We start from the raw sequence: 111243 nt of genomic DNA on the forward strand, positions 1-111243 counted from the left end.
CAGCACTGCTGCTACGGCGCAGCTCGTGCGCGAGGACAGCCCCCGACTGTCCGAGGAGGGGGATGTCGTCTTCGTGGAGTTCCTGGACTTCGAGTGTGAGGCCTGCCTGGCGCTGTACCCCACGATCGAGGAGATCCGCGCCGAGTACGGCGACCGGGTGACGTTCGTGGTGCGGTACCTGCCGCTGCACGCCAACTCCGTCGAGGCCGCGCAGGCAGCGGAAGCGGCCCGCGACCAGGGCCAGTTCGAGGCCATGTACAAGGCGCTGTTCGACAACGCGACGCAGTGGGGCCACCAGGAAACCTCCCAGCGCGAAGCGTTCTTCTCCTACGCCGAGGAGCTCGGCCTGGACATGGAACGGTTCGAGCAGGTCTACGACGACCCCGCCACCCTCGAGCGCATCCAGCAGAGCGCCGCCGACGCCGAGGCACTCGGCGTGACCTCGACGCCCACCTTCTTCGTCGACGGCCAGCGGCTCGAGCCCACTCGCATCGAGGACCTCACCGACCCCCTCGATAACGCTCTTAATGGCTGAGAGCCCCACCGCAAAGACCTCCCGACGCACCGATCCTCCGCGCGGGCTCGGGGTGCTGTTCACCGCGACCGGAGCGATCGGCCTGGTGATGGCCGTGGTGCTGCTGGTCGAGAAGATCGCGCTGATCGAGGACCCCACCTACGTGCCCACCTGCAGCCTCAACCCGGTGCTCTCCTGCGGATCGGTGATGGACACCCCCCAGGCGGCGGCCTTCGGGATCCCCAACCCGATCCTCGGGATCGCCGGCTTCACGGCCGTCCTCACCCTGGGTCTCGCCTTCCTCGCCGGGGCCCGCCTGGCGCGGTGGATGAGCGTGCTCATCCAGGTGGGCGTGACCTTCGCCGTGCTGTTCGTGCACTGGCTGATCGGGCAAAGCCTGTACGAGATCGGGGCCCTGTGCCCGTACTGCATGGTCGTCTGGGCCGTCACGATTCCCCTGTTCTGGCTGACCACCCTCCACCACCTCCGCCCACTGACCGCCAGCCCCACCCCCGCCGTCCGGCGCACCATCGGCCTCCTGGTGGAGTTCCGCATCACCATCCTCGTGGCCTGGTACCTCGTGATCCTCGCGCTGATCACCATCCGGTTCTGGGACTACTGGTCCACCCTGCTCTAAGCCGCGACGGCGCTGCCATCCACCCCGACTGCACCCCGCTCGAAGGAGTCACCCATGCGAGGCCCCACCCGGCGCCACGTCCTGTACGCCACCGGCCTGCTCGCCGCGACCGGTCTGTCCACTGCCTGCGGAAGCACCGACACCACCGACCGCTACGACGCCGACAGCGCCGGCTACGTCTCAGGCAACGGCGTGACCACGGAGATCGCGCCCGCTGACCGGGCTGACCCTGTCGAGTTCTCGGGCACCACCTACGACGGCGACGCCTTCACCGCCAGCGACCACCGTGGCTCCGTGCTCGTGGTCAACGTCTGGTACGCCTCCTGCCCGCCCTGCCGCGTCGAGGCGCCGGACCTCCAAGCCATCCACGAGGAGTACACCGACCAGGGAGTCTCCTTCATCGGCATCAACCTGCGCGATGAGAAGGGACCCGCCCAAGCCTTCGAGGCGAACTACGGGATCACCTACCCCTCCCTGCCCGACCTGCAGTCCGAGATCATGTACCAGCTGCGCGGGCACGTCGCCCCCAACGCGGTCCCCACCACACTCGTCCTGGACCATGACGGGCGCGTCGCAGGACGGGTCTCCGGGGCCATCAACCCCTCCATCCTGCGCTCGATGCTCGACGGCGTCCTCGACGAAGGAGCCGCGTGAACAGCGGCGGGCTCGCCGAGGCATTCCAGTCCATCGCCCTGTCCGGCTCCCTTCTGCTGGCCATCTCGGTGGCCGCAATCGCGGGGCTGATCGCATTCCTCTCGCCCTGCGTCCTACCCATCGTGCCCGGGTACCTCGGCTACGTCTCCGGACTGGCCGGACAAGGCCCCACCACCCTGCCACTGGGCAACAACCCCGGGACCATTAGGAAACCGTCGCACCCGGGTCACCGGAATCGGGCGGGAACGGGACGAATGCTGAGCGGCAGCATGTTATTTGTTGCCGGATTCACGATCGTGTTCATGGCGCTTGGCGGATTCGCGGGCGCGATGGGCTACCTGCTCCAAGCTCATGCCGTCTGGATTAACCGCGTCGCCGGCCTCGTTGTCATCTTTATGGGACTCATCTTCATGGGAGCCCTGCCGCGATTTACAGGAAATATCCAGGTATCGAGAAGGCGTCCGGACGCAGGCCTCCTCGGGGCCCCGCTGATGGGGTTCGTCTTCGGCCTCAGCTGGACCCCGTGCATCGGTCCTACCTACGCCGCGATCATCGCCCTCTCCCTGGATGCCGGCGCGGACAGTGGCTCTGCCACCCGGGGGGCCCTCCTTGCGCTGGCCTACTCGCTAGGGCTGGGCATCCCCTTCGTGCTCAGCGCCCTCCTGCTGAACAGGGCCATCGGAGTCAGCAAGGTCCTGGCACGACATCGCCGTCTCCTCGGGCTCCTCTCCGGGGCGCTGCTCATCGCGATCGGGCTGCTGCTCCTGACCGGGCTGTGGGCCTCGTGGATGATGCAGCTACAAGGCTCCATCGCCACGTTCCAGCCCGTGGTGTGACTCCTTCACCAGCACACCCGCGCCCTCGGCGGCGCGTCCCCGCGGTCCGATCCGGCCCAGCCCCGGCCGTGACCTCCACCCCACCGCGATGCCTGGACAAGGTAAAGAGCGAGTACGGGTCGGTTGGGTGCACCTGCCCATGGTTCAAGAGCGGGTGAAATCTCCGCGCGCAGTCACTCATGACCGCATTTCTGGGAGGTGGGGATCGGTACGGTGGAGGCACGGGCGGCGCGAAGGAAAAGCTTTCAGCTTTGCTCCTGCTACCTGCGCAGCCGTGACGTACTGATCATATTCCCTCGAATTGTCTCGGGGGTGTTCCCGGAGAGAATTTATGGCTACGAGCAATTCCCATCGCGCGGCCGGCCGCGCTGTCACCCCCTTCCGCCACAGCGGCCGCGCCCTGCGCGGTACCGGGGGCGCCGCCATCCTCGGCACCGTCCTGCTCGGCTCCGCGTTCGCAGGCGGCGCCGCGCAGGCGGCGCCCACCGCCCCGGCTACTGCGCCGACCCTGACCGCGCAGGCAGCCGCGCCGGCAACCCCCGCGCCCATCCACACGCTGTCGTCTGCTGAGAAGCTTCGCTGGGGTTCCCAGGGGTCCTCCGTGAAGCAGCTCCAAGCCGCGCTGAATGAGGAAGGCGCCTCGCTGGCCGTCGATGGGAAGTTCGGCCCCCGCACCCACAGCGCGGTGAAGGACTACCAGCGGACCAACGGCCTGCAGGTTGACGGTGTGGTGGGCCCCGAGACGCGCGGCGCCCTCAATGGCGGGGGTCTCTCCATCGGGGGCACGGGCACGTCGGTCCCGACGCCCTCCACCTCCTCCTCGGGCAGCGTCGGGCAGAGCATTGTCGACGCCGCTCGCACCCAGATCGGCACCTCCTACTCCTGGAGCTCGAGCAGCCCGGGGGTGGGCTTCGACTGCTCGGGGCTGACCCAGTACGCCTACAAGCAGGCCGGCATCGATCTGCCGCGCACCTCCGGCCAGCAGGTCAACGCCGGTACCTCGATCTCGAAGTCCGCGGCCCAGCCCGGCGATCTGGTGGTTTGGCCCGGTCACATCGGCGTCTACGCCGGCGGCGACAAGGTTGTCGATGCGGGCCGCTCCGCGGGCGCCGTCACCGAGCGCACGATCTGGGGATCGCCCACCTTCATCACCTTCCGCTGAGCACCAGCGACACCGACGGGGCGCGGACCACCGGGAGGCGGTCCGCGCCCCGTCTCGTCTGTGTCGGGCTGCCGCCCCCGGGGGGGCAGGGGGTGCGCAGCTCGGTGGGGGTTAGGTGTGGAGGCTGCCTGCGGCTTCGCGTTCATGCACGGACGGGCTCTCCAACTGGATGGTGGCGTGCTCGATCGCCACCGGGAAGTGTGTTTTGACGCAAAGGTGGACGTCTTCGAGGATCCGCAACGCGTGGGCGGATTCGAAGCACTCCTCGCTGACCACGACGTGGGCCGAGATGATGGGCAGGTTACTGCCGATCGCGGAGGCATGCAGGTCGTGAACGTCCTGGACGTGATCGAGGGCGAGGATGTGCTCGCGAACTTGATCGAGATCGACCCCCTGGGGGGTGTACTCCATGAGGATATGCACAGTCGCGCGCAGGATCCGGAACGCTCGGGGCACGATCAGCGCCGCGATGAACAGCCCTGCCAGAGCGTCGGCCTGCTGGAACCCGGTGAACTGGATGACCAGCGCGGCCGTGATGACGCCGAGTGATCCCAGGGCATCGTTGAGGACCTCGAGGAACGCGGCGCGCATGTTCAGGCTAGAGTTCTTCCCCCCGGCCAGGACGAGGATCGCAGCGATGTTCGCGATCAGCCCGATCACCCCGAAGGCGAGCAGCTCCCCGGAAGGGACCTCGGGGGGCTCGGTCAGCCGCGAGATGCCCTCGATGGCTGTATAGGCTCCCACCACGATCAAGAGGGTGGCCTGGGCCAGGGCGGCCAACACTTCGATGCGGGCGAATCCCCAGGTGCGTTGGCTGCTGGCCGGGCGCAGCATCATGGTCGCCGCGATCAGGGCCACCAGCAGCCCCGAGGCATCGACCAGCGCGTGTGCCGTGTCAGTGAGCAGAGCAAGGCTTCCGGTGACGACACTGCCGAGGGCTTGCGCGAGCACGATGACAGACGTAATACCAAACGCGATCGCCAGGCGAACCCGGGCCGTTCCCGGTGAAGCATGGTGGTGGGAGTGCTCTTCCTCGCTCGCCATCACAGCTCCCCGTCCTCGAGCTCAGCGTGGTCACGGTGGGCTTTGAGGGAGAGCGACGCTCCGGAAGCGGCCAGCAGCGTCTCCGCGGTCTCCAGCAGGTCCGTGAGCCGGACCGGATCAGCCAGGGCGAACCAGGAGGCCCGTCCCTCAGTGCGCACGGTGACCAGACCACAGTCACGCAGGCACGTCAGGTGCTTGCTCACGGTGGACTGCGCCAGGTGCATGTGATCTACGAGGTCACGGACCCGGTGCTCACCGCTCGAGAGGTGCTGAAGGAGGGCCAATCGAGTGGGCTCGGACAGGGCATGGAACAGCGCAGCATGGCCGTCCGCGACCTCAAACGGAGCGTTCTCCACCATCGGAATCATCGTCATGTGCCGATAGTATCGTCATCGAGAGATGTTGCAAGGGGTGGTGTCCTCAGCGGCAGCGCGAGCAGGGGCGCGCCCCGGTGCGGAGCCAAGGGCCAGCCCAGGGCCAGCCCAGGGCGACTCGCAACTAGACTCAATGCGCCCCGCGGGCAAGACCATCGTGGTCTTGCGAGGGCACGAGGGAAGGGGAGTTGCGACAGTGGACGCAACGATGAGTAGACGTGCGGTGCTGACGCAGCGAACGGTGCTTGCCAGTGTGATCGGGTTCCTTGCAGCGGTGCTCGTTCCGCTTGCCGTGCCGATGCTGCTGCCGGTGGCCTCCGCGCACGACACCCTGATCTCCTCGAGCCCGGCCACGGGAGAGAGCCTTGAACAGGCCCCGAAAACCCTCGAGCTCACCTATAGCGACGAGGTGCTCAACCTCTCTCCCGTCGTGCGGCTGTCCAACTCCGCGGGGGAGGAAATCTTCACGCAGACCCCCGCGGTCTCCGGTAACACCGCCTCGATCGACCTTCCTGCGCTCCCTGCCGACAGCTATCGAGTGCAGTGGCGTGTGGTCTCTTCGGACGGCCACCCCATCGAGGGCACCGTCGATTTCACCGTCACGGTCGGTGCCGAGACCACCGACGACGCAGACACCGCCACCGACCCTGCGTCGCCGACCGCCGCAGCAGACTCCCCGCAGCCCGAACCGACGCCGGCGGATCAGGCGGAGTCCTCGCCAGCCGAGCAGGAGGACAGTGGACTCCCGTCGGGCATGGTCCTCGCTGGAGCCACCTTGCTGCTGCTGGTGGTGGTCGTCCTGCTGGTCCTGCGCACGACGCGCCAACGCGCGGGGCGGGGTCGCGACCACTGACATCCTCTAGGGGCCAGCTCCTAGAGGATGTGTAGGCCCTCAGGACCTATCGACGCCCGGCCCCGCGACCATGGGCCCCTCCGCGTGCTTCCGGTCTCCGGGGGGGCGGGCGGACTGTCCGCACTCGGCACGTCACCCGGCGTTCGCGCCCGCATCGCTTGGTCTGGGCGCCGCTTCGTGAGGGTCGGAGGGGTCCTCGGTGCCGCGGCGACGCTGGCGCAAGATGGCGAGGCTATGCACACCTGCCAGCACGAGCAGTACCGCACACAGAACCAAGCCCCCAAGACGCTGATCTCCGAGTGCATCCGCGCCCCAGTCCCGTCCCATGGCGCCGAACCAGTCGTCCTGCACGACCTCGCGAGACAGTGCGAGGGTGAGCGCCAGCCCGGCCAGCACGAGGGTTCCGGCCATCGCGGCGATCGACCGCTCTACCCAGGACAGAGTGCCTCCGCCGAGCGCCCTGCCTTGCACCGGTAGCGCCAGTGCAACGCCGCCGACCACCGCAGTGCAAAGCACCACCAGCCGCCCAGGTGCGGTCTCCAGTCCCATCCGCAGTGCCGGCGTCAGGTAGATCGCCGCGAAGCTGACCGCACCAAACAGCGCCAGCACCACCGGATGAGTAAGCCTGAATCGTCCGGGGTTTGATAGAGGGTGAGCCAGACATCCTGGAAGGACCCCCTGATCACCATGGCCAACTACAAGTACCCCGTCGAGCTGCGGGAGCGAGCGACCCGCCTGGCCGTCGAGGCCCGCCGCGACCCGGCGACACGCATCGGCGCGATCGCGCGGATCGCGAAGCAGACGAACGTGCACAAGGAAGCGCTGCGGAACTGGGTCAGCAAGGCAGAAGCCACAGACATCCCGACCGAGGCGGTGGACGCCGAAACGCGGATTCGTCAGTTGGAGGCGGAGAACCGTGAGCTGCGCCGCTCGAACGAGATCCTGAAGTCCGCGACGGCTTTTTTCGCGGCGGAGTTCGACCGCCCACAGAAGTGATCGTCGCCTACATCGACGAACAAAAAGACACGTGGGGGATCGAACCGATCTGCCGAGTTCTCACCAAAGAGCTCGATGTGAAGATCGCCCCGCAGACCTACTATGCGGCCCGCAGCCGACCTCCCTCGGCTCGCAGTGTTCGTGATGCCGAATTATCGAAGGAGATTATGCGCATTCATTCTCATCCACGAATGCGGGTCTACGGGATCCGGAAGATTCATGCGCAGCTCGTCCGCGAGGGCATCGCGGTCGGCAAGGGCAGAGTCGAGCGACTGTGCCGTTCCCTCGGCATCCGCGGCACCGTACGGGGCAAGTACCCGCGCACCACGAAGCCGGCCCCGGAGACCGGCCGCCCCTTGGACCTCGTCCAGCGGGAATTCACCGCGACCGCCCCGAATCAGCTATGTGAGTATTCGTAGTCGTGGGAGCCACCGAATCTTGCTCTTGGGGACCGCCGATCGTGCCGACGGGGGCCAGTAGCCGCCGCGGTGGGGACCACTGGCTCCCGCCGGCATCGGGTCACTGGGGCAGTGCGGTGTGTTCTCGCATGTTCCTGTCGCCGGTGTCGATCCAGATTGTGTTGTGCACGATGCGGTCCATGATCGCATCGGCGTGGACTGCTCCACCGAGCCGGGCGTGCCAGTCCTTCTTCGGGTACTGGGTGCAGAACACGGTCGAGCCGGTGTCATAGCGGCGCTCGAGCAGTTCCAGCAGCATCGAACGCATTCCCTCGTCAGGATGGTCCAGCAGCCACTCGTCGATCACCAGCAGCGAGAACGTGGAGTACTTCCGCAGGAACTTCGTCTGGCCCTGCGGCTTGTCCTTTGCCAGGGCCCAGGCCTCTTCGAGGTCGGGCATTCGGATGTAGTGGGCTCGGAGCCGGTGCTGGCAGGCCTGCTTCGCCAGCGCGCAGCCGAGGTAGGACTTCCCTGAGCCGGTGAAGCCCTGGAAGACCACGTTCTGTTGCCGCTGGATGAAGGAGCAGGTTGCCAGTTGCGCGATCACGTTCCGGTTCAGTCCCCGTTCCTCGACCAGATCCAGCCGCCGCAGGTCCGCTCCGGGATAACGCAGCCCCGCCCGGCGGATCAGACCCTCGACCTTTCCATGATTGAAGATGGAATGCGCCTCGTCCACGATCAGCTGGAGCCGTTCCTGGAACGACATCCCCAGCACGTGAGCCTCATCCTGGGCATCGATCGCGTCCAGCAGCGCGGTCGCGCCCATCTCGCGCAGCTTCCGCTTCGTGTCGTTATCGATCACGCTCACCGGACACCTCCGGCGTAGTAGTCGGCGCCACGGACGTATCCGCCGTCTTCCGCGGGTTCCTCGCGGGGTGGACGCAGGGCGGCGACCTTGTCCTGCCCGGTGGCCAAGATCGGGTGCAGATGCGCATAGCGCGGTGAACGGACCCGTCCCGTCAGCGCGAGTGCGCAGGCCGCCTCGACCCGATCTACGGAGAAGCGGCGAGAGAGCCGTAGCACCGCCAACGCGGGATCCAGGCCCTGTTCCACGATCGGCACGGACTCGAAGATCCGCTGGATCACGATCACCGTGGCCGGCCCGACCCGATCTGCCCACGCCCGCACCCTCTGCGCGTCCCAGGCCTGGAAACGCTCGCCCGCAGGTAGGTCCGCGTCGTTGGTGCGGTACTCATTGCTCGCGGTCTCCGGGAGCAGCAGGTGACTGGTCAGTCGCTGGCTGCCCTGATAGATCTCCAGCGTCCGGGCCGTGATGCGCAGATCGACCTTCGCGCCGATGTGCGCGAACGGCGCGGAGTAGAAGTTCCGCGCGAACGTGACGTGCCCGTTCCTGCCCACTCGTCGTCCGTAGTGCCATGTCGAGATCTCGTAGGGCACCGCCGGCAGCGGCGTCAGCAGCGGCCGCTCCTCCGCGTCGAACACGCTGGCGCGGGATCCGGGCCGCTTCTGGAACGGCTCCGCGTTATAGGCCTCCATCCGCTGCCCGATGGCGGCTGCAAGTTCGGGCAGGGACGTGAATCGCTGATCCCGCAGCCCGGCGATGACCCAGGTCGCGACGTGCGCGACGGTGTTCTCCACGCTCGCCTTGTCTTTCGGTTTCCGCACCCTCCCCGGGAGCACCGCCGCCGAGTAATGCGCTGCCATCTCGCGATACGCATCGTTCAGGACGATCTCGCCCTCGCGGGGGTGCTTCACCACACCGGTCTTGAGGTTGTCCGGAACGATCCTCGGGACCGTCCCGCCCAGCGCCTCGAACATCGCTACGTGCGCTCGCAGCCAGGACTCCTGGCGCATATCCAGCGCCGGGAAGCAGAACGCGTAACGAGAAAAAGGCAGGCAGGCAACGAACAAGAACACCTTCGAGACCTCGCCGGTGACCGGATCGGCCAGCTCCATCGTGGGGCCGGACCAGTCGACCTCCACGCTCTGGCCGGCCTTGTGACCGACTCTCGAAGCGGCACCGGTGACCATGACGTGGTGCTGGTAGGTGCGGCAAAACCGGTCATACCCCATCGCCGGATCCCCAGCCGCCGTGGTCGCGTCGAAGTACTCGCCGTGCAACAGCTTCAGCGTCACGCCGACCCTGGCCATCTCTCGATGGACCTGTTCCCAGTCCGGCTGTGCGAACACGCTCTCGTGCTCGCCCCGGCCCGGGAACAACCGGGCATACACCTGCTCATCGGCGACGTCCGCGATATCGCCCCACCCGATCCCTGCAGCGTCAGCGGCCTCGAACACCGCCCTCACGGACTTGCGGGACATGCCCTGCGAGGACGAAATCGCTCGCCCCGACAGACCTTCTGCGCGCAGCTGGAGCACCAGCTTCGCCCTGATCTTCCGTACCATTCCAGATTGCTCCTTCCGCCGCGTGCCCTATACACACGGCGGAAGGAGCGTAGACAGAGCGGCCCCAACGACACCACTGGTGGTCCCGAACGACGCCACCGCTACGGCAGCGACGTGGCACCCGAACCCTCGATCAGCGGACCCCAGCGAGGCGAATATTCACTATGGGTAGCGGACATCACCTATGTGCCCACCAGGTCGGGATGGGTATACGTCGCCTTCGTGCTCGACGTGTTCTCACGAATGATCGTCGGCTGGCAAACCTCGACGCGGCTCTATACCGATCTGGCCCTCGACGCGCTTAACATGGGATTCTGGAACCGTCGGAAAGCTGGCCAAGACGTGAGTGGATTGATACATCATAGCGACCGCGGAGTTCAATACCGCGCCATCAAATACTCGCAGGCGCTGGAGGAAGCCGAAGTTGTCGCTTCTGTCGGCTCGAAGGGAGATTCGTACGATAACGCGATGGCCGAGGCACTGAACTCACTCTACAAGCACGAACTGATCTTTCTCGATGGGCCCTGGAACGGCATCGAGGACGTCGAGCCGGCCACCGCCGACTGGGTCCACTGGTTCAATACCGACCGCCTCCACGGCAAGCTCGACCACCGCACCCCCACCGAGATCGAGACGGACCACCGGGTCCGTCAGCACGCCCCTCAGACCGCCACCGCGGCCTGAGCAACCATCACCCGCACACCCTCAACGAAACCCGGGACTTGACAGCCACTGCCCAAGGCTCGAGCCTGGCTTCCAGTCGACCAGTTCTCGCAGACCCGCCGATCCGTCGGTGCGGGACGCTATCCGGCTACGGACCAGCTCACCGAACCGGCCAGCGACCAACAGTGGCGCAGCCACCAGTGCAAGCAACGCATGCTGGCCCAGGTGGACGGAGAACTGCACCGGCGCGTAGACGCCCGGCGCTCCTGAGGTGGACCAGACAAGCACCGCGCACCCCCCAAACCACGCCACGCTCCGGCGCGCCGGCCACGACCGCCCCTCACTGCCCGCAAGGGGCCGACGGGACCGCACCCACACGTAGGCAACCGCCAGGCCGAGAGCGAGAGCCGCCCCCGCCACATCCGCCCGCCAGGCGGTGAACAGGGTCGCCAGATCGGGGGCACCGGGCAGTGGGAAGTCCGTTAGGGCCTCAGCAGGTGAGGAGACCGGGTCGGGTTCATCGGGCACAGGCGGCGCCGTGTTCGACAACGCGGCAGCGAGGCCGGTCGCTGCGGCGACCAGGAAAACTTCCCCCGCAACGAGCCACAGGAAGCTCCTGCGCTGATCTGAGCGGCGAAGCCGGAGCAGAGTGCGGCGGCGCTGCCACCACCCAGCAGCGCCCAGCAGCACCAACAAGATGGTCTTGAGCAGAATCATCCACCCATAGGCAGTGGTCACGACGTCCATCGGGGCGGAGAGCCGCACCACCGCAGAGACGATGCCACTCACGGTTAAGGCGCCGTAGCAGGCCAGCGCCAGCACGCTGAACCGTTCGGCAGCGTCCGCCAGAGCGGGCCCAAGCCGACTCGCGAGCACCAGCAACAACGCCAGACCCCCAAGCCAGATCCCCGCGGCCACCAGGTGCACAATCATGGAGCTCGTGGCCGCTTCATGCGTCGTCTGTCCGGCAGCGTGCCCGGTCATCGACTTCGTCACCAGCGCCGCGAACACCAAACCCAACCCGGCGAGCAGCCCCGCCCGGGACCGCACCGCGATCAGCAGGGTCGACGCGATGGCTACGAGTACCGCACCAGCCAGCTGATACTGGCCCAGCTCGAGGCTGGTCACGTACATCATCAGGTCAGATCCGAAGCGCGGCTTGAAGGGCGCCTGGCCCGCCGCCAAGGCATACCCCAGAACCATTCGGAGGACGAGCAGAACCGCCCAGAGCGACCCGACCACCGTGCCAATATCAAGTGCCCGCTCGTACGCAGGATGGAGTCGGGAACCCGAACCGTCTTCGGGACTGACGCCTCCGGGTCCCGCCTCCGCTCGGCGGGGCAACACGAGCAGCGCCATCACGATGCACGCCACGGTGATGGCCGCGCACAGGTCGCCGAGCACGTCGACCACGGGTAGGCCCCACCGCACCACCGGGCCCGCATCGACTAATTCCAACGACCCCGGGGCTCCAGCGAGAGCGGCCGCGATCACTGTCCACAACACCGCCCACGGTGCCGCGACGGCCACCAGCAATCTCACCTGAGATGACCTCAAAGGTCACCCTCGCAGCGCGCCGAGCCACGCTCTGCACGTCCCGTCGGAACGGCCGACCCCGCCGATGCGCGAGACTCCTCAGCCATGCTCCACCGCGCACTGCGCGCGCGCCACCTAGCCATCATCGTGCTGTCTCCTGTCCGACGCTGCCGTACCTACCTCCGGCCAGGCTAGCCAGGAACCAGCCCTCCGAAGATCTCAGCAACCTCGTCGAGTCCGAACCGGGCCAACCCGCTGCACCCCCACGGCACATCCTCAGGGCTGTTTGGCTCGCTGTCGCTACGTCAGAGTCCGAAGGCTCCGCCGCTGACGAGGATCACGATGCCGAGGCCGATGAGAACGATGGGGAAGAGGATGTGCTCCCAGCGTTCGAGCACTTCGGCGATCGGGGGGCGAGTGGCGACGAACTTTGCCAGGACGACCAGGACCGCGACGAGCGCGAGGAAGACGATGCAGTAGGCGACTACTGCGAGAGGTTCCACGCTGAGGAAGACAGGGGTGTAGACCCCGATGTTGTCGCCGCCGTTGGCAAGGGTGACGCCTGCGACTGTCCACACGCCGACCTTCTTACCGGCAACCTTGGCCTCGTCGTCATCGTCATCATCGTCTCCGCGCCAGGCCTGCCACGCGGCCCACAGACCCAGGCCCAGAGGGATGAGACCGAAGTACGGGATGGCTGCCGAGGGCAGGAACGCTCCGGCGCCGATGGTCACCAGGACCGCGGCACCGAGGATGCCGGCGAACCCGAGGTACTGCCCGGCCAGAATGCGGGCGGTAGTGCCGCGCTGACCTGCCCCTCGAGCGAAGAAGAGGGAAAGCACGATGATGTCGTCGATGTTGGTCGCTGCGAACAGGCCCATCGCCTGCAAGACCGAGGTGAGGATCATGCGCCCTCCCCAGCTGCGTCGCATCCGGGAACCGAGCAGGCGGGATCGATGCACGGGGCGTCTTCGTCCACTGCCAGGGTGGCATCGACCAGCGCCGTCAGCGCCTGCGCCAGGTGCGAATCAGCGATCTCATACCGTGTCCGACGACCCTCGGGCTCGGCGACCACGATCCCGCAATCGCGCAGGCATGCCAGGTGGTTGGACACGTTCGGGCGTGTCAGGTCCAGATCTCGGGCCAGTTCCGCCGGGTAAGCGGGATGGTCGAGCAGGGTCAAGATGATCCGGGATCGAGTGGGGTCGGCCAGTGCACGACCCAGGCGGTTCATCACGTCGAGACGCGAAGCAATAGTCAACATACACTGAACTATACAGCACTGACTGAACCAATCGCCGCCGTCGGTTAGGTGTTCCCGATCTCACGCCCCGTTAGGGGAACGCCCCCTGGGACAGGACGAACTGCTGTTCGTTCTCGAGCGACACTGGCGCTCGCTTGGCAAGACCCTCGACCCCGAGGACTTCACCGATGCCCAATCCCGCCGCCATCGCACGGATCACCCGCGGCAACTTTCGGCTGCTCGAACGCCTCTTCCCCCAGATCCAACGCGTGCTGAGGATCGACGAGCTCGACACCACCACCAACGACGTCATCGAAGCCGCCCAGAGCACCCTGGTCATCGGCGTCAGCTGACCCCGCCAAGCAGTGCCTGAAGAACCCCGCCACCTAGCGGACGAAGTCACAAGAGTGACCAGGCTGGATACCACCTCGACACGGGCGGTGATGTTCTCGGTCGCCACCCGCAACTCCCTGGTGGTCCTCCCACTCGCACTGGCTCTCCCCGACGCCCTGGCGATCACGCCACTCGCAGTCGTCACCCAGACCCTCGTCGAACTCATCGCCATGGTCATCCTCGTCCGCATCGTGCCCGCCGTCGTCCCGAGCAAGATGGCTGTGCTGTGGATGTGATCGCTACATGGCGGTCTGCGTCTGCGAGGAAGCCCGTCATGGACCGGTATGCGTGCGGGCCCTCTTCACAGATAGCTGCAGATCTGCTGGGCATCGCATCGGGAGGGCTCGCCGTGAGCGGCGGTCTCGTAGTGCTCGGCCACGGTGGCGCGCAGGGCGGTGAGCTCGGCGATCTGCCGGTCCAGGGCCGTCAGCTGTCGGGCCAACCGGTCGGCCACGTGGGCGCACGGGGGCTGACCAGCGTCGCGGGTCCGCAGGATGTCCCGGATCTCGGCCAGGGTGAGTCCGGCGGCCCGGCCGCGGCGGATGAAGCGCAGGCGCGCAAGCGTCGCGGGCGGGTAGTCGCGGTACCCGTTGGCCGAGCGTGCGGCCGGGGGCAGCAGTCCCTGCTGCTCGTAGAACCGCAGGGCCTTGGGGGTCATGCCGGCCGCTGCGGCGGCTTCACCAATACGCACGGCACACCTCGCTCCAGGGCCGCCTCCGGCCCGGTCTCCTCGGGACAAGGCTACTGCCCGGCGGGGGGACGACCGGGGCGGGGGTGCCGGGGTTCAGGCGGCGCAGCAGGAGAGCTTGGAGACGTCGGTGCGGAAGGACTGGGCGGCGATCTTCAGCCCCTCGGTCATCGTCAGGTACGGGCACCACAGAGTGGCGACCTGGTCGACCGTCATGCCCGCGGCCAAGAGGTAGACCCCGGCCGCGGCGAGCTCCCCGGCCTCCTTCGCCACCGCCGTGATGCCGACGATGCGCCCGGTGTTGGCGTCGGCGACGATCTTGACGAACCCGCGGGTGTCGCGGTTGACCCGGGCCCGCGGCACGTGCTCCAGGGGCAGGACCCGGCACTCGCAGCGGATGCCGGCCGCGCGGGCCTGCTGGTCGGTCATCCCGACCGCGCCCACGGCCGGGGTGGTGAAGGTGACCCGGGGCAGGTGGGTGTAGTCCAGCTCCTGGCCGGCGTCGTTGAAGGCGTTCTCCACCGCGGTGACCCCGTGGGCGGAGGCGACGTAGACGAACTGCGGGTGGCCGGTGACGTCCCCGGCAGCCCACACTCGGCGGTGGGAGGTGCGCGTGCGGGCATCGATGAGGATCTCCCCGTCCGCACCGGTGGCCACCCCGACCGACTCGAGCTGTAGCCCGGCGGTCACCGGGCGCCGCCCGACCGCGACCAGCAGGTGGGAGGCCCGGACCGTCTCCCGCCCGCCGGGTCCTGTGACGGTGGCGAGCACCTCCCCGGTGGCCGGGTCGGTTTCCACCGCGGTGACGGTGGTGCGGCGGAGGACCCGGATCCCCTCGTCGGCGAACACGCCCCGCAGGGTCCGGGAGACCTCGGGCTCCTCGTGGGAGGCCAGCCGGGAGCGGACGACCAGGGTCACCCGCGCGCCCAGGCGGGCGAAGAGCTGCGCCTGCTCCAGGGCCACGTAGCCGCCGCCGAGGATCAGCAGTGACTCCGGCACCTCGGCCAGCTCCATGGCAGTGGTCGAGGTCAGGTAGGCGACCTCGCCCAGGCCCGGGATCTCCGGGACGACCGGGGCAGATCCGGTGGCCACCAGGTAGTGGGCCGCCCGCACCCATGACCGGGCGCCGTCGGGTCCGGTGACCACAAGCACCGGGTCCTCGACGGTGCCCGCGAACACCGCCTCGCCCCGGATCAGGTCCCAGCCGTACTCGCGGATCAGGTCGAGGTACTTCTCGGCCCGCATGGTCTCGACCAGCTCGGCCGTGCCCGTGGCCAGAGCCGGCATGTCCACCGGCCCCACGGTCGCGGTGATCCCGGGAAAACGGGTGGCGTCGAGCGCGGTGTGCCGGGCCGCGGCCGCGGCCAGCAGCGCCTTGGACGGCACGCACCCCGTGTTCACACAGGTGCCCCCGACCGTGGCCCGCTCGATCATCACCACCCGCTTGCCCAGCGTGGTGGCACGGATCGCGGCGGCGAACGCACCGCCCCCGGATCCGATGATCGCCAGGTCGACTTCTGAGGTGACAGCGTCCGACATGGGTCCTCCCAGAACCTTTGGGGAGGCCCCCATGGCGCCTCCCGTGTGCAGTGCTGCCTTCAGCCTGCACCTTACCCTGGAGGGGAAGGTCAAGCCGCCGAGGTGACCGCATCTCACAAGCACTGGTTTCGGGAGCCCCCCGTGCGAGTGTCGTGAACGACCCCGTGTGAAGTCTCAAGACATCGTGGACGACCCCGCTACGGGGAACGTGTCCGCGGGCTGACTTATGGGCCGGCTCCGCTGTGAACCAGCGTGTCGCGTTGGGGTATACCCAGTGCGACAGATGTGTCGCGAAAGTGCACTTCCGGGCCCTATCGGGAACGGTAAACGACCGGCGAGTAACTGTCCTGCTGGGGTGCCCTACTTCGGTACGTGCCTCGCGGCGTCACGAAGAGTCGGCCGCTCCAGCCACCGCTTGCCACCGCCACCCCTTGGATGCTTAGAGGTGAGAACCTCTCGCTCAGCGCGCGACGAACAGTCCGTTGTGGCACCGAATGTTCGTCTCAGTTGGGATACCAGGGCCGGCAGACTTAGATAACCCCGAGTTTGCCGGCCGCGAGCACGAGTATCATGAAAGTTGCCATACCCAGCGGAACTCCAACTATGGTCAGCGCGCGCCTGGTGGCGGAGTCCCCTCCCGTATCTCGGGCCTCCTCCGCAGGATAAAGGAGTGACTCGTCAGCACGAGGCATCTGTTCGCGCTTCGGGAGAGGGTCGTCGTAGTCGCCCGTTACGATGATCATATGGACGAGCGCGCCGACGGCCGATCCGATCACCCATAACCAATCGGCGCGGACGAAATCGTCACGCACGGTAGTCAGCATCGCGCGCGAAAAAGATCCCAGCGAGAAGCCGAATCCCTCCACAATGCCAGATAGGACAGTGAGGGCGAGTCCGGTCATCAGCAAACCAAAACGTAATGAAGCCCAGCGGCCCTCGTAGGAACGCACCCAGACCAAGCGGGACAAGCCCCGTGTTCCCTTGGGGGTTGCCATTAAACCCAGTGCGATGGAGCCAGCAATGCAGACTCCCCCTGCGGCTAGCAGCAACCAAAACACCACATCGACCACGGTCTCGCTCCCTACGCCCCTGTGCTGCGCCATGTGCGGCGGTGACACCCAGTATGCGTGGCCCAGCAGGCTGCTTTGATCTTTTCCGGGCTTGACACGGGTACTCAGCGGCCTCTTTGACGCTCCCTCGCCTCTCCGCCGAGTTCGTCCCGATGAGGGCTCCACTTGGACCGAAACGCGAGCTCACAACCCGAAGGGTCGAGGGCGGGCCCCGCCATTGCCAGCTGTCGCGCTGGGGTATACCCAAATAGGACGGTACGAGCCGACGTCTGACGGTCTACCGGAGCCGCTGACGGAGCTCGGAGATATGGCGCTGTTCGGTCGGGTGCCCGTCGAAGTACAGCTCCAGTGAGTCAGCGATGACGCGACGAGCGAGCGCCGTCATCTCACTGCGGGATAGCGTCGCGAGCCGCTGACGGGAGAGTGCTGACGCAATCCCAGGGGACAGCTCGACCTGGGTGAAGTTAGGCATGAGCTGCCATCGGGGCGGCGCGTCCGACTCGCCCACGGTGACAAGCACGGAGAGGGAAAGGTCAGGGAGTTTACGGAAGTCAATGTGCGCGCGCAGCGCTTCCTGGGCCTCGTGCGCAGCGATGTCGAAGTCGTCGTACCAGAGCCTATGCGAGGGATAGTCGAAGACCTCGCCGTCGGGGTGCTCGTAAATACGTTCCGGCATCTCGCCCGTGTCCTGGACGTCGACCCGAAGCCAACTGAAGGTACCAACTGGGAAGCCCTTCTCGAGCGGCTTCGACAATACGACTGGATACTTCTCGCTGCTCACGCTCGCCTGCCACCTCAGTGGACCCTGGGGGTAGTCCTCATCCTCGCCGTATCGCTCTTCGAGTACGTCCTCAGCGACGTACAGGAGCTCCTCGCGCTCTTCCCAGATCCCGGCCGATATCACCGATGGATCACGAAGGACCGATTTGTAGACCTCCTCCCCAAGGGCGACGATGCCGGCGCACACGTACTCGAACCCGTCATCGCTCCACCCCTCCCCGTCGAACAGCTCTGGGTTGGCCATCAACGCCTTCCGCACGGCTCGGCTGCTGAGCTTCTTGACCTTCCCCCGCAACTTCTTGTCGAAGCCCTCTAGCCTCGAGATTTCACGGGGGTGTGGTCTCGACCGGCGGAATGAATGGCGAAAGGTGCTCCTGGCCTGGGATGATACGAGGTGTTGAGACCCGTACCCATCCGCTGGAAGGAGCACCTTTCAGGTGTCCCACCCTACCTTGTTCTTCTACCCCCGTCCGCGCGTGGACGTCGCCGAGGTTCCGGCCCTCGCGCATGCGGGCGCTGTGCTGCTGACCGACACGATTCACGCCACTGGCCTCGCTGCTTCGCTGCGTGAGGCGCTGGATTCGTGGACGAAACCGCTGGCAGAGCATCACGGCTCGAAGGTCCTGCTGGATCTCGCACTCACTCTCGCGATCGGCGGCGAGCACGCTTCGGATGCTGATCTGCTGCGGTGCGAACCGGACCTGTTCGGTGACGTCGCCTCGGCCCCCACGATCTCCCGCATGCTCACCACGCTGGCTGAGGACGCGCCCGCCGTGATCGAGGCGATCTCGAATGCCCGTCGCGCCGCGCGGGAACGGGCCTGGGCCTTGGCCGGGGAGCACTCCCCCGCCGCGGGGGCCAGTGCGAAGAGCCCGCTGGTCATCGACCTCGACGCCACCCTGATCAACGTCCACAGCGAGAAGGAGCAGGCCGCACCGACGTTCAAACGCGGCTTCGGCTATCACCCGCTGTGCGCGTTCCTCGACCACGGCAGCGAAGGGACTGGGGAACCACTGGCGATCCATCTCCGCCCCGGCAACGCCGGCTCGAACACCGCGGCTGATCACATCACCGTCACCAAGGCCGCGCTCGCGCAGCTCCCACCAGCCCTGCTGGCCCGGAGCAGGCGGGGGTCGAAGAAGATTCTGATCCGCACCGACGGAGCCGGCGGCACCAAGGAATTTCTCCAGTGGATGACCAGGCGGCGGCTGGCCTACTCCGTCGGGTTCACTCTCCCCGCGCACACTCCTGACCTGCTGGAACATATCGATGAGGCGCAGGCGTGGACTCCGGCCTATGACACCGATACCGACGGGATCCGCGAGGGGGCGTGGGTGGCGGAGCTGACCGGACTGCTGGACCTGTCCGGGTGGCCTGCCGGGATGCGGGTGATCGTGCGGAAGGAACGCCCCCACCCCGGAGCGCAACTACGGATCACCGATCACGAAGGAATGCGCATCACCGCGTTCGCCACCAACACCCCGCGCGGCCAGCTACCCGTCCTCGAGCTGCGTCACCGCCGCCGCGCACGATGCGAAGACCGGATCCGCAACGCCAAGGACCTGGGCTTGATGAAGTTCCCGCTGCAGGGCTTCGCGCAGAACCAGATCTGGTGCCAGATCATCCAGCTCGCCTCCGAGCTCGTCGCCTGGATGCAGACCATAGCTCTGACCGGCCATGACGCGAGGAAGTGGGAACCCAAACGGCTCCGCGCACGCTTGTTCGAGATCCCCGCGACTCTCGTGCGCCGCTGCCGGCACAAGGTCCTCCATCTCGCCGAACACGCCCCCGAAGCCCGAACCGTCCTAACCGGCATGAACCGGCTCCGCACCGCCGTCGCACAGACCTGACCAGGCGGCTCCACCCGCCCCACCGACCAGCAGAATCCTCCTCTCGGGAGTGGAACCCGACCGCCCGCAACGGACACTGCGACGATCTGTCACACCCACATGCCAGAATCAGCAGCTGAACACCGGCAACGACGCCGAACGCCCCCGCCCACCAGCCCGATGAAACATCGAGGCTAGGTCAGAGTCCGACAAGCCCCGCAAGGCAGTTCGCAGAACCTCCAAGTCGACCTCGCGCCCGGTCCTCGCTTCGTCCACCAGGTTCCAGAACGTGGCTTCTTTCATGCACTCGCCCTCACATCCGCCAGGAAAGCTGCCCGGCGACCTCAATGACTCACGTCCACCGCAAACACAGTGAACCATCACAGGGATGCACCCGTGATGTTCCGTCCGGAACGCACCTCCAAGATCCGAACGGAGCATGCCTCGCAGCTGACCGCTGGAGGTCGCCGACGAGCGTGTCCGGAAGGTGGGTACCCCAACGGTTCAGTTTCCGCCTAGTACTTTACGGTTGCCAATAGGGTCCGGATTAGCACTTCTGCGACACATCTGTCGCCCTGGGTATACCCCAGAGTGACAGGCTGCTATGCGGGCGCTGCTGTAACTTCTGCGTTTACGTGGCGAGGTTCTGCTGATGCTCGGTGGCGGTCACCGCTCTCGCGGGCGCTGGCTTCGATGGTCGACGTTCCGTAAGCCGATCGACAACCGGCTCGGGGTCATTCGCCGGTTGTGTCGTCAAGTAGTTTGCGCACGGCATCGGCGGGGTCGGCCGGTGGTTCGACGGGCGCCCCAGCGGGATCATCGACCGCGCGTCGACCAGCGGCACGGTACTTACCTAGCCTACAGCTCGTAGAATGTTGGAGATCCGCTAATGCCGTGGGCGGCGCCGCCCGCGTCAGCATCAATATTGACTAGCAGGGTGGGTAGATCCAGGATCGCGCGACGGATAGCGCGATAGTCATCCTCCGGAACTACGACGTCACCGATAACCGTCGAAAAATCCTCTTCGTCATCCCCGCCGAGCAAGCTCTGGGGGGCTGCATTGGTGCCGAGTAGGTGCACGTAGCACCCATAGTCGATCTGGAGGACGTCGTACCGCTCGCCTGGGTTGTCCTTGCCGGACCACCCGCGCTTGATGATGTGCAGGATGCGGTCGTCCACAAGCTGTTGGATGAGCGGGTGGGGGGTCTGTTCCTGTTTGATGAGGAACGCGCGCGCCTTGCGTCCCGAGATGACGTCGCCCACGATGCGATCGAGCAAGGCCCGGGCGACGGGAACGCCGTTGAGTTGGGTGGCCTTGGTCGTGATGTAGAGCTGCGATGCGGCCTCGCGGACGTGGGCGACGGCGACCTTCGAGCCACCGGCACGGAGCCCGGCGCGGCCGACAATGCTAAGTGCATCACGGGGCACACCCTCGGCTGCACGAATGACCTCCTGAAACGAGGTGACTTGGGTGAACAGCGACCCGATGAGGTCGTCCTCTGACTCGGGGGGTTCCTCGCCCATACCGACTAGTGCGGTCGAGATGTGCCGGAACAGCAGTGCACGGAAGAACGATAGGGAGCGTCTGGCCTGTTCCTCGCGGTTGCGCGCGGGGAACACCACGAACTCGTCGAGGTCGAGCAGGGGGAACAATTCCGCGCCCACTTCTACCCCGATGTAGTCGCCACGGTCTCCGGCAATGCGCCACTCAGACCGGTGCGGGATGGCCGCAATGCGTACAGAAACCTTCGGAATTCCGAAAAATAACCGCCTGAGCATTTCGGCGAGATATGGCTGGAGTTCTATTGGGATGCTGCTCCACTCATCGATGAGCAGCCAGAACCGACGGGCCTCGTCAGCCTCGATCGCCTGGCGCATCGACTGCGTTACGCCCCCGAAGTGGATACGGTGGCGGACTACGCCGGTCTGCCGGGTCCTTACGCCCGCCTCGCGCGCCGCCTCACTCGTCGAGCCAGTGCCCACCCGCATCGACGGCATGCGGCCAGGCGTCCAGTCCACGCCGAGATCGGTGTTCGATCCCTCGGAGGACCGGTCTGTACGCGTGTCCTCCTGCTCGGTTTCCCGGGCAACCAACACCTCTTGAAAGTGGTCGAGCATCCGGTCGAGCACCCCGATCTGAATGTCGACGCTGCCCTCAAACGCAGCGTCAAGCATCTGGGAGTGGACGATGCCGAGCACGTCAACCACGAGGCGCGTCGCACGCTCACTGAGGCTTAATGCCGGATCCGCATAACGGCCCTCGGTGGAGCCGACGTCCTGCTCCATGTCGATGTAGACAACGCGGTTACCTTTAGCACGTTCTATCTGGGCGACGTACTTCAGTGCGTGCGTTTTACCGGTGCCGCGGCGGCCGAACACGATTCCGTTGTCACGCGCTGCGAGGGCGTTGGTGAGGGACTCGACGTTGACGTACGTGTCTAGCACGTCGTCTTCGCTGACACGCTCCGCGCGCTTCTCGACCTCTTGCAGAGCGGCGTGCAGGATTCTGGTGTCCACGTGGCGTTCCCTTCAATAGAGACCTTCTGCAAGGGAGGCTAGCTGAGAGGGGCCCACGCTGCCGGGAAGGCGCAACGGTTCCAACCTTTGCTCGTGCTGGGTAAGACCGTCGTAGGCGCTCATGGAGCACACGCGGGGCCGCTGCACCGATCATTGACCCTAGCTGCGCAGATCTGGCAGGCTGAGTACCACCCTGCCTGACAGTTGCGGGGCCGTAGGCTCCCCCGTCGCACAGGGCCCAGAACGGTACTTTCGGGACACATCTGCTGCGTGGGGTATACCCAAACGGAACTGCTGTCGCGATCGCCACCGCAAAAGGCGATCCGTCCCACTGCTACCGATCCGCTGCTGTCAGCAAGGCGTGGGCTCCGCCAGAACTGCAACCGCGCTCACCCTCTGCTGCAGGCGCCCCGCTTCCAGGGCGCGCGGGAAGCCTCAGGATCACTACCTTTCATGCATCGCTTCGCAGAGAACGCAGCTTGATGGTCACAACGTCCTCCCTCAAGCGCAGCTTGTACCGCAATGGGCCCGCGGTAGACGGAAAGTGATCCGCGCCGCATGGCGCGCCGCCCAACCCTAACCGCCATAGCTATAGCTATAGCCAGGTCTGGCAGGGGGCGGGCATGGTGCATATCCTTCCAGGCCGCCCAGCGGACAAGCCAGATCAGATGTCACCTATCGATGAGGCAGCCCCTTAACCTCGATCTTTCACGGTGCTGCTGAGCGGCAGTGTCGGGCGTCGAGGCCGATGTCCGTAGCCGATTCTGGCATCAGGGTGTGACGGTCCGCCGCGTGTCGGTCGCGGTGGTCGGGCGTCCAGAGCCAGGGTCCTTGGGGAGTGCGGTCAACGACGAGTTTGTGAGGCTATCCGGCGGGGGCGGGGAGTTGGGTGAGGCGGGCGTGGCCTGCCAGGACGATCCGGGCCCAGAGTGACTGGTCCGAGAGGTGTAGGACCTGCTGACGAGCATGCCGTGCGATGGTCGCGGGGATCTGGAACAGGCGGTGGCGCACGCGTTTGGGTTCCCACCGCCGAGCGGGCTGGTCGGCGTAGCCGAGCAGCCCCATCCAGGCAGTGATCTCACTGGCCAGAGCCACGATCTGGCACCAGATCCGGTTCTGCGCGAACGAGGTCAGGGGCAGGTTCCGCAGGCCCATGTCTTTCGCGGCCCGGATCCGGTCCTCGCAACGAGCACGCCGACGGTGACGCACCTCGAGATCGGCGAGCTGGCCCGTGGAGGTGTTGGTCGCGAACGCAGTGAGCCGGTAGCCATCGACGTCATCGAACCGCAGCTGCGCCCCGGGATGAGGGCGCTCACGCCGGACGATGACTCGCATCCCGGTCGGCCAGTCCTCGTCGAGGTCGAGCAGCCCGGTCAGTTCGGCGACGTCCGCGCCGTCCCGGACGTCGCCGCCTGGGTTGTAGGCCGGCTCCCACACGTCCTTCGGGATCAAGCGAAACAGTTCCGGCGTGTTCGCAGGCAGGGTGAATCCGACCGAGTACGAGACCCGCCGCTTCACGAGCTCCTGCAGCGTCTTCTTCGTGCCACCGGCCCCGTCAATCCGGACCAGCACTTTCTTCCCGGGCCGGGACCCCATCCCCACCTGAGCCAGCGCATCGGCGATCACGCTCTTGTGATCGGCGGCGGTGTTCGAACCGGCGTTACCGGGGCGCAGGAGACAGGTCAGCATCTCTCCGCTTCCTCCGGTGCCGTGGTCGACGAACGCCAGCAACGGATGGAATCCGAAACCCTTCTTGAACGTCGGCCTGGCGAACTCCTTCTCGCTATGGGACGTCACCAGTGATGCATCCAGGTCGATGACCAGCGGATTCTTCACCGTTGCGTTCGCATTGGGGGCGTGATGCCCGGCCTGAGCCCAGGCGTTCTTGCGAGCATTCCGGCGGGCCGTGCTGATCGCGTTCTCGGCCTTGTCGACGTCAGCCGCCAGGGCGGTCAGCAGGCGGGAGATCGTCGGATCCGAGGCCACAGGCCCATACACCTCCGGTTCCGCCCGCAGCGTCGCGACGTCGGCCAGGCAGTCCCCACCGACCGCGAGCATCAGCGCAAGATCGGTGAGGATCTTCCCCGGATCATGCCGCGAGAACTGCTTCCTCCACGGGGCCAGCGCTCTAGACAGCTCGTTGGCCAGGCCCGTCGCCCGCAGCGTCTGGGTCAGCAGGATCCCGCCTGCTTGACCGACGGCGGGCACCGATGCGACATCAACCTGAGGACGTGGATACAACCCGGTAGTATTCACCCTGAAGGTGCTCCTTGGACTGCGAAGAACTGGACTCTTGACAAGCCCTATTCTTCCAGTTCAGGAGCACCTTCACCCATCACGACCCGCCCCTCGGACACCTCAACGATGAAAGCCCGAGGTTAAGACACACGGGAAGGCGCGAGCCGATGACGCGTTACGGGTACGCCAGGGTCTCGACCGACGAGCAGAACCTCGGACGACAGATAGACGCACTGACCGCCCACGGTGTGCTCCCCGAGCACCTGCACCAGGAGACGGCATCGGGTGCAGCGCCCAACCGTCCCGTCCTAGACCGGCTCATGTCGGGCGTACTGGCCGAGGGCGACACCCTGGTGGTGACCGACCTCGATCGCCTCTCCCGGCGCACGAGCCGGCTCATTCTCACCTTGGACGAGCTGACGACCCGCGGGATCACGGTGGAGTCGCTGCACGAGCGCGTGGACACCTCCACAGCAGACGGCATGTTCTCGGTGACGCTGCTCGGAGCCCTCGCGCAGCGCGAGCGAGACCGCATCAGGGAGCGCACCATGGCAGGGCTCGAAGCCGCTCGGAACCGCGGCCACCGCCCCGGCTGACCGATCGCCGTCAAGCCCGAACAGTACGAGACCGTCTTGCTCCTGCGCGGCCAGGGCCGGCCGTACCGAGCCATTGCCTCCGCGACCGGACTATCCGCCAGCACCGTTGCTCGCATTTGCCGAGGAGACACCCCCGGCCACGAGACGTACCGCCAGCAACAGGAGATCCAGCCCGTTCTCCGCTGACCAACGTACCGGACCAGGGCATTGCAGTAGTGCAGTAGGTCCGTATTGCAGTAGGTCAGTAGTTCCGTATCGCGAGCGGATCACGGGGCGGGACCTCACGGGCGGCATCCACGCAGCCGACGACCGTGCGCTGCCCGCACTCTTGGCAGTGCCAGGTCCGATGCCCGAGCGTCATCGGTCCCCCGCCGCACAGGCACGCAGCCCATCCGACGACGTACCGAGTCGAGCCGCAGCCGCAGCGTGGCGGCGTGGGCTCGCAAAGGGGGAAGTGCCTTGGAAGGCCAACGAGATCGAGGCTGTTGACGACTACTTCGACGTGTCGGTGGGAGAGCTCTTCGATGGCCTCGGACTGTTCCGGGACACGAAGAAGCCCCACCGGGCAACCGGTGGGGCTTCTTCGAGTGGTGCGCCATCAGGGACTCGAACCCCGGACCCGCTGATTAAGAGTCAGCTGCTCTAACCAACTGAGCTAATGGCGCGAACAGATGGAGACTCTATACCCGTCCCAGACCATGCTCCAACCCGCTGGGCCACTCTGTGAGCGAGCCGACAACGAGAACCGTGGCCCGCCCAGCGTGATCATCCACCCCGGCCATGTGACGCACCCCCACGGTCGGTCCTGTCCGGGCAACGGCCGCACCGCCTGTGGACATGGCACAGCAGCTCCTCGAGCATCCCCTAGAATCGGGGCTCCCAGGACCGTCGCCGCAGGCGGGCCCCGATCCGTCGGCGAAGGAGGACAGCGTGAGGATCGCCGTCACCGGCGCCACCGGAGTGCTCGGCCAGGAGGCCGTCGAAGCCCTGGTCGCTGCAGGACATGAGGTCACCGGCGTCACACGCCGAGACCGCGGGGTCCCCGTGATCGAGGGGCGAGGCGGCACCGCCGTCATCGCCGACGTGTTCGACTCCAACGACCTGGCCCGCACCTTCCGTGGCCACGACGTCGTCATCAACACTCTTGCCAAGGTCCCCGTGGGCATGGCTGCCATGCGCCCCTTGGCCTGGCGGGAGGACGACCGCCTGCACGCCGAGGCGTCCGTCGCCATCGCCCAGGCCGCCGCCACCGCCGGGGTGCGCCGCCTGATCCAGGAGTCCTCCGCGTACCTGTACCCGGACAACGGCTCCGACTGGATCGGTGAGGACCTCGCCCTCGCGGTGCGCAACCAGGCCTTCCGGCCCCGTGTGCGGGAGATGCGAGCAGCCGTGGACTTCGCGACCTCCGGCCGCAGCGCCGTGATCCTGCGCCTGGCGCAGCTGTTCGGCCGCGACCCGCACACCACCCACGCGCTGAAGGCCACCCGTGAGGCCGACCCGATCCTGCTGGGCCGCCCCGACGGCTACATCACCCTGCTGCACCACACCGATGCCGGCCGGGCCTTCGTGGCCGCGCTGCGGGCCGGCAGCGGCTTCTACAACGTGGGTGGGGAACCCATCACCCGGGCCCGCTGGGCGAAGGACCTCGGCATCGAGGCGAAGGCCAAGGGCCCGGCCAAGTTCTACCCCGAGATCACCCAGGCCCTGGTGGGGACCCGCCTGGACGTGCAGCGCCGCTCCCAGCGCATCTCCTCGGTGCGGTTCATGTCCGAGACCGGCTGGTGGCCCACGATCGGCCCCTCCACCCCCGGTTGGTCACGCCGCTAGTTCCCGGCGGTTTCCACGCTCACGATCAGCCCCGGCTCCTGCCCGAAGAAGGCGCCGGGCAGCGCCCACACGGTGCGCGACTGTGAGGTCGCGGCATCCTCAGCGGTGCACTGCACCGGTGCCAGGCGCTCGAAGTCCAGCTCGCCCTCGCACTCCTTGGCAGTGAGGTCCCAGCCCGAGGTGTCGATCCCCTCGTCGCGGTAGTCGAAGTCCAGTGCGGTCTGCACGTCGGTCATCAGCTGTTCGGCCGGGACAGGTTCCATCCCGTACACCCCGCCCATCCCCAGCGCGACCACCTCGTTGTCACCGTTGAAGGTGGCCCATCGGGCCTCTGAGTATTCGTAGTCGTGGGAGCCACCGAATCTTGCTCTTGGGGACCGCCGATCGTGCCGACGGGGGCCAGTAGCCGCCGCGGTGGGGACCACTGGCTCCCGCCGGCATCGGGTCACTGGGGCAGTGCGGTGTGTTCTCGCATGTTCCTGTCGCCGGTGTCGATCCAGATTGTGTTGTGCACGATGCGGTCCATGATCGCATCGGCGTGGACTGCTCCACCGAGCCGGGCGTGCCAGTCCTTCTTCGGGTACTGGGTGCAGAACACGGTCGAGCCGGTGTCATAGCGGCGCTCGAGCAGTTCCAGCAGCATCGAACGCATTCCCTCGTCAGGATGGTCCAGCAGCCACTCGTCGATCACCAGCAGCGAGAACGTGGAGTACTTCCGCAGGAACTTCGTCTGGCCCTGCGGCTTGTCCTTTGCCAGGGCCCAGGCCTCTTCGAGGTCGGGCATTCGGATGTAGTGGGCTCGGAGCCGGTGCTGGCAGGCCTGCTTCGCCAGCGCGCAGCCGAGGTAGGACTTCCCTGAGCCGGTGAAGCCCTGGAAGACCACGTTCTGTTGCCGCTGGATGAAGGAGCAGGTTGCCAGTTGCGCGATCACGTTCCGGTTCAGTCCCCGTTCCTCGACCAGATCCAGCCGCCGCAGGTCCGCTCCGGGATAACGCAGCCCCGCCCGGCGGATCAGACCCTCGACCTTTCCATGATTGAAGATGGAATGCGCCTCGTCCACGATCAGCTGGAGCCGTTCCTGGAACGACATCCCCAGCACGTGAGCCTCATCCTGGGCATCGATCGCGTCCAGCAGCGCGGTCGCGCCCATCTCGCGCAGCTTCCGCTTCGTGTCGTTATCGATCACGCTCACCGGACACCTCCGGCGTAGTAGTCGGCGCCACGGACGTATCCGCCGTCTTCCGCGGGTTCCTCGCGGGGTGGACGCAGGGCGGCGACCTTGTCCTGCCCGGTGGCCAAGATCGGGTGCAGATGCGCATAGCGCGGTGAACGGACCCGTCCCGTCAGCGCGAGTGCGCAGGCCGCCTCGACCCGATCTACGGAGAAGCGGCGAGAGAGCCGTAGCACCGCCAACGCGGGATCCAGGCCCTGTTCCACGATCGGCACGGACTCGAAGATCCGCTGGATCACGATCACCGTGGCCGGCCCGACCCGATCTGCCCACGCCCGCACCCTCTGCGCGTCCCAGGCCTGGAAACGCTCGCCCGCAGGTAGGTCCGCGTCGTTGGTGCGGTACTCATTGCTCGCGGTCTCCGGGAGCAGCAGGTGACTGGTCAGTCGCTGGCTGCCCTGATAGATCTCCAGCGTCCGGGCCGTGATGCGCAGATCGACCTTCGCGCCGATGTGCGCGAACGGCGCGGAGTAGAAGTTCCGCGCGAACGTGACGTGCCCGTTCCTGCCCACTCGTCGTCCGTAGTGCCATGTCGAGATCTCGTAGGGCACCGCCGGCAGCGGCGTCAGCAGCGGCCGCTCCTCCGCGTCGAACACGCTGGCGCGGGATCCGGGCCGCTTCTGGAACGGCTCCGCGTTATAGGCCTCCATCCGCTGCCCGATGGCGGCTGCAAGTTCGGGCAGGGACGTGAATCGCTGATCCCGCAGCCCGGCGATGACCCAGGTCGCGACGTGCGCGACGGTGTTCTCCACGCTCGCCTTGTCTTTCGGTTTCCGCACCCTCCCCGGGAGCACCGCCGCCGAGTAATGCGCTGCCATCTCGCGATACGCATCGTTCAGGACGATCTCGCCCTCGCGGGGGTGCTTCACCACACCGGTCTTGAGGTTGTCCGGAACGATCCTCGGGACCGTCCCGCCCAGCGCCTCGAACATCGCTACGTGCGCTCGCAGCCAGGACTCCTGGCGCATATCCAGCGCCGGGAAGCAGAACGCGTAACGAGAAAAAGGCAGGCAGGCAACGAACAAGAACACCTTCGAGACCTCGCCGGTGACCGGATCGGCCAGCTCCATCGTGGGGCCGGACCAGTCGACCTCCACGCTCTGGCCGGCCTTGTGACCGACTCTCGAAGCGGCACCGGTGACCATGACGTGGTGCTGGTAGGTGCGGCAAAACCGGTCATACCCCATCGCCGGATCCCCAGCCGCCGTGGTCGCGTCGAAGTACTCGCCGTGCAACAGCTTCAGCGTCACGCCGACCCTGGCCATCTCTCGATGGACCTGTTCCCAGTCCGGCTGTGCGAACACGCTCTCGTGCTCGCCCCGGCCCGGGAACAACCGGGCATACACCTGCTCATCGGCGACGTCCGCGATATCGCCCCACCCGATCCCTGCAGCGTCAGCGGCCTCGAACACCGCCCTCACGGACTTGCGGGACATGCCCTGCGAGGACGAAATCGCTCGCCCCGACAGACCTTCTGCGCGCAGCTGGAGCACCAGCTTCGCCCTGATCTTCCGTACCATTCCAGATTGCTCCTTCCGCCGCGTGCCCTATACACACGGCGGAAGGAGCGTAGACAGAGCGGCCCCAACGACACCACTGGTGGTCCCGAACGACGCCACCGCTACGGCAGCGACGTGGCACCCGAACCCTCGATCAGCGGACCCCAGCGAGGCGAATATTCAGCCTCCTCGGTGAGCGGCTCATCGGCGGTGAACAGCACCCCGGAGGCCCCGCCCGGTGCCGTGATCGGGTGAGCGACGAACACCCTCTCCTCGCTGGAGCCGTCGAAGGTGGCGGTGACGGTGCAGCGCACATCGGCGCTGGGCACGTACCGCAGGTCGTTCTCGCAGGTGGCGGGCTCGGCCATGTCCGGGGTCTCCTCGGCCACCCCGCCCAGCTCCTCCAGTACCGCCGCGAGCCCCTGGGCGGGCAGGCGCTTCTCCCCGTCCTGCACGGTGACGCGGTCCTCGGGGACCGTGCGGGCGATGATCAGGGGGCGGCCCTCCTCGGAGCCGGGGACATTTGATGCGGTCGTCTCCTCACCGTCCGGCTGGTTCTCCGTCCCGCCACCGTCGGAAGCCGGTGGGGCACTGGACTGCGTGGTCGCCTCGGGGTCTGCGCTGGGGGCGCTGGTGGTCTCCTCGACAGGTGCAGGATCGGTGGCGGCAGGCTGCTCGGAGGGCCCGCACGCCGCCAGGCCTAGCAGCGCGGCAGCGGCCAACGCCGACAGAACACGTCCTCTTTGTGGCTCTCCCCTGCTCACGTGCCTGCCGGTGGCGGGCCGGCCTTCCTGCCGACCGAGAATCGGTGAGCGCCGACCGAGAATCGGTGAGCTGACGCCCTGGTTTCGTTCGGTATCCATCCTGGCGCCTCCTCTCAGAGCTCGCGGATCACACGAGCGGGGTTGCCGGCCACGACGGTGCGAGCAGGGACGTCCTTGGTGACCACGGAACCGGCGCCCACCACGGCATCGTCACCGATCGTCACGCCGGGCAGCACGATCGCTCCCCCGCCGATCCACACGTTGCCGCCGATGGTGATCGGCTCGCCCGCTTCCCACCCCTCGCGGCGTGGCTGGGGGTCCAGCGGGTGGATCGGGGTGAGCAGCTGGATGTCGTTGGCCAGCTGGCAGTTCGCGCCGATGCGGATCTCCACCACGTCCAGGGCGGTCAGGCCGTAGTTCACGAAGGTGCCGGGGCCGATGTGGATCTGGGTGCCGTAGTCCACCCGCAGCGGGGCCCGCACATGGGAGCCCTCCCCCAGTTCCCCGAGCACGCCCTGGAGGATCACCTGTGCGCCGTCGGGGTCCGAGACGTAGGCCTCGTTGAAACGGGCGGTGGTGGTCAGGGCGGTTCGGTAGGCCTCCTGGAGAGCGGGATCATCGGCGATGTACCAGTCACCGGCCAGCATCCTCTCCTTGGCGGAGCGCTGGTCATCGGGATCACGTTCGAAGGGCTTCATGCCCCGACCCTACGTGCTGACCTGCTCACTGCTCAGCGTGGCAGGCGCATTCCCAGGCTCGGTTCGGAGTCCACGAAGCCCAGCGCCCGGTACAGCGCACGCCCCGGTGGGTCGCCCAGCAGCGTGATGTACGGATGCGGCGGGGCCTCGGCGTCGATCCTCGCGATCAGGTCCTCCATCACCACCCGCCCCAGGCCCCGACGCTGGTGGCCCGGGTCGGTGGCCACATCGGCGATGTGGAAGTACCAGCCGCCGTCGCCCAGCACGCGGCCCATCGCTGCCAGCTGTCCGTGCTCATCGCGCACCATGGTCCATGCCCAGCTCGCCACCAGCGGCCCCTCGGCCTGCGCGGGCGTGATGGGGGTGAGTCCGGTGACCGTGCGCATCCGCACGTACTCCTGGGCGGTGGGCGGCTCCGGCAGCAGGCGGTACCCCTCAGGGAGCTGCGCCGACCGGGGTGCGGGGGTCTGATCAGCTGTCATGTCCCTGATCCTGCCAGGTGGTCAGCGATAATCGGGGCATGAGCTCTTCAGCCACCCATCCGGCCGACGACGAACGCTGCCCCTGCGGCAGCGGTGACACCTTCGGTTCCTGCTGCGGGCCGATCCTGCGCGGGCAGCGCAGGGCCGCCACTGCTGAAGCGCTGATGCGCTCGCGCTACACCGCCTTCTCCACCCGCGATCTGGAGCACGCGCTGGCCTCCTGGCACCCCGACTCCCGGCCCCAGCGCAGGGACCTGGCGGCGAGCCTCGCGGAGACCCGCTGGCTGCGCCTGGATGTGCGGGAGACGACCGGGGGTGGGCCGTTCGACGACGAGGGCACGGTGGAGTTCGTGGCGATCGCCCGCACCGATCAGGGCAGGCGTGAGCTGCACGAGCTCTCGCACTTCAGCAAGGTGGACGGTGCCTGGGTGTACGTGCGCGGGGAGATAGCCGCCACCCGTCACTGATCGTTACTTGGTGGCCTTCTTGACGGCCTTGCGGGCGCGGTTGAGGGCCTTCTCGATGTCCGAGGAGGTGTTCTTGCGGGACTTCTTCACGTCCTTGCGCACCTTCTCGGCACCCTTGCGCACCTTCTTCTCGGTGCTGCGGGCCTGCTTCTTCACGTTGCCGAAGAACTCCGCGCGGGCCTTCTGGGCCTCCTCGTGGGCCTTCTGGGTCTCCTTGGCCGCCTGCTTGCGCGCCTTCTCCTCGTCGTCGCCGGACAGGGCGACGGCGATGGCGATGCCGGTGGTCAGGACGACGAGGCCGATGACGCCACCTGCGACGGCGAGAGCACCGTCCGAAGGGGACTTCCCGTCATCGGCCGCGGAGAAAGACTTCACCGAGCCGACGATCTCGTTCTTCCAGCGTGCCACCGCGTTCTTGGGATTGACGCGATCGATCAGCTCGTCGATGTCTGCGGCGAGGTTGTCCTGGCGCCGGTAGGCCTCGTCACGCATCTCGTCCAGGCTGGAATCCTTTGCCACCACTGCCTCCAGGGTCGTCAGGGACGTCGTCAGGGACGTCGTCGAAGTCGGAACGCACCGATCGTATCGTGACCGGCGCGCCCGACCGACATCAACCCCCGAAGCCCAGCATCCCGAAGCCTCCCGCGGACGGCAGGGTGACGGGGCGGGTGGGGGCGCTGCGCTCCCCCGGCTCCCCGGGCTCGCCCTGGGCACCGGGTTCACGGGCCGGGGAGTTGTCAGCCGCGTCGAACCCGGGCCGCTCCTGCTCCGGGGCCAGCTGCTCCGAGGCCGGTCCCGTGCCTGGGTCTGAGGAGGTCTCCTCCTCTGGCGGCTCCTCCAGGGAGCTCTGCTCGGACTCGTCCACATCCTGCTCGGTCATGCCTGCTCCCCGTCGTCCCCGATCGCGGTGCCGTCCTCCTTGGCGCGGGCCAGGAAGTCGTCGGCCCCGCCGACCAGCTCGATGTGACCGGTGGGGACATCAGCGGTCGTCATGCGCACGATCTCGGTGGCGAACTCGTCCACCGAGTACAGGCGGCCGGCGGCCTCGCGGCGCGCCTCCAGGGCACCGGGGCGGGCACGGTCCAGCAGGGTGGCGGTGACGGTGCCCTCGATCATGTCGGCACTGACCACCACGAAGGAGACGCCCTTGTCGCTCATCACGGGGATCCGCTCGGTCAGCGCCTCCTCGCCGGCACGCTTGGAGCGGGCCACCGCCTCGTACTCCGGCATGGTCTCCACCTCGCGGATGAAGTGGGCCTGGTGGCTGGTCACGAACACCACGCGGCCCCCCGCACCGAGATGCTCGAGGCCTGCCTCGAGGGCGTCCACCTGCGCGTCGCGGTTCAGGCGGGTGGCGTAGTCCTCACCCAGGTCCTTCTCCATGCCACCGGAGGCGTTCAGCACCAGCAGGTCCAGCGAGCCGAACTCATCCACGGCGGTGCGCATCAGGGTGCGCACGTCCTCGGGGTCGGTGAGATCCGCACCGACGGCCACGGCCCGGCCGCCGGCGGCCTCGATCTCGGCGACCACCTTGTTCGCGCGCGGCGCCTTCTGGCGGTAGTTGATGACCACGTTCGCGCCCAGTTCGGCGAGCTGCTTCGCGGTCGAGGCCCCCACACCGCGGGAGGATCCGGTGACGACAGCGGTCTTGCCTGAGAGGGCGGCCATGTGAGCTCCTGGTCCGATCGGAGAATGTGGTCGATGCAGCACCGAGCACGAGGGCACCCGGGGCTGGGTCCGAGCCTACCGGGACACCCTCCCGGCCCGCAGTGGGCGAGCAGGCTGTGAGCCGTTACCCTGAGCAGGCGCGCGAGTGGCGGAATTGGCAGACGCGCTGGATTTAGGTTCCAGTGCCCGAGGGCGTGTGGGTTCGAGTCCCATCTCGCGCACGATCGACGCGCCGGCCCCGCCGGCGCTCTTCCTTGCAGGCCCCGTAGGAGAGGTGAGCATCCCGTGACGCTGTTCGGTCTGGTCCGCCATGGGCAGACGGAGTACAACCGCCAGAGCCTGTTCCAGGGGTCCTCGGACATCCCGCTGAACGACGTCGGCATCGAGCAGGCCCACCGGGCCCTGGACCATCTGCCGGACGTCGATTGGGACGTGGTGATCACCTCCCCCATGAAGCGGGCGGAGCAGACCGGTCGCATCATCGCCGAGGATCACGGCATCCCCTTCGGCGAACCGGTGCCGGACCTGCGGGAGATCGACTGGGGCCAGGCGGAGGGGGTGGATGTCGACGAGGCGGAGCAGCGCTGGCCCGGTCGTTCCTTTCCCGGGCGCGAGGACCACCAGGAAGTGGCCGACCGCGGCTACGACTCACTGGAGAAGCTCGAGGAGCTCTACCGCGGCAAGAACGTGCTGGTGGTGGCGCACGGGACGATCATCCGCTTCATCCTCTCCGGAATCGCCGAGCGCGCCCTGGACTCGATCCCCAACGGGACCCTGTCCCTGGTGCGCCTGGAGGGCACCGAGTGGAGCGTGGAGATGATCGCGAACGAGCCGGTGGAGAACACGGTCCGCACCGCCTCTCGCGAGCAGAACCCGCGCTTCGTGGTCGAGAAGCGAAACCTCACCCCGGGTGCCGACCCGGCCGTGGATGCCGACTCCCCCAGCGATGATGCCCGCACAGCTGATGACGACAGCATCGACGCGACCGACCGGACCGAGGAGGCCCGATGAACAACACCGCCGTGGACACCGAGGGCGCCTGGTTCGAGCCCTCCCGCATCAGCGAGCTGCGCCGCCGCCTCCCGATCCCCTACGTGGACATCGTGCCGGTGCGCACCGATACCGACGGCACCATCGCGCAGGTGGGCCTGCTGCTGCGGGCCTCCGGCACCGGACGCATCGTCCGGGCGATCGTCTCGGGAAGGGTGCTGGTGCACGAGACGCTGCGCGAGGCCATCGCCCGCAATGTGGAGAAGGACCTGGGGCCGATGGCACTTCCCCGCATCCCGGTGGCCCCGCAGCCCTTCACAGTGGCGGAGTACTTCCCCACCCCCGGGCAGTCACTGTTCACCGACCCGCGGCAGCACGCCATCTCCCTTGCCTACATCGTCCCGGTGGACGGCGAGACCGCACCTCAGGAGGACGCCCTGGACCTGGCCTGGTGCTCCGTCACCGAGCTGCTGGCCTCCGGGATGCTGGAGGAGATGGAGGGAGGGCACGACATCATCGTGCGCCGCGCCCTCGCCCACGGCGGGTTGATCTGAGTCACTCTCCCAGCAGGCGCGCCACGTGGGGGGCGATCGCCCGGAACGCCTTGCCGCGGTGGGAGATCGCGTCCTTCTGCTCAGGGGTCAGCTCTGCGGCGGAGCGCTGCTCACCGTCGGGACGGAACAGCGGGTCGTAGCCGAAACCGCCGTCCCCGTGCCGCGTCGTCAGGAGCACACCGGTCATCTCCCCGCGCTCGACGACCTCGGCTGAATCGGGTGCCACCAGGGCCGCCGCGCACACGAACCGTGCAGCGCGGTGCTCGGTGGGCACGTCGGCCAGCTGGGCCAGCAGCAGGTCGTTGTTGGCGTCGTCATCGCCGTGGCGGCCGCTCCAGCGGGCCGAGAAGATCCCGGGCGCGCCGCCCAGCACGTCCACGGCCAGCCCCGAGTCATCGGCCACGGCCAGCAGGCCCGTCGCTGCAGCAGCGGAACGGGCCTTCAGCAAGGCGTTGCCCTCGAAGGTGACGGCGTCCTCCACCACGTCCGGCAGCTCGATGCCGGCCGAGGAGATCACGGCCTCCTCGGCGAGTTGCGGGACAGCGGCGGTGAGGATGCGCTGCAGCTCCCGCAGCTTCTTCGCGTTGTGAGAGGCCAGGATCACCCGGGCTCCCTCGGGCACGGGTGTCGTCACCGCAGCGTTCATCGACCGGCTGCCGGGCGGCCGGGGGTGGTCTCGAGAGTTGCCCGCTGGATGCCTGCCAGCTCGGCGCATCCGGCGACCGCCAGGTCCAGCAGCGAGTTCAGCTCGGCACGGTCGAAGGGCGCGCCCTCGGCGGTGCCCTGGACCTCCACGAAGTCACCGCTGCCGGTGACCACGACGTTCATGTCCGTGCAGGCGGCGACGTCCTCGCGGTACTCGAGGTCCAACAGGGGCCTGCCGTCGATGATGCCCACGCTGACAGCGCTGACGGTGTCGGTGAGGACGGTGCGGGAGGAGGGGATCGCGGTGTGCCGCTTGCCCCAGGTGACTGCGTCGGCCAGGGCCACGTAGGCACCGGTGATGGCGGCGGTGCGGGTGCCGCCATCGGCCTGGAGCACGTCGCAGTCGATCTGGATGGTGTTCTCGCCCAGTGCCTCCAGGTCGATGATCGCGCGCAGGGACCGGCCGATCAGGCGGGAGATCTCATGGGTACGGCCACCGATCTTGCCCTTGACGCTCTCTCGGCTGGAGCGGGTGTTGGTGGCGCGCGGCAGCATCGCGTACTCGGCGGTGACCCAGCCGGAGCCGGAGCCCTTCTTCCAGCGCGGCACACCTTCGGTGAAGGAAGCGGCGCACAGCACCCGGGTGCGGCCGAACTCCACCAGGGCGCTGCCCTCGGCATGGTCCAGCCAGCCGCGGGTGATGCTCACCTCGCGCAGCTGCTGGGGGGTGCGGCCGTCCACGCGGTCGCCGTTGCTCTGGGGGGTGGTGCTGGTGGTGTCTGCGCTCACGGGCGCGACCTCCTCGATGGGTGTCAGTGGGACACGTCGAGGATATCCATCGGGGAGACGACCTCGATCGGCCCGTCGTACACGGCACGGGCCTCGTCCAGGGCCTGCTGCGGCTCGGTCCAGGCGGGGATGTGGGTCAGCGCCAGTACCTTCACCCCGGCCTTCTGGGCGCACTGCCCGGCGCGGCGGCCAGTCAGGTGCACCCCGGTGAAGCGGTCGTCGCGGCCCTCGAGGTACCCGGTCTCGCACAGGAACAGGTCCGCTCCCTCGGCGAGCTCATCCAGTGCCTCGCAGGCATCGGTGTCACCGGAGTACACGAACACCTCGTCACCGCAGGTCACGCGGAAGCCGTAGGCCTCCACCGGGTGCAGCACCAGGCGGGTCTCGAAGCGCAGCGGGCCCACCTCGAACACGTGGTGGTCGCTGATCGCGCGGTAATCGAAGGGGACGGTGTCCACACCGTCGGGCACGCTGCCCTCCCGGCACATCACCGCGGCCAGGCGTTCCGGCAGCGAGGCGGGGGCATGGATCGGCAGCTGCGGCAGATCGGTGCGCTCGTGGTACGCCCAGAACACCTCCAGGCCCGTGAGGTCCAGGAAGTGGTCGGGGTGCAGGTGGGAGAAGACCACGGCGTCCAGCTGGACGGGGTCGATCACGCTCTGCAGCGGCCCGAAGGCCCCGGAGCCCAGGTCGATCAGCACCCGCCAGGTGCGGCCGGTCTCGTCCTCGTGCTCCAGCAGGTAGGCGGACGCCGCGCTGCGGGGCCCGGCGAAGCTGCCGGAGCAGCCGATCACGTGGATCCTCATCCCGGTACCACCGGCAGGGTTGCGGTCATGGTGACCATGGGGCCCAGGAAGCGGCGGGAGAGGCGGGCGAATGCGTTGTCGTCGCCGCGGCCGGTGGCGGTCTGGGCGAACACGTGGCGCGGCGGCGTGGGATCGGTGCGCAGCAGGTCGCTGCGGCGCAGCTGGCGGTAGATGTCCAGGGCGGTCTCCTCGGCGGACGAGACCAGGGTGACGTCCGGTCCCATCACGTAGCTGATCGGGCCGGCGAGCATGGGGTAGTGGGTGCAGCCCAGCACCAGGGTGTCCACCCCGGCCTCGCGCACCGGTGCGAGGTACTGCTCGGCGACCTCGACGATCTCGTCGCCGGCAATCTCACCCCGCTCGACGAACTCCACGAAGCGGGGGCAGGCGGCGGTGACGATCTCCAGGGCGGGGGCCGCGGCGAAGGCGTCCTCGTAGGCGCGGGAGGTGATGGTGGCCTGGGTGCCGATCACGCCGACCCTGTGGTTGCGGGTGGCGGCAACGGCGCGGCGCACGGCCGGCTGGATCACCTCGACCACGGGCACCTCGTAGCGTTCACGAGCATCGCGCAGCACTGCGGCCGAGGCGGTGTTGCAGGCGATCACCAGCATCTTCACGCCGCGGTCCACCAGGGAGTCCATGATGTCCAGGGCCAGTGCGCGCACCTCGGCGATCGGGCGGGGGCCGTACGGGGTGTGTGCGGTGTCGCCGATGTAGACCAGCTCCTCCTGTGGCAGCTGGTCCAGCACGGCCCGGGCGACGGTGAGGCCCCCGACGCCGGAGTCGAAGATCCCGATCGGCGCGTTGTTCATCGGGGCCAGCGTAGGGTCTGCGCCGCTGGTGTGCAGTGAGGGCGCGCTCACTGGGTGCAGGGTCACAGGGCCGCCTCGGTCAGTCCATCGCGCGCAGCAGGCTCTCCTGCAGCCAGCTCAGCAGTTCGTACACCGCGATCACCACGTCACCGCCCACGTGCTCCTGGTCCGAGGGTGCGGCGTCGGGGACCCGCTCGCTGATCTGCTGCAGCATCCGCACGGTATCGAAGTCGCCGTCGCGCTGCAGGCCCAACCTGTCCGCCAGCACGATCCGCACATCGTTCAGTGCGCGCAGGAACACCACCGCATCGGCCTCGTCCAGGGCGACCTCGCTGCGGCCGGGCCCGGAGGAGTCCATCACCGTCATCACGCGGCGCAGGTCCGCGATCTTGCCGTCTGCGAGGTCCTGCTGGCCCAGGCGCCGGTACTCTGCGGCCAGGGCCGGGTCCTCGGAGGCGTCGGGGAACAGCTTCTTCACGGCGCTGTCGGTGGGCTCGCGGGCATCGCGGGAGGCGAACTCGGCCTCCAGGCGCTGCAGCGGGTCCTCGCTCTCGGCGGCACGCTGGATGGCGCCGGAACCGGCGCCGATGCCGAGGTCGGCCCGGATCAGATCAGCGGTCTCCTGGGCCACCTGCGCGATGATTGCCTTCTCCTCGGCGTCCAGGCGGCACACCAGGGAGCCGTCACCGCGGCGGCGGAATGCGTGGGCCATTCAGTCCTCCCCCGCCTTCTCGAGGGTGGCGTGCAGCCCGAAGGAGTGCATGGCCTGCACATCTGTCTCCACGCGCTCCCGGGAGCCGCGGGAGACGATCGCGCGACCCTCCTGGTGGACCTGCATCATCAGCTGTTCGGCGATGGGGCGGGAGTAGCCGAAGTAGCGGCGGAACACGAACACGACGTAGCTCATCAAGTTCACCGGGTCGTTCCACACCACGGTGCACCAGGGGCCGGTGGTCTCGGCGAGGTCCTGCGGCGACAGGGAGGTGTCGGTGAGGCCGCCGGGTGCGGACGTGGCCCGCGGTGCCTGGACCGGCATCGATCTCCTCCTCCGGTTCTCGTCCTCGTCGTTCTCGTCATTGCGCACTGCCGCGCTGGGTCGAGCGGCTAGGGCCCGCCGGGGCGGGGGCAGGCGGTGCCGCCTGGGATCCCCCGGCGGTCCGGAAGATTCTACGGTGAGGGGCCGACAGACCGGACCCGCGACGCACTACGGTGGGGCGGTGACCTCTTCGCTGCTCACCGACCTCTACGAGTTGACCATGCTGCGCGCCGCCCGGGAGGCCGGCGTCGCGGACAGGCGCTGCGTGTTCGAGGTGTTCGCCCGCTCCCTGCCCGAGGGCCGCCGCTACGGGGCCCTGGCCGGCACCGGTCGGGTGCTGGAGGCCATCGCCGACTTCCGCTTCGACGACTCTGACCTCCGATACCTGCGCAGCACCGGCGTGCTGGACGAGGACACCCTGGATCATCTGGCCCAGTACCGCTTCACCGGGGACGTGCACGGCTACGCCGAGGGTGAGCTGTACTTCCCGAACTCCCCCGTGCTTCGCGTGGAGGGCACCTTCGGCAACGCGGTGCTGCTGGAGACGGTGATCCTCTCGATCATCAACCACGACAGCGGCGTGGCCTCGGTGGGATCCCGCATGGTCACCGCGGCCCGCGGCCGTCCCTGCATCGAGATGGGCGGTCGCCGCGTGCACGAGGACGCCGCGATCCATGCCGCCCGCGGGGCGTACGTGGTGGGCTTCGACTCCACCTCCAATCTCGCTGCCGGCGCCCACTACCGCATCCCGGTAGCAGGTACCGCGGCCCACGCATTCACTCTCCTGTTCGACACGGAGGAGGAGGCGTTCCGCGCCCAACTGGCCTCCCAGGGCACCGATACCGCGCTGCTGGTGGACACCTATGACGTGGAGCAGGCGGTGCGCACCGCTGTGGAACTGGCAGGCCCCGAACTGGGCGCGGTGCGCCTGGACTCCGGGGACCTCGAGGAGCAGGCAGGCTCGCTGAGGAAGCTGCTGGACTCCCTGGGGGCCACCGGCACCCGGATCACCGCCACCGGAGACCTGGACGAGTACCGGGTGGAGGAACTGGCCGACGCCCCTGTGGACGGCTACGGGATCGGCACCAAGCTGGTCACCGGCGGTGGCCACCCCGCCCCCGGTTTCGTGTACAAGCTGGTAGAGCGCGAGGGCTCCGACGGGCAGATGCACCCGGTGGGCAAGAAGTCCCGGTCCAAGGCCACCCTGGGGGCCGGCAAGCACGCCTACCGGATGCTGGTGGGCGGCAGGGCCCACGCCGAACTGGTGCTGCCCGGCGAGGCGGAGGTCGCAGAGTTCGAGCGGGAGCTGCACGCAGAGCTGAACACCGCGGGTGCATCGGCCGACTGGGGCCGCACCGAACTGCGCCCCCTGCAGGTGCCGCTGATCCTGGGCGGGGAGCCGGTCGAGTCGCTGTCCCAGCCGGAGTTGGTGCAGCAGGCACGCCGACGCCACCAGGAGTCCCTGACCGAGCTGGGTCTCTCCCCCGACGACGGACCTGACGGCCCGGTCGCGATCCCCACCGTCACCGACGGCACCGAGGCCGCCCGCGTGCTGCGCTGATGCTCGCGCATCAGGACCACACAATCAGCTCGCCCTCGTTCACCTGGCGCTCTTTTGATCGCCCGCAGGGGCCACAACGGGGCGTGGTAAGAACGACAGTGCTACTGCAGTAGCAGATGAACTACTACCTACAGTAGTATTCCTGACATGAAGGTGAGCGTCAGTCTGAGCGAGGACGACCTCGCAGCCCTGGACCGGTACGTCGAGCAGTTCGGTCTGGATTCGAGGTCAGCTGCCGTACAGCAAGCCATCCGCCGATTGCAGGACCCGCAGCTGGAGGCGGACTATGCCGCAGCCTGGGAGGAGTGGGACCGCGGAGGGGATGAAGACACGTGGGCCGCTGTGTCGTCGGACGGGCTCACATATGCTGCGCGGTGAGATTCGTCTGGTTGATCTGGACCCAGTGCGCGGTAGCGAGGCCAACAAGCGCCGCCCTGCCGTACTGGTCAGCAACGACAAGGCAAACTTCATGGCTCAGCGGCTGGGCCGCGGGGTGGTGACCGTCGTGCCGGTCACCAGCACCACGGAGAGGGTCTTCCCCTTTCAGGTACTGCTGCCAGCAGACGAGACGGGGCTTCGGCTGGACTCCAAAGCCCAGGCTGAACAGGTTCGTTCGGTCGCCGTGGAACGAATCGGCTCTTCCATAGGGCGGGTTCCGCCTCGGTTGATGGCTGCGGTCGACGAGTCGCTGCGCCTCCATCTGCAGCTGTGACCGCCCACCCAACAGCCGATGAAAGGATTACTCGATGATCCACGTCAGGGAAGCGGCGGACGAGGACGCCGAGGACATGACCGAGGTCCAGAACGCGATCCACCGGGCAGGCCTGCGACCCGGCCCGGTCGAGGCAGCCCTAGTCCGTGGGAGGTATCTGATCGGGGACTACCGCGTGGCATGCACGGTAGCCGAGCAGCAGGGCCGCGTGATCGCCTTCCAGTCACTCGTGCTGGCGTGGCCCGAGAACCCCTAAGGCGTCGCCGAGGGGTGGGGCATCATCGGGACGCACGTCCATCCGGGCGCCGGCCGCAGTGGTGTGGGTCGTCGACTCTTCGAGAGGACGCGCCTCGCGGCCCAGGCGGCAGGCATCAGGCACATCGATGCGAGCATCGGTTCGGACAATGCCCCCGCACTGGCCTACTACTCGGCCATGGGATTCGTGCCCGACCACGAGCGTGGCAACGCGATCGCCTACCGCTTGGATATCTGACGCCACCCTCTGGCGCCATAGGGCGAAGGCAGGACCCTTGCAGCCCGGGCCGCTCAGCGCCGGCCGACGAACCAGCCACGCACAGTGTCGATCCGCTCCTGCAGCTGCTCGGCACTGGCCTGCGGCACCGCGGGCCCGCCGCAGCGGTTGCGCAAGGTGGTGTGCACCGAGCCGTGCGGGGTGCCGGACTTCCGTGACCACGCCGAGACCAGGGAGCTGAGCTCCTTGCGCAGCTCCATCAGGCGACGATGGTCCACCACCCCGGGCTGCGGGGCACGGGAGGCGCCGTTCTGGCGGCGGCTCTGCTGCTGGGCCTGGTGCTGCTGCAGCACGGTGCGCATCTGCTCGGTGTCCAGCAGGCCCGGGATCCCCAGGAACTCCTGCTCGTCCTCACTGCCCACGACGCCGCCGGCGCCGTACTCACCGCCGTCGAACAGCACCCGGTCGAAGGATGCCTCCGACTCGAGGGCCTCGAAGCTCATCTCCAGCTGGTCCGAGGCGCGCTCTGTGCGGTTGGCCTCCTCGATCAGGGACTCGTCCAGACCCGTCAGCTCATCACCCGTGTCGGGCCGGCGGTCCAGCACGTGGTCCCGTTCGGCCTCCATGGCGGCGGCGTGGGCCATCAGGATCGGCACCGAGGGGATGAACACGCTGGCCGTCTCCCCGCGGGTACGGGAGCGCACGAAACGCCCCACGGCCTGCGCGAAGAACATCGGGGTCGCAGTGGAAGTGGCGTACACGCCGACTGCCAGGCGCGGCACGTCCACGCCCTCGGAGACCATGCGCACCGCCACCATCCAGCGGTCATCGGAGTCGGAGAACGCCTCGATGCGCTTTCCGGCGCCGTCGTCGTCGGAGAGCACCACGGTGGGCTGCTGGCCGGTGAGCTCGGCGAGGGTGGCCGCGTAGGCGCGGGCGGACTTCTGGTCGGTGGCGATCACCAGTCCCCCGGCGTCCGGCACGTGGCGGCGCACCTCGGTCAGGCGCCTGTCCGCGGCCGAGAGCACGGCCTGGATCCACTCGCCCTTGGGATCCAGGGCGGTGCGCCAGGCCTGCTGGGTGATGTCCTTGGTCTCCAGTGCCCCGAGCTGGGCGGAGACCTCGTCGCCGGTCTTGGTGCGCCAGTGCATGCGCCCGGAGTACGTCATGAATAGCACCGGCCGCACCACGTGGTCGTGCAGCGCTTCGCGGTAGCCGTAGGTGTAGTCGGCCTTGGAGCGCAGGAAGCCCTCGCCGTCCTCCTCGTAGGTGACGAAGGGGATCTGGGAGGAGTCCGAGCGGAACGGGGTACCGGTCAGGGCCAGGCGCCGGGTGGCCGGGTCGAAGGCCTCACGCACGCCGTCGCCCCAGGTGAGCGCGTCACCGGCGTGGTGGATCTCATCCAGGATCACCAGCGTGCGATCGGCCTCGGTGCGGGCACGGTGCAGGCCCGGGTTCATCCCCACCTGTGCGTAGGTGATGGCCACGCCCTGGAACTGGGCGCCGTGACGGCCCTGGGCGTTGGTGAAGTTCGGGTCCAGCGAGATGCCCACGCGGGCCGCGGAATCGGCCCACTGGGACTTCAGGTGCTCGGTGGGGGCCACCACGGTCACCCGGCGCACGGTGCCGGCGGCCAGCAGCCGCGCAGCGACCTGCAGGGCGAAGGTGGTCTTACCGGCGCCGGGGGTCGCCACGGCCAGGAAGTCCTTGGGCTGGGCATCGCGGTACTGGTCCAGCGCGGCCTGCTGCCAGGCTCTGAGCTTGGGGGCAGTGCCCCAGGCGGCACGTTCGGGGTAGGCGGGCGGGAGCGACCGGGCTGCCGCCTCGGAGGGGCGGCGCGGGTCACTGGCGGAGAGATGGTTCGGTGCAGTCACAGCGTGCTCCACCGTACCGCCGCCCACCGACGAACCGGCGTCGTGCCGCGTGTGAGGAAGTTGCCTTCCCAACGCCGCCGGGGACCGAGCCGAGACACCGGAGACAGGTGACGGGTGCAGTACGGCCGCTGGACCAGTTGCTCGTTGTGGATGACCCCAGTCGCGGGCATACCGCCGCCTACACTGGCTCCGAGGCGGCAGTGTGGGGAACCGGCGCAACGAAAGGGGAAAGATGACCGAGTTCTGGGGAATGGACACCGCGCAGGTACTCGAGCACGTCGAGAAGCACCGTTCCGCAGTCGGTTCGTTCCTCGGGCTGGTGAAACGGCTCGATCAAGCGAATCCGGCGGAGGACACCTGGTTCGGGCCCGACGCTGCGGCCTTCAGCACAGCGCTGCACAGCACAGCGCTGGTTCGTCTTGCAAGATGCGCCGACGATCTCGAGGAGTTCGGCGAAGCACTCCGTACCCAGGCTCACGAACAACAGCGTGCCAGCGCAGCAGGGCGTGACCTCACCGTGTCCGACTCGATCCTCGCGGTGGCAAAGCTGGTCGAGGACCTACTTCCGGCAGGTCTCTCTTTCGGCGCCCGCATGCCGACTGCACCGCCTGGTCCGCTGTCGCTGCAGAACACCCTCAGTGAGGCATACACCGACGACGGCCTCGACGTGCCCGAGCCATCTCGGTGGGACCCGTTCGACCCGGGCGAGGTTCCTGAAGGGATGACCGAGACCGACGCAAGGGATCGCATCAAGGCTCTCCGGGTGGCGGAAGGTGACTACGCGCTCTCCCAGGATGATGCCGATGCCATCCTGAAGCACTACCAAGTCGAAGAAGACGAGATGGTCATGTGGGAACTCTCGGGGCCGAATCGTTGGATCTCCGACTTGCTAGGAATGACTCCGGAGCCCGTACCGATGACCAGGACAGAGGCTCAGATGCTCGACGCGCTGGGACCTCTGGAAGCAAAGGCCTTCCACGATGACAAGCTCCGTGCCGAGCAGGAGGCCGATGCTCGATACGTAGTCGATGGGCACAACGGCCTGCATGACCAGGAGGACGCCTTCCGGCACGCGTACCTCAATGCACTGCATGCCCAGAGTCTCGGTGATGAATGGACAACAGACTTCTGGACTGCTCACGAGCGCAAGCCGAACAACCTGTCCGCAGAGGAGGCCATGGACCTCCACAACAATGAAGTAGGTCGACGGATCGCGGCGCAGAACCCGCACGCCTCGAAAGACGAACTGGCTGATCTCGTCGAGCAAGCAGTCGCGGACGGGCAGATGGTTGTCATTGACCCCTCCGGTCGTCTGGTCCCCTCGAACTCCGTCGGACTCGGGGAGACGGGCGCTCCGGAGAGGGAGACTCTGCCCGGCCACGGTCAGGAGAAAGCGAGCAACTGATGTCAGAAGTCATCCTGGTGCCGCGGTCGAAGGGGCTGCTGTCCGAACCGTCGCGACGTACTGCCTTGAAGGCTGCTGCCGCGACTGCCCTCTCCTTTCCGACCCTGACTGCGTGCGGGTTCCTGCACGACCCTGCAGACGACATCGTCCGAGGTCCACACCAGCCTTTCAGCGATGCGCTGCACGCTCTCGCAGAGGGGACATCGACGAGGTTCCAGATCGCGGATGTCGTCGACTGGCAGTGGACCGACGTGCACCTCTTCAACTATTCGAGCACGGGCGATGAGATCAACGAGGCCGCTGGCATGCGGGTTGCGACCCCAGGTCAGACTCTGTACTCCAACGGGATGATGATAATGCTCGTCTTCCACCTCGACGGGGTGACAACCGCTGCTATCAACGACGCTCACCCATGGCTGGACACTGAGCTTCCTCCCGATGAACTGGGAATCCGAACGTACGTCGAACTACACGACGACCGGGGGTTCGCCTTCGTCGATCCGGGCTGAACCCGGACCGCAGAGCGCACTGTCATCCGCCGCCGTAACGACTCAGCGGCGCCCGCCGAAGAAGCCGCGGAACCCTCCGCGACCGGAGCCCTTGCCGCCCTCGCCGCCGCCGTCCTGCGGGCCGCGGATGCCGTCGTAGATCTCCTTGCACACCGGGCACACCGGGTACTTCTTGGGGTCCCGACCCGGCACCCACACCTTGCCGCACAGGGCGATCACCGGGGAGCCGTCCAGCGCCGCCTGGGTGACCTTGTCCTTGCGCACGTAGTGGGCGAAGCGGTCGTGATCACCGTCGTCGGTGGTCTGCTCCTCCTCCTGCACCTGACGGTCCAGCACCGCGGTGGAGGTGGGCGAGGCCCCTGGGTCCTGGTGGTGGGGGTCGGAGTGCGAGGGGTCCGAGGTCATGCGGGCGTCGGTACGGGCGATGGTGGTGCGAACGGTCATGGCGACTCCCTCGGTGGATGCACGGATACCCCGAGCCTAACGGCCCCGCCTCCCCGAGGCACGGCGGCATCCCTGCCAGAATGCCCGCCATGAGCACCGTCTCGGACCTCCTCGCCCGCACCCCCACCGAGATCCGCCGCGCCGGCGGGTCCGTGCCCTGGCGGCTGGGACTGCTGGGACTGGCGCTGCTTGAATATTCGCCTCGCTGGGGTCCGCTGATCGAGGGTTCGGGTGCCACGTCGCTGCCGTAGCGGTGGCGTCGTTCGGGACCACCAGTGGTGTCGTTGGGGCCGCTCTGTCTACGCTCCTTCCGCCGTGTGTATAGGGCACGCGGCGGAAGGAGCAATCTGGAATGGTACGGAAGATCAGGGCGAAGCTGGTGCTCCAGCTGCGCGCAGAAGGTCTGTCGGGGCGAGCGATTTCGTCCTCGCAGGGCATGTCCCGCAAGTCCGTGAGGGCGGTGTTCGAGGCCGCTGACGCTGCAGGGATCGGGTGGGGCGATATCGCGGACGTCGCCGATGAGCAGGTGTATGCCCGGTTGTTCCCGGGCCGGGGCGAGCACGAGAGCGTGTTCGCACAGCCGGACTGGGAACAGGTCCATCGAGAGATGGCCAGGGTCGGCGTGACGCTGAAGCTGTTGCACGGCGAGTACTTCGACGCGACCACGGCGGCTGGGGATCCGGCGATGGGGTATGACCGGTTTTGCCGCACCTACCAGCACCACGTCATGGTCACCGGTGCCGCTTCGAGAGTCGGTCACAAGGCCGGCCAGAGCGTGGAGGTCGACTGGTCCGGCCCCACGATGGAGCTGGCCGATCCGGTCACCGGCGAGGTCTCGAAGGTGTTCTTGTTCGTTGCCTGCCTGCCTTTTTCTCGTTACGCGTTCTGCTTCCCGGCGCTGGATATGCGCCAGGAGTCCTGGCTGCGAGCGCACGTAGCGATGTTCGAGGCGCTGGGCGGGACGGTCCCGAGGATCGTTCCGGACAACCTCAAGACCGGTGTGGTGAAGCACCCCCGCGAGGGCGAGATCGTCCTGAACGATGCGTATCGCGAGATGGCAGCGCATTACTCGGCGGCGGTGCTCCCGGGGAGGGTGCGGAAACCGAAAGACAAGGCGAGCGTGGAGAACACCGTCGCGCACGTCGCGACCTGGGTCATCGCCGGGCTGCGGGATCAGCGATTCACGTCCCTGCCCGAACTTGCAGCCGCCATCGGGCAGCGGATGGAGGCCTATAACGCGGAGCCGTTCCAGAAGCGGCCCGGATCCCGCGCCAGCGTGTTCGACGCGGAGGAGCGGCCGCTGCTGACGCCGCTGCCGGCGGTGCCCTACGAGATCTCGACATGGCACTACGGACGACGAGTGGGCAGGAACGGGCACGTCACGTTCGCGCGGAACTTCTACTCCGCGCCGTTCGCGCACATCGGCGCGAAGGTCGATCTGCGCATCACGGCCCGGACGCTGGAGATCTATCAGGGCAGCCAGCGACTGACCAGTCACCTGCTGCTCCCGGAGACCGCGAGCAATGAGTACCGCACCAACGACGCGGACCTACCTGCGGGCGAGCGTTTCCAGGCCTGGGACGCGCAGAGGGTGCGGGCGTGGGCAGATCGGGTCGGGCCGGCCACGGTGATCGTGATCCAGCGGATCTTCGAGTCCGTGCCGATCGTGGAACAGGGCCTGGATCCCGCGTTGGCGGTGCTACGGCTCTCTCGCCGCTTCTCCGTAGATCGGGTCGAGGCGGCCTGCGCACTCGCGCTGACGGGACGGGTCCGTTCACCGCGCTATGCGCATCTGCACCCGATCTTGGCCACCGGGCAGGACAAGGTCGCCGCCCTGCGTCCACCCCGCGAGGAACCCGCGGAAGACGGCGGATACGTCCGTGGCGCCGACTACTACGCCGGAGGTGTCCGGTGAGCGTGATCGATAACGACACGAAGCGGAAGCTGCGCGAGATGGGCGCGACCGCGCTGCTGGACGCGATCGATGCCCAGGATGAGGCTCACGTGCTGGGGATGTCGTTCCAGGAACGGCTCCAGCTGATCGTGGACGAGGCGCATTCCATCTTCAATCATGGAAAGGTCGAGGGTCTGATCCGCCGGGCGGGGCTGCGTTATCCCGGAGCGGACCTGCGGCGGCTGGATCTGGTCGAGGAACGGGGACTGAACCGGAACGTGATCGCGCAACTGGCAACCTGCTCCTTCATCCAGCGGCAACAGAACGTGGTCTTCCAGGGCTTCACCGGCTCAGGGAAGTCCTACCTCGGCTGCGCGCTGGCGAAGCAGGCCTGCCAGCACCGGCTCCGAGCCCACTACATCCGAATGCCCGACCTCGAAGAGGCCTGGGCCCTGGCAAAGGACAAGCCGCAGGGCCAGACGAAGTTCCTGCGGAAGTACTCCACGTTCTCGCTGCTGGTGATCGACGAGTGGCTGCTGGACCATCCTGACGAGGGAATGCGTTCGATGCTGCTGGAACTGCTCGAGCGCCGCTATGACACCGGCTCGACCGTGTTCTGCACCCAGTACCCGAAGAAGGACTGGCACGCCCGGCTCGGTGGAGCAGTCCACGCCGATGCGATCATGGACCGCATCGTGCACAACACAATCTGGATCGACACCGGCGACAGGAACATGCGAGAACACACCGCACTGCCCCAGTGACCCGATGCCGGCGGGAGCCAGTGGTCCCCACCGCGGCGGCTACTGGCCCCCGTCGGCACGATCGGCGGTCCCCAAGAGCAAGATTCGGTGGCTCCCACGACTACGAATACTCACTGCTGCTCAACATCGGCTTCTACGTGCCCTCGATCCCCTCCGGGATCCCCGGCGCAGGTGTGCCGGGCCTGGACAAGGTGGTCCACGTGGTGCTGTTCGCCCTCACGGTGTGGGCGGCCGGCCGCGTGCTCGCTCCGGTGAAGCGGTTCCCCATGGGCTGGGTGGTGATCGTCGCGCTGGTGCACGCCGGGCTGATCGAACTGATCCAGCAGATCGCCCTGCCCGACCGCGCGGGCTCGGCCGCGGACCTGGTGGCCGACGTGGTCGGGATCGCCCTGGGCCTCGGCCTGTGGATCGGCGAGCGCCAGCGCCGCCACCGCCTGCTGGAGACGGTGGATATGGCCGAGCAGGAGCCGGTCAGCCCTCGAGCGTGATCTCGTCGGCGTAGACGGCCTGGATCGCGCCGGTGATGGTGTCGACGGTGCCGGCGTCCTCCCGGGCCACCTTCTCCACTGCGCTCGCGACGGCCTTGGTGACGCCTTCGTGGAACACGCTGGGCACGATGTAGGTGGGGTTCAGCTCCTCCGGGGTGACCACGTCGGCCAGGGCCTTCGCAGCGGCCAGCAGCATGCGGTCGGTGACCCGGGTGGCGTGCGCGTCCAGCAGGCCGCGGAACACGCCGGGGAACGCCAGCACGTTGTTGATCTGGTTGGAGAAGTCGCTGCGGCCGGTGGCCACCACCTCGGCGTGCTTGGCGGCCTCCGAGGGGTCGATCTCCGGGGTGGGGTTGGCCATCGCGAACACGACCGAGCGCTCGGCCATGGTGGCCACGTCCTCGGCGGTGAGGATGTTGCCGGCGCTGACCCCGATGAACACGTCGGCCCCGGCCACCGCGTCACGCAGGGAGCCGGTGAGGCCGCGCGGATTGGTGACCTCGGCGATCCACGGCAGGCGACCGGAGAGCTGCTCGCGGCCCTCGTGGACGATGCCGTCCACGTCGGTGACCACCACGTCGCGGGCCCCGGCAGCCCGCAGCAGGCTGAGGATCGCGGTGCCGGCCGCTCCCGCGCCGGAGAGCACGATGCGGGCGGTCTCGATGTCCTTGTCGACCACGCGCAGGGCATTGCGCAGGGCGGCGATGACCACGATGGCGGTGCCGTGCTGGTCGTCGTGGAAGACGGGGATGTCCAGCTCGGCGCGCAGGCGGTCCTCGATCTCGAAGCAGCGCGGGGCGGAGATGTCCTCGAGGTTGATGCCGGCGAACACCGGGGCGATCGCCTTGACGTGGGAGACGATGTCGTCCACCGAGTGGGCGTCCAGGCAGATGGGGAACGCGTCGATGCCGGCGAACCGCTTGAACAGGGCCGCCTTGCCCTCCATCACCGGCATCGCGGCCAGCGGACCCAGGTCACCCAGGCCCAGGATCGCGGAGCCGTCGGAGACCACCGCGATGGTGTTGCGCTTGATGGTGAGGCGGCGGGCGTCCTCGGGGTTCTCGGCGATGGCTTTCACCACGCGGGCAACGCCGGGGGTGTAGACCATGGAGAGGTCGTCACGGTGCCGGATCGGCACCTTCGACTCGACGGTGAGCTTGCCGCCCAGGTGGGCCAGGAACGTGCGGTCCGAGACCTTGCCGAGCTCCACCCCGTCGAGCTTCTTCAGCTCCTCGACAATTTGGATCGCATGGTCGTGCCCGCCGGTGAGCACGGTGATGTCGGCCCGCATCCGCTCCGGGCCGGAGGCGGAGACGTCCAGCGCGGTGACCGAGCCTCCCTGCCTCTCGATGCTGCCGGTGATGTCGCTGACCGCGGCGGAGCGGGCGGCGAACTCGAGGCGGATGGTGATGGAGTAGCTGACAGACGGCATCGGTGACATGGGACACAGCGTATCCGCCGGTGGGCCCCCTTAGTGGTCGATCAGCCCACGAACGGCGCCACGTCGTGGGCGTGGCGCTCCCAGATGGCCTGGGCGGCGGGCAGCATCTCGCTGTACCGGCCGGGATGGGCGGAGCGCTGCACGGCCTGGGCGGCAGCGCCCGGCTCCCACTGCTTGTAGTCCGGGGCGAGCTGCAGCAGACCGGGCGGTGAGGCGTGGGCGCCGAGCCCCAGGAACGCGTCGATCGCCAGCTTCTTGTGGCGCACCTGGTCATAGGTGCCCCAGCCCATGGAGGGGCGCTGCTGGAACAGGCCACCGGAGTCGTGGTCCACGGCGGGCTCGTAGTTGTAGAGCCAGGACTCCACGATCGCGGTGATCAGGGTGACCCGGGTTCCCTCGTACCCGAAGCCGTGGCCGGCGCACACGGCGATGATGAAGCGGGCGTTGGTCGTCTGCCACTCGTCCATGGCATTCACGTCGAAGCCCATCCGGTTCTCCGGACGGGTCATGAACTCCTCGGTCCAGGCGTCGGCCGACGCGTTGGCGGGGGCAGCGAGCGCGGGAGCGAGGCCCGCGGTGAACGCGGCACCAAGGGTTCCGGCCAGGAGCAGGTTGCGGCGGGTGAGCGACATGAGATCGGTCCTTCGAATGGATCGGAGCCCGACCTGTGCAAGGCCGGAGCAGGGCCCCATCCACGCTATCGACGTGGTCCGGCACTGTGAATCGGTCATCGGTACCGGCCTCCTGGGTCGGAAGTACCGGCCGTCGTCCAGTTCCGGGGCTGTGCTGGAGGTAAGGGCCGCAGGTAAGGGCCGCCGAGCCGTTCAGCTGAGCTCGGCGATGGCCTTGCGGATCCGCTTGTCCGAGACGGTGTACTTCGTGCCCAGGGTCTGGGCGAACAGGCTCACCCGGAACTCCTCGATCATCCAGGGGATCTCGCGGGCGTCGGGCTGGGCGAGCTGCCTGGCGGTGAGCTTGCCGCGCACACCCTGCCAGTACCGGCTGATGTCCTCGACCTGCCAGGCCAGCTGGTCGTCGCGCCGCGGGTTCTGCTGCAGCTTCTCCAGGCGCAGCAGGTCGGCCTCCAGGTAGCGGCGCAGGTCCCCCAGGTGCTCGAGCCCGGTGCGGGAGATGAAGCCGTCCCCCAGCAGGGACGCTGCGTGCTCCCGGATCGAGGTCAGGGTGTTCAGGATCGCCAGCGACGAGGCCCGGGAGACCTCCTTCTGGAGGCGACCGTGGACGGCGAGCGCTCCCGCAGCGTCCTTGACGGCCTGCGTGGCGAGCTCGTCGTGTCGGGTGCGCACCTCGGCCAGCAGTGCGTCGTACTCGGCACGGGTGCGGGCTGTCCCCTCCCCCACCAGGTGGGAGGTGGCGGCGCGGGAGGCATCGGCCAGCAGCGCCGCGGTGGAGGGGTAGTCGGATCCGGACACCGCCAGCTTGGTGGGATTGGGCAGGGCGTTCAACACCCCGGCTAGGTCGATGCCGAGATCCCGGTCCAGCAGGGCGATCAGACCCTCGCGGTGGGCGAGCGCTTGCTCATCGGCGGTGGCGAGCACCGCCAGGTCGATCCGCTCCACGGTGCCGTCCTTGCCGCGGCGGGCCACCAGGGCGGGGTAGCCGGTGACCTTGAGCCTACCCACCGTGGCCTCATGGATGCGCGGCACCCCGGTCTCGGGGAAGGACCGCAGATCCGTGCGGGCCATGTCGTCGGCCCGGGAGGAGACGGCGGCGTCCACCCGCTGCTTGAGGCGAGCCTTCAGCTCGGGCAGGGAGTCGCCGGCACCGATCTGCCTGCCCTTGGCATCGACCACGCGGAAGTGCATGTGCAGGTGGGCGGGCAACTTGGCCAGGTCGAACTCGGAGCCGTACAGCGGCAGGTCATCGGGCACTCCGGGCAGGGCCACCAGCTCGTCGGCCACGGCCTCCACGAAGGGCTCCCCCGCGTTCGGGTCGTCGTCGTGCAGGGTGGCGGCGACTGCCTTGGCCCGCTCTGGGGCCGGGACCAGGTGGCGCCTGATCGGCTTGGGCAGGGAGCGGATCAGCTCGGTGATCAGCTCGTGGCGCATCCCGGGCACCAGCCAGTCGAAGCCGGCCGGCTCCAGGCGGTTCAGCACCGCCAGCGGCACGGTGGCGGTGACGCCGTCGGCCCCCTTGGCGCCCACCTCGCCGAAGGAGTAGCTCAGCGGCAGGGTGATGTCGCCCTGCACCCAGGTGTCGGGGAAGTCGCGGGCCAGGTGGGCCACGTCCGCATCCGGGTCCAGCAGGTCGTCCTCGGTGAGGGTGAGCAGGTCCGGGGTCTGGTGGCGCTGCTTCTTCCACCAGGAGTCGAAGTGGGCGCCGGAGACCACGGTCGCGGGGAGGCGCTCGTCGTAGAAGCGGAACAGCTGCTCGTCCGAGACCAGCAGGTCCCGGCGGCGGGTCTTCGCCTCCAGCTCCTCGAGCCGGGTGATCAGGGCCCGGTTGTCGCGGAAGAAGTGGTGGCGGGTGCGCCAGTCCCCCTCGATCAGGGCGTGCTGGATGAAGATGTCGCGGGCCGCGGCCGGGTCAATGCGTCCGTAGCCCACCACGCGGTCGGCGACGATCGGCACCCCGTACAGGGTGACCTTCTCGTGGGCCATGGCGCCGGCCCGCTTGGAGGACCAGTGGGGTGCGGAGTGGGAGCGCTTGACCACGTGGGCGCCCACCTCCTCGGCCCAGGCGGGGTCGATGCGGGCGACGGTGCGGCCCCACAGCCGGGAGGTCTCCACCAGTTCGGCGACCATCACGTAGTCGGGGCGGCGCTTGGCCAGCGCCGAGCCGGGCCAGATCGCGAAGCGGGCGCCGCGGGCTCCGGAGTACTCACGGGAGCGCTCCTCGTACAGGCCCACGTGGCTGAGCAGCCCTGCCAGCAGTGCCTGGTGGATGGCCTGCGGGCTCGCGGGCGTGTCGTTGCGGGAGAGCCCGACGTCCTTGGCCATGTCCCGCAGTTGGGAGTGCAGGTCCCACCACTCGCGGATCCGCAGGTAGTGCAGGTGCTCGGCCCGGACCTCGCGGCGGAAGGCGGAGGAGGAGAGGGCGTCGCGCCGCAGCTGCAGGTGCTCCCACAGCTTCAGGTAGGACAGGAAGTCGCTGGTCTCGTCCTCGAAGCGCTTGTGCTTCTCCTTGGCCTGCTGCTCCTGGCCGAGCGGTCGTTCGCGGGGGTCCTGGATCTCCAGCGCCGCGACGATGATCATCACTTCGCGCAGTGCTCCCAGGCGGTGCGCCTCGATCAGCATGCGGGCCATGCGGGGGTCCAGGGGGAAGCGGGCCAGGGTGCGACCCACGCGGGTGAGGCGCCGGCCACCGGGCTCGCCGGGGGCGTCCTCGATAGCGCCCAGCTCCTCCAGCAGCCGCACACCGTCGGTGATGGCACGGGTCGCGGGCGGCTCCACGAAGGGGAAGGACTCCACGTCGCCCAGGCCCAGCGAGGTCATCAGCAGCACCACGGAGGCCAGGGAGGTGCGCAGGATCTCGGGTTCGGTGTACTCCGACCGGGCCTCGAAGTCCTCCTGGGAGTACAGGCGGATCGCGATACCGGGAGCGGTACGGCCCGAACGGCCGGAGCGCTGGTTGGCGCTGGCCTGGGAGATCGGCTCGATGGGGAGGCGCTGCACCTTGGTGCGCTGGGAGTAGCGGGAGATGCGGGCCAGGCCCGAGTCGATCACGTAGGTGATGCCGGGGACGGTCAGGGAGGTCTCGGCGACGTTGGTGGACAGGATGATCCGCCGGTAGGTGCCGACCGGCGGCGGGGTGAAGATCTTCTGCTGGTCCTCGGCCGAGAGCCTGCCGAACAGGGGCAGCACCTGCACCGCCAGGGCGGCCCTGCCCCGGGTGCCGCGGCTCAGGTGGGCGCTGAGGGCGTCGGCGATCTCCCTGATCTCCCGCTCCCCCGGCAGGAACACCAGCATGTCGCCGGGGCCCTCCGCGGCCAGTTCGTCCACCGCATCGGTGATGGCACCGGTGAGGTCCCGTTCGACGGAGTGGATGTCCTCCAGCTCGTCGTCGTCCTCCACCTCGGGCTCCAGCACCAGGGGCCGGTAGCGGATCTCCACCGGGTAGGTGCGGCCGGAGACCTCGAGGATCGGCGCCGGCTCGTGCTCGCCGGAGGGAAGGCGGCGCCCGAAGTGGGCGGCGAAGCGCTCGGGGTCGATCGTGGCCGAGGTGATGATGACCTTGAGGTCCGGGCGCTGCGGGAGGATCTGCCGCAGGTACCCCAGGATCACGTCGATGGTGAGTGAGCGCTCGTGGGCCTCGTCGATGATGATCGCGTCGTAGCGCTTCAGCAGGCGGTCCCGGCCGATCTCGGCCAGCAGGATGCCGTCGGTCATCAGCTTCAGGCGTGCGGCGCGGCTGGTCTCCTTGGTGAAGCGGACCTGATAGCCGACGGCTCCCTCACCGAGCTTCTGCCCGAGTTCGGAGGCGATGCGCTGGGCGACCGAGCGGGCGGCGATGCGGCGGGGCTGGGTATGGCCGATCAGCTTGCCGCGCTCGCCGTATCCCAGCTCCAGCAGCATCTTGGGGATCTGGGTGGTCTTACCGGAACCGGTCTCGCCGGCGATCACCACCACCTGGTTCTCGCGGATCGCCTGTTGGATGTCCTCGCGGCGCTGGGAGACGGGCAGGTCGGAGGGGTAGGTGATCCGCAGGTCGGTGGTGGGGGCGTTCTCGGTCATGGCGTGCCAACTCTACGGGCCGGTCCCTGCTGACCCCACTAGGATGTAGATCACCGACCAGACGTCGCCGACCGGTTGTCCCGGCCGGGCCCCGTCGCGCCACCGAGGAGACGACCGCCACGATGATGCGTGCGCTGCGCAAGACCGAGCCCGGACAGGGCCTGTCCCTCATGGAGGTGCCGGAGCCCGAGTGCGGGCCCTGGGACGTGAAGATCCGGGTGCTGCGCGCCGGAATCTGCGGCACCGACCTGCACATCCAGGCCTGGGACGAATCAGCGCAGGCCATGTGCGACACCGTGTCGTTCACCCCGGGCCACGAGTTCTACGGCGAGGTGGTCGAGGTGGGCGACCAGGTGCCGGACGTGACCCTGGGCGACCGGGTCTCCGGCGAGGGGCACGTGGTGTGCGGGACCTGCCGCAACTGCCGGGCCGGGCGCAAGCAGATGTGCATCCGCACCCGCTCCGTGGGCGTGCAGCGCGATGGCGCCTTCGCCGAGTACGTGGTGATCCCGCACCTGAACGTGTGGGTCCACGAACACGACGGCGGCACCGCTCTGATCTCCCCCGAGCTGGGCGCCCTGTTCGACCCGCTCGGCAACGCCGTGCACACCACCTTGAAGTTCCCCGTGGTCGGCGAGGACGTGCTGGTCACCGGGGCCGGCCCGATCGGCCAGATGTGCGTGGCCGTGGCCCGCCATGCCGGGGCCCGGTACATCACCGTCACCGATATGGCCCCGCACCGGCTGCGGATGGCCGCCGACGGGGGCGCCGACGCCACCGTGGACGTGTCCACCACCCGGATCCGCCAGGCCCAGCGCGACCTGGGTATGCGGGAGGGGTTCGACGTGGGCTTGGAGATCTCCGGGCAGGCCTCCGCGCTGCAGGAGATGATCGAGAACATGAACCATGGCGGGAAGATCGCCCTGCTGGGCCTGCCGCCTCGCCAGTTCGAGATCGACTGGACGGCGGTGGTGACGCGGATGCTCACCCTGCAGGGGATCTACGGCCGCGAGATGTTCGAGACCTGGAACGCGATGGCCGCCATGCTCACCAGCTCCCCGACGCTGCGCGAGCTGGTCACCCGCACGGTGACCGACGTGCTGCCCGCCTCCCAGTTCGAGCACGGCTACGAGATCGCCCGTTCCGGCAACGGCGGCAAGGTGCTGCTGGACTGGGAGACCATCGACTGACCAGGGCCCACCGCACCCCGCGCGACCCGCCTCTTCCGCGCCGACGTCCACCCCGCCCCTCGGCGCACCCCGAACCCGCACCCCGCACCCCGCACCCCGCAGGAAGGACCCCCGTGTACACGGACCTCAAGGACCAGCTGACCGCCGAGCTCACCGAGATCGAGGAGGCCGGGACCTACAAGCACGAACGGGTGATCACCACCCCCCAGTCCAACCGGATCACCGCCGGCCCCGTGGATCGGGACGGCACCGAGGTGCTGAACTTCTGCGCCAACAACTACCTGGGCCTGGCCGACCACCCCGAGCTGATCTCCGCGGCCCACACCGCCCTGGACGACCGCGGCTTCGGCATGGCCTCGGTGCGCTTCATCTGCGGCACCCAGGACCTCCACCTGCAGCTCGAGGAGGCCATGAGCCGCTTCCTGGGCACCGAGGCCACGATCCTGTTCTCCTCCTGCTTCGACGCCAACGGCGCCGTGTTCGAGCCGCTGTTCGGCAAGGAGGACGCGATCATCTCCGACGAGCTGAACCACGCCTCCCTGATCGACGGGATCCGCCTGTCCAAGGCAGCCCGGTTCCGCTACCGCAACGCCGACATGGCAGATCTGCGCGCCCAGTTGGAGGCCGCCGCGCAGCTGAACGACGGTGCCGGGGCGCGCCGCACCGTGATCGTCACCGACGGCGTGTTCTCCATGGACGGCTACCTGGCACCCCTGGACCAGATCTGCGATCTGGCCGATGAGTTCGGTGCCCTGGTGATGGTGGACGACTCCCACGCGGTGGGCTTCATGGGCGATACCGGCGCGGGCACCCCGGAGCACTTCGGGGTCTCCGATCGCGTGGACATCTACACCGGCACCTTCGGCAAGGCCCTCGGCGGGGCCAGCGGCGGGTACGTCTCCGGTCGCGCGGAGATCGTCTCGATGCTGCGGCAGAAGGGCCGTCCCTACCTGTTCTCCAACTCCCTGGCGCCCTCGATCGTGGCGGCCACGCTGAGGGCACTGGAGCTGGTGGCCACCTCGCAGGAGCTGCGGGCCACCCTGTTCGAGAACGCCGCGCTGTTCCGTCGTCGCATGGGCGAGGAGGGCTTCGAGCTGCTGGACGGCGAGCATGCGATCGTGCCGGTGATGTTCGGGGACGCGGCGTTGGCCGGCCGGGTCGCGGATGCGATGCTGGAGGAGGGCGTGTACGTCACCGCCTTCTCCTTCCCGGTGGTGCCGCGGGGGAAGGCGCGCATCCGCGTGCAGCTCTCCGCCGCCCACACCGCCGAGGACATCGAGGCCTGCGTGCAGGCGTTCGTGCGCTCCCGGGACTGGGTGCAGGCCGCCTGACTGCTCCCAGGATTGGGGAGGCTCGCGCGGATCCGTGGTGACGCGGACGGCAACCGGCCAGCTCGCTGGCCTGCCGCGCGTCCACGACGAGATCAGCTGGCGGTGGTGCCGGTGGCATCCGCCCACCCTGGGAGTTCTGCTCATCCCGCAGTGCCAGCTGGTGTGGCCTCGGTTACGGTGGAGGGAACAGTCTGCCTGAGGAGAGACATGGCGCGCATAGGTATCCAGCTGATGATGCTGCGGGACGACATCGCCGAGCAGGGGGTGCTGCCCGTCCTGGAGCGCGTGCGGGACACCGGCTTCTCCGTGGTGGAGGTCTCCCAGATCCCGATGGCCCCCGACAATGTCGCCGACATGGTCCGTGCGCGCAGCGAGCTGGGGATCGAGTACGCGGCCATCTCCGCCAAGACCACCGCTCCCGCCGGGTCCCAGGATCAGACCCTCGCAGAGGACTTCGACCTGCTGGTGGAGGAGGCGGGCGCCCTCGGCACCGACATGATCCGCATCGGGATGATGCCGCTGGAGGCCATCCGCTCCCCCGAGGCGTTCTTCGCCTTCTGCGACGAGGCCGAGCAGCATGCCGCCCGGATGCGGGAGGCGGGCATCGCGCTCAGCTACCACAACCATCACGTGGAGTTCGCGAGGATCCAGGGGCGCACGCTGCTGGAGCACCTGCGCGAGAAGGCGCCCAGCCTGCGCTTCGAGATCGACTGCCACTGGGTGCAGCGCGGCGGCCGGGATCCCGAGCGCACCCTGAAGCAGTTCGACGGGGTCCTGGACCTGGTGCACCTGAAGGACTACCGGATCACGTTGCCGAGCGCCGAGGTGCTGGCCGCCATGGATGCCGGTGACGGTTCGGCCTTCGGCGACTACTGGCAGGGCTCGATCGTGCAGTTCGCCGAGGTGGGGCAAGGGACCCTGGACTGGGCCCCTGTGATCGAGCAGGGCATCGCCTCCGGTGCGCAGCACCTGCTGATCGAGCAGGACCTCACCTACGGCAGGGACATCTTCGAATCCCTCGCCATGAGTCGGGCCCATCTGGTGGATCTGGGATACGAGGAGCTCATAGAGGGCTGAGCCCCTCACCGAGTTCGGCGCCCCTCATCGCCCTGGCAGTCGGTCGGGCCCGCTCAGGACGCGTTTGAACCGGTCCCCCGGTTCGATGACGACGACGTCGGATCCCGTTGCCACCTGCTGCTCGCCGAATGCTGCCAGGACCTCGGCGATCACCTCATGGGTGGCTGCGCGGGTCTCGAGCTGGGTGGCGCCGGACCAGAAGCGCAGCTCGATGCGCACGGTGGTGGTCCCCACCTCGGTGAGCAGAGCCTGCGGCGCGGGTTCCTCCGCGACCGACGGGATCGCCCCCATCGCCTCGGTCGCCACACGGCAGGCGCGGCGCAGATCCACCGCGTCGTCCACGTCCATCATCACGCTGGTGCGCACCTGTTCGAAGCCGGTCTGGACCGTGACCACCTGCGAGTGGAGCACCGAGTTGGGGATCAGCACCAGTCGACCGTCGAAGGTGCGAAGCGCCGTGGAGGTCAGGCCCATCGCGACGATCGTGCCCCGGTGCTCGGCCACCGCGATCTGATCGCGCAGCCGGTAGCGATCCCTCGCCAGCAGCACGATCCCGGCGAACATGTTCCCCAGCACCGTCTGGAAGGCGATACCGGCGGCGATGGAGACCACGCCCACCCCGCCCAGGATGTCCACCGGACGGACGCTGGGAAACACGATGGTCAGGGACGCGAGCAGCGACAGCAGCACCACCAGCCACCCGGCGAGCCTGGAGAACACCGCCGAGGCGGACTCCCCCCTGCCGCGCCAACGCATCAGTGCGCGCACGCGTGACCGTCAGGGCGAAGACGAAGCTGGCGATGAACACTCCGAAGGTGAACTGGGTGACCCGGCTCTCCAGGAACCCGCCCAGCACACGGGGGGTGAACTGGCTGCTGGCCAGCTGCAGGATCACCATGGTGATCGAGAAGACCAGGCTGGTCATCGAGATCATGCCGGTGGCGATGGTGCCCAGCAGTCCGCGGGCTCCTTCCGGTCCGCCCTGGAACACGTAGGGGATGTCCACGTTCAGCGCGTCCTCGAGCTGCGGGAGGAACACGCCCACCACGAGCGCGCCGATGGTCCAGGCGGCCGGGACGGCCCAGAACGGCTTCCATACTCGGCCCCACGCAGTCTGCTTCTTGACTGCCGGCGGGAGCCCGCGGGCGCGACTGGCGGTGGTGGGCTCGTTCATCCGCTCGCCTGCTGCTGGGTCGGTGGGGCACCCAGTGGCGTTCCGACCCGGGCCTTGTTCGATTCTAGGGCGGGGCGCTGGACCGGGACACACGAAAGGCCCCCTCCCCCGCGCGTCTGCGCAGGTGAGGGGGCCTTCGGGTACTTCTCATCGAGTGGAGACGGCGGGAATCGAACCCGCGTCCGATAGTGCGAAGCCAGGGCTTCTCCGGGCGCAGTCCGTGAAAGGCGTTTTCTCAGTCCCGACGCTCACACGGACACGTCGTCGACGGACTCAGTCACTCTGAGGTGTTCATCCGGCCCCGATGACGAGGGACGGCAGCAGTGGCTCCTTAGATGATGGAACGATCCGGGTCAGGAGCACTCCCGGGGTTCCAGACTGCTAACGCTGATCAGGCAGCGAGAGCGAAGTCAGTGCGCTTGGTTTCGGCACTTATTGGTTTCCAGAGGACATTAACGAGTTGACTCTGGATTCTCGGCCCGCTTCCCCTCGCTGGACAACTACCGTCGAAACCGATCGTCCCCGAGCGTGGAGCAGTGGCATGGAGTGGCAGCGCGAACGCTACCGATGCACTCGATGTTGACTTGTCAATCAGAGGACCGCTGTTCCCGGGAATGCACCCGAGGGTCGATTCCGTGGGACCAGGGGTCCTCATCCACGTGCAACCAGTGTAGCCGCTCCAGCCCACACCGCCCAAGGTTTTTCCACGTGGGCAGGCCCACCGGCCTCCGGGGAATACCGGGTGCCGGTGGGTCTGCGGATCGGCTGGGTCAGGTCAGCCCTCGTCACCTGCGCCGGCCTGGTCGCCGATCTCCAGGGCCACCAGCAGGCCCGGGTCGGAGTCCACGAACCACACCCCCATCGCCTCGACGTCGAACTCGGCACCCGAGTCATGTTCCCAGCTGGCGTCGCAGCCCACAGGCTCGGTTGAAGCCGCAGGCAGCGGGCCCTCGCACTCGGTCACCACGATCGGTGCATCCAGCACGGCATACCCGGCATCGTTGTTGGCGGTGGCCTGGATGCCCTGGGCCAGTTCCTCAGCGCTGAGCTCGTCGGTGCCGAACATGCTTCCCTGACCGATGCCCACCAGGTGGTTGTCCTGGTCGGTGAACACCTCCAGTGCCTCCTGCGACGGAGCTGCGCCGATGCTGATCAGCAGCGCCGGCGCTCCGGTGGCGTCGAAGCCGGAGGGGGCCCGCACGGCCATCACGGTGAGGTCCTGCTCCCCGTCCAGGCCTTCCATGTCGAAGGATGCCTTGCAGTTGACCGAGGATCCGTCGGTGAAGGCGAGGTCACCACTGCAGGATGGGGCCGTGCGGTCGCTGATCACGCCCTGTCCGGCGAGGACAGTGGCGAGATCGTCCCCGCTGAGCGTCCACTGGGCCTGCGAGGTGTCCACGGCGTCGTCAACCCCGTCCACGACGTACAGCACAGCCGGCGGCCTGCCCGCGCCGGCTCCACCAGGTGCCTCTCCACCGTCGTCGCTCACGGTTCCCTCCTGGGTGTCCTCCGACCCCGTGTCAGGATCGGTGAGGCCGCCGGTCCCGTCGTCGGAGCCACCCTCACCCGCGCTCTCGGTAACCTTCTCCGCGGTGGTCGGAGCTCCACCCTACCCGTCGCCGGTACCGCAGCCTGCCATCCCCAGTGCCAGCACTGCCCCCGCAGCGATCGTGGCGATTCCTCGAGCAGCGCGGCCAGCCCCCGCAATGCGTGTTTCCCCCATGGCATGAACCTTCCTCTCGGAGCCGCTCAGGCAACTCCGTCCGGTGTGCCGGGTCCGGCGCGCGCCAAACGTAACCTGACCCCAAAGCGAAGGTCAAGCAACAGTAAAGTAACGGAGGTCAGAGGTGCTTTCTGTACACCCGTCCATGGTCTCGTGCGGGGAGCGGGACTGCGTTCGCGCTGGGACGCCGGAGGCTGCGCCGCCTTCAGCGCGGGGGCCGCCCACAAGATCAGAGCGCGCTGCCTGCGAGGTCAGACCAGCTCGCGCCTGCGCATGGCGCGCTGCGCCTCGCGCAGGTCCTGCTGCTCGCGGAGGGTGTGCCGCTTGTCCCACTCCTTCCTGCCGCGGGCCAGGGCTACGACGACCTTCGCGTGCGAACCCAGGAAGTACATCTCCAGGGGGACCAGGGTATAGCCCTTCTCGCGGGTCTTGCCGGCGAGCTTGGCGATCTCATGCTTGTGCAGCAGCAGCTTGCGCTTGCGTCGGGCCGCATGGTTGGTCCAGGTGCCCTTGACGTAGGGAGCGATGTGCACCGCGTCCATCCACACCTCGCCGCCGTCGAGGTAGCAGTAGCCGTCCACCAGGGAGGCCCCGCGGTCCCGCAGGGACTTCACCTCGGTGCCGGTCAGGACGATGCCTGCCTCCCAGGTGTCGTCGATGTGGTAGTCGTGCCGGGCCTTCTTGTTCGAGGCGATGAGCTTCTTGACGGGGCCGTCCGCGCTCTGCTTCGCGTTCTTGCCGGCTTTCTTCTCGGCCTTGGTCGCCATGGTCCCTCCTCGCCTCGTCGGTGCTCGTCCGCGGTCGATCCACCGTCCGCGCCGACCTCCCAGCCTACGCGGTGCCGCGCTGGGAGCGCGACCGATTATCCGTGGCGACCACCCGTGGCCGGCAGGTGCGACGATGCCAGCAGGCGCGACGCTGACGGCCGCGGGTCAGAGGTACTTCGCGGGGTTGACGGCGTTGCCGTCCTCGTGGATCTCGAAGTGCAGGTGGCAGCCGGTGGATCCACCGGTGCTGCCCACGTAGCCGACGGTCTGGCCAGCAGACACGCTCGCCCCCACCGGTGCCGCGAAACCCTGCAGGTGGTGATAGGAGCTGGTGATCAGCTTCCCGTTGTGCATGCCGTGGCTCAGCACGATCTTGTTGCCTGCTGCACTGTTGGACGTGCGCTGGATGACCCGACCGGACTGGGTGGCTCCCACAGGGACGCCGCAGGCAGCGGGGAAGTCCACCCCGGCATGCAGGCGGCGGGTGCGGTAGATCGGGTGAACGCGCCAGCCGAAGTTGGAGTTCAGACGGGCGTTGACCGGACGCGTCCACCCATTGCCTGACGGCGCCACGGCCGGGGCGGGCCCGCCGCTGGAAGCCTCCTGCTCTGCCCGCTCACGCTCCTTGCGGGCGAGTTCGGAGATCTCATCGTCCAGGGTGGAGCTGCGGGACTCGAGGTTGGCCTGATCGCCCTCGTACTGCTCCTTCTTCCCCTCGAGCTCGTCGCGCTGCTCCTGCTGGCGCGTGTAGAGGGCGTCGAGCTCCTGCTTGGCCGTCTCGGCCTCCTCCTCGGCCTCCGTCTTGCGGGCCAGGGTCTCCTCGGCCTCAGCCTTCAGATCGTCGATCTCCTCGCGCACGGCGGTGAGGCGGTCGGCGGAGTTCTCGTTGATCGCCTGATCGGTGCGCAGGGTGTCGAGCTTGGACCCCTGGGACGCCATGGTGAGGCGGTAGTTCATGGTGCGGTCCACGGTGTCCTGCGGGCTGCCGCCCACGAACACGGTGGCCGGATTCGGCATCCCGTCCCCTTTGTAGGCGGACAGCGCCACCTGTGCCATCTCTCCGTCGGTGCGGTCCACCTCGTCCTGGCCGGTGGCGACCTCGGTCTCGAGTTCCTTCTCCTCGTCCTCGGCGGCGCTGAGCCGCTCGCCCACCTTGCGGTCCTCGTCCTCGGCCTCGGCCAGCTCCTCGCGGGCGTCGTCCAAGGCCTGCTGAGCATCGGGGATCAGCAGTTCCGTCTCGGCCAATGCCATGTACGTGTCGGCGAGGTCGTCGTTGACGCCGTCGAGCTCGAGGCGGATGTCCTCCAACTGCTGCTGGACCGTCTCCCGTTCGGCGATCTTGTCCTCCTTGTCGCCGTCGGCGAGGGCCGGGGAGGGCACTGCGAGCAGCGGCGAGAGCACCAGCACAGCGGTGGCGGCGATGCTCAGGGGGCGACGCAGGAGGCGATAGGACATGCTCACACCTTCAGATAACGATTCAGGGAGACCACGCAAGACACCATGGACAGGGCGGCACCGAGCACGATGATCACCGGGGCCGCCCAGAGCAGATCATCGGTGCCCACGGTGATCAGCTGCGGGCCGAGGATCTCGACCAGCCAGCCCTCGACTATGTAGTGCAGCCCCACCCACAGCATCGCTGAGGCGATCACCCCACCGATGATGGCGGCCGTGGCGCCCTCGAGCAAGAAGGGGGCGCGGATGAACACATTGGGGGCGCCGACCAGGCGCATGATGGCGATCTCGCGGCGACGGTTGGCCACCGACATCCGGATGGTGGTGGCCACCAGGAGGGCTGCTGCGACGAGCATCAGGACCGCCAGACCCAGCGCGAACATGGTGGACTGGTTCAGCACGTCGATGAACGGCGCGAACATGCTGAGCAGGTCGGTCACCTCGTCCACCCCGTCCCGCCCCTGGAAGAACTCCACCACCGCGGCGGAGTCGTCGGCATTGTTCAGGGTGATGTGGAAGGACACGGGCATGTCCTCCGCGGTGAAGTTGGAGACGAAGCCCTCGCCGGCGAACTGCTGCTGGTAGATCTCCAGTGCCTCGTCCTGGCTGCGTTCGTGGACGGTGTCGATGTAGGGCGAGAGCACATCTCCCTCCAGGGCCTCGCGCACCGAGTCGATCTGCGCATCCGTGGCCGCACCACCGGCGCAGGAGGCCGCCGTGGAGTGCGGGGAGCACAGGAAGATCGTCACCTGCGACTGCTCGACCAAGGTGTTCTTCATCTCCAGGATCTGCTTCTGCATCAGCAGTCCTGTGCCGACGAAGGTGAGGGACACGGCGGTGACGATCACCACCGAGATCACCATGGAGATGTTGCGCCACAGGCCGGTGAGGATCTCCCCGAGGATGTACCGGGCCCTCATCGAGTGGCCTCCGGGTCGTCCAGGGCCTCGGCGAAGGCCTCGTCCTCCTCGCGCAGGTGCGCATCGCGCTCGTCGAGCAGGTCGTCAGGGTCGATGTCGGGATCGGGGTCGACGGAGGAGCGGCGTGCGCGGGCAGCGACATCGTCCGCGGCATCAGCGGCGTCTGCGTCGGTGGCATCCAGGCCCTCGGCCTCCCGGTCCTCGAGGTCCTCGGAACCGTCGGGGAGGTTCCCGGAGATGACGCTCACGGGGGCGACGGACTCGTAGGTGCCCTCGGGATCGTCGCGCACCACGCGGCCGCCCACCATCTCCACCACGCGGCGGCGCATGCGGTCCACGGCGGTGCGGTCGTGGGTGGCCATCACCACGGTGGTGCCGCGGTCGTTGATCTCGGCCAGCAGGTCCAGGATGCCCTCGGCGGTGGAGGGGTCGAGGTTGCCGGTGGGCTCGTCGGCCAGCAGGATCGAGGGCCGGTTCACGTAGGCGCGGGCGATCGCCACGCGCTGCTGCTCACCACCGGAGAGCTCGTGCGGGAGGCGACGGCCCTTGTCCTCCAGGCCCACCATCGCCAGCATCTCGGGGACCAGGCGCCGCACCACCTTGCGGGGGGTGCCGATCACCGCGAGGGCGAACTCGATGTTCTGGTACGCGGTCTTGGAGGGCAGCAGGCGGAAGTCCTGGAACACCATGCCGATGTCGCGGCGCAGGGCCGGGACCCGCCAGGAGGGGATCCGGGAGAGGTCCTTGCCGGCCACGTGCACGGTGCCGCTGGTGGGGGCGGTCTCCTTGAGCACCATCCGCATCAGGGTGGACTTGCCCGATCCGGAGGCGCCCACCAGGAACACGAACTCCCCGCGGGCGAACTCGATGTCGAGGTTCTCCACTGCGGGGTTCTGTCCACGGATGTACGTCTTGGTGACGTCGTCGAAACGGATCACGAGCGCCTGTCGGGTTTGGGGTAGCTGAGCGCTACCAGCGTAGGTGCGCAGGGCAGGGTTTCGCCGTTGCCGCGGTCACCGTGACGGTCAAGTCCTGGTCAAACCTCGGTGCGGACGGTTCGACAGGCCCACTCCAGCCGGCGGTGACTGATGCCGGTGGCAGATCAGGCGTTGGCGGCCTTGCCCTCTTCTGCGCGCCAGCGGATGCCGGCGTCGATGAACTCGTCGATCTCGCCGTCGAACACCGAGGAGGGGTTGCCCTCCTGGTACTCGGTGCGCAGGTCCTTCACCATCTGGTACGGGTTCAGCACGTAGGAGCGCATCTGGTCGCCCCAGCTGGCCTTCACGTCACCGGCGAGCTCCTTGCGCTCTGCGGCCTCCTGCTCCTTCTTCAGCACCAGCAGGCGCGACTGCATCACGCGCAGTGCGGCGGCACGGTTCTGGATCTGCGATTTCTCGTCCTGCATGGACACCACGATGCCGGTGGGGATGTGGGTCATGCGCACGGCGGAGTCGGTGGTGTTCACGCTCTGCCCGCCGGGGCCGGAGGAGCGGAACACGTCGACCTTCAGCTCGTTGTCGGGGATGTCGATGGAGTCGGTGGACTCGATCAGCGGGATCACCTCGACGGCGGCGAAGGAGGTCTGGCGGCGGCCCTGGTTATCGAAGGGGCTGATGCGCACCAAGCGGTGGGTGCCGCCCTCGACGGAGAGGGTGCCGTAGGCGAAGGGGGCGCTGACCTCGAAGGTCACGGACTTCAGGCCCGCTTCCTCGGCGTAGGAGGTGTCCATCACCTTGGTGGGGTATCCGTGGCGCTCTGCCCACCGCAGGTACATGCGCAGCAGCATCTCGGCGAAGTCGGCGGCGTCCACACCGCCGGCGCCGGCGCGGATGGTGATCACGGCGTTGCGCTCGTCGTACTCGCCGGAGAGCAGGGTGCGCACCTCGAGCTCGTCGAGGGACTTGCGGATGGAGGCGAACTCGGTCTCTGCCTCGGCGAGCGCCTCGGCGTCGTTCTCCTCTGCGGAGAGCTCGACCATGATCTCGAGGTCGTCGATGCGCTGGCCCAGTTCGGTGACGCGGCGCAGCTCGGTCTGGGCGTGGGACAGGGCGGAGGTGACGCGCTGGGCGTTGTCGACGTCGTCCCAGAGGTTCTGGTCCGATGCCTCCTTCTCGAGCTCGGCGATCCTCGCCTCGAGCGCGCTGACGTCCGTCACCTGCTCGATCGAGCTCAGGGTCGAACGGAGGTGCGGGATTTCTGCTGAGAAGTCGATGGAAGCCACAAGCAGGGAGTCTACGGCAGGGGCCCGGGCACGGTTCCCGGGGTGCTGCACGGGGCGTCGCTCGCGCCGTGTTCGGTGATCCATCGGCCGATCTCGCGACCCACCTCCTCCAGCAGCTGTGCGGTGCGGTCCATGGCGTCCGCACGGGAGGTGGCCCGGGAGACGAGGTCCCACGTGCGCTCGATGCCGGCCTCGCGCAGCGGTTCCTCGTCGAGCTCCACCACCCCGGCCACGGCGATCACGGGCAGGTCGCGGGCCGCCGCGCGGCGGGCCACCTCGACCGGGCCCTTTCCCCGGAGGGTCTGTTCATCCAGCGCCCCCTCCCCGGTGATCACCAGCTGCGCCTGGTCCAGGTGCGCATCGAAGCCTGCGAGTTCGAGCACGGCGTCGGCACCGGAGCGGGGCTGGGCGCCCAGCAGGAGTAGGGCGAAGCCGGTGCCACCGGCGGCACCGGCGCCCTCCTGGTCGCGATGGGTGTCGGAGGCATCCAGGATGTGCGCCGCGTGCTTGAGGATCGCATCGGCCTCGGAGACCTCCGCGGGCGACAGTCCCTTCTGGGGACCGAACACGGCCGCAGCGCCGTAGGGGCCAAGCAAGGGGCTGGTGACGTCGGAGGCGATCACCAGCTGAGTGGCTGACAAAGCAGCGAGGGCAGGGGTGAGATCGGCGGTGGCGAGGCTCGCGAGCCCGTCGAGGCCCGGGCCGATGGGCTGGCCGTCACAGGTGAGGAGCCGGGCACCGAGTCCCTGGAGCAGGCCGGCGCCGAGGTCGGTGGAGGCACTGCCTCCGAGGCCCACCATCACGGTGCGTGCCCCGTGCCGCGTAGCGGCCAGGACAAGTTCTCCCAGTCCCCGAGTGGAGGCGGTGCGGGCGGCGAGGTCTCCACCGGGCAGGGCCTGGAGCCCGACGGTCCCGGCGAGCTCCACCACGGCGGTGCCGGTCTCGGCATCGAGAGCCCAGCGGGCGGTGCGGGGCTCACCGGTAGGCCCGGTCACGGTGGTGGTGTGCTGGCTGTACCCAGCGGAGAGGGCGGCATCGAGTGTGCCGTCGCCTCCGTCGGCGATAGGGCAGCTGACCAGGGTGGCATCGGGAGCGGTGGCGGTGATACCACGGGCCAGGGCAGCGGCGACCTGGGCGGCGGTAGCGGTGCCCTTGAACTTGTCCGGGGCCAGGAGCACAGTGGATGCGGTCATCTCGAGCGTGCATCCCCTTCGACGGTGAGGGTCACGGCGATGCCCGTGCCCCGCGTGAACCATCCTGCCAGGGGCGGGTGGGTGGTGGCGGTGAGCTGCACGTGCACGGTGCCGTCGGCATCCACCCTGACGTCGCCCACCTCCAAGGTGTCGGTGCGGGTGGTGTCGATCGGGTACGTGGCGAGGTGCTCGACTGCCGCAGTGCGAGCAGCACCCTGGGAAGGCACCGCCCCTGAGCCGGACCCGTACAGACCTGAGGGATCGATCGCCTGGGAGGCGGCGAGGGCGGCACCATCAGCGGCGTGCTGGAGGCGGTTGCGCTCCAGGTGGACTCCGGTGATGGAGGCGCCCACCGCGATCACCATGAGGATCACCACCAGCACCCCCGTGGTGAGGATCGTCATCGACCCCTCGGGGCTGCGCAGCCGTGCGACCACGGCTCGACGCACACCGTGAACGTCCTGATCGCCCGGGGCCGTGCCGTGGCCGGTTCGCCCGTCGTCGAGAGAGGATCGGGCGCTCATGCGTTGCCTGCCCTGTACTGGTCGACCTGGACGGAATGCCCCGAGCTCACGGCGATCGGGCCGTCCTGGCCCAGCACCGGGCCCAGCCCAGGCACCGGAACCGGTATTCGCACGGTGGCCACCACCGTGCCACCGGCCGTCGCACACGGATCCTCGCTGCAGGAGATCTCGACCACGTCGGTTCCCTCGAGCCCGAAATCCTCGAGCACCATGCGGGCATGCTCAGAACTGCGCTGCAGTGCGAGCTCGAGGTCGTGCTCTGTGGCATGGATGCGAGCGGCGTCCCGCGCGATGATGTCCGCCGCGAACACCGCTGACTGCACGGACCCCAGCGTGAGCACCAGGTAGAGCGATGGGAGCAGCAGGACGACGGACAGCACGACGAACTCCACGAGGGCGTTGCCGCGGTCCCGGCGCCACAGCCGGTACACACGTCTCATCTCGTCATCTCCTCTCCTGTCCGCTCCTGGTCTGCTGTCCGGGCGGTGCTGTTCGGACGGTGCTGTCCCGGCTCGGACGACAGCGCTACCAGGGCGCTCTGGGCTACCAGGTGGCCTCGTCGATCGCCCGTCCTTCCACCTGCAGACCCGCGGCAGGGCCGAGCAGCCCCACCAGGGGCAAGGTCGCCTCGATGCGGACTCGGACGGTGCCGTCCTCGTCCACATCAGCAACAGCCTCAGCTCCCAGTGACTCCCCGAACCGGTCAACGATCAGCGCTTCGGCGCGAGCTGCTCCTGCGTCCGGCGTGGAGCCGACCAGCGCGGCGTGATGCGCTCCCTGCACCGCAGCGTCGATGAGCGTGTTGCGTGTATGCAGGATCAACGCTGCCTGGATCACGGCCAGGGCGATGAGGATGATCAGCACGGAGACCAGAGGGAACTCGGCGACAGCTGCGCCGTCATCATCACGCAGCCTGGGTCGTAGGGCGACGCCTCGGCCTCGGGCCTGCGTCGAGAGCCCAATGGTCTGAGGTGCCTGCCCCTTCCAGGTAGTACAGCCCTCCTGCGAGCACGGATCGTCGTCAGTCATCTGCGGTGCGTCTTCGGCCCGAGCCGCCGATGCGCGCTCAGAACTCCTCGCCGAGGAACGGCGCCAATGCGTTCTCGAAGATTGCAACGAGCTGATCGGAGGCGACCGCCCACAGCGCCACCACGATCGCGGCCGTCATCAGGGTGATCATCACCCATCCCGGAACGTCTCCACGCTCGGACGACAGGCGGGCCAGCAGCCGGGTACCCAGCGAGCGGCGACCATCGTACTGCGACGGCGGGGCAGCGCCGCGACGGCGGTGCGGACGGGCCGTTCGGGTCAGTCGTGTGCGATGGACAGTCATATCAGCCTCCTGTTGGGGTAGGTGCAGGACGGATGTCCGCACCGGTCGGTCTATCGGGTGGTCTGTGGGCGGGATGTCGGGTCGGGGCGGGGTCGGGGGCAGAGCGGGCTTCACAGCGTGATCTCCAGGACGGCGAGACCAGGGAAGATGGCGAACACGATCACCAGGGGCAGCACGAAGAACACCACCGGGATCAGCATGAGGACTTCTCTTTGACCGGCGGTCTCCATGAGCTGTCGCTTGGACACCTCTCGGGCGTCCTGCGCCTGCGATCGCAGTACCTCTGCCAAGGGTGTGCCTCGCTCGATCGCGATCGAGACCCCCTCGGTGAACCGGGCCAGCGACTCAAGCGGGGAGCGGGCGCCCATACTCGCCAGTGCCTGCGAGACACCGGCTCCGGCGCGGATCTCCGCGACCGTCGCGGCGAACTCCTCCGGCAGCGCACCGGTGGATGAGCGTGCCACCCTCTCCATGGCGGATATCGGGCTCTCCCCCGCTGCAACCGCGAGAGCCAGCAGGTCGGCGACCGTGGGGAACTCTCGCGCCATCCGCGCTGCGCGCCTCTTGATCTCGACGCCCAGGAGGTAGTCACGCAGCAGGACACCGGTCACCGCGCCGAGGACGACGATCAGCAGACCCAGCAGTGGGCTCGCATCCCGCAGCGTCACGACTGCAAGTCCCAGCACCAGGCCGAGTGCCAGACCAGCCACCCCGAAGACGACTTGCTCGATCCGGAAGGAGTCGGTGCTGGAGCGCCGACCGGCCAACCTCAACCGCCTTTCGAGCTGGTCTGCACCACCGGTCAGCCGTTCCAGGAGTCCGATGGTGCGTACCGCGATCGGCCCCAGGAGCGCCTCCACCACAGTGCGCACCCTGCCTCGGCTGACGGTGGCATCCAGCAGTGCGCTGCCGCGATCGCGGCGCAGGTACGGGTCGACCCGGACGGCGAGATCCCGGTGGCGAAGCCACGGGAGCCGACTCGCGATCAGCGCAAGCCCGACGCCGAGCACCAGCCCGAGCAGCGTGCCTGCCACGATGGTTCCAGGCGCGTTCATCGCAGCACCCGCTCGTCCTGCGGGAGCCTCGCGATCATCAGCATCACGCGATAGGCGACCACGGACACCGCGCCCCCGGCCACGATCATCACGAGACCGGCCGGGGTGTCGTACGCCTGAGCTGCCTGGGGCCGGGTCGACATCAGCGCCAGCACGATCCACGGAGCGGCCAGGGCGAGGCGGGCTGCGTTGACCGTCCAGGACTGCCGAGCCTCCAACTCGGCGCGGGTACGCGCGTCCTCCCGGAGGAAGGTCGAGAGCGTTCGCAGCAGCACGCCCAGGTCCGTCCCGCCGACGTCCCGGGTGATGCGCAGTGCCTCCACGATCCGGTCCCCCACCGGGTCGGCCAGGCGCACCTTGAGCCGATCCAGACTACTGGCGAAGTCACCACTGGCCTGGTAGTCCCTCCCGAACTCGACGAATGCGGGCTGGAGTTCCTCAGGGCCCTTACGTCCCAGCTGCACCAGGGCCTCGGGCAGCGAGAGACCGGCTCGCACGGCAGAGGCGAGGTGGTCGACAGCCTCGGGCCACACCTCACGCAGAGCGGTGGTACGGCGACGAGCAGCAGAACGCAGCAGCACCACGGGCAGGACGCTCACCACCGCCCCTAGAGCGAGCGCCGGGATCACAGCACCGGAGGGCGCCCATAATGCTGCTGCCACCACCAGCCCCAGTCCGATGCTCAGTGCGGGCACCGCAACCGGGGGAACTGTTCCAAGACCCACCACGACCAGGTCGTCCCGCAGCCGATCCATGACGTTGACCAGCGGGCCGGGGCGGCGCTGCTGTTCGTCCTGCTCCCACATCGACCACCAGATCGCCAACAGACCCAGCCCCGCGATGAGCCCCAGGAACGCTCCGTCCGTCATACCGACCTGCCCCCGCCCATCAGACGGGTCAGATCATGACCGGCCCGAGCGAAGCGGTCCGGGTGCGGCGGGTGTCCGTCCCCGCGGACGAGCTTGTCGTCCTTCAGCGTGAAGAGGTCCGAGACCTCTATCACCTCGTTCTCGACCCGACCCGAGAGCCCGGCGATCTCCCGCACCCGGCGACGGCCATCGCTCAGCATGTCCAGATGCACGACCAGGTCGATGGAGCTGGCGACGGTGGGCACAACGAACCGGCTGGAGACGTTCTCCCCGGCCAGCAGCGGGAGGGTGCACAGTTTGGTGACGGCATCCCTGGCAGAGTTGGCATGGATGGACGCCAGACCGGGCAAGCCGCTGTTCAGAGCAATGAGCATGTCGAGGGCCTCGGCCTCACGGACTTCCCCCACTATGATGCGGGTGGGCCGCATCCTCAGGGCTTCCTTGACCAGACGCCTCATGGAGATCTCGCCGGTGCCCTCGAGGTTCGCCTGACGGGTCTGCATCGCGACCACGTCGCGCAGCCCCAGGTCCAGTTCGAACACCTCCTCGATGGTGACCACACGTTCTCGGGGCCCCACCGATTGGGCCAGGCACCGCAGGAAGGTTGTCTTCCCGGCACCTGTCGCCCCGCTGACCACCACGTTGAGCCCAGAGGCGACTGCGGCATCCAAGAAGGCTGCGGCCTGGGGCGTGAGGGATCCGAGTGCCACCATGTCTGCGAGGTCGTGCGCCTTGGCCACGAACTTCCTGATGTTCACCGCGAAATGGGAGCGGGTCACAGCGGGGATCACGCAGTGCAGTCGAGATCCATCGGGCAGGAGGGCATCCACGAAGGGACTGGACATGTCCAGGCGCCGACCGGAGCTCACCAGCATCCGCTCCACGATCCCGCGCACCTCGTCGTCGGTGAGCACCAGCGGGGTGAGTTCACTGCGGCCGTTGCGCGCCACGAATACCTGGCTCGGCGAGTTCAGCCAGATCTCCTCGACCGTGGGGTCGTCCAGCATCTCCTGCAGCGGGCCGAACCCACCGATCCGCGCGGCGACCTCGGCAATGAGGGGGTCCAGGTCGCGCACCACGGGGACCGACCCGGAGGAGGCGCGACGGTCGTAGTCAGCGGCGACCTCCCGGATCAAGGGCTCGAGCTGGTCCCCGTGCACATCGAGACCACGACGGCGGATGAGCTCGCGCGACTCGCTCTCGAGGATGGTGGCGGCGTCCAGCACGTTCCTCTCCTCTCTCGGCATCTCGGTGGCGATCGGACCCTGTGGGGGTGCGACGGGTCGTGGCATTCCCCTTGGGACACACTAAGGAGTTCTGCCCCATTGCGGGTGGATCCGTCCGCAATTGTGGACAACGCCGGTTCATCCTCATGACCACTGCGGTGCCTCATCGAACAGCGGATCCCCCAGCCATCGGCGGGTGCTCCCGCTGCGTATCCGGCCACTCCGCCGCACTGCCACCAAGGCAGAGGGCCCCAGTCATGGCAGGATGATGGCGCACCGCGCACGCTCCTCGTGCCGCGCCGTCCGTGCACTCACGTCGTCCCCGTTTGTCCCCGCCGAAACCAGGAGAGCGTTCATGGCCGCCTCGACCGACAGCTCGACCGAGAAGAAGGGCTCTCGCCTGAGCAAGCAGACCATCGTGTACATGGCCAAGCGCGTGCTCACCGAGTTCACGCGCGACGGCGGCACGGACCAGGCCGCGAAGCTCACCTACTTCATGGTGCTGTCGATCGCGCCCACGCTCCTGGCCGTGTTCTCTCTGGCCACCCTGCTGCTGTCGGACCTGAAGGACCAGATCGCAGAGCTGATCACCCAGGCCGTCGCCTCGTCCGCCGGCGCGGAGGAACAGGGACTGGGCTCCCTGATCAATGACACCCTCGACTCCCTGATGGGCTCGGCCACCGGCGGCACGATCGCCCTGATCATCGGTATCGGCACCGCCCTGTGGTCGGCGTCGGCCTATGTGAAGGCCTACTCGCGGGTGTCCAACCTGATCTACGACATCCCCGAGGGCCGCGGGTTCGTGAAGTCGACCCTCACCATGCTGGCGATCACCCTGGGCCTGATCCTGAGCCTGCTGATCATCGCGATCTCGGTGCTGCTGAACCAGACCCTGGTGGACGCCCTGCTGGGCCCGATCGCCGGCACCATCGGTGCCGGTGGCCTGCTCACCTTCCTCACCGAGTCGTTCCTGCCGATCTGGGCCTGGGTGAAGTGGCCCGTGATCCTGCTGTTCATGTTCGCGATCCTCTCGCTGCTGTACTGGGCCGCCCCGAACCTCAAGAAGCCCTTCCGGCTGATCTCCCCCGGCGGCGTGTTCGCCGTCGTCGGCATCGCCATCGCCGCCGCTGCCATCTCGATCTACATGGCCACCCTGGCCAGCTACTCCAGCTACGGCGCGATCGGCAGCATCATGGCGGTGCTGTTCGCCCTGTGGGTGATCAACATCGTGATCATCATGGGTGCCGAGGTGGATGCGGAGTTCGAGCGGGCCATGGAGCTGGAGGCCGGCAAGCCCGCCGAGGACTCCCTCACCCTGCCGCTGCGGGACGACGAGGCCGCCAAGAAGCAGCAGGAGAAGTACCAGGGCCTGGTGGACGATGGCCGCGACATCCGCCTGCAGAACCTGCATCGCGACTCCGAGTCCTACGTCTCCGAGGACGCCCGCCTCACCCCGAAGGCCGGCACCCAGGGCGGTTCCTCCGTGCCCTCCGAGGGTGAGATCGACCCCGAGACCGGGCGCGTGGGCACCAAGGGGGCGAGCGCCGCGGGCCAGAGCAACACGGGTGAGACCACGGACTCCGGCCCCAAGGGTTCGTGAGATGTGCGGCCGCTTCGCCTTCTACCAGGAGATCGAGCCGCTGATCGACGACCTGGACGCGGTGGACCTCACCGATCCGGGGCTGCGCAAGCGCTGGAACATCCCTCCCACCGCTCCGATCCACGTGGTCACCGAGTCGATCGACAAGGAGACCGGTGAAGTGGTGCGCGCCCTGCGAGTGGCCCGATGGGGCCTGCTGCCGCCGTTCGCGAAGGAGCTCTCCTTCTCCTCGCGCACGTTCAACGCGAGGCGGGAGACCATCGTCGAGAAGCCCAGCTTCCGCGGCAGCCTCGCCCGCTACCGGGCGATCGTGCCGATGGACGGCTACTACGAGTGGGTGCGGGGCGAGGACGGCAAGCGCAAGCAGCCGTTCTTCATCGCCCCGGCCGACGGCTCCCGCCTGTACATGGCAGCCCTGGTCTCCTGGTGGAAGGGTCCGGGTGGCCACGAGGGTCCCGCGGCCAGTGACGACGGCGCGTTCCTGCTGAGCACCACCATCATCACTCGCGAGGCCACCGGTGACCTGGCGCGGATCCACGACCGCACCCCGGTGATGCTCCCGCGCCACCAGGTCGACACCTGGCTGGACACCTCGATGGACTCCAAGGAAGCGGCCGCCGCCTGGATCAACGACGACTCCCATCTGCTGGAGGACTCCCTGCTGACCGTGCGGGAGGTCGACCCGGCCGTGGGCAAGGTGGGCAACGAGGGGCCCGAGCTGCTCGAGCCGCCCCAGCGTCTGCTGTGAACTCCCCCGTCAGCAGCGGCGTCGCGAGCACCGACACCGCTGCACCCTCCTCGGCCTTGCGCCGGTACGCCCTGTGGGGGACCCCGATCCGCCCCAGGTGGGACGTCCCTGCGAGCCGGCACCCGTAGGCTCGTTCCCATGACCACGACAGGCGACGGGCAGGAGAAACGAGGCACCCGGCCTGACCCGTTCCGCTGGGTGATCGAGCACCCCGCCGTCGTGGATGCCGTGGTGTGGGGGGGGCCGTCCCCCTCCTGCTGATCCTGTTCACCCTGTTCATCGGTGCGGTCGGCTGGTGGCTGCCCTTCACCCTCCCGATGGTCGCCGCCGGCGCGATATGTCGCACCCGGCCGGGCTGGGGTGTGGCCGTCATCGGCACCCTCGCGGTAATCCACGTGGCCGCGGGCCTGATGGTGGTCCTGGGCGACGTCATGACCTTCTACGCCATGTTCTGCGCGGTGGCGTACGGTTCCACCCGCATCCATGTGGCCGGGATCATCGCCGGCATCGCCGGGGTGATCACCCAGACCCTGAGCTGGACCGCCACCACGATCGCCAGCCCCTACGCCTCGGCGATCGAGGCCTTCGGCGTCTTCGTCACCCTGCTGGTGACCGGCACCATCTCCATCGTGGCGGTGTGGGCACTGGCGAACCTGCAGCGCGCCCGGGTGCGGCAGCTCGCCCTGCAGCGGGAGCGGGCCGAGCAGGCCGTCCGCGAGCGCGAGCAGCGCACCGCCCTGGCCGTCGCCGAGGAGCGGGCACGCATCGCCCGGGAGATGCACGACGTGGTGGCCCACTCGCTGTCGGTGATCATCGCGCAGGCCGACGGTGGTCGCTTCATCGCCTCCCAGCATCCGGAGAAGGCGGCCGACGTGCTGAGCACCATCGGAGACACGGGCCGGGCAGCCCTGGCGGACATGCGTTCACTGCTGGGGGTGCTGCGGCAGGACGAGCACACCACCTTCGGTCCCCAGGCCGGCCCCTCCGCTCTGCCCGAACTGATCGAGCGGGTGCGTGCCGCGGGCCTGCCGGTTCAGCTCGAGCTGTCCGAGGACCTCGACGACATCCCTCAGGCCCTGGGCATGTCCCTGTTCCGCCTGGTGCAGGAGGCCCTCACCAACGTGATGAAGCACGCCGGCGAGGGGGCCCGCGCCTCCGTGACGATCCGTCGCACCGCACAGACGGTCGAGGCGGAGATCATCGACGACGGTCGCGGCTCCGACCCCGACTCCGACGGCATGGGCCACGGCATCACCGGCATGCGTGAGCGGGTGTCGGTGTACGGCGGTGAACTCACCGCGGGGCCCCTGCCCGGTCGCGGCTTCCGGGTGATGGCCACCCTGCCCCTGCAGCGGACCGCCCCGCGCGAGCACGACCGCACCGATCCGCACTCGCCCTCCCGACAGTTCGATCCTGCCTCCCCCTCTGCCGATACCACGCACCTGAAGGAAGGAGCCCTCTCGTGAGCGACACCCCGGCCACTGCCCCCCGACCTCTGCGGATCGCCCTGGTGGACGACCAGCCCTTGGTGCGTGCAGGGTTCTCCATGGTCATCGACTCCCAGGACGACATGGAGGTGGTGGTCCAGGCCGCCGATGGCGTCGAGGCCGTTGACCAGTTGCGGGCACGCGACGTGGACGTGGTGCTGATGGACGTGCGGATGCCGCGCATGGACGGCATCGAGGCCACCTCCCGCATCCTCGAGCAAGTTCCCGTCGAACGCGCGCCGCGGATCATCGTGCTGACCACGTTCGACCTCGACGAGTACGTGGTGGCGGCCATCCGCGCGGGCGCCAGCGGATTCCTGCTCAAGGACGCCCAGCCCGAGGAGCTCTTGCACGCGATCCGCACCATCCACCGGGGGGATGCGGTGATCGCACCGTCGGCCACCCGGCGACTGCTGGAGCGGGTGATCTCGACCCCGGAGCCGCCCGAGCGCAGCACCGCTGCACTGGAGACGCTCACCGAGCGGGAGCGCGAGGTGCTGGTGCTGATGGGCCGGGGCCTCTCGAACCAGGAGATCGGCGCGGAGCTGTTCGTCGCGGGGGCCACGGTGAAGACCCACGTGGGAAGAGTGCTCTCCAAGCTCGGCGCCCGCGACCGGGTCCAGGCGGTCATCATCGCCTTCGAGACCGGGCTGGTGAGCCCGGGGTCCTGACCGGCGGGCGGCTCAGTCGTCGATCAGGGCGCTGTACCGCAGCCGCAGGGCCCGTTCGATGCCCGCGAGCACACCGCCGATGGTCAGGACCGCATTCACCCAGGCCGGTGCACTCACCGGTGAGGTGAAGGCGAACAGCTCCGTCCAGCCGGCGATCTGCTCCACCAGCTGCGGGAGCTCCACCAGGGCTGCGATCACCAGCACCGTCCATGACAGGAGAGCGATCAGGCGAGATACCCCGGGCCGGTCACGGTCCAGGTCCGCCCGCCATCTCTCCCCCGTACCGGGGGCCGGCTCGAGCATTCGCTGCTCATCTTCCGCGGTGACCAGGTGTGCCCGCTTGAGTCCGAGTGTGCTGTAGGCGACCTCGATCCTGGAGCCGTCCTCCAGCACGAAGCGGGCAGGCGAGGCCTGCACCCAGTGCTGGCGTCCGTCGCGGTACAGCCTGACGCGCTCGGCGGGGTCCCACAGGTCCACGTCGATGTCGTACCGGGTCCCGTGGTGCTCGGTCCCCATCACCACCCGCCACAGCGGCGCCCACGGCCCGATCTCGGGCAGTGCGCTGCCATCGCCCTGACGTGTCCGCATCATCCTGCTCCCCCTCATCGCCCGTGCGCTGGTCGGCTCGGCCCGATCTCAGTGTGGTGGACCGGCTGAGCCCTCCACCTCCTCCTTCGGTATGAGGAACTCACTCCACCCCGGGGCCGCGTCGCAGCTGATCAATGCTGCTCGGGCAGCGGGGTGGAGCGCACCAGCTGCAGCAGCAGCACGAACGCCACCACCGCGAGCACCAGCGCGAGGGCTCCCTGCCAGTACAGCGCGCCGCGCAGCAGGCTCGCCCCCACCAAGGCCTGGAACAGCTGCCAGGTGATCCCGTAGCCCAGGCCGAACCGCCCACGCTGCAGGAGGGACCGGGCCGCCACGGCAGCCCCCAGGGCGAACACCAGCAGGAACACCCCGAGGGCCATCATCAGCCCAGCGCTCTCGCCTGCGGTGCGGGACAGCCAGAAGGAAGCGGTGGCCGCGGCGGCGATCATCAATGCCTCGAGCACCAACACGAGCGCGGCGGCGGGTCGCAGCTGCGGGCGGGGATCGTCCTCGGTCTCGGGACGCGAACTGCCGGGATGGGCTGTAGAGGGCATGAGGGCACTGTAGCGGTCAGGGGCGGGCGGGCCCCTGCTCGGACACCCCGTCGGAAACCGGGCTCACGATCAAGCCCCTACCGTGTGGGAAGTGCCACCCAGCTCGAGCACGAAGACCCTTGTGGCCAGGTCAGCCGCCCCGGAGAATGGAACAAGGCCCGCTTCCGCGCGGAGTCGCGGAGTTCGCTCCGCAACCCGATAGTGCATCGGCCATGCGGAGACAACGGCCCCGAGACAGAGACCGTCCCACCCGGGACCACCCCCGTCGCGCCACACCCTCCAGGGTGGGGCGGGGCGTTCTGGAAAGAGAGAGTGACGATGGACTGGCGCCACCGTGCCGAGTGCCTCAACCATGATCCCGAGCTGTTCTTCCCGATCGGGAACACCGGACCGGCGATCACGCAGATCCAGGAGGCCAAGGCGGTGTGTCAGAAATGCGACGTCATGACCGCGTGCCTGAAGTTCGCCCTGGAGACCGGCCAGGACTCGGGTGTCTGGGGCGGCCTGTCCGAGGATGAGCGCCGCTCGCTGAAGCGCCGCAACGCCCGCGCTCGCCGCGCAGGCTGATCCCCGTCGCCCGTCACCCCGCTGACGGCCACCCCACGGATCAGCACCGGAGCGTGACCTTCGCGCACCTCAGGTGCTGATCGGGTCCAGGTACACCTCGATCGTGGCGCGGGTCCCGCCCTCGAGCCGGTTCTGCCAGGTGAGCGTCCCACCCAGCTGACCCTGCACCAGGGTCAGTGCGATGTTCGTGCCCAGGCCGCTCGGCGTGGCCGACTCCATCCCCACCCCGTCGTCCTCGATGTTGATCACGAGGTGCGAGCCGGTGCGGTCACTGCGAACGGTGAGGGTGCCCCCTGTCTCCGACAGCCCGTGCTCAACGGCGTTGGTCGCCAGCTCGGTGACCACCAGCGCCAGCGGGGTCGCCTCCTCTGCACGGATCGATCCTGCCCGCCCGATCCTCTCGGTGCGCACCTCGACCTGGGTGTCGGTGAGCCTGGGTGTGCCGGCGCGGTGCACGGAGGCGCTGGCGGCATCCACCGCGAGCCGCAGGCACCGATCGATCACCTCGTCGAAGTACACCGCCTCCTGCGACCCCTGCAGCAGTGCCTCGTGGACCAGGGCGATCGTGGAGACACGTCGCATGGCCTCGGTGAGGGCCTCACGTGCCTCGTCACTCTTCATCCGGCGTGACTGCAGTCGCAGCAGCGCGGCCACGGTCTGCAGGTTGTTCTTCACCCGGTGGTGGACCTCGCGGATGGTGGCGTCCTTGGTGATGAGCTCGCGCTCACGGCGCCGCAGCTCGGTGACGTCGCGCACCAGGATCACTGCACCGATCCGCTGACCGTTCTCCGTCAGGGGCACCGCCCGGAGGGACAGCGTGCCGCCACGGGCCTGCATGTCCGAGCGCCATGCGGCGCGCCCCATGAGCACCAGCGGCAACGACTCGTCCACCGGTACCCGGGTCTGCAGCACCTCGGTGGACAGCTCCGCCAGGGTGATGCCGGCCATGTCCCCGTCGATGCCGAAGCGGTGGAAGGCGGAGAGGGCGTTGGGTGAGGCCCACTGGACCACGCCCTGGTCATCGAGCTCCACCACACCGTCGCCCACGCGGGGTGCGCCGCGGCGCGGCGGGATCGGAGCTCCCTCGATGGGGAACGCGCCCTGCTCGAGCATGCGCAGCAGCCGGGTGCCGAGCTGCTCCTGCTTCACCGCGCTGTCCGAGAGAGTGCCTTCCTGCAGGGGCGACTCGACGGCGAGGGCCGCCAGGGTGACGCCGTTCTTCCGCACGGGGACCACCAGTCCTCGGGCCTCGCGGCCCTCGCGGCGGACGGTGCGGGCGGTGCGGGTGGCCGCTCCCCCGCCCAGCAGGTCCCAGATCTCCGGTGCCTCACCCTCATCGAGCACCAGACCGACCGGGTCCTCGTAGTAGACGGTGGAGCCGGTGGCGGGGCGGCAGTGGGCCACGGCCGTGGGCTTGCCCTCGCGCTGGATCCACAGCACCAGGTCTGCCCGCAGCAGGTCCGAGACCAGGTTCCAGTCACCCACGAGGTGCTGGAGCCACTCGGCTCCCTTCTCGGTGAAACCTGCGGAGTCGGCAACGTACTTGGAGAGGCTCGCCATGGAGCAAGGATAGGTCTCCTCGCGCGGGCCCCGCCTCCCAGACTGCCGGTGCAGCTGCGGGCTTAGGCTGAGACAGCATCCTTCGAGATGAACCGTCGAGAGGAAGAACCTGCCCCATGCGAGTCCACGAAACCCTTGACCTGCCCCTGTCCGCTGCCGACGCAGCCGCGATGTATGCCGATCCGTCCTATGCGGAGATCCGCAAGAACGCCCTGGGTGCCAGCAGCGTGACCTCCACGGTGGACGGAGACCCTTCAGGGGCGTTCACCGTGCGCACCGAGATGTCGCTTCCCACGGACCGGGTTCCGGAGGTGGCCAGGCGTTTCGTCGGCTCCAGCCTCACGGTCCGCGAGGAGCAGAGCTGGGACGCCCCCGCTGCCGATGGTGCACGCAGCGGCCGCAACCGTCTGGACGTGGTGGGCATGCCGGCCGGTATGGTGGCCTCGATCCGGCTCACCCCTGCCGGTGAAGCAGCCAGCACGCTCGAGATCGACGGGGATCTGACCGCCAAGGTGCCGCTGATCGGGGGCCGCCTGGAGAAGGCGGCGGCGCCGTACATCTCGCAGGTGCTGCGGGTGGAGCAGAAGGCCGTTGCCACGTACCGCGACCAGCAGGCGTGATCGAGAGCGCCTGATCCCCGGAGGGGTCACACGCCACCCCGGAGGGAGTCACACGCCGGGGCGGTCCAGCTGCGCCAGTGCGCTGGGTCCCTCGGACGCGTCGAACCACAGCAGGGCCGGGTCGGTGTCGTCCTGTTCTGCTGTGCGGGCGTCCTGCTCGGTGACGTGGAAGCTGGCGATCACGGCCCGGGCACCGCTGACCAGCCGGACACCGTAGGCCCCGCCGGTACTGGTCGCGCCCTCGAGTGCCTTGTCGGCCACATCCGCGGCCATCACCAGCGCCCGGGCATCGGGCTCGACTGCCTGCAGCGCGACGTGCACGGCGTCCTGGACGGCGTCGTACTCGAGGTCCTCGATGTCCTCGCCGGGGCGGTCGGCCCTGGCTTCGGCGGTGACCGCCCATGCCTCGCGCCCCGCTGGGAGGTCGATCTCCCGACGGGCTGAGAGCAGGGCGGGTCGATCCTCATCGGCCAGGGGCAGATAGATGCGCATGCCTTGATTCTCGCACCACCCCGGTGTCCGGTGCCCCCGAGGGATTCGAAGGAATTCGATACGACCGTCGTGAGGCAGCCCTGGCCGTACGGCTGTCAGGTAGGTTCTCGAGCTTCCGCCCGTGCATCGACCTGCAGGAGTGTCGAAGAAGCGGCGATGTCACGGATGCCCCGCCGCAGAGCGGAGCGTGGAGCGGTCTCGGCCAGCAGAGCCCCGTCCCAGGCCGCGGCCCTGCACGTGGCGGGTTCATCCGGGAGCAGGTGGAGAGCTGCTACGGGGACCCGGGAGGCGATCAGGTCACGCACCCGATCACCGGGAACGGGGGTTCCGATCCGGTTGACGATCACGTGGAGGTCCCCCACGCCGAGATCTGTCAGTCGCTCATGATCGCGCAGGAGGCGCGTGATGCTCACCGGGTCCGCCGTGGTCACTGCGACGACCGCATCGGCCCGTTGCACGGCGGAGACGGTGGCCGCGTTCCGCAATGGCGCGGCGGTGTCGTAGCTGAGGTCCTCGTCCTCCTCGAGCGGCGCAGCGACGTCCACCACCACGGTGCTGCCGCGCTCGGTGAGGACCTCCCACAGGCCGTCCAGTGCGGTGCGGCTCAGTTCTGGCCACCGAGCGGGGACCCCGACCCCGCTGAGGAAGCGCAATCGGGGCTGCACCAGAGGGAGGAGTGCCTCCAGGGTGCCCTCGTCCAGGGTGTCGCGGTCGTGAGCGCGGCACGCTGCCACCAGCCCAGGCGTCTCGTCGATCACGCCGAGCATCTGGGCCAGGGCCGGACCGTAGGTGTCCGCGTCCACCAGGATCGTCTCTTCACCGGCGGCAGCGGCCTCCGCGGCGAGGTTGACCGCGATGGTGGAGCGCCCCGGTGCGCCGCCGGGCCCCCACACCACGATCATCCGTCCGGCGGGTCCGCGGCTCTCTGAGAGAGCCTCCTGCTCCCACGCGGCGCTACGGTCCCCACCTCCGTCGAGGGCCTCCTGGATCACGGTGAGGATCTGTTCGACGTCCGCGGAGGAGTCGATGACCTGGCGTAGGCCCAGACCGGTTCGGTCGCCTGCATCGGGCCCGCGCAATCCCACGACGGCCGCTCCACGCAGCAGGTCGGCAAGGGGGTCGCGGCTGAGACCGCGCACGGACAGGTCGATCAGGACGACGTCTCCGATCCCCGCGGCGACCACCGCGAGGGTCTCGGCGAGGTCAGCACAGCGACGCACCACTCGGGCACGTCTCTGGGGGTCGTTGGCGAGGTCGTGGACGATTCGCACCTCATCGCTGCCGGAGGCGCACAGCACGATGTCGATCATGGCGTGACACCGTGCGTGCCAGGAACCCCGATCACATCGAGCCGATCCCCGCGGCCGAGCACCTCCAGCAGGGGCCCCACGTCGTCTCTGCTGACCAGGACTGAGTATTCGTAGTCGTGGGAGCCACCGAATCTTGCTCTTGGGGACCGCCGATCGTGCCGACGGGGGCCAGTAGCCGCCGCGGTGGGGACCACTGGCTCCCGCCGGCATCGGGTCACTGGGGCAGTGCGGTGTGTTCTCGCATGTTCCTGTCGCCGGTGTCGATCCAGATTGTGTTGTGCACGATGCGGTCCATGATCGCATCGGCGTGGACTGCTCCACCGAGCCGGGCGTGCCAGTCCTTCTTCGGGTACTGGGTGCAGAACACGGTCGAGCCGGTGTCATAGCGGCGCTCGAGCAGTTCCAGCAGCATCGAACGCATTCCCTCGTCAGGATGGTCCAGCAGCCACTCGTCGATCACCAGCAGCGAGAACGTGGAGTACTTCCGCAGGAACTTCGTCTGGCCCTGCGGCTTGTCCTTTGCCAGGGCCCAGGCCTCTTCGAGGTCGGGCATTCGGATGTAGTGGGCTCGGAGCCGGTGCTGGCAGGCCTGCTTCGCCAGCGCGCAGCCGAGGTAGGACTTCCCTGAGCCGGTGAAGCCCTGGAAGACCACGTTCTGTTGCCGCTGGATGAAGGAGCAGGTTGCCAGTTGCGCGATCACGTTCCGGTTCAGTCCCCGTTCCTCGACCAGATCCAGCCGCCGCAGGTCCGCTCCGGGATAACGCAGCCCCGCCCGGCGGATCAGACCCTCGACCTTTCCATGATTGAAGATGGAATGCGCCTCGTCCACGATCAGCTGGAGCCGTTCCTGGAACGACATCCCCAGCACGTGAGCCTCATCCTGGGCATCGATCGCGTCCAGCAGCGCGGTCGCGCCCATCTCGCGCAGCTTCCGCTTCGTGTCGTTATCGATCACGCTCACCGGACACCTCCGGCGTAGTAGTCGGCGCCACGGACGTATCCGCCGTCTTCCGCGGGTTCCTCGCGGGGTGGACGCAGGGCGGCGACCTTGTCCTGCCCGGTGGCCAAGATCGGGTGCAGATGCGCATAGCGCGGTGAACGGACCCGTCCCGTCAGCGCGAGTGCGCAGGCCGCCTCGACCCGATCTACGGAGAAGCGGCGAGAGAGCCGTAGCACCGCCAACGCGGGATCCAGGCCCTGTTCCACGATCGGCACGGACTCGAAGATCCGCTGGATCACGATCACCGTGGCCGGCCCGACCCGATCTGCCCACGCCCGCACCCTCTGCGCGTCCCAGGCCTGGAAACGCTCGCCCGCAGGTAGGTCCGCGTCGTTGGTGCGGTACTCATTGCTCGCGGTCTCCGGGAGCAGCAGGTGACTGGTCAGTCGCTGGCTGCCCTGATAGATCTCCAGCGTCCGGGCCGTGATGCGCAGATCGACCTTCGCGCCGATGTGCGCGAACGGCGCGGAGTAGAAGTTCCGCGCGAACGTGACGTGCCCGTTCCTGCCCACTCGTCGTCCGTAGTGCCATGTCGAGATCTCGTAGGGCACCGCCGGCAGCGGCGTCAGCAGCGGCCGCTCCTCCGCGTCGAACACGCTGGCGCGGGATCCGGGCCGCTTCTGGAACGGCTCCGCGTTATAGGCCTCCATCCGCTGCCCGATGGCGGCTGCAAGTTCGGGCAGGGACGTGAATCGCTGATCCCGCAGCCCGGCGATGACCCAGGTCGCGACGTGCGCGACGGTGTTCTCCACGCTCGCCTTGTCTTTCGGTTTCCGCACCCTCCCCGGGAGCACCGCCGCCGAGTAATGCGCTGCCATCTCGCGATACGCATCGTTCAGGACGATCTCGCCCTCGCGGGGGTGCTTCACCACACCGGTCTTGAGGTTGTCCGGAACGATCCTCGGGACCGTCCCGCCCAGCGCCTCGAACATCGCTACGTGCGCTCGCAGCCAGGACTCCTGGCGCATATCCAGCGCCGGGAAGCAGAACGCGTAACGAGAAAAAGGCAGGCAGGCAACGAACAAGAACACCTTCGAGACCTCGCCGGTGACCGGATCGGCCAGCTCCATCGTGGGGCCGGACCAGTCGACCTCCACGCTCTGGCCGGCCTTGTGACCGACTCTCGAAGCGGCACCGGTGACCATGACGTGGTGCTGGTAGGTGCGGCAAAACCGGTCATACCCCATCGCCGGATCCCCAGCCGCCGTGGTCGCGTCGAAGTACTCGCCGTGCAACAGCTTCAGCGTCACGCCGACCCTGGCCATCTCTCGATGGACCTGTTCCCAGTCCGGCTGTGCGAACACGCTCTCGTGCTCGCCCCGGCCCGGGAACAACCGGGCATACACCTGCTCATCGGCGACGTCCGCGATATCGCCCCACCCGATCCCTGCAGCGTCAGCGGCCTCGAACACCGCCCTCACGGACTTGCGGGACATGCCCTGCGAGGACGAAATCGCTCGCCCCGACAGACCTTCTGCGCGCAGCTGGAGCACCAGCTTCGCCCTGATCTTCCGTACCATTCCAGATTGCTCCTTCCGCCGCGTGCCCTATACACACGGCGGAAGGAGCGTAGACAGAGCGGCCCCAACGACACCACTGGTGGTCCCGAACGACGCCACCGCTACGGCAGCGACGTGGCACCCGAACCCTCGATCAGCGGACCCCAGCGAGGCGAATATTCACCAGGACCTCGACGGCCATCGACCGCATCCCCAGGGCGTTGCCCTCGTCGATCCGGCGCACCACGGCGTCCTCGACCAGCATCCGTGCCTCACCACCGGCTCCGTCGGTATCGGCGGGGAGCGTGTGCCACAGCTCGACCTGCGCTCCTGGCACCACGGATTCCGCGACCGTGGCGTCCACGGGGATCACCACGGGCCGCAGGGGTACGTCGGCTGCCTGCCCGAGTGCGGAGATGGGAAGCAGCTCACCGGCCTGGACGGTGCGTGTGGCGACCGATCCCTCCGGGACCGCATCGAGGGAGCCGACGTAGAGCTGCTCCTGCTCCCCCAGGCGCAGTTCGACCACGGCGAGCTGTCCCTCCTCGATCCTGTCACCGGGGACGATGGTGCTGCGGGCGACCAGCACGGGCGTCGTGGCCGAGAGGCGGGACACGAGCAGTGACCCCATCAGCACGCTGGAGAGCACCAGGATGATCCCGACGATCAGCCGCGGGTCCTTCCAGCGCGGTCGGCGCAGTCGCATGACCGGGGCGGCCACTGGCATGTCGTCCTCCTGGGGTCCGTACGGATCCGGCCCCAGGGTGCGAATCGGGACCTTCGGGGAGATTACGACATCGACGGGGGTGGCGCGGCGGTGTGGCTCCGATTGTGGACAGAGGTTCCCTGGATAGGCTGACCCTCTGCCCGTCCACAGTCCCGGACGCCTGCCCACGAAAAAGTCTCGGCTGGGGCATCATGATGTGGCACCGCCGATATGCTCTGCCTGCCCGACCAGGAGGGATCCTTCATGCAGCCTCGCTTCGTGCCGCTGTCCGACGTCGCCGAGATGCTGTCGATCTCCGCGTCCCAGGCGTATGCACTGGTGCGGTCCGGGGAGCTGCGCGCCATCAAGGTAGGCGGCCGCGGGCAGTGGCGGGTGGAGATCGCCGAGCTCGAGTCGTACATCCAGCGCAGCTACGCCGCTACGGAGAGCCATCTCGAGCAGGAACGCGCCCGGGAGCACGAAGGTCGGCTCTGAGGATCCCGGGATGAATCAACGGATGCGCAGGACCACCAGGGCATCCATGCTCACCGTGATGCGGGTCGAACCTGGCACCGCGCTCGCCTCCCCCGTGGGCAGGGTCTGAACATCCAGTGAGTCTGCGCCCACTGCGGCGATCCTGCCGGTGAGAGCTCCGATGGTGGTCTCGATCCGCACACTGGCGCGGTCACGCGCGATCCGTCGCAGTACACCGCCCAGGCCGAGCGTGCCCAGCGGCGAATCGTCGCCCGGTCGCGCCCTCGACGCAAGTCCCTCCACAGCGGCGATACGTTCGATGGGGACCAAGGCCAGTGTGGAGCCGGCCGATTCACGTAGCAGCAGCCAGTCGGCCGCCACGTCCTCGACGTCTCCCTGGATCCGCATCCCCGCCCCCAGGTGAACGATGAGCCGCGCCGCCGAGGCGCCGCGCAACCGGTCCACGAGCGTCAACTGGGCGCGTTCAGCCCGCGTCAGGTCCTCGGAGACCGCCCGCATCTCCTGCTGCTCATGGTGGGCGAACCGGCCCTCCAGGTCCTCGAATATCCGCTCGAAGCGCATGGCCTCACTGTAGAGGCTCACCGCTCGGACGGAGGCTTGTGTTTCCCGGCACATCACCGTATCTTGCTTCACAACACATCTGTCGACACCCAACTGCATCAAACTGCACCACACGGGATCGAGGCCGGTGACCTACCGACCAACAGGATCATCGGCACCAGGGGGGGACCATGAAGACCACAGCAGCACGAGCAGACCGCGCCCATCGCGCGTCAGCCACACCACCCACGGCAGCAGCCCCACCAGGGCCCCGTGCCGCGCCCTCCCCCGAGGCCCCGACCCGCCTCGCCGGGGCGGCGACCGCGGCCCTCGTCGCCACGACCGCCACCGCGCTCCTGGCCATGGGAGCCCTCTCCTTCCTCCCCAGTGCGGTCTTCGGCCATGGGGAAAGAGCCCTGCTCGCCTGGGTCCTGTGCACTGCGGCGCTGCTGGGCGCTCTGCTGAGCGCCTACCTGATGATCGTGTGGTCTCTGGCAGCACTGGCACTGGCCCTGGGGCCCGCCTCCCGAGCCGGCAGCGCGCTCGTCATTACCCTCCGCATCGTCGCTCCGCGGCTCGCCCGGCGGGTCACCCTCAGTGCTGCGATCGCCTCCACTGCCACCGGGCTGGTCCTGGTCCCTGCCACGGCAACCACCCTCGAGGAACCCCCCGCCCCCACGGTGGGAACCGCATCGGCGACATGGGGAGCCGCGGAGCCAGCAACACCGCTGCCGACCGAGGCCACCGAGCGCACCGGAGGATCGAGCCCGTCGGATCCAGCGGCCGATGAGACGGAACCCTCCGCAGGAGCTTCCGGTTCCGGTGAGCTCCCCTCCCTGGGCTGGGGCCAGGCGCCCGGGCATACCGAGGCACCCACGACGCTCCCGGGGCCGCCCGTCGACAGCACTGCCAGCACTGACAGCACCGGCTCGTACGACGGCGCCCAGCCGCCGGAGGTCGCCACCATCACCGTCCGCCCCGGCGACAGCCTGTGGAGCATCACCGATGACCTCCTTGGCCCCGACACCGATCCACCCGAGCTGATCGCCTCGACCTGGCCCGTCCTGTACGAGGCCAACAGAGACCTCATCGGCGCCGACCCGGACAGCATCGTCCCCGGCCAGGAACTCACCGTCCCCGCCCTCTCGTCCTCCCAGGAGAAGTCATGACCATCACCGACCAGCGTCCCGCGAACCTCGTGTCCGATCCGGAGATCCCGTTGAGCGACCCGCGCACGGCCCAGAGGATGGTCGAACCCGTGGCCCGCACCGCCGTGGAGATCATCCGGGATCTCCGCCCCGAGAACGCCCTGGCCCGGATCGTCACGCCGGAGATCGCCACCATGCTGGCCCGCCGCGCCTCCCTCACCCGGCGCCTCCGGACAGCCACCGGATACACGCCCCCGCAGAAGATCATCGTCAGCGGGGTCCGAACCTGTGTGGTCAACGAGCGCACGGTGGAGGCGAGCTGTGTCCTGCGCGAACCCGACCGCTCACGCTTCCTGGCGATGCGCTGGGAACTGCGCCACAGCGGATGGCGCGTGACAGTGCTCGAGGTGGGATGAGCCCGATAACGTGACGGCCCCGGTCTGCAGAGTGCAGACCGGGGCCGTCGCGTCAGTTCACGGTGCTATCAGGAGCGACGCTCCCGCCCTTCACGTCCGGGCTTGTCCCGATCCTGCGTGGCGCCGCCCTGCTCGCCGTCGGTCGCACCGGAGCGCTTGCGCTGGCGGGCCAGCCGTCGCCGCTGCGCACGAGACAGCGAGGACTCGTCCTGCACACCACTGCCCTCGGCAGAGGTGTACCGCAGCTGCCGGGCGCTGGGGCCGTCGTCCAGGCCCTTCGCGTGCAGCAACACCTGCTCCTCGTCCTCGTCGGCCGGTCCGTCCGCGTCCTCGACGGAGTCGCCACGAGGATCGCGCTTCTCGTCCTCGGCCGCATCGAGCACGCCCACTGCCTCCTCCGCGTCGTCGGCGTCGGAGGACGCCGTGTCATCGGAGGAGCCGGCACCATCGGACGAAGCGGTGCCGTCCGCCTGCACGGCATCCCGCTGGGTCGCGGAGGAGCCTGTCCCGGGCTTCGCCGCCAGAGTGCCCATCGCCGAGGTCGACTTCAGCAGGTCGCTGACAGCCTTCGGGACCACCGGCTCCGCCTTGGTGACCTGGACCTCCAGGTTGTACACGTAGCCGACCGTGTCCTCCTTGATGCCCGCGACCATGTCGTTGAACATCAGGTGGCCCTCGCGCTCGTACTCCACGAGCGGATCGCGCTGGGCCATCGCCCGCAGGCCGATGCCCTCCTTGAGGTAGTCCATCTCGTAGAGGTGCTCGCGCCAGCGACGGTCCATCACCGACAGCAGCACACGGCGCTGCAGCTGGTGCAGGCCGGCCTCGCCCAGCTCCTCGCGGCGGGCCTCGTAGGCCAGGCGCGCATCGGCCAGGATCTCCTCCTTGAGCAGATCGGCCCCGAGGTTCTCCTTGCCGCCGACGTCCTCGATCAGCTCCTCGGCGGTGATCGACACGGGATAGGCGGGCCGCAGTGCGCCCCACAGCTCCTCCAGGTCGAAGTCCTCGGAGTTGCGCCCCTTGGTGTGCGCATCCACGATTCCGCCGAGCACCTCTTGGATGAACCGCTCGATGTGCTCGTCGAGGTCCTCGCCCTCCAGGATCCGGGCCCGCTCGCCGTACAGCTTCTTGCGCTGCTTGGTGAGCACATCGTCGTACTTCAGCACGTTCTTGCGGATCTCCGCGTTGCGGGACTCGATCGAGTTCTGGGCCCGTTCGATCGCACCGGAGACCAGGCGACCAGACATCGGGACGGACTCGTCCACGCCACCGCGCGCCAGCAGCGACTCCGCCGCACCCGCGTTGAACAGGCGCATCAGGTCGTCTTGCAGGGACAGGTAGAAGCGGGACTCCCCCGGGTCGCCCTGACGGCCGGAACGACCACGCAGCTGATTGTCGATACGACGGGACTCGTGGCGCTCGGTGCCCAGCACGTACAGGCCACCGAGCTCCACCACTTCGTCGTGCTGCTCGGCCACGGAGTCCTTGGCCTTCTCCAGCGCCTCGTCCCAGGCGGCCTCGTAGCCCTCCGGGTCCTCCTCGGCGTCCAGGCCCTGATCGGCCAGCGTCGCGTGCGCCATGAACTCGACGTTTCCGCCGAGCATGATGTCGGTGCCTCGACCGGCCATATTGGTGGCCACCGTGACCGCACCCTTGGCCCCGGCCATCGCGATGATCGCCGCCTCCTTGGCGTGGTTCTTGGCGTTGAGCACCTCGTGGGGGACGCCCTGGGCGGTGAGCAGGGTGGAGAGGTACTCGGACTTCTCCACGCTGGTGGTGCCCACCAGTACCGGCTGGCCGCGGTCGTGCCGGGTGACGATGTCCTCGACGACAGCGTCGAACTTGCCCTTCTCGGTGCGGTAGATGCGGTCGGGATTGTCCTGGCGCTGCATGGGCCGGTGCGTGGGGATCGGCACCACGCCCAGCTTGTAGGTGTTCATGAACTCGGCGGCCTCGGTCTCGGCCGTACCGGTCATACCGGCGAGCTTGTCGTACAGCTTGAAGTAGTTCTGCAGGGTGATGGTGGCCAGGGTCTGGTTCTCGGCCTTGATCTTCACCCCTTCCTTCGCCTCGATCGCCTGGTGCATGCCCTCGTTGTAGCGGCGACCGGCGAGGATGCGGCCGGTGTGCTCGTCGACGATGAGCACCTCGCCGTTGAGGATCACGTAGTCCTTGTCCCGCTTGAACAGCTCCTTGGCCTTGATGGCGTTGTTCAGGAAGCCGATCAGCGGGGTGTTCAGGGACTCGTAGAGGTTCTCGATGCCCAGGTGGTCCTCGACCTTGTCGATCCCGGACTCCAGCACGCCCACGGTGCGCTTCTTCTCGTCCACCTCGTAGTCGCGGTCGCGACGCAGCACCTTCGCCACCTTCGCGAACTCGCTGTACCACTTGTTGACATCGCCCGAGGCGGGGCCGGAGATGATCAGCGGGGTCCGGGCCTCGTCGATGAGGATCGAGTCGACCTCGTCCACGATCGCGTAGGAATGGCCGCGCTGGACCCGGTCCTCGGGGCTGAGCGCCATGTTGTCGCGCAGGTAGTCGAAGCCGAACTCGTTGTTGGTGCCGTAGGTGATGTCGCAGGCGTACTGCTCACGGCGCTCGGCCGGGGTCATGCCCGACTTGATCACCCCGGTGGTCAGGCCCAGGGCGCGGAACACACGGCCCATCAGGTCGGACTGGTAGGAGGCCAGGTAGTCGTTGACGGTGACGATGTGGACGCCCTTGCCGGCCAGGGCGTTGAGGTAGGCCGGGAGTGTGGCGACCAGGGTCTTGCCCTCACCGGTCTTCATCTCGGCGATGCGGCCGCGGTGGAGGGCCGCTCCGCCCATGATCTGCACGTCGTAGGGCCGCTGGCCGAGGGTGCGGTGCGCGGCCTCGCGCACTGCCGCGAACGCCTCGACGAGGATGTCGTCGAGGGTCTCGCCGTCCTCGAGTCGCTCCCGGAAGTGCTCGGTCTCCTCCCGCAGCTCCTCGGCGGTGAGGTCGGTGAAGACGTCCTCCGCCTCCCCCACCTTGCGAGCGATGGTGTCGAGCCGCTTGAGCTCGCGGCCCTCGCCCGCACGCAGGATCTTGTCGAAGAGGTTGACCACTCGTACTCCCGTTGATGTCTGGAATCGTCCTCGCGGACCGATCGTGCCTGACCCATGGTAAGCGTCACCCCGCCAGGGGCGTGACCAGGCGAGCCGATCCTCACGCCTCGCCGGGCGTGGCCTCCTTGTGCACACCTGCATCCGGCATGTGCACTCCCGCATCCGACAGCTGCACGGACAGCTCTCCGGTCCCGGGCCCCGTCATCACCTCGAGTCGCTCCAGCCCCTGCCACCGCGCGGCCCGGTGCAGCTCCGGCACCAGTGCCGCGATGACCGACTCGTCCGTGGGGCGCTGCCGGGAGGGCAGGTGCGGCAGGGCCTCCCGGTAGGTGCCCCGCACCTCGAGCACCCCTGTGTCCCTGTCCGCCCTCAGGTCCACCCGTGCCGGGACCACGTCGCCCAGCAGGAACAGGAGGGAGTAGTACCCGGTGGTCCGTCGTGCGGCCGGGGTGTAGATCCCGATCCGGTAGTTCACGTCGAACAGGGCCTTCAGACGGGGACGGTGGAACACGATGGGATCGAAGGGGCTCACCAGAGCGGCCACACCCAGCAGTGCAGAAGGGTGCGGCGCGTCGCGGTGCAGCAGCATCGACCTGTCGCCGGCGGGGTGGGCCATCCGCACTTCGCGGAGCACACCGGTGCGCAGCAGCTGCGCGATGGCCGGTCGCACCTCTCCCACGGTGAGCCGGAAGTAGTCGGCGATCGCCCCCGTATCGGCGATGCCCAGCGACCGTGCCGCCAGGGCAACCAGTTCGTGCCCGGCCTCTGCACCCTGACCGGATGCACTGCGCGGTCCGTCCACCTGATCGACAGCGGTGGCACCGTCCTGCACGTCTTGCGCGTCACTGGGCGCGAGGAGGCCGGGAAGGTGGTCGACGGGACCGCCGGAGGGGACATAGAGCCGTTCGAACTGGGTCGAGCGCCCCACGCAGTCCAGCGCCCCCGCGCGGAACAGGTACTCCACCGCCCACTGGCTGGAGGTGCGTCGCCATCCCCAGCCCTCGCCGCGGTCGTCGTCACCCAGCAGGCGGGACACGGCCGCGGCGCTGATGGGACCGTGCTCGTCGATGGTGCGGAGGATCTCCTGCAACAGGTGGGGGGACTGCTTGGCGGCGCGCCTGACTGCTCCCCAGTCCCGCTGGGCAGCGCGGCGACGGCGGAAGTCCAGCAAGGAGTGCACGTGCTCGGTGGTGTACGCCGCCTCGTGGGCGAGGGCCTCGAGGACCAGGCGGCCCGGGCCGGGTCTCGAAGCGCGATCCAGCACCGCCGGGTCCCAGATACCGGTGCGCGTGTACACGGGCATCTGGTGGGCGCGGGCGAACACGCTGACGGAGTCGATCTGCAGCAGGTGGGTGTGTGCCAGGGTGCGCACCAGTGCCGCTCTGCTCCCGCGGGTGCTGGGCATCGTGTCCCGACGGGAGCGCCCCATGCCCTGGGCGCGCAGAGCGATCCGGCGCGCCTGGGTCCAGGTGATGGTCTCGTTCATGGACGCCCCTCCTGGGGTCGGTGCGTCACCAGCGTCTCGCACAGGGAGCGGGAGGACACCAGTGGCGTCCCCCCGCTCCTGCGGCCGGCGTGGTGCTGTGGTCAGACGGTGGAGTCCGCCTGCTCCGACTCGAGCTCGATCACTCCGTAGCTCCAGCCCTTGCGGCGGTAGACCACCTTCGGGTTCTTGGACTCCTCGTCAATGAAGAGGAAGAAGTCGTGCCCGACGAGCTCCATGCGGTACAGGGCATCGTCGATGGACATCGGCTCCGCGGGATGCTTCTTCTCGCGGATCACGATCGGGCTCTCGCCGTTGGCGTCGTCCTGCTCCGCCTCGGTCGGCTCATCGCTCGCACCGGATGGCGTGACCCCGTCCTGCAGCGCAGCGGGGAGCTCGGCGTCCGGGACCTTCGTGCGTAGGGACTCACCGGAGACCTGGTGCGCGCGGTCGCGGCCGCGGTGACGATCCTTGCGACGGTCACGGGCTCGGCGCAGTCGCTCCAGGAGCTTGCCGTAGGCGATGTCCAGTGCGCCGTAGAGATCATCGGCTCGGGCCTCGGACCTGATCACGGCGCCCTTGTCGTGAACGGTGAGCTCCACGCGATCGCTGAGCTCGGCCTGTCTGGGGTTCTTCTCCTGCGAGATCTCGACATCCACCCGCAGCGCGGTGGGCGCGAGCTGGGTGACCTTGTCGAGCTTCTCGGCGAGATGACGACGGAATCGATCCGGGACGTCCATGTGGCGTCCGACGACGTTGATCTCCATGAAGTACTCCTCCTAGCGATGGTGCGGCCGTTCTCTGAGCCCGGCCACGATGGCTCCTCGGCTGGGTTCCGCACCTCCTCTCGAAGGGGACTCGCTGCGATGTCGAGTGGGAACAGCATGCCACGATTCCTGCAGAGTTTCCTGGTCGATCGTCCTGCTGCGGGACGGGACCCGCGCCGAGGCCACCACCACGGCACCGCCCACCTGCAGTCCCGCCTCCGTGAGTGCTTCGTGCATGCCACGCAGGGTCGCACCGGTGGTGACCACGTCGTCCACGATCACCGCCTGCGCACCGGAGCGTCGCAGCTCCCGCGGCACCGGGGAAGTGAGCCGGATGCGGCGGGTGCGGCGCTGCCTGGCTCCCTGCCCTCCCTGTCCGGTGGTGGGCACGGCCCGCAGCAGCAGCGGCTGCCCGGCGCCTTTGCGGGACATCGCGCGCACCAGCTCGGCCGTGTGGTCCTCCCCGCGTCGGAGTCGGGCACCGAGGCGCGATGGCACCGGGACCAGCAGCGGCCCGTCACCGGAGGCATCCCCGGCCGCTCGGAGGCCCAGCTGCTGCACCGCGGTGCTCAGGCCGGCCGCGATCGATGACCCCAGGTGCAGCATGCCCCCGTTCTTCCACGCCAGTACGAGCCGCTGCAGGTCACCGGTGTACTCACCGAGTGCCAGCACCGGCAGCAGCGGCGCATGGTCCACCCCGGCCGGCTGGTGCGGCCCCTCCTCATGCACGCGGGCGGCATCGAGGAGCTGCAGTGCATCACAGCACGTTTCCACCCGCAGGGGTGCTGAGGCCAGCAGTGTTCGACATCCCTCGCATAGCCAGGCACCTTCTGCGCCGCACGGGCAGTCGCGCGGCGCCACAAGTGCGCACGTCTGCGCGACCGTCTCGCGGACCGCCCGGTGCACGGCGTCGAGCCTCGCCCACGGCGAGCGGGGTGCACGGACGTCGCGGGCGCGGGTACCTCGAGGGTTCATGTCCCGATCCCAGCGACACCTCCTGCGCTGTGCCACCGGTGATCGCTGATCGTGGACGGACCGGCGATGGGGAGGAACCTCGAGTCCGTCGGGGCGACCGAGGCCGCCGGAGCAGCCATCGGCCGATGCAGAACAGCGAACCACCGCACTGAGGCTCAGCAGAGGACCGGGGCTCAGTAGAAGGAGGGGTCACGGGCAGGCAGGTCGACGACCGTCCACCCGTCGCCCGTGCCGCGCAGCAGCACGTCATCCTCGGTGCCGGACCACACCGACTCCGCAACGACGCTCCCTGCCAGCCGCACCGTGCCCGGCCGCGGGTGCGGCAGCAGGTCGGTTCCGGCGGCGAAATCGATCACCTGCGCGCGAGCATCGCCATTGGCCGGGTCAGCGCCCAGGACGATCATCGCGATCTCGTCATACCAGCCCGCCTGTCTCAGATCCACGAGGCCTGTGCGCACCACCACCGGTTCGGAGAGCGACAGGGGCACCCCGTCCCCGTCGCGACGCACTGCGCACAGGTCCAGCCTCGTCCCGGTGTCGTCGGAGGACAGCACCAGCATGCGGGTGGCGTCGGTGGAGATGTCCAGGGCCAGGACCTCGCGACCGCGAAGCCATCGGGCATCGATCTTGACGTCCTGCTCGCTGCCGCGCCCGGACAGGGCAAGCAGCACCCCGGCGCTGGACCGCACCGAGGCCCACACGTACCCGGCATCGTCCGGGCGCGCATCGGCGAACACCGCTCCGGCTGCGGCCTCTCGCGCGGGATAGGTGCCGTCGGTCGAGGCGAGCAGCACGCTGCTGCGGTCCTCGGTCAGCGCGCAGGCGAGGACCCCGTCCTGACTGATCGCCGGCGCCGACACCACCGTCTGAGCAAGATCAGGGACCAGCTGCCGCAGTTGGCCACCCGCTTCCACCAGCGAGACCACACCGGCGGGGCCCGCCCCGATGGGGCGATGCCCCGGCAACGGCCGGTCGAGGCGTCGCTGCACCTGCACGGTGAGGTCGACCCCCTGCCACACCAGGCGCACGTCCGGCAGGACCCGCAGCGAGCGCAGGGACGCCTCGATCTGTGCCAGCGCCAGCGCACGAGGGCCGGCTGACATGTCGCCCACTGCATCGGGAAGCGCCACTTGCCCCACCCCATCAGGGCCGGTGGTGACCACGACGCCCTCCATGTCCGCGCCGGGAGGGACCAGGTTGCGCACCGCATCTGCCAGGGGGTCCACGGGACCGGAGCGCAATCCGTCCAGCACTGCCGGGACCGCCCGATGGGAGCTGTACCACCGCAGGTCCGGCACCAGGTGACGCGAACGGGGATCCACGAAGTACAGCCGGGCGGGGGTGAACAGCGCCTCGAAGGCCGCACCGGAGAGGCGGATCCCGGGAGGCGGGTCCGCGATCCGCCACTGACCGTCCACCGACTCCAGCTTAACGGTGATCTCCTGGGCGGTGGGACCGGCCAGGACGGTGCGCACCCCCTGATCGTCCACCAGCACCGTCGCCTGCAGTCCGAGGGTCACGGTGGACTCGTCCAGCATCTCCACCCGCAGCTCGTCGCTGCTGGAGTAGACGGTGACACCGGCCCCGGGGTCCCATTCCGCACTGGCCGCAGGAGTGAGGTACTCACGGGCCACTGCGTAGTCGTCCTCCGCGCCCACCCCGGCCTGCACGAAGCCGATGAGCACCTCCTGAGGCGTGGCGTCCTCGGGCGGGGGCAGCGCCCTGACGTACGGGGCACCGGGCCGCGAGCGGCCGGTCAGCCCTCGACTGTCGATCGGGGAGTCGGTGGGGATCCGGGCGCAGCTCGCAGCGCCGCCCAGGACCGCGGCGGTGCCGGCCAGTCGGAGCAGGTCCCGTCGGCTCGCGGTCATCGCGCTCCCTCCTGCCAGGACTCGTCGAGGTCGGGCAGCATTCCCGGCCCGATCACGATCTCCCCGGTGACGGTGGGCAAGGGGTCACCGCCCACCCGGTCGAAGGAGCGCTCCAGCCGCAACGGCGACCGGGTGATCTCCCCACCGGGACGCCGAGGCAGGGTGAGCCGGAACACAGCTCCCTCCCCCACCTGTCCCCACGCCTGCAGCCATCCATGATGGAGATGGGCATCCTCCACGGAGATGGACAGCCCCAGGCCGGTCCCGCCCAGGGTGCGGGCCCGTGACGGGTCCGCCCGCCAGAAGCGGTCGAACACCCGGCGGGCGTCCTCCGGGGAGATGCCGCGTCCATGGTCCTGGACCACGACTGCGACGGCATCGTCGTTGGATCCCGTCTGCACCAGCACCGGGTGGCCCGCCCCGTGCTCGATGGCATTGGTCAGGAGGTTGCGGAGGATCCTGTCCACGCGCCTGGCATCGACCACGGCGTGCATCCCGTGGCCGGCGGGTCGTACATCCAGCAGGCAGCCCCGGGCGGCGGCGAGGGGGCGCACGTCGTCGACCGCGCGCATCACCAGGGCGTCCAGGTCCTCCCGGTTCGCCTCGAGCACGGCGGCCCCGGCGTCGAAGCGGGAGATCTCCAGCAGCTCGGTCAGGAGCAGTTCGAACCGCGTCACCTGGGCGGACAGCAGTTCGACGGTCCGGTGCACGCCCTCGGGCAGGGAGTCGCGCTGGTCGTCGAGCACGGAGGCCGCCATGCGGATGGTGGTCAGGGGCGTGCGCAGCTCGTGGGAGACGTCGGCCACGAAACGCTGCTGGACACGGGAGAGCTCAGTGAGGTCGTCGACCTTCTGCTCGAGGCTGCGGGCCATGTCGTTGAAGGACTCGCCCACCCGCGCCAGCTCATCCGCACCGGAGACCTCCACTCGACTGGTGAGGTCACCGGCGGCGAGGCGCTCCGCGGCGCGTGCGGCGCGCTTGAGCGGGGTCGTGACCATCTGGGCGACGACGATGGCGATGCCGACCACCAGGGCCAGCAGGACCGCGCCGCCGCCGAGCACGACCCGTTGGACGAAGGCGAGGGTGTCCTGCTCCTCCTGCATCGAGTAGGCCAGGAACAGGTCGTAGGAGCCGCTTCCGGCCACCACCACCCTGGTCCCCACCAGCAGGCCGGGCTGCGTCTCGCCCCCGGCCCCGGGCAGCGCGACGGACTTCCACACCAGCGACTCGGGATCTGCGGCGACGGCCTGGGAGAACTCCGCATCGAGCATGTCGGACAGGGACCGGTCCGAGTACACCGACCACACCATCCCGGTGGTCTCCACCGGGACCAGTGCCGCCTCTCGCCGGGAGCCTCCCCCCTGTCCCCGCACCTCCTGCACGAAGGCGGTGGCGGCGTCCTGCTGCTGGGTGCCTGTGGCACCGGACAGCTGGTCGAGGTCGGCGATCAGGGCATCCCGGATGTCCTGTGACTCCTCCAGCACACGATCCCGCCGCTGCTCGTACAGGCCATCGGCGATCACGGAGGAGAGGTACGCACCGACGGTGAGGATCGCGAGGCTCGCGAGCAGGGTGGTCACCACCACCACCCGCAGCGCGAGCGGCCAATGCCCCGGAAGGACGCGGTGCAGCGCGGCACCGGGCCCGCTCTCCCCGCGGCCCGCGACAGTCATGACCGCCCGGTCCGGATCAGGACGGTCCGCCCGCCCGGTAGCCCACCCCGCGCACCGTCATCACGATGCGAGGGTTCTCCGGGTCGTGCTCGATCTTGGAGCGCAGACGCTGCACGTGGACGTTGACCAGGCGGGTGTCGGCACTGTGCCGGTACCCCCACACCTCCCGCAGCAGCACGTCGCGGGTGAACACCTGCCAGGGCTTGCGGGCCAGCTGGGTGAGCAGATCGAACTCGAGTGGCGTCAGCGCGATCTGCTCATCACCCCGGAACACCTCATGACCGTCGACGTCGATCTCGAGGTCGCCGATCACCAGCCGTTCGGTGGTGGGGGCCTCGGAGCGTCGCACCCTGGCCTTGATCCGGGCGACCAGCTCCTCGGGCTCGAAGGGCTTGGTGAGGTAGTCGTCGGCGCCGGCCTCGAGCCCCTCGACCACGTCGGCGGTGTCGGTGCGTGCGGTGAGCATGATGATCGGGACGCCGCTGCTCGCGCGCAGGCGGCGGCACACCTCGATCCCGTCGATCCCCGGGAGCATCAGGTCCAGCAGCACCACGTCGGGACGCACCCGCGGGAACGCCTCCAGGGCGGAGGCGCCGTCGGGGAAGGTGATCACCTCGTAGCCCTTGCCACGCAGCACGATCCCGACCATCTCGGCGATCGCCTGATCGTCATCGACCACGAGAATCCGTGAAGGCGTCGTCATGGGGTCATTGTGCCACTACGCCAGTACCTGGGGATGGACCCGCGACACGCAGTCATCGACCATCGTCGGATCGCTTCGAGCTCCTCACTGCGTAGCGTGGGACACGAACTACCAGCACCGGGCTGGAACAGGGGCTAGATGCCCTTGGGAGGCCGGGACCACGGAGGTCGAGATGAGCACGGGATGGACCGCACCGGGGGCCAGCAGCACCCCATCGCACCCACAGCCGGGACCCGCTCCCGCCCAGGGCGGCGCAGGTTCTCCGACGTCGGCTCCCCCCGTTGCCGGTACCGGAGCCCCCGGTGGCCCGGGTGGCCGACCACTGCAGCGGGAGCTGGTGCAGCAGATGCCGCTGTTCCCGTTGCGTCCACTGTCGGTGGGCGAGATCCTGGGGGCTGCGGTACGGATCTACCGTCGCGGCGCCAAGCCGATGATGGGGCTCTCAGCTGCGGTGTACGGCATCGCGTATGTGCTGATCACCGTCCTGACCGGAGCCAGCATGGTGCCGATGATCGGGCAGACCCGGGCCATGCTCGAGAACCCCGACGCCTCCGGGCCCACCCCCTTCACCGCGACCTCACTGTCCGAGGCACTATCGGTGCTGGGCATCTCATTGGTGACGGGCCTGATCAGCATGGTGGCGGCGGCCGCCGTCACGGCCGTGCTCACCCGTGCCGCCATCGGCGAGGCCACCGGTGACCCCCTGAACGGCCCACAGATGTGGGCTGCCATGCGACGCCTCACCCTGCCCGCGGTAGGGGTGTCCCTGCTGGCGGGACTGCTGATCCTCATCGCGACCACGGTGCCCCTCGGACTGGGCATGGCACCGCTGCTGCTGTGGCAGGAGGTCAACGCGGTGACCATCGGCGCGCTCCTGCTCGGACTGGTCGCCGCCGTGGTGCTGGGCATCTGGGCGTACGCCCGCACCATGCTGGCCGTCCCGGCATTGGTGATCGAGCAGCCCGGTGTGCTGGGCGCGATCCGGCGCTCCTTCGCCCTCACCAAGGGACGCCGCATGTGGCGGGTGCTGGGCGTGGGTCTGCTGCTGGCCCTGCTGTACAACATCGCCGTGCAGATGCTCGGCGGCGTGTTCGGCCTGGTCGGGACGGTGGCCTACGTCGCCATCCTGCTCCTGTCGAACCTCGAGGCGATCGTGCTGGGCGTCCTGGTGCTGACGGTGCTCTCCATGCTGGGCGCCTACATCGCCACGTTCCTGCTGGCACCGTTCCTCTCGGCCGGCACCGCCACCATCTATGCCGACACCCGGATGCGCCACGAGGCCTGGGACATCGAGCTGAACCGACGCGCCCGCGAGAACCGGGACGCGGGGCCGCTTCCGTGACCCCCCTGTCCCCGCCGGACGTGGATCCGGATGAGGCGCGCCGGCGCATGCTCGAGGAGCTGTCGAAGTCGGAGTACGACGACTCCCCCGGTTTCGTCACCTGGCTGCTGGGGATGCTGGAGACCTGGCTCATGGACGTCCTGGACGGCATCGACGGCTCATCCACCGCCCAGGCCGGCATCTTCGTGGCACTCGCAGTCCTGCTGGTCGTGGTGGCGTTCCTGGTGCTGCGCCGCACCGGACTGATCCGGCGGGGGGCCGAGCTCACCGTGGAGACCGCCCTGGATGCCGAGGAGAGCCTGAGCGCGGCGCAGCTGCGCACCGCGGCCCGGGAGGCGATCGAGGCGGGGCGCACCGATGATGCGACCGTGCTGGCCATGCGAGCCCTGGTGCGCGACCTCGATGAGCGCACACTGCTCGATGTCACCGACGGCATGACCGCGCACGAGGCGGCCGGCGCCGCCGCCATCCCCTTCCCCGACCTGCGATCCCGTCTGCAGCTGGGGGCCGAGGCCTTCGACACCGCCGCGTACTCATTCCGCACCACGGGGGCCAAGCAGGCGCAGGACCTGGTGCGACTGACCGAGTACATCGCCGAGTCCTCCCCCGACCTCACCGACCCGGCGCAGGTCACGGCATGAGCGCCGACACCCAGCGCCGCCCCACGTGGCTGGTGGTCCTCATCGTCATCGCCGTGCTGGCGGCCGTCCTGGCTGCCGTGGCTCGCGGCTACTACCGCGACGGGCCGCTCGAGCCCGACGCCCCCACCGGCCAGGGATCACGGGCGGCGGTGTCGGTGCTGCGGGACCTGGGTGTGGAGGTGGAGACACAGCGGCACACCGCTGACGCCGTCGAGGACCTCGCGGAAGGACGAACGGTACTTGTGACCGACCCCGGAGCGCTCTCGGGAGAGCAGCTGCAGACGCTGTCCGGCGCCCTCGAATCGTCCTCCGGGACCCTGGTGCTGGTGCAGCCGGACTTCGTGACCCTGGGATACCTCACCTCCGTGATCTCCCCCGCCGGGGCCGTGCGCACACCCACCTCGGTCGAGGCCGGCGACGGCTGTGACGGGGCCGGGTTCCGTGCCCGCACGATCCACGTCCCCGGCGAGGAAGGACTGGTCGGCCCCGCGACGACGTACCGCACCGCCGGTGACGCCACCGGGTGCTTCACCTCCGGGGCCGGCGCCCTGGTCGCCGTGGCCGGGAACGTCGTGGTGCTGGGCAGCCCGGACCTGCTGACCAACGACGGCATCCGGGAGGCCGACAACTCAGCTCTGGTCCTGAACGCCCTCGGAGGGGCGGGCTCGCTGACCTGGTACGTGCCCTCCCCCGGTGACCCGATGGCCAGCACCGGGCCGGACCTGCTGTCCTACCTGCCCGACTGGGCGTCCTCGGTGGCCCTGTGGCTGCTGATCACCGTGGCGATCACCCTGATCGCGTTCAGCCGCCGCCTCGGTCCCGTGGTGGTGGAACCGTTGCCGGTCACCGTGCGCCCGCAGGAACTGGTGCTGGGCCGTGCCCGGCTGCAGCAGCAGGCGCGGGCCCGGGATTCCGCGGCGGCCTCCCTGCGGACCGCGAGCATGCGTCGCCTCGCGGACCGGCTCGGCATCCGCCAGGTCGAGCCCCTCGACGCGCTCGTCGCGGCCCTCACCCCCCATCTCGAGCAGCCCCCGGAGCGGATCCGCTCCCTGCTCGGCCCCACGCCGGTGCGCAGCGACCACGACCTGGTCCAGCTCGCCCACGACCTCGACCTACTCGAGAAGGAGATCGACCGATGAACGGATCCAGCCAGGCCGCCGTCCCCCCGGCGGCCGATCAGGCCGCCGGCCACGCCGAGCCCGACGTCGACCGCGGTACCCGCGACCGACTCCAGGGACTCGCCGACGAGATCCACAAGGGGGTGGTGGGCCAGGACGCCGCTGTCACCAGCCTGGTGGTGGCGCTCCTGTGCCGCGGGCATGTACTGCTCGAGGGCGTCCCCGGTGTGGCCAAGACCCTATTGGTGCGCTCCCTCGCCGCCGCTCTCGACGTGCGCATGCGGCGCGTGCAGTTCACCCCGGACTTGATGCCGGGCGACATCACCGGCTCGCTCGTGTACGACGCCGCCACCAGCGACCTGGTGTTCCGCGAGGGGCCGGTGTTCACCAACCTGCTGCTGGCCGACGAGATCAACCGCACGCCCCCCAAGACGCAGTCCGCGCTGCTGGAGGCGATGGAGGAGCGGCAGGTGACGGTGGACGGTGCCCCGCGCCCGCTGCCGGACCCGTTCCTGGTGATCGCCACCCAGAACCCCATCGAGTTCGACGGCACCTACACGCTGCCCGAGGCCCAGCTGGACCGCTTCCTGCTCAAGGCAGTGATGCCCCTGCCGGAGCGGGATGTCGAGGTGGACGTGCTGCGTCGTCACGCCGACGGTTTCGACACCACCGATCTGGCCGCCATGGGTCTGCGCCCGGTGGTGGACGTGGCCGCCCTCGAACGCGCACAGCGGGACGTGGCCACCGTGGCCGCAGAGGACCCGGTGGTGCAGTACATCGTGGACGTGTGCCGGGCCACCCGCCGCTCCCCCAGCCTGTCCCTCGGGGTGTCCCCGCGTGGTGCGATCGCGCTGCTGCGCACCTCCCGCGCCTGGGCGTACCTCTCGGGCCGGGACTTCATCACCCCGGACGACGTGAAGATCATGGCGCCGTCCACGCTGTCCCATCGTGTGCGGTTGACCACCGAGGCCGAGCTGGAGGGCTCCCAGGTGGAGGCGGTGCTCGCCGCGACCCTCGCCTCGGTGCCGGTGCCCCGCTGAGAGGCCGTGGCATGAGGATCTCGATCACTCCGCGCGCCGCCCTGGTGGCCCTGCTGGGCCTGCCGGTACTGGTGCTGTGGCCGGCCTGGTGGACGGTGCTGCTGGTGCTGCTGGCATGGCTGCTGGTTGTCCTGGGCGATGCCTTCCTCGCCCCCTCGCCGCGGCAGCTCACGGTGCATCGCGACGCCCCGGGGCAGGTGCGTCTGGGTGGCGAGGCGGGCGGCCGTCTGCTGGTGACGAACCCGACGCAACGTCCTGCGGACCTCGAGATCCGTGACGCCTGGAACCCCACCGCTGGGCTCGACCACCAGCGGTCCGTCCTGCGGGTACCGCCCCGGGAGCGGCGCGCCGTGACCCAGGTGTACCGTCCCACCCGGCGCGGCGAGCACAGCTCCCGGGCCCTGCTGGTCGCCGCCAGAGGACCGCTGGGCCTGGCACGGCGCACGTCCGCCGTCGATGCACCGGGACGGATGCTGGCCCTGCACCCCTTCGGCTCCCGACGGCACCTGCCGTCCCGGGTGCGGCGACTGCGGGAGATCGAAGGACTGGCCGCGATCCACCAGCGGGGCCAAGGGACCGAGTTCGACTCCCTGCGGGACTTCGTGGACGGCGACGACGTGCGCTCCATCGACTGGCGGGCCACCGCGCGCCGCCGCAGCGTGGTGGTGCGCACCTGGCGCCCCGAACGTGACCGCCATGTGCTGATCGTGGTGGACACCTCCCGCACCTCCGCCAGCAGGCTCGGTGACGCGCCCCGTCTCGATGCCGCCTTCGATGCCGCCCTGCTGCTGACAGCGCTCGCAGGCCAGGCCGGGGACCGCGTGGACCTGCTGTGCATCGACCGCATCCCCCACGTCTCGGTGCTGGGCTCCGCCCGCACCCGCGTGCTGCACGACATGGTGCGGGCCACGGCCGCTGTGCATCCGGCGCTGGTGGAGACCGACTGGGAGCTCGCCGCGGCCACCATCCGCGACCGCGCCCGCAAGGGGGCCCTGGTGGTGCTGGTGACCCCGGTGGACGCCTCGGTGGTGGACACCGGGCTGCTGCCGGTGGCCGCACGCATCGGCCGCGACCATCCGCTGGTGGTGATGTCGGTGTCCGACCCCTCGCTGGATTCGCTCGCCAAAGGACGTGGCGACCTGGAGTCCGTGTACCGTGCGGCGGCCGCCGAGCAGGAGCGGATCGGCCGCGCCGGGGTGGCCCGTGCGTTGAAGAGGGTGGGCGCGCACGTGGTCGATGCCCCACCGGACCAGGCACCGCAGGCGCTGGCCGACTCCTACCTGGCGTTGAAGGCCGCCGGGCGGCTGTAGCAGGGTTCCGGGCGTCACGCGGCGGAGCGGCTCACGGGCCGGGGGTGGCCCCGAAGGAGCGAGGGTGGACCGGGAGGTCACCCGGCGGTGGCGACGTGGTCGCCCACCAGCTCCTCGGAGAGGTCGCCGGTGATGCCCCGCCGGTGAACCTGTCGGCCGCGCCCCAGCATGAGGGCCAGGAACGCGATCCAGGCGATGACGCCGATCCCGATCCGCAGTGCCGGATGCAGTCCGCTGGGGGTCACGAAAGCCTCGATGAAACCGGCGATCAGCAGCACGGGGACCAGCCCGATCGCCACCGTCACCAGTGAACGGGCCGCCCGCGACAGGGCCCACAGCCGTGGCAGGGCCCCGGGGCGCACCCACGCCCAGAAGGTCCGCAGACCCGCTCCGGCACCGACCACCACGCAGGTCAGCTCCAGCAGGCCGTGCGGGAGGATGTACACGAAGAAGGTGCCCAGCCCCCCGTAGGCGCCCATCACCCCGGCCATCAGGCCGAGGTTCAGCCCGTTCTGCAGCAGCATGTACACCGGCCAGAAGCCGGTCACGCCCAGCACCACGGCCTGCACGGTGATCCAGGCGTTGTTGGTCCACACGTTGGCGGCGAAGCCCGAGGCCTCACCCTGGAAGTAGTACTCCACGAACTCGCGCTGGGCGAGTGAGCGCTGGGCGGTTTCGGGCAGCACCATGCCGCGCGCCACCGGGTCCAGCCCGAAGTAGAGTCCGCAGATCAGCGCGGAGCCCAGCAGGATTGCCCCGGCCAGGGCAACCGCCCAGCGTGCCTGGTAGAGGGCAGCCGGCAGGTCCTCCCAGAAGAAGGTGCGGGCGTGCTTCCACAGCGGGGTGCGGGCACCGGTGATCCGCAGCCGTGCCCGGTGCACCAGCAGCGACAGTCGCGCGGTCAGCGCGGGATCGGGGTTGGTGGAGCGCACCGTGGACAGGTGGGTCGCGGTCATCCGGTACAGCGACAGCAGCTCGTCGATGCCCTCGGCATCGAGGCGGCGGGCGCGGGTGAGCTCGGCCAGACGATCCCACTGGGGGCGATGCACGGAGATGAAGGCGTCGATGTCCACGCCTCCAGGGTAGGCGGGGGCGGGCCTTCCCCACTGCCGACGAAAGTCGAACACCGCCATGGCGGAAGCAGACGGTCGGCGCTCGTCCCAGCCCCGACCACCTGCCAGGATGGGTGCATGACGACGACGCAGCCGACCACCGCCGCTGCTCCCGTACCGGCGGCGAACGACAGGGAGTCCCTGATCACCGGCGAGGCGGTCCTGCTGGACCTGCGCACCGCCTCCTTCGCCGTGCGCATGGTGTCCGCCGCGATCGACGGTGTGGCACAGCTGGGGATCCTGGTGGGCGGCACGGTGGGAATCGTGTGGGCGATGTCCGCACTGAACCTCGACGACGGGTTCCTCGCTGCCGGGGTCCTGCTGATGAGCGTGAGCGCCTACGTTGGCTACCCGGTGCTGTGCGAGATGCTGCTGCAGGGGCGCTCGCTGGGCCGCCTGGTCATGGGCACCCGTGTGGTGAGGGAGGACGGCGGGCCGGTGCACGTGCGCCAGAGCGTGCTGCGGGCCGTGATGGCCATGCTGGAGATCTGGGCGACGGCCGGTGCGCTGGCGCTTACCAGTTCGGTGCTGGACCGCAAGTCACGCCGGATCGGTGATCTGCTGGCGGGCACGGTGGTGATCCAGGAGCGGATGGCCGCGCCGGAGCCAAACCGGGTGGAACTGCCCGAGCAGCTCCGCTCGTGGGCCGAGGGGGCCGATGTGGGGCGCCTGCCGGTGACACTGGCGCAGGACATCCGCTCGTTCCTGCCCCGTGCGGACCGGATCCACCCCGCGTCCCGCAAGCAGCTGTCCCGTGACCTGCTGCAGCGCACCCTCCCCCATGTCGCACCCGCCCCGCCTCCGGGGACGGATCCGGAGGCGTTCCTCGCGGCAGTGGTCTCCGAGAGGTCCCGCCGGGACGAGCTGAGACTGCGGAAGGCTGTGGCGGCTCAGCGGGAGCTCGCCGCTGAGGTGCGCGTCCCCTCCATCACCGCCTGACGGCGTGAGCCGTCACGGGCGCTGATCGGCCCCCGGAGCCTCGGTGCGGCCGGAGATCAGCACCGGGATCCCGCCGTCGACGGCGTGGGTGCGTGCGCAGGAGGTGCACTGCAGCCCACCGTCCACGTCACGCAGGGATCCCGCGCAGTCCGGGCAGCAGAGCCGTTCGCGCACCCAGCCGGGGACGTCTGCTCCGCTGGCCCCGGCGGGGGCGATGGAGGGTTCGGTCTGCGTCGCCGGCGTGCTGTGCGCCGGCTCGTCGCCCACACCGGTCCCCGGGGCCTGGTCGCGAATCAGGTCGAGGATCTCGTCCCGCACCCGTTCCATGGTGAACTGCTGGGCGGCCTCGACGTTCAGCCGCAGCAGCGGTTCGGTGTTCGATGAGCGCAGGGAGAACCACCAGCGGTCCTCCTCAGGAGCGGCAGGGTCCCAGTGCTCGACGGTCAGACCGTCCAGCTCGTCGCTGGTGGTGCCCGGGACCGTCTCGATGTGGGCGCGCACTGCTTCCCGTGCCAGCTCTGCATCGGCGACCCGTGAGTTGATCTCCCCGCTGGACGCGTAGGGATCGTGCGCGGCGACCAGCTGCGAGAGCGACCCCTCGGTCTCTGCCAGGGCCGCCAGGACGTGGAGGGCGGCGAGCATGCCGGAGTCGGCGTGGAAGAAGTCGCGGAAGTAGTAGTGGGCGGAGTGCTCCCCGCCGAACACCGCCGAGTGCTCGGCCATCAGCGCCTTGATCAGCGAATGGCCCACCTTCGAGCGCACGTGCTCTCCGCCTGAGGCTGCGATGGTCTCGGCGACATGCCGGGAGGAGACCAGGTTCGCGACCACCGCCGGCCGGTCCTCCCCCGCCCCACGGACGCGGGCGATCTCGCGCTGGGCGATCAGCGCGGTGATGGCCGAGGGCGGCACCAGGGCCCCGCGTTCGTCAAGGACCACGCAGCGGTCGGCGTCGCCGTCGAAGGCGAAGCCCAGATCAGCGCCTTCCTTCAGGACTGCTGCGCGGAGGTCATGGAGGTTCTCGGGGTTCAGCGGATCAGCGGGATGGTTCGGGAAGGTGCCGTCCAGCTCGAAGTGCAGGGGCACCAGGTCGATCTGGTCGAGTCGTTCGAACACAGCTGGGACGGTGTGGCCGCCCATCGCGTTGGCGGCGTCCACCACCACGCGCAGCCGACGGCCACTGCTGATCGGGACCAGTCCCAGCACGGTGTCGACGTAGTCCCTCAGGGTGTCGAGCTCCTGGGAGGTACCGCCGGGCACCTCCGGGACCTGACCGGCATCGAGGTACCCCTCAGCGGTAGCCCGCATCTGGGCCAGGCCGGTGTCGCGGCTGATGGGCCGGGCGCCTGGCAGGCACAGCTTCAGACCGTTGTCCTTCGCGGGGTTGTGGCTCGCGGTGATCATGCCGCCGGCGGCGCGGTGCAGTCCTGAGGCGCAGTACAGCTGGTCGGTGGAGGACAGGCCGGCATCGGCCACCGTGGCCCCTCGGCGCACGGCACCGTCGATGAAAGCGCGGGCCAGGTCCGGGGAGGACACCCGCATGTCGTGCGCGACGATCATGTCCACACCATCGGTGGAGCTGCGCAGGAAGTCGGCGAAGGCCGCACCGAGCGCGTGGGCCACGTCAGGGGTGAGCTGCGTGGTGGCGTCACCACGCACGTCGTATGCCTTGACGATGGCGGAGAGATCTGCCGGTGCGGGGTCAGTCATGGGGACTCCTGAGGACGTGGAGATGGCGGCCGGGGGCCGTGTCCGGGGACGTTGCACCACCGGTGCGTCGGGGCGCCGCCGCCTGCTGGGGCTGCGGAGCGCTGCGGGGGGAGGAGGGGCCTGCGGTGTCCGCAGCGCGACCGGGGCGCACGGCATCGGCCAGGGCCACGAGGTCGTCGGTGGCCTCCGAACCGCCCTCCACGCGCAGCAGTTCCCATCCGCGCGGGGCGGTCAGACGGGTGGCGTGGTCGCGGCACAGGTCATAGGCGTGGGGCTCGCTGCTGCGGGAGAGCGGGCCGAGCACTGCGGTGGAGTCCTCGTACACGAAGGTGAGGGTGCTCACCGCGGGCTGGGAGCAGGCGGTGCGGGAGCATTCACGGGCAGGCACAGGAAGGAGTGTACGCAGGTGGGGGCAGGCACGGCAGGCGGCACGCCCGGGACGACAGCGCGGCTTCCCTCACGGTTAGAGTGCGTGCATGGACGCCACCGGTCTCACCCCCACGTCGGCTCCCGGGCCGGGTCCCCGGCGCCGCGACCGCCGTGGGCGGGGCCGACGGTGGGACCTGATCCCGCCGCACCTGCCCGGGCACCGCACCCGGCGTGAGCGCTTCGACGACACCGTCACCGAGGCGGCCGCCGCCCTGATCGAGCGGTTCCCCCGGCGGCTGGAGCATCTGCGGGTCGTGGTGGAGGAAGTGCCCCCCGCGGATCCGGCTCCCTGGGAGGATGCCTCGGTCCTGCTGGGCAGGACGCACCCCTCCACCAGGGAGCAGCCTCCGCGGGTGATCCTGTACCGGCTGCCGATCCAGACGCGCTGCGCGAATGGGACCGAGCTCGAGCTGCTGGTGCGTCAGGTGCTCTCCGAGCAGGTGGGGTCGATGCTGGCGATCGCCGCGGAGGACGTGGACCCGGAGGCCTGGGGGGAATAGCCCCCGGTCACTCCGCCAGGCGCACCCGGACCGCTTCCGCGGTGTCCGGCACCAGCGGCACCGGCAGGACGGACAGCAGCTGTCCCTCGGCCCCGTCGGACTGCTGCTGCACCCAGCTGGCGTGCAGCACCCCCGGGACCTCCGGCACCAGAGCGACACCCGCTGCGGCCGCGGTCCCCACCTGCAGTTCTGTGACCGGCACCAGCTGCACGGCGTCCTCGGAGAGCTCGAGCGTGAGGGGCTCCGCGGCACTGCCATCGGCGCCGATCGGCACCAGTGTCAGCTGCGTGTCCTGCGTGGCGATCAGGGACAGGTGTCCTGCCGGGCCACCGGCCGGCAGGGCAGCGACGGCGTGCGTGCGAAGGGCCGGGGCCGGGGCCGCCAAGGCGAAGTCCACCGGGCTCCCGATGGTGTCGCCGGGCAGATCGGGGGCGGTCACCTCGGAGCGGACGACCGCGTGCACGGGCCCGGCCGCATCGACCCTGACCGCATGATCGCCCTGCGGCAGGCCCTCTAGGGGGATCGCCACCACGGCTCCGGCAGGGATCTCGATGTCCTCGAGGCCGGCATCGGGCAGGGCACCAGCGGTGCCGAGGACGGTGACGGTCGCGGTGGTGTCCTCGCCCTGCGAGTTGGCTAGCACCAGTGTGGGCGCCGACTGGTCGTTCCTCACGCCGGGCACCACGATCTCGCGGGAGGCTGCATCCAGCGGGCCCAGGATCTCGGCCCCGCCCGGGGTGAGCCCCTCGCGCTGGGTGGCCTGGACGTGCATCGCCAGTGGGGCCCCGATCACCTCGACCGCCACCCCCACCTGGTCGTGGCCGGGGACGATGGACTCCAGCAGGATGCGCTGCTCGGTGCGGGGCGCCACCACCACCTGGCTGCGGCCCGCCATCGCGGCGGGGCCGTCGGCGGTCCACACCTGCACGGCCGCTGTGGCCGGGCGGTCCCCGGGGTTCCTCAGCACCAGCTGCG

Annotated in this window: 115 protein-coding genes, 2 tRNA genes, 1 other RNA gene, 3 pseudogenes and 1 other annotated feature (2 of these 122 only partly in view); of the genes and pseudogenes, 49 read left to right on the forward strand and 72 right to left on the reverse strand. The window is 68.8% G+C overall.

What is annotated here, in order from left to right:
- From JOD52_RS10035 to JOD52_RS10055, 5 genes are all read left to right on the forward strand, one after another.
- Positions 1–535 carry the 3' portion of a DsbA family protein gene (locus JOD52_RS10035; RefSeq protein ID WP_204409767.1) on the forward strand. The gene continues 113 nt to the left of window position 1, outside the view, so only the last 535 of its 648 coding nucleotides appear in the window; the start codon falls outside the window, past its left edge; its stop codon occupies positions 533–535.
- Complete coding sequence (locus JOD52_RS10040) at positions 528–1151, forward strand: vitamin K epoxide reductase family protein (protein ID WP_204409769.1); 624 nt, start codon at positions 528–530, stop codon at positions 1149–1151. Before JOD52_RS10035 ends, JOD52_RS10040 begins: the two co-directional genes overlap by 8 nt.
- Positions 1152–1205: 54 nt before the next feature.
- Positions 1206–1805 carry a TlpA family protein disulfide reductase gene (locus JOD52_RS10045; protein WP_204409771.1) on the forward strand — a complete coding sequence of 200 codons (600 nt, stop codon included), beginning with the start codon at positions 1206–1208 and terminating at the stop codon, positions 1803–1805.
- The gene (locus tag JOD52_RS10050) at positions 1802–2641 is read left to right on the forward strand and encodes a cytochrome c biogenesis protein CcdA (protein ID WP_204409773.1); all 840 of its coding nucleotides are present in this window, start codon (positions 1802–1804) and stop codon (positions 2639–2641) included. Before JOD52_RS10045 ends, JOD52_RS10050 begins: the two co-directional genes overlap by 4 nt.
- Positions 2642–2972: 331 nt before the next feature.
- A complete protein-coding gene (locus JOD52_RS10055) occupies positions 2973–3803 on the forward strand; it encodes a C40 family peptidase (RefSeq protein ID WP_204409775.1) in 831 nt (276 codons plus the stop codon).
- A 111-nt stretch (positions 3804–3914) separates the two neighbouring features.
- Here JOD52_RS10055 and JOD52_RS10060 read toward each other — a convergent pair whose 3' ends face one another.
- Together JOD52_RS10060 and JOD52_RS10065 are read right to left on the reverse strand one after the other, a co-directional pair.
- The gene (locus tag JOD52_RS10060; protein WP_204409777.1) at positions 3915–4847 is read right to left on the reverse strand and encodes a cation diffusion facilitator family transporter; all 933 of its coding nucleotides are present in this window, start codon (positions 4845–4847) and stop codon (positions 3915–3917) included.
- Positions 4847–5221: an ArsR/SmtB family transcription factor gene (locus tag JOD52_RS10065; RefSeq protein ID WP_204409779.1), complete on the reverse strand. Its 375-nt coding sequence runs from the start codon at positions 5219–5221 to the stop codon at positions 4847–4849. Before JOD52_RS10065 ends, JOD52_RS10060 begins: the two co-directional genes overlap by 1 nt.
- A 223-nt stretch (positions 5222–5444) precedes the next feature.
- Here JOD52_RS10065 and JOD52_RS10070 point away from each other — a divergent pair, with 223 nt between their 5' ends.
- The gene (locus tag JOD52_RS10070; protein WP_204409781.1) at positions 5445–6074 is read left to right on the forward strand and encodes a copper resistance protein CopC; all 630 of its coding nucleotides are present in this window, start codon (positions 5445–5447) and stop codon (positions 6072–6074) included.
- A 132-nt stretch (positions 6075–6206) separates the two neighbouring features.
- Here JOD52_RS10070 and JOD52_RS10075 read toward each other — a convergent pair whose 3' ends face one another.
- The gene (locus JOD52_RS10075; protein ID WP_338124132.1) at positions 6207–6875 is read right to left on the reverse strand and encodes a cytochrome c oxidase assembly protein; all 669 of its coding nucleotides are present in this window, start codon (positions 6873–6875) and stop codon (positions 6207–6209) included.
- On the opposite strand from JOD52_RS10075, the gene JOD52_RS10080 reads away from it, so the two are divergent.
- Positions 6762–7070 (forward strand): transposase, encoded by a 309-nt coding sequence (locus JOD52_RS10080; protein WP_204409786.1) that lies wholly within the window; start codon positions 6762–6764, stop codon positions 7068–7070. The two genes, JOD52_RS10075 and JOD52_RS10080, sit on opposite strands and share 114 nt — an antisense overlap.
- Positions 7031–7162, forward strand: a sequence feature (AL1L pseudoknot). Its footprint overlaps the gene before it by 40 nt.
- Positions 7148–7489: an IS3 family transposase gene (locus JOD52_RS10085; protein ID WP_204409788.1), complete on the forward strand. Its 342-nt coding sequence runs from the start codon at positions 7148–7150 to the stop codon at positions 7487–7489. Its footprint overlaps the feature before it by 15 nt.
- A 100-nt stretch (positions 7490–7589) precedes the next feature.
- On the opposite strand, the gene JOD52_RS10090 is transcribed toward JOD52_RS10085, so the two are convergent.
- The gene (locus tag JOD52_RS10090) at positions 7590–8336 is read right to left on the reverse strand and encodes an ATP-binding protein (protein WP_338124028.1); all 747 of its coding nucleotides are present in this window, start codon (positions 8334–8336) and stop codon (positions 7590–7592) included.
- Positions 8333–9895 carry an IS21 family transposase gene (istA, locus tag JOD52_RS10095; protein WP_204408388.1) on the reverse strand — a complete coding sequence of 521 codons (1563 nt, stop codon included), beginning with the start codon at positions 9893–9895 and terminating at the stop codon, positions 8333–8335. Before istA (JOD52_RS10095) ends, JOD52_RS10090 begins: the two co-directional genes overlap by 4 nt.
- Before the next feature lie 114 nt (positions 9896–10009).
- Here istA (JOD52_RS10095) and JOD52_RS10100 point away from each other — a divergent pair, with 114 nt between their 5' ends.
- A complete protein-coding gene (locus JOD52_RS10100; RefSeq protein ID WP_204409790.1) occupies positions 10010–10579 on the forward strand; it encodes an IS3 family transposase in 570 nt (189 codons plus the stop codon).
- Positions 10580–10600: 21 nt separating this feature from the next.
- Here the strand turns inward: JOD52_RS10100 and JOD52_RS17745 are convergent, their stop codons facing one another.
- From JOD52_RS17745 to cmtR, 3 genes are all read right to left on the reverse strand, one after another.
- Positions 10601–11971, reverse strand: coding sequence for a cytochrome c oxidase assembly protein (locus tag JOD52_RS17745; protein ID WP_204409792.1), 1371 nt, complete (start codon positions 11969–11971; stop codon positions 10601–10603).
- Between the two features lie 428 nt (positions 11972–12399).
- Entirely contained in the window at positions 12400–13002 is a 603-nt protein-coding gene (locus tag JOD52_RS10110; protein ID WP_204409794.1) for a cadmium resistance transporter, read from the reverse strand.
- Positions 12999–13358: a Cd(II)/Pb(II)-sensing metalloregulatory transcriptional regulator CmtR gene (cmtR, locus tag JOD52_RS10115; protein WP_204409796.1), complete on the reverse strand. Its 360-nt coding sequence runs from the start codon at positions 13356–13358 to the stop codon at positions 12999–13001. Before cmtR ends, JOD52_RS10110 begins: the two co-directional genes overlap by 4 nt.
- 79 nt (positions 13359–13437) lie before the next feature.
- Between cmtR and JOD52_RS10120 the strand changes: the two are divergent.
- A pseudogene (locus JOD52_RS10120) lies at positions 13438–13690 on the forward strand (AAA family ATPase); the annotation flags it as partial.
- A 51-nt stretch (positions 13691–13741) separates the two neighbouring features.
- Positions 13742–13966 (forward strand): annotated as a pseudogene (locus JOD52_RS10125) (arsenic resistance protein); the annotation flags it as partial.
- Positions 13967–14031: 65 nt separating this feature from the next.
- Here JOD52_RS10125 and JOD52_RS10130 read toward each other — a convergent pair.
- The 4 genes from JOD52_RS10130 to JOD52_RS10145 all read right to left on the reverse strand — a co-directional run bounded on the left by JOD52_RS10130 (position 14032) and on the right by JOD52_RS10145 (position 18237).
- Complete coding sequence (locus tag JOD52_RS10130) at positions 14032–14421, reverse strand: heavy metal-responsive transcriptional regulator (RefSeq protein ID WP_204409797.1); 390 nt, start codon at positions 14419–14421, stop codon at positions 14032–14034.
- A 93-nt stretch (positions 14422–14514) separates the two neighbouring features.
- The gene (gene merA, locus JOD52_RS10135) at positions 14515–15957 is read right to left on the reverse strand and encodes a mercury(II) reductase (RefSeq protein WP_204409799.1); all 1443 of its coding nucleotides are present in this window, start codon (positions 15955–15957) and stop codon (positions 14515–14517) included.
- A 530-nt stretch (positions 15958–16487) separates the two neighbouring features.
- Positions 16488–17027 (reverse strand): hypothetical protein, encoded by a 540-nt coding sequence (locus tag JOD52_RS10140; RefSeq protein WP_204409800.1) that lies wholly within the window; start codon positions 17025–17027, stop codon positions 16488–16490.
- A gap of 277 nt (positions 17028–17304) precedes the next feature.
- Positions 17305–18237: a DUF4240 domain-containing protein gene (locus JOD52_RS10145; RefSeq protein WP_204409802.1), complete on the reverse strand. Its 933-nt coding sequence runs from the start codon at positions 18235–18237 to the stop codon at positions 17305–17307.
- Between the two features lie 7 nt (positions 18238–18244).
- Between JOD52_RS10145 and JOD52_RS10150 the strand changes: the two genes are divergently transcribed.
- Positions 18245–19657, forward strand: a complete 1413-nt coding sequence (locus JOD52_RS10150; RefSeq protein ID WP_420887413.1) for an IS1380 family transposase — start codon at positions 18245–18247, stop codon at positions 19655–19657.
- A gap of 837 nt (positions 19658–20494) precedes the next feature.
- Here JOD52_RS10150 and JOD52_RS10155 read toward each other — a convergent pair.
- Positions 20495–22153: an ORC-CDC6 family AAA ATPase gene (locus JOD52_RS10155; RefSeq protein ID WP_204409804.1), complete on the reverse strand. Its 1659-nt coding sequence runs from the start codon at positions 22151–22153 to the stop codon at positions 20495–20497.
- 864 nt (positions 22154–23017) lie between these two features.
- Complete coding sequence (locus tag JOD52_RS10160) at positions 23018–24409, reverse strand: IS1380 family transposase (protein ID WP_204408535.1); 1392 nt, start codon at positions 24407–24409, stop codon at positions 23018–23020.
- A gap of 149 nt (positions 24410–24558) precedes the next feature.
- On the opposite strand from JOD52_RS10160, the gene JOD52_RS10165 reads away from it, so the two are divergent.
- Both JOD52_RS10165 and JOD52_RS17880 read left to right on the forward strand, forming a co-directional pair.
- The gene (locus JOD52_RS10165; RefSeq protein ID WP_204409806.1) at positions 24559–24987 is read left to right on the forward strand and encodes a recombinase family protein; all 429 of its coding nucleotides are present in this window, start codon (positions 24559–24561) and stop codon (positions 24985–24987) included.
- 3 nt (positions 24988–24990) lie between these two features.
- Complete coding sequence (locus JOD52_RS17880; RefSeq protein ID WP_376983465.1) at positions 24991–25173, forward strand: hypothetical protein; 183 nt, start codon at positions 24991–24993, stop codon at positions 25171–25173.
- Positions 25174–25575: 402 nt separating this feature from the next.
- Here JOD52_RS17880 and JOD52_RS10170 read toward each other — a convergent pair.
- Positions 25576–25652: transfer RNA gene (locus tag JOD52_RS10170), tRNA-Lys, on the reverse strand.
- A gap of 265 nt (positions 25653–25917) precedes the next feature.
- On the opposite strand from JOD52_RS10170, the gene JOD52_RS10175 reads away from it, so the two are divergent.
- Positions 25918–26814, forward strand: coding sequence for an NAD-dependent epimerase/dehydratase family protein (locus JOD52_RS10175; protein ID WP_204409807.1), 897 nt, complete (start codon positions 25918–25920; stop codon positions 26812–26814).
- Here the strand turns inward: JOD52_RS10175 and JOD52_RS10180 are convergent.
- From JOD52_RS10180 to JOD52_RS10210, 7 genes are all read right to left on the reverse strand, one after another.
- Positions 26811–27110 carry a hypothetical protein gene (locus JOD52_RS10180; RefSeq protein ID WP_204409808.1) on the reverse strand — a complete coding sequence of 100 codons (300 nt, stop codon included), beginning with the start codon at positions 27108–27110 and terminating at the stop codon, positions 26811–26813. The two genes, JOD52_RS10175 and JOD52_RS10180, sit on opposite strands and share 4 nt — an antisense overlap.
- Before the next feature lie 7 nt (positions 27111–27117).
- Entirely contained in the window at positions 27118–27255 is a 138-nt protein-coding gene (locus tag JOD52_RS10185; protein ID WP_204409809.1) for a hypothetical protein, read from the reverse strand.
- A 4-nt stretch (positions 27256–27259) separates the two neighbouring features.
- Positions 27260–28006, reverse strand: a complete 747-nt coding sequence (locus JOD52_RS10190; protein ID WP_338124028.1) for an ATP-binding protein — start codon at positions 28004–28006, stop codon at positions 27260–27262.
- Positions 28003–29565 carry an IS21 family transposase gene (gene istA, locus JOD52_RS10195; protein ID WP_204408388.1) on the reverse strand — a complete coding sequence of 521 codons (1563 nt, stop codon included), beginning with the start codon at positions 29563–29565 and terminating at the stop codon, positions 28003–28005. The genes JOD52_RS10190 and istA (JOD52_RS10195) overlap by 4 nt, the downstream gene beginning before the upstream one ends.
- Before the next feature lie 101 nt (positions 29566–29666).
- The gene (locus tag JOD52_RS10200) at positions 29667–30266 is read right to left on the reverse strand and encodes a hypothetical protein (RefSeq protein WP_204409810.1); all 600 of its coding nucleotides are present in this window, start codon (positions 30264–30266) and stop codon (positions 29667–29669) included.
- A 155-nt stretch (positions 30267–30421) separates the two neighbouring features.
- Positions 30422–31006, reverse strand: a complete 585-nt coding sequence (locus tag JOD52_RS10205; protein WP_204409811.1) for a sugar O-acetyltransferase — start codon at positions 31004–31006, stop codon at positions 30422–30424.
- A gap of 32 nt (positions 31007–31038) precedes the next feature.
- Positions 31039–31488 carry a GNAT family N-acetyltransferase gene (locus JOD52_RS10210; RefSeq protein WP_204409812.1) on the reverse strand — a complete coding sequence of 150 codons (450 nt, stop codon included), beginning with the start codon at positions 31486–31488 and terminating at the stop codon, positions 31039–31041.
- A 38-nt stretch (positions 31489–31526) separates the two neighbouring features.
- Between JOD52_RS10210 and JOD52_RS10215 the strand changes: the two genes are divergently transcribed.
- Complete coding sequence (locus tag JOD52_RS10215; RefSeq protein ID WP_204409813.1) at positions 31527–31955, forward strand: YchJ family protein; 429 nt, start codon at positions 31527–31529, stop codon at positions 31953–31955.
- A 3-nt stretch (positions 31956–31958) separates the two neighbouring features.
- On the opposite strand, the gene JOD52_RS10220 is transcribed toward JOD52_RS10215, so the two are convergent.
- From JOD52_RS10220 to JOD52_RS10230, 3 genes are all read right to left on the reverse strand, one after another.
- Positions 31959–32474, reverse strand: coding sequence for a hypothetical protein (locus JOD52_RS10220; RefSeq protein WP_338124078.1), 516 nt, complete (start codon positions 32472–32474; stop codon positions 31959–31961).
- 91 nt (positions 32475–32565) lie between these two features.
- The gene (locus tag JOD52_RS10225; protein ID WP_204409816.1) at positions 32566–32835 is read right to left on the reverse strand and encodes a hypothetical protein; all 270 of its coding nucleotides are present in this window, start codon (positions 32833–32835) and stop codon (positions 32566–32568) included.
- On the reverse strand, positions 32832–33623 hold the full coding sequence (locus tag JOD52_RS10230; RefSeq protein ID WP_204409819.1) for an SDR family oxidoreductase: 792 nt from the start codon (positions 33621–33623) through the stop codon (positions 32832–32834). Before JOD52_RS10230 ends, JOD52_RS10225 begins: the two co-directional genes overlap by 4 nt.
- 139 nt (positions 33624–33762) lie before the next feature.
- Here JOD52_RS10230 and JOD52_RS10235 point away from each other — a divergent pair.
- The 3 genes from JOD52_RS10235 to JOD52_RS10245 all read left to right on the forward strand — a co-directional run bounded on the left by JOD52_RS10235 (position 33763) and on the right by JOD52_RS10245 (position 35167).
- Positions 33763–33844, forward strand: a tRNA-Leu gene (locus JOD52_RS10235).
- Between the two features lie 64 nt (positions 33845–33908).
- Entirely contained in the window at positions 33909–34634 is a 726-nt protein-coding gene (locus JOD52_RS10240) for a histidine phosphatase family protein (RefSeq protein WP_017824209.1), read from the forward strand.
- Positions 34631–35167 (forward strand): NUDIX hydrolase family protein, encoded by a 537-nt coding sequence (locus tag JOD52_RS10245; protein WP_204409821.1) that lies wholly within the window; start codon positions 34631–34633, stop codon positions 35165–35167. The genes JOD52_RS10240 and JOD52_RS10245 overlap by 4 nt, the downstream gene beginning before the upstream one ends.
- Position 35168: 1 nt before the next feature.
- Here the strand turns inward: JOD52_RS10245 and rdgB are convergent, their stop codons facing one another.
- From rdgB to clpS, 6 genes are all read right to left on the reverse strand, one after another.
- Complete coding sequence (gene rdgB / locus JOD52_RS10250) at positions 35169–35813, reverse strand: RdgB/HAM1 family non-canonical purine NTP pyrophosphatase (RefSeq protein ID WP_204409823.1); 645 nt, start codon at positions 35811–35813, stop codon at positions 35169–35171.
- The gene (gene rph / locus JOD52_RS10255; protein ID WP_204409825.1) at positions 35810–36601 is read right to left on the reverse strand and encodes a ribonuclease PH; all 792 of its coding nucleotides are present in this window, start codon (positions 36599–36601) and stop codon (positions 35810–35812) included. The genes rdgB and rph overlap by 4 nt, the downstream gene beginning before the upstream one ends.
- 23 nt (positions 36602–36624) lie before the next feature.
- Entirely contained in the window at positions 36625–37407 is a 783-nt protein-coding gene (locus JOD52_RS10260; RefSeq protein WP_204409827.1) for an MBL fold metallo-hydrolase, read from the reverse strand.
- Positions 37404–38219 (reverse strand): glutamate racemase, encoded by an 816-nt coding sequence (murI, locus tag JOD52_RS10265; RefSeq protein WP_204409829.1) that lies wholly within the window; start codon positions 38217–38219, stop codon positions 37404–37406. The genes JOD52_RS10260 and murI overlap by 4 nt, the downstream gene beginning before the upstream one ends.
- A 79-nt stretch (positions 38220–38298) precedes the next feature.
- On the reverse strand, positions 38299–38931 hold the full coding sequence (locus JOD52_RS10270; protein ID WP_204409831.1) for a DUF2017 domain-containing protein: 633 nt from the start codon (positions 38929–38931) through the stop codon (positions 38299–38301).
- A complete protein-coding gene (gene clpS / locus JOD52_RS10275; protein WP_017824216.1) occupies positions 38932–39255 on the reverse strand; it encodes an ATP-dependent Clp protease adapter ClpS in 324 nt (107 codons plus the stop codon).
- A 181-nt stretch (positions 39256–39436) separates the two neighbouring features.
- On the opposite strand from clpS, the gene JOD52_RS10280 reads away from it, so the two are divergent.
- From JOD52_RS10280 to JOD52_RS17070, 5 genes are all read left to right on the forward strand, one after another.
- Positions 39437–40816: a nicotinate phosphoribosyltransferase gene (locus JOD52_RS10280; protein ID WP_204409833.1), complete on the forward strand. Its 1380-nt coding sequence runs from the start codon at positions 39437–39439 to the stop codon at positions 40814–40816.
- A gap of 147 nt (positions 40817–40963) precedes the next feature.
- On the forward strand, positions 40964–41194 hold the full coding sequence (locus JOD52_RS10285; RefSeq protein ID WP_017824218.1) for a CopG family ribbon-helix-helix protein: 231 nt from the start codon (positions 40964–40966) through the stop codon (positions 41192–41194).
- Positions 41181–41528: a type II toxin-antitoxin system PemK/MazF family toxin gene (locus JOD52_RS10290; RefSeq protein WP_204409834.1), complete on the forward strand. Its 348-nt coding sequence runs from the start codon at positions 41181–41183 to the stop codon at positions 41526–41528. Before JOD52_RS10285 ends, JOD52_RS10290 begins: the two co-directional genes overlap by 14 nt.
- Before the next feature lie 34 nt (positions 41529–41562).
- Positions 41563–41784: a GNAT family N-acetyltransferase gene (locus JOD52_RS17065; RefSeq protein ID WP_017824220.1), complete on the forward strand. Its 222-nt coding sequence runs from the start codon at positions 41563–41565 to the stop codon at positions 41782–41784.
- Between the two features lie 24 nt (positions 41785–41808).
- Positions 41809–42021 carry a GNAT family N-acetyltransferase gene (locus JOD52_RS17070; RefSeq protein WP_259850102.1) on the forward strand — a complete coding sequence of 71 codons (213 nt, stop codon included), beginning with the start codon at positions 41809–41811 and terminating at the stop codon, positions 42019–42021.
- A 53-nt stretch (positions 42022–42074) separates the two neighbouring features.
- Here JOD52_RS17070 and JOD52_RS10300 read toward each other — a convergent pair whose 3' ends face one another.
- Positions 42075–43874, reverse strand: a complete 1800-nt coding sequence (locus JOD52_RS10300; RefSeq protein WP_204409835.1) for a DEAD/DEAH box helicase family protein — start codon at positions 43872–43874, stop codon at positions 42075–42077.
- A gap of 232 nt (positions 43875–44106) precedes the next feature.
- On the opposite strand from JOD52_RS10300, the gene JOD52_RS10305 reads away from it, so the two are divergent.
- Both JOD52_RS10305 and JOD52_RS10310 read left to right on the forward strand, forming a co-directional pair.
- Positions 44107–45279, forward strand: coding sequence for a DUF6973 domain-containing protein (locus tag JOD52_RS10305; protein ID WP_204409836.1), 1173 nt, complete (start codon positions 44107–44109; stop codon positions 45277–45279).
- Positions 45279–45788: a hypothetical protein gene (locus JOD52_RS10310; RefSeq protein WP_017824255.1), complete on the forward strand. Its 510-nt coding sequence runs from the start codon at positions 45279–45281 to the stop codon at positions 45786–45788. The genes JOD52_RS10305 and JOD52_RS10310 overlap by 1 nt, the downstream gene beginning before the upstream one ends.
- A 42-nt stretch (positions 45789–45830) precedes the next feature.
- On the opposite strand, the gene JOD52_RS10315 is transcribed toward JOD52_RS10310, so the two are convergent.
- A complete protein-coding gene (locus JOD52_RS10315) occupies positions 45831–46232 on the reverse strand; it encodes a DUF3039 domain-containing protein (RefSeq protein ID WP_204409838.1) in 402 nt (133 codons plus the stop codon).
- A gap of 89 nt (positions 46233–46321) precedes the next feature.
- Between JOD52_RS10315 and JOD52_RS10320 the strand changes: the two genes are divergently transcribed.
- The 4 genes from JOD52_RS10320 to JOD52_RS10335 all read left to right on the forward strand — a co-directional run bounded on the left by JOD52_RS10320 (position 46322) and on the right by JOD52_RS10335 (position 49378).
- Positions 46322–46483: a hypothetical protein gene (locus JOD52_RS10320; protein WP_204409840.1), complete on the forward strand. Its 162-nt coding sequence runs from the start codon at positions 46322–46324 to the stop codon at positions 46481–46483.
- Between the two features lie 101 nt (positions 46484–46584).
- The gene (gene istA, locus JOD52_RS10325; RefSeq protein ID WP_204408388.1) at positions 46585–48147 is read left to right on the forward strand and encodes an IS21 family transposase; all 1563 of its coding nucleotides are present in this window, start codon (positions 46585–46587) and stop codon (positions 48145–48147) included.
- Positions 48144–48890, forward strand: a complete 747-nt coding sequence (locus tag JOD52_RS10330; RefSeq protein ID WP_338124028.1) for an ATP-binding protein — start codon at positions 48144–48146, stop codon at positions 48888–48890. Before istA (JOD52_RS10325) ends, JOD52_RS10330 begins: the two co-directional genes overlap by 4 nt.
- A 20-nt stretch (positions 48891–48910) precedes the next feature.
- Entirely contained in the window at positions 48911–49378 is a 468-nt protein-coding gene (locus JOD52_RS10335) for a VanZ family protein (protein WP_204409842.1), read from the forward strand.
- Here the strand turns inward: JOD52_RS10335 and JOD52_RS10340 are convergent.
- The 3 genes from JOD52_RS10340 to hrpA form a co-directional block, all read right to left on the reverse strand.
- A complete protein-coding gene (locus JOD52_RS10340; RefSeq protein WP_204409844.1) occupies positions 49362–50819 on the reverse strand; it encodes an NAD-dependent malic enzyme in 1458 nt (485 codons plus the stop codon). The genes JOD52_RS10335 and JOD52_RS10340 overlap by 17 nt on opposite strands.
- 41 nt (positions 50820–50860) lie before the next feature.
- Complete coding sequence (locus JOD52_RS10345) at positions 50861–51451, reverse strand: hypothetical protein (RefSeq protein WP_239551861.1); 591 nt, start codon at positions 51449–51451, stop codon at positions 50861–50863.
- Positions 51452–51643: 192 nt separating this feature from the next.
- A complete protein-coding gene (gene hrpA / locus JOD52_RS10350) occupies positions 51644–55510 on the reverse strand; it encodes an ATP-dependent RNA helicase HrpA (protein WP_204409846.1) in 3867 nt (1288 codons plus the stop codon).
- Between the two features lie 125 nt (positions 55511–55635).
- Here hrpA and tdh point away from each other — a divergent pair, with 125 nt between their 5' ends.
- The 3 genes from tdh (at position 55636) to JOD52_RS10365 (ending at position 59108) form a co-directional block, all read left to right on the forward strand.
- A complete protein-coding gene (gene tdh / locus JOD52_RS10355) occupies positions 55636–56700 on the forward strand; it encodes an L-threonine 3-dehydrogenase (RefSeq protein WP_204411642.1) in 1065 nt (354 codons plus the stop codon).
- A 113-nt stretch (positions 56701–56813) separates the two neighbouring features.
- A complete protein-coding gene (locus tag JOD52_RS10360; RefSeq protein WP_204409848.1) occupies positions 56814–58031 on the forward strand; it encodes a glycine C-acetyltransferase in 1218 nt (405 codons plus the stop codon).
- A 207-nt stretch (positions 58032–58238) separates the two neighbouring features.
- A complete protein-coding gene (locus JOD52_RS10365; RefSeq protein ID WP_204409849.1) occupies positions 58239–59108 on the forward strand; it encodes a sugar phosphate isomerase/epimerase family protein in 870 nt (289 codons plus the stop codon).
- A gap of 24 nt (positions 59109–59132) precedes the next feature.
- On the opposite strand, the gene JOD52_RS10370 is transcribed toward JOD52_RS10365, so the two are convergent.
- The 16 genes and pseudogenes from JOD52_RS10370 to JOD52_RS10445 all read right to left on the reverse strand — a co-directional run bounded on the left by JOD52_RS10370 (position 59133) and on the right by JOD52_RS10445 (position 73565).
- Complete coding sequence (locus JOD52_RS10370; RefSeq protein WP_338124079.1) at positions 59133–59876, reverse strand: mechanosensitive ion channel family protein; 744 nt, start codon at positions 59874–59876, stop codon at positions 59133–59135.
- Between the two features lie 49 nt (positions 59877–59925).
- A pseudogene (locus JOD52_RS10375) lies at positions 59926–60282 on the reverse strand (DUF2254 family protein); the annotation flags it as partial.
- Positions 60283–60434: 152 nt separating this feature from the next.
- Positions 60435–60806: a transfer-messenger RNA gene (gene ssrA, locus JOD52_RS10380) on the reverse strand.
- A gap of 251 nt (positions 60807–61057) precedes the next feature.
- Complete coding sequence (locus JOD52_RS10385; RefSeq protein ID WP_204409851.1) at positions 61058–61771, reverse strand: hypothetical protein; 714 nt, start codon at positions 61769–61771, stop codon at positions 61058–61060.
- 485 nt (positions 61772–62256) lie between these two features.
- Positions 62257–62772 carry an SsrA-binding protein SmpB gene (smpB, locus tag JOD52_RS10390; protein ID WP_204409858.1) on the reverse strand — a complete coding sequence of 172 codons (516 nt, stop codon included), beginning with the start codon at positions 62770–62772 and terminating at the stop codon, positions 62257–62259.
- A gap of 165 nt (positions 62773–62937) precedes the next feature.
- On the reverse strand, positions 62938–64227 hold the full coding sequence (locus JOD52_RS10395; RefSeq protein ID WP_204409860.1) for a M23 family metallopeptidase: 1290 nt from the start codon (positions 64225–64227) through the stop codon (positions 62938–62940).
- A 2-nt stretch (positions 64228–64229) separates the two neighbouring features.
- Positions 64230–65147, reverse strand: a complete 918-nt coding sequence (ftsX, locus tag JOD52_RS10400; protein ID WP_204409862.1) for a permease-like cell division protein FtsX — start codon at positions 65145–65147, stop codon at positions 64230–64232.
- Positions 65144–66085, reverse strand: a complete 942-nt coding sequence (gene ftsE / locus JOD52_RS10405; RefSeq protein ID WP_204409864.1) for a cell division ATP-binding protein FtsE — start codon at positions 66083–66085, stop codon at positions 65144–65146. Before ftsE ends, ftsX begins: the two co-directional genes overlap by 4 nt.
- A gap of 164 nt (positions 66086–66249) precedes the next feature.
- Positions 66250–67368 carry a peptide chain release factor 2 gene (gene prfB, locus JOD52_RS10410; RefSeq protein ID WP_204409866.1) on the reverse strand — a complete coding sequence of 373 codons (1119 nt, stop codon included), beginning with the start codon at positions 67366–67368 and terminating at the stop codon, positions 66250–66252.
- A gap of 11 nt (positions 67369–67379) precedes the next feature.
- On the reverse strand, positions 67380–68561 hold the full coding sequence (locus tag JOD52_RS10415) for a glycerate kinase (RefSeq protein ID WP_204409868.1): 1182 nt from the start codon (positions 68559–68561) through the stop codon (positions 67380–67382).
- Positions 68558–68965 (reverse strand): pilus assembly protein TadG-related protein, encoded by a 408-nt coding sequence (locus tag JOD52_RS10420; protein WP_239551862.1) that lies wholly within the window; start codon positions 68963–68965, stop codon positions 68558–68560. The genes JOD52_RS10415 and JOD52_RS10420 overlap by 4 nt, the downstream gene beginning before the upstream one ends.
- Positions 68966–69081: 116 nt before the next feature.
- Positions 69082–69525: a hypothetical protein gene (locus JOD52_RS10425; protein WP_239551863.1), complete on the reverse strand. Its 444-nt coding sequence runs from the start codon at positions 69523–69525 to the stop codon at positions 69082–69084.
- Positions 69526–69628: 103 nt separating this feature from the next.
- Positions 69629–70114 (reverse strand): TadE/TadG family type IV pilus assembly protein, encoded by a 486-nt coding sequence (locus tag JOD52_RS10430; RefSeq protein ID WP_239551864.1) that lies wholly within the window; start codon positions 70112–70114, stop codon positions 69629–69631.
- A 414-nt stretch (positions 70115–70528) separates the two neighbouring features.
- Positions 70529–71473 (reverse strand): type II secretion system F family protein, encoded by a 945-nt coding sequence (locus tag JOD52_RS10435; RefSeq protein ID WP_017824063.1) that lies wholly within the window; start codon positions 71471–71473, stop codon positions 70529–70531.
- Positions 71470–72342: a type II secretion system F family protein gene (locus tag JOD52_RS10440; protein ID WP_204409869.1), complete on the reverse strand. Its 873-nt coding sequence runs from the start codon at positions 72340–72342 to the stop codon at positions 71470–71472. The genes JOD52_RS10435 and JOD52_RS10440 overlap by 4 nt, the downstream gene beginning before the upstream one ends.
- Positions 72339–73565 carry a TadA family conjugal transfer-associated ATPase gene (locus JOD52_RS10445; protein WP_052326322.1) on the reverse strand — a complete coding sequence of 409 codons (1227 nt, stop codon included), beginning with the start codon at positions 73563–73565 and terminating at the stop codon, positions 72339–72341. The genes JOD52_RS10440 and JOD52_RS10445 overlap by 4 nt, the downstream gene beginning before the upstream one ends.
- A 358-nt stretch (positions 73566–73923) precedes the next feature.
- Between JOD52_RS10445 and JOD52_RS10450 the strand changes: the two genes are divergently transcribed.
- The 4 genes from JOD52_RS10450 (at position 73924) to JOD52_RS10465 (ending at position 78074) form a co-directional block, all read left to right on the forward strand.
- Complete coding sequence (locus JOD52_RS10450) at positions 73924–75168, forward strand: YihY/virulence factor BrkB family protein (RefSeq protein ID WP_017824066.1); 1245 nt, start codon at positions 73924–73926, stop codon at positions 75166–75168.
- 1 nt (position 75169) lies between these two features.
- Positions 75170–75916 (forward strand): SOS response-associated peptidase, encoded by a 747-nt coding sequence (locus JOD52_RS10455; protein WP_204409871.1) that lies wholly within the window; start codon positions 75170–75172, stop codon positions 75914–75916.
- Positions 75917–76149: 233 nt separating this feature from the next.
- Positions 76150–77382 (forward strand): histidine kinase, encoded by a 1233-nt coding sequence (locus JOD52_RS17750; RefSeq protein WP_259878155.1) that lies wholly within the window; start codon positions 76150–76152, stop codon positions 77380–77382.
- Positions 77379–78074 carry a response regulator gene (locus JOD52_RS10465; RefSeq protein WP_017824069.1) on the forward strand — a complete coding sequence of 232 codons (696 nt, stop codon included), beginning with the start codon at positions 77379–77381 and terminating at the stop codon, positions 78072–78074. The genes JOD52_RS17750 and JOD52_RS10465 overlap by 4 nt, the downstream gene beginning before the upstream one ends.
- A gap of 12 nt (positions 78075–78086) precedes the next feature.
- On the opposite strand, the gene JOD52_RS10470 is transcribed toward JOD52_RS10465, so the two are convergent.
- Together JOD52_RS10470 and JOD52_RS10475 are read right to left on the reverse strand one after the other, a co-directional pair.
- Positions 78087–78665: a hypothetical protein gene (locus JOD52_RS10470; RefSeq protein WP_204409873.1), complete on the reverse strand. Its 579-nt coding sequence runs from the start codon at positions 78663–78665 to the stop codon at positions 78087–78089.
- 128 nt (positions 78666–78793) lie between these two features.
- Positions 78794–79216 (reverse strand): hypothetical protein, encoded by a 423-nt coding sequence (locus JOD52_RS10475; protein WP_204409875.1) that lies wholly within the window; start codon positions 79214–79216, stop codon positions 78794–78796.
- Between the two features lie 318 nt (positions 79217–79534).
- Between JOD52_RS10475 and JOD52_RS10480 the strand changes: the two genes are divergently transcribed.
- Positions 79535–79783, forward strand: a complete 249-nt coding sequence (locus JOD52_RS10480; RefSeq protein ID WP_031307255.1) for a WhiB family transcriptional regulator — start codon at positions 79535–79537, stop codon at positions 79781–79783.
- 69 nt (positions 79784–79852) lie between these two features.
- Here JOD52_RS10480 and JOD52_RS10485 read toward each other — a convergent pair whose 3' ends face one another.
- Positions 79853–81343 (reverse strand): sensor histidine kinase, encoded by a 1491-nt coding sequence (locus JOD52_RS10485; RefSeq protein WP_204409877.1) that lies wholly within the window; start codon positions 81341–81343, stop codon positions 79853–79855.
- Positions 81344–81459: 116 nt separating this feature from the next.
- On the opposite strand from JOD52_RS10485, the gene JOD52_RS10490 reads away from it, so the two are divergent.
- On the forward strand, positions 81460–81963 hold the full coding sequence (locus JOD52_RS10490) for a DUF2505 domain-containing protein (RefSeq protein WP_204409879.1): 504 nt from the start codon (positions 81460–81462) through the stop codon (positions 81961–81963).
- Between the two features lie 48 nt (positions 81964–82011).
- Here the strand turns inward: JOD52_RS10490 and JOD52_RS10495 are convergent, their stop codons facing one another.
- The 5 genes from JOD52_RS10495 to JOD52_RS10515 form a co-directional block, all read right to left on the reverse strand.
- Positions 82012–82455, reverse strand: a complete 444-nt coding sequence (locus JOD52_RS10495; protein WP_204409881.1) for a DUF6912 family protein — start codon at positions 82453–82455, stop codon at positions 82012–82014.
- Positions 82456–82550: 95 nt separating this feature from the next.
- Positions 82551–83975, reverse strand: a complete 1425-nt coding sequence (locus JOD52_RS10500) for a CpaE/TadZ family protein (RefSeq protein WP_239551865.1) — start codon at positions 83973–83975, stop codon at positions 82551–82553.
- A 4-nt stretch (positions 83976–83979) separates the two neighbouring features.
- A complete protein-coding gene (locus tag JOD52_RS10505; RefSeq protein WP_338124028.1) occupies positions 83980–84726 on the reverse strand; it encodes an ATP-binding protein in 747 nt (248 codons plus the stop codon).
- Entirely contained in the window at positions 84723–86285 is a 1563-nt protein-coding gene (gene istA, locus JOD52_RS10510; protein ID WP_204408388.1) for an IS21 family transposase, read from the reverse strand. Before istA (JOD52_RS10510) ends, JOD52_RS10505 begins: the two co-directional genes overlap by 4 nt.
- 133 nt (positions 86286–86418) lie before the next feature.
- On the reverse strand, positions 86419–86991 hold the full coding sequence (locus JOD52_RS10515; RefSeq protein ID WP_239551866.1) for an SAF domain-containing protein: 573 nt from the start codon (positions 86989–86991) through the stop codon (positions 86419–86421).
- Between the two features lie 243 nt (positions 86992–87234).
- On the opposite strand from JOD52_RS10515, the gene JOD52_RS10520 reads away from it, so the two are divergent.
- Entirely contained in the window at positions 87235–87465 is a 231-nt protein-coding gene (locus tag JOD52_RS10520) for a helix-turn-helix transcriptional regulator (protein ID WP_042343390.1), read from the forward strand.
- 15 nt (positions 87466–87480) lie between these two features.
- On the opposite strand, the gene JOD52_RS10525 is transcribed toward JOD52_RS10520, so the two are convergent.
- The gene (locus tag JOD52_RS10525; RefSeq protein WP_204409883.1) at positions 87481–88026 is read right to left on the reverse strand and encodes a hypothetical protein; all 546 of its coding nucleotides are present in this window, start codon (positions 88024–88026) and stop codon (positions 87481–87483) included.
- A gap of 341 nt (positions 88027–88367) precedes the next feature.
- On the opposite strand from JOD52_RS10525, the gene JOD52_RS17520 reads away from it, so the two are divergent.
- Positions 88368–89174: a LysM peptidoglycan-binding domain-containing protein gene (locus JOD52_RS17520; RefSeq protein ID WP_275579102.1), complete on the forward strand. Its 807-nt coding sequence runs from the start codon at positions 88368–88370 to the stop codon at positions 89172–89174.
- The gene (locus JOD52_RS10535) at positions 89171–89569 is read left to right on the forward strand and encodes an Rv3235 family protein (protein WP_017824081.1); all 399 of its coding nucleotides are present in this window, start codon (positions 89171–89173) and stop codon (positions 89567–89569) included. Before JOD52_RS17520 ends, JOD52_RS10535 begins: the two co-directional genes overlap by 4 nt.
- A gap of 68 nt (positions 89570–89637) precedes the next feature.
- On the opposite strand, the gene secA is transcribed toward JOD52_RS10535, so the two are convergent.
- From secA to mtrA, 7 genes are all read right to left on the reverse strand, one after another.
- Positions 89638–92658 (reverse strand): preprotein translocase subunit SecA, encoded by a 3021-nt coding sequence (gene secA / locus JOD52_RS10540; RefSeq protein ID WP_204409888.1) that lies wholly within the window; start codon positions 92656–92658, stop codon positions 89638–89640.
- Positions 92659–92758: 100 nt separating this feature from the next.
- The gene (locus JOD52_RS10545; RefSeq protein ID WP_204409890.1) at positions 92759–94144 is read right to left on the reverse strand and encodes a winged helix-turn-helix domain-containing protein; all 1386 of its coding nucleotides are present in this window, start codon (positions 94142–94144) and stop codon (positions 92759–92761) included.
- 101 nt (positions 94145–94245) lie between these two features.
- Positions 94246–94908, reverse strand: coding sequence for a ribosome hibernation-promoting factor, HPF/YfiA family (gene hpf, locus JOD52_RS10550; protein ID WP_017824084.1), 663 nt, complete (start codon positions 94906–94908; stop codon positions 94246–94248).
- Between the two features lie 12 nt (positions 94909–94920).
- Positions 94921–95637, reverse strand: coding sequence for a ComF family protein (locus JOD52_RS17755; RefSeq protein ID WP_338124080.1), 717 nt, complete (start codon positions 95635–95637; stop codon positions 94921–94923).
- A gap of 419 nt (positions 95638–96056) precedes the next feature.
- Positions 96057–97754, reverse strand: a complete 1698-nt coding sequence (locus JOD52_RS10560) for an LpqB family beta-propeller domain-containing protein (protein ID WP_204409893.1) — start codon at positions 97752–97754, stop codon at positions 96057–96059.
- Positions 97751–99427 carry an MtrAB system histidine kinase MtrB gene (gene mtrB / locus JOD52_RS10565; protein ID WP_204409895.1) on the reverse strand — a complete coding sequence of 559 codons (1677 nt, stop codon included), beginning with the start codon at positions 99425–99427 and terminating at the stop codon, positions 97751–97753. The genes JOD52_RS10560 and mtrB overlap by 4 nt, the downstream gene beginning before the upstream one ends.
- A gap of 16 nt (positions 99428–99443) precedes the next feature.
- A complete protein-coding gene (gene mtrA / locus JOD52_RS10570) occupies positions 99444–100130 on the reverse strand; it encodes an MtrAB system response regulator MtrA (RefSeq protein WP_031307258.1) in 687 nt (228 codons plus the stop codon).
- Positions 100131–100476: 346 nt separating this feature from the next.
- Here mtrA and JOD52_RS10575 point away from each other — a divergent pair, with 346 nt between their 5' ends.
- The 5 genes from JOD52_RS10575 to JOD52_RS10595 are packed head-to-tail and all read left to right on the forward strand — an operon-like array spanning position 100477 to position 105581.
- On the forward strand, positions 100477–101472 hold the full coding sequence (locus JOD52_RS10575; protein ID WP_239551867.1) for a glycerophosphodiester phosphodiesterase: 996 nt from the start codon (positions 100477–100479) through the stop codon (positions 101470–101472).
- Positions 101469–102113: a DUF4129 domain-containing protein gene (locus JOD52_RS10580; protein ID WP_204409899.1), complete on the forward strand. Its 645-nt coding sequence runs from the start codon at positions 101469–101471 to the stop codon at positions 102111–102113. Before JOD52_RS10575 ends, JOD52_RS10580 begins: the two co-directional genes overlap by 4 nt.
- On the forward strand, positions 102110–103252 hold the full coding sequence (locus tag JOD52_RS10585) for a DUF4350 domain-containing protein (RefSeq protein ID WP_204409901.1): 1143 nt from the start codon (positions 102110–102112) through the stop codon (positions 103250–103252). The genes JOD52_RS10580 and JOD52_RS10585 overlap by 4 nt, the downstream gene beginning before the upstream one ends.
- Entirely contained in the window at positions 103249–104271 is a 1023-nt protein-coding gene (locus tag JOD52_RS10590) for an AAA family ATPase (protein ID WP_204409903.1), read from the forward strand. The genes JOD52_RS10585 and JOD52_RS10590 overlap by 4 nt, the downstream gene beginning before the upstream one ends.
- A gap of 11 nt (positions 104272–104282) precedes the next feature.
- The gene (locus tag JOD52_RS10595) at positions 104283–105581 is read left to right on the forward strand and encodes a DUF58 domain-containing protein (protein ID WP_204409905.1); all 1299 of its coding nucleotides are present in this window, start codon (positions 104283–104285) and stop codon (positions 105579–105581) included.
- Between the two features lie 77 nt (positions 105582–105658).
- Here the strand turns inward: JOD52_RS10595 and JOD52_RS10600 are convergent, their stop codons facing one another.
- Positions 105659–106654 carry a stage II sporulation protein M gene (locus JOD52_RS10600; RefSeq protein WP_204409907.1) on the reverse strand — a complete coding sequence of 332 codons (996 nt, stop codon included), beginning with the start codon at positions 106652–106654 and terminating at the stop codon, positions 105659–105661.
- A gap of 117 nt (positions 106655–106771) precedes the next feature.
- Here JOD52_RS10600 and JOD52_RS10605 point away from each other — a divergent pair, with 117 nt between their 5' ends.
- Positions 106772–107632: an RDD family protein gene (locus JOD52_RS10605; RefSeq protein WP_204409908.1), complete on the forward strand. Its 861-nt coding sequence runs from the start codon at positions 106772–106774 to the stop codon at positions 107630–107632.
- Positions 107633–107644: 12 nt separating this feature from the next.
- Here JOD52_RS10605 and JOD52_RS10610 read toward each other — a convergent pair whose 3' ends face one another.
- Together JOD52_RS10610 and JOD52_RS10615 are read right to left on the reverse strand one after the other, a co-directional pair.
- Positions 107645–109339 (reverse strand): phosphomannomutase/phosphoglucomutase, encoded by a 1695-nt coding sequence (locus tag JOD52_RS10610; RefSeq protein ID WP_204409910.1) that lies wholly within the window; start codon positions 109337–109339, stop codon positions 107645–107647.
- Positions 109332–109727, reverse strand: a complete 396-nt coding sequence (locus JOD52_RS10615; RefSeq protein ID WP_083871768.1) for a DUF3499 domain-containing protein — start codon at positions 109725–109727, stop codon at positions 109332–109334. Before JOD52_RS10615 ends, JOD52_RS10610 begins: the two co-directional genes overlap by 8 nt.
- Before the next feature lie 88 nt (positions 109728–109815).
- Here JOD52_RS10615 and JOD52_RS10620 point away from each other — a divergent pair, with 88 nt between their 5' ends.
- Positions 109816–110268, forward strand: a complete 453-nt coding sequence (locus JOD52_RS10620; RefSeq protein WP_017823749.1) for a metallopeptidase family protein — start codon at positions 109816–109818, stop codon at positions 110266–110268.
- A 7-nt stretch (positions 110269–110275) separates the two neighbouring features.
- Here the strand turns inward: JOD52_RS10620 and JOD52_RS10625 are convergent, their stop codons facing one another.
- A protein-coding gene (locus JOD52_RS10625) for a DUF5719 family protein (protein ID WP_204409912.1) crosses the window boundary here: on the reverse strand, positions 110276–111243 show its 3' portion. Its footprint extends 664 nt past the window's final position; 968 of the gene's 1632 nt are visible here — the last part of the coding sequence; its start codon lies off the right edge, out of view; the stop codon is at positions 110276–110278.

The organism is Brachybacterium muris (assembly GCF_016907455.1).
Classification (GTDB): Bacteria; Actinomycetota; Actinomycetes; order Actinomycetales; family Dermabacteraceae; genus Brachybacterium; species Brachybacterium muris.

Coding starts and splice junctions, on each gene's coding strand:
- JOD52_RS10515 (WP_239551866.1), bottom strand. CDS start 86,991: ATGCCAGTGGCCGCCCCGGTCATGCGACTGCGCCGACCGCGCTGGAAG.
- hpf (WP_017824084.1), bottom strand. CDS start 94,908: ATGGAGATCAACGTCGTCGGACGCCACATGGACGTCCCGGATCGATTC.
- JOD52_RS10435 (WP_017824063.1), bottom strand. CDS start 71,473: ATGAACGCGCCTGGAACCATCGTGGCAGGCACGCTGCTCGGGCTGGTG.
- istA (WP_204408388.1), bottom strand. CDS start 9,895: ATGGTACGGAAGATCAGGGCGAAGCTGGTGCTCCAGCTGCGCGCAGAA.
- JOD52_RS10270 (WP_204409831.1), bottom strand. CDS start 38,931: ATGGCCCACGCATTCCGCCGCCGCGGTGACGGCTCCCTGGTGTGCCGC.
- JOD52_RS10525 (WP_204409883.1), bottom strand. CDS start 88,026: ATGCGCTTCGAGCGGATATTCGAGGACCTGGAGGGCCGGTTCGCCCAC.
- JOD52_RS17065 (WP_017824220.1), top strand. CDS start 41,563: ATGATCCACGTCAGGGAAGCGGCGGACGAGGACGCCGAGGACATGACC.
- JOD52_RS10285 (WP_017824218.1), top strand. CDS start 40,964: ATGAAGGTGAGCGTCAGTCTGAGCGAGGACGACCTCGCAGCCCTGGAC.
- JOD52_RS10260 (WP_204409827.1), bottom strand. CDS start 37,407: ATGAGGATCCACGTGATCGGCTGCTCCGGCAGCTTCGCCGGGCCCCGC.
- JOD52_RS10225 (WP_204409816.1), bottom strand. CDS start 32,835: ATGACCGAGCAGGATGTGGACGAGTCCGAGCAGAGCTCCCTGGAGGAG.
- JOD52_RS10450 (WP_017824066.1), top strand. CDS start 73,924: ATGGCCGCCTCGACCGACAGCTCGACCGAGAAGAAGGGCTCTCGCCTG.
- JOD52_RS10365 (WP_204409849.1), top strand. CDS start 58,239: ATGGCGCGCATAGGTATCCAGCTGATGATGCTGCGGGACGACATCGCC.
- JOD52_RS10045 (WP_204409771.1), top strand. CDS start 1,206: ATGCGAGGCCCCACCCGGCGCCACGTCCTGTACGCCACCGGCCTGCTC.
- JOD52_RS10415 (WP_204409868.1), bottom strand. CDS start 68,561: ATGACCGCATCCACTGTGCTCCTGGCCCCGGACAAGTTCAAGGGCACC.
- merA (WP_204409799.1), bottom strand. CDS start 15,957: ATGTCGGACGCTGTCACCTCAGAAGTCGACCTGGCGATCATCGGATCC.
- JOD52_RS10040 (WP_204409769.1), top strand. CDS start 528: ATGGCTGAGAGCCCCACCGCAAAGACCTCCCGACGCACCGATCCTCCG.
- JOD52_RS10545 (WP_204409890.1), bottom strand. CDS start 94,144: ATGAACGAGACCATCACCTGGACCCAGGCGCGCCGGATCGCTCTGCGC.
- JOD52_RS10245 (WP_204409821.1), top strand. CDS start 34,631: ATGAACAACACCGCCGTGGACACCGAGGGCGCCTGGTTCGAGCCCTCC.
- JOD52_RS10620 (WP_017823749.1), top strand. CDS start 109,816: ATGGACGCCACCGGTCTCACCCCCACGTCGGCTCCCGGGCCGGGTCCC.
- JOD52_RS10420 (WP_239551862.1), bottom strand. CDS start 68,965: ATGACGATCCTCACCACGGGGGTGCTGGTGGTGATCCTCATGGTGATC.
- JOD52_RS10520 (WP_042343390.1), top strand. CDS start 87,235: ATGCAGCCTCGCTTCGTGCCGCTGTCCGACGTCGCCGAGATGCTGTCG.
- tdh (WP_204411642.1), top strand. CDS start 55,636: ATGCGTGCGCTGCGCAAGACCGAGCCCGGACAGGGCCTGTCCCTCATG.
- JOD52_RS10290 (WP_204409834.1), top strand. CDS start 41,181: ATGCTGCGCGGTGAGATTCGTCTGGTTGATCTGGACCCAGTGCGCGGT.
- clpS (WP_017824216.1), bottom strand. CDS start 39,255: ATGCCGGTCCAGGCACCGCGGGCCACGTCCGCACCCGGCGGCCTCACC.
- JOD52_RS10480 (WP_031307255.1), top strand. CDS start 79,535: ATGGACTGGCGCCACCGTGCCGAGTGCCTCAACCATGATCCCGAGCTG.
- JOD52_RS10500 (WP_239551865.1), bottom strand. CDS start 83,975: ATGCCGGCGGGAGCCAGTGGTCCCCACCGCGGCGGCTACTGGCCCCCG.
- JOD52_RS10535 (WP_017824081.1), top strand. CDS start 89,171: ATGACCATCACCGACCAGCGTCCCGCGAACCTCGTGTCCGATCCGGAG.
- JOD52_RS10595 (WP_204409905.1), top strand. CDS start 104,283: ATGAGGATCTCGATCACTCCGCGCGCCGCCCTGGTGGCCCTGCTGGGC.
- JOD52_RS10320 (WP_204409840.1), top strand. CDS start 46,322: ATGAGCACCGTCTCGGACCTCCTCGCCCGCACCCCCACCGAGATCCGC.
- istA (WP_204408388.1), bottom strand. CDS start 29,565: ATGGTACGGAAGATCAGGGCGAAGCTGGTGCTCCAGCTGCGCGCAGAA.
- JOD52_RS10340 (WP_204409844.1), bottom strand. CDS start 50,819: ATGTCACCGATGCCGTCTGTCAGCTACTCCATCACCATCCGCCTCGAG.
- JOD52_RS10590 (WP_204409903.1), top strand. CDS start 103,249: ATGAACGGATCCAGCCAGGCCGCCGTCCCCCCGGCGGCCGATCAGGCC.
- JOD52_RS10315 (WP_204409838.1), bottom strand. CDS start 46,232: ATGACCGTTCGCACCACCATCGCCCGTACCGACGCCCGCATGACCTCG.
- mtrB (WP_204409895.1), bottom strand. CDS start 99,427: ATGACTGTCGCGGGCCGCGGGGAGAGCGGGCCCGGTGCCGCGCTGCAC.
- JOD52_RS10230 (WP_204409819.1), bottom strand. CDS start 33,623: ATGGCCGCCCTCTCAGGCAAGACCGCTGTCGTCACCGGATCCTCCCGC.
- istA (WP_204408388.1), top strand. CDS start 46,585: ATGGTACGGAAGATCAGGGCGAAGCTGGTGCTCCAGCTGCGCGCAGAA.
- JOD52_RS10065 (WP_204409779.1), bottom strand. CDS start 5,221: ATGACGATGATTCCGATGGTGGAGAACGCTCCGTTTGAGGTCGCGGAC.
- JOD52_RS10210 (WP_204409812.1), bottom strand. CDS start 31,488: ATGACAGCTGATCAGACCCCCGCACCCCGGTCGGCGCAGCTCCCTGAG.
- hrpA (WP_204409846.1), bottom strand. CDS start 55,510: ATGACCGAGAACGCCCCCACCACCGACCTGCGGATCACCTACCCCTCC.
- JOD52_RS10495 (WP_204409881.1), bottom strand. CDS start 82,455: ATGCGCATCTATCTGCCCCTGGCCGATGAGGATCGACCCGCCCTGCTC.
- JOD52_RS10485 (WP_204409877.1), bottom strand. CDS start 81,343: ATGGCGAGCCTCTCCAAGTACGTTGCCGACTCCGCAGGTTTCACCGAG.
- JOD52_RS10490 (WP_204409879.1), top strand. CDS start 81,460: ATGCGAGTCCACGAAACCCTTGACCTGCCCCTGTCCGCTGCCGACGCA.
- JOD52_RS10455 (WP_204409871.1), top strand. CDS start 75,170: ATGTGCGGCCGCTTCGCCTTCTACCAGGAGATCGAGCCGCTGATCGAC.
- JOD52_RS10425 (WP_239551863.1), bottom strand. CDS start 69,525: ATGAGACGTGTGTACCGGCTGTGGCGCCGGGACCGCGGCAACGCCCTC.
- JOD52_RS10585 (WP_204409901.1), top strand. CDS start 102,110: ATGAGCGCCGACACCCAGCGCCGCCCCACGTGGCTGGTGGTCCTCATC.
- JOD52_RS10430 (WP_239551864.1), bottom strand. CDS start 70,114: ATGACTGACGACGATCCGTGCTCGCAGGAGGGCTGTACTACCTGGAAG.
- JOD52_RS10610 (WP_204409910.1), bottom strand. CDS start 109,339: ATGACTGACCCCGCACCGGCAGATCTCTCCGCCATCGTCAAGGCATAC.
- JOD52_RS10165 (WP_204409806.1), top strand. CDS start 24,559: ATGACGCGTTACGGGTACGCCAGGGTCTCGACCGACGAGCAGAACCTC.
- JOD52_RS10185 (WP_204409809.1), bottom strand. CDS start 27,255: ATGCCGGCGGGAGCCAGTGGTCCCCACCGCGGCGGCTACTGGCCCCCG.
- JOD52_RS10560 (WP_204409893.1), bottom strand. CDS start 97,754: ATGACCGCGAGCCGACGGGACCTGCTCCGACTGGCCGGCACCGCCGCG.
- JOD52_RS10345 (WP_239551861.1), bottom strand. CDS start 51,451: ATGTCGCTCACCCGCCGCAACCTGCTCCTGGCCGGAACCCTTGGTGCC.
- JOD52_RS10575 (WP_239551867.1), top strand. CDS start 100,477: ATGCCGCTGTTCCCGTTGCGTCCACTGTCGGTGGGCGAGATCCTGGGG.
- JOD52_RS10395 (WP_204409860.1), bottom strand. CDS start 64,227: ATGTCCTATCGCCTCCTGCGTCGCCCCCTGAGCATCGCCGCCACCGCT.
- JOD52_RS10215 (WP_204409813.1), top strand. CDS start 31,527: ATGAGCTCTTCAGCCACCCATCCGGCCGACGACGAACGCTGCCCCTGC.
- JOD52_RS10310 (WP_017824255.1), top strand. CDS start 45,279: ATGTCAGAAGTCATCCTGGTGCCGCGGTCGAAGGGGCTGCTGTCCGAA.
- smpB (WP_204409858.1), bottom strand. CDS start 62,772: ATGGCGACCAAGGCCGAGAAGAAAGCCGGCAAGAACGCGAAGCAGAGC.
- murI (WP_204409829.1), bottom strand. CDS start 38,219: ATGAACAACGCGCCGATCGGGATCTTCGACTCCGGCGTCGGGGGCCTC.
- JOD52_RS10470 (WP_204409873.1), bottom strand. CDS start 78,665: ATGATGCGGACACGTCAGGGCGATGGCAGCGCACTGCCCGAGATCGGG.
- JOD52_RS10060 (WP_204409777.1), bottom strand. CDS start 4,847: ATGGCGAGCGAGGAAGAGCACTCCCACCACCATGCTTCACCGGGAACG.
- JOD52_RS10440 (WP_204409869.1), bottom strand. CDS start 72,342: ATGACGGACGGAGCGTTCCTGGGGCTCATCGCGGGGCTGGGTCTGTTG.
- JOD52_RS10080 (WP_204409786.1), top strand. CDS start 6,762: ATGGCCAACTACAAGTACCCCGTCGAGCTGCGGGAGCGAGCGACCCGC.
- JOD52_RS10605 (WP_204409908.1), top strand. CDS start 106,772: ATGACGACGACGCAGCCGACCACCGCCGCTGCTCCCGTACCGGCGGCG.
- cmtR (WP_204409796.1), bottom strand. CDS start 13,358: ATGTTGACTATTGCTTCGCGTCTCGACGTGATGAACCGCCTGGGTCGT.
- JOD52_RS10305 (WP_204409836.1), top strand. CDS start 44,107: ATGACCGAGTTCTGGGGAATGGACACCGCGCAGGTACTCGAGCACGTC.
- JOD52_RS10055 (WP_204409775.1), top strand. CDS start 2,973: ATGGCTACGAGCAATTCCCATCGCGCGGCCGGCCGCGCTGTCACCCCC.
- JOD52_RS17520 (WP_275579102.1), top strand. CDS start 88,368: ATGGGAGCCCTCTCCTTCCTCCCCAGTGCGGTCTTCGGCCATGGGGAA.
- ftsX (WP_204409862.1), bottom strand. CDS start 65,147: ATGAGGGCCCGGTACATCCTCGGGGAGATCCTCACCGGCCTGTGGCGC.
- mtrA (WP_031307258.1), bottom strand. CDS start 100,130: ATGACGACGCCTTCACGGATTCTCGTGGTCGATGACGATCAGGCGATC.
- rdgB (WP_204409823.1), bottom strand. CDS start 35,813: ATGAACGCTGCGGTGACGACACCCGTGCCCGAGGGAGCCCGGGTGATC.
- JOD52_RS10475 (WP_204409875.1), bottom strand. CDS start 79,216: ATGCCCTCTACAGCCCATCCCGGCAGTTCGCGTCCCGAGACCGAGGAC.
- JOD52_RS10110 (WP_204409794.1), bottom strand. CDS start 13,002: ATGATCCTCACCTCGGTCTTGCAGGCGATGGGCCTGTTCGCAGCGACC.
- JOD52_RS10205 (WP_204409811.1), bottom strand. CDS start 31,006: ATGAAGCCCTTCGAACGTGATCCCGATGACCAGCGCTCCGCCAAGGAG.
- istA (WP_204408388.1), bottom strand. CDS start 86,285: ATGGTACGGAAGATCAGGGCGAAGCTGGTGCTCCAGCTGCGCGCAGAA.